This window comes from Nitrospirota bacterium (assembly GCA_040755395.1).
Lineage (GTDB): Bacteria > Nitrospirota > Nitrospiria > Nitrospirales > Nitrospiraceae > DATLZU01.
This window is the reverse complement of sequence record JBFMAX010000005.1, coordinates 1-115343: the sequence shown is the minus strand read 5'-3', so window position 1 is coordinate 115343 and position 115343 is coordinate 1. Positions and strand designations below refer to the sequence as shown.

110 protein-coding genes, 2 tRNA genes and 1 CRISPR repeat array (1 of these 113 running past the window's edge) are annotated in these 115343 nt (G+C 61.1%); of the genes, 91 read left to right on the top strand and 21 right to left on the bottom strand.

Translation table 11 applies throughout. The features are described 5' to 3' along the window. Together AB1555_10155 and AB1555_10150 are read left to right on the top strand one after the other, a co-directional pair. Positions 1–405, top strand: the end of a protein-coding gene (locus AB1555_10155; GenBank protein MEW6247060.1) for a WYL domain-containing protein. The gene continues 579 nt to the left of window position 1, outside the view; 405 of the gene's 984 nt are visible here — the last part of the coding sequence; its start codon lies beyond the left edge, outside the window; its stop codon occupies positions 403–405. Between the two features lie 371 nt (positions 406–776). Further along, positions 777–1139, top strand: a complete 363-nt coding sequence (locus AB1555_10150; GenBank protein MEW6247059.1) for a hypothetical protein — start codon at positions 777–779, stop codon at positions 1137–1139. A gap of 74 nt (positions 1140–1213) precedes the next feature. Here AB1555_10150 and AB1555_10145 read toward each other — a convergent pair whose 3' ends face one another. From AB1555_10145 to AB1555_10130, 4 genes are all read right to left on the bottom strand, one after another. Then, the gene (locus tag AB1555_10145; protein MEW6247058.1) at positions 1214–1816 is read right to left on the bottom strand and encodes a nucleotidyltransferase; all 603 of its coding nucleotides are present in this window, start codon (positions 1814–1816) and stop codon (positions 1214–1216) included. A gap of 24 nt (positions 1817–1840) precedes the next feature. Next, positions 1841–2047 (bottom strand): hypothetical protein, encoded by a 207-nt coding sequence (locus AB1555_10140; GenBank protein ID MEW6247057.1) that lies wholly within the window; start codon positions 2045–2047, stop codon positions 1841–1843. Positions 2048–2150: 103 nt separating this feature from the next. Continuing rightward, positions 2151–2534, bottom strand: coding sequence for a PIN domain-containing protein (locus AB1555_10135; protein ID MEW6247056.1), 384 nt, complete (start codon positions 2532–2534; stop codon positions 2151–2153). Further along, a complete protein-coding gene (locus AB1555_10130) occupies positions 2521–2784 on the bottom strand; it encodes a type II toxin-antitoxin system VapB family antitoxin (protein MEW6247055.1) in 264 nt (87 codons plus the stop codon). The genes AB1555_10135 and AB1555_10130 overlap by 14 nt, the downstream gene beginning before the upstream one ends. Positions 2785–3112: 328 nt before the next feature. Between AB1555_10130 and AB1555_10125 the strand changes: the two genes are divergently transcribed. From AB1555_10125 to AB1555_10110, 4 genes are all read left to right on the top strand, one after another. Beyond that, positions 3113–3658, top strand: coding sequence for a hypothetical protein (locus AB1555_10125; GenBank protein MEW6247054.1), 546 nt, complete (start codon positions 3113–3115; stop codon positions 3656–3658). After that, on the top strand, positions 3655–3909 hold the full coding sequence (locus tag AB1555_10120) for a hypothetical protein (GenBank protein MEW6247053.1): 255 nt from the start codon (positions 3655–3657) through the stop codon (positions 3907–3909). Before AB1555_10125 ends, AB1555_10120 begins: the two co-directional genes overlap by 4 nt. A gap of 379 nt (positions 3910–4288) precedes the next feature. Next, positions 4289–4483: a hypothetical protein gene (locus AB1555_10115; GenBank protein MEW6247052.1), complete on the top strand. Its 195-nt coding sequence runs from the start codon at positions 4289–4291 to the stop codon at positions 4481–4483. Positions 4484–4530: 47 nt separating this feature from the next. Further along, positions 4531–4656, top strand: coding sequence for a DUF2283 domain-containing protein (locus AB1555_10110; protein ID MEW6247051.1), 126 nt, complete (start codon positions 4531–4533; stop codon positions 4654–4656). Positions 4657–5133: 477 nt separating this feature from the next. Here AB1555_10110 and AB1555_10105 read toward each other — a convergent pair whose 3' ends face one another. Together AB1555_10105 and AB1555_10100 are read right to left on the bottom strand one after the other, a co-directional pair. Then, positions 5134–5550 carry a PIN domain-containing protein gene (locus tag AB1555_10105; GenBank protein ID MEW6247050.1) on the bottom strand — a complete coding sequence of 139 codons (417 nt, stop codon included), beginning with the start codon at positions 5548–5550 and terminating at the stop codon, positions 5134–5136. Next, positions 5550–5816, bottom strand: coding sequence for a hypothetical protein (locus AB1555_10100; GenBank protein MEW6247049.1), 267 nt, complete (start codon positions 5814–5816; stop codon positions 5550–5552). Before AB1555_10100 ends, AB1555_10105 begins: the two co-directional genes overlap by 1 nt. 396 nt (positions 5817–6212) lie before the next feature. Between AB1555_10100 and AB1555_10095 the strand changes: the two genes are divergently transcribed. The 13 genes from AB1555_10095 (at position 6213) to AB1555_10035 (ending at position 22854) form a co-directional block, all read left to right on the top strand. Beyond that, on the top strand, positions 6213–6443 hold the full coding sequence (locus tag AB1555_10095; GenBank protein ID MEW6247048.1) for a hypothetical protein: 231 nt from the start codon (positions 6213–6215) through the stop codon (positions 6441–6443). A gap of 35 nt (positions 6444–6478) precedes the next feature. After that, positions 6479–6922 carry a hypothetical protein gene (locus tag AB1555_10090; GenBank protein MEW6247047.1) on the top strand — a complete coding sequence of 148 codons (444 nt, stop codon included), beginning with the start codon at positions 6479–6481 and terminating at the stop codon, positions 6920–6922. A 19-nt stretch (positions 6923–6941) separates the two neighbouring features. Further along, positions 6942–7133 carry a hypothetical protein gene (locus AB1555_10085; protein ID MEW6247046.1) on the top strand — a complete coding sequence of 64 codons (192 nt, stop codon included), beginning with the start codon at positions 6942–6944 and terminating at the stop codon, positions 7131–7133. A gap of 30 nt (positions 7134–7163) precedes the next feature. Next, entirely contained in the window at positions 7164–8408 is a 1245-nt protein-coding gene (gene cas7u, locus AB1555_10080) for a type I-U CRISPR-associated RAMP protein Csb1/Cas7u (GenBank protein ID MEW6247045.1), read from the top strand. Positions 8409–8417: 9 nt separating this feature from the next. Continuing rightward, on the top strand, positions 8418–9881 hold the full coding sequence (gene csb2, locus AB1555_10075) for a type I-U CRISPR-associated protein Csb2 (protein MEW6247044.1): 1464 nt from the start codon (positions 8418–8420) through the stop codon (positions 9879–9881). Continuing rightward, positions 9878–12829 (top strand): type I-U CRISPR-associated helicase/endonuclease Cas3, encoded by a 2952-nt coding sequence (cas3u, locus tag AB1555_10070; protein MEW6247043.1) that lies wholly within the window; start codon positions 9878–9880, stop codon positions 12827–12829. The genes csb2 and cas3u overlap by 4 nt, the downstream gene beginning before the upstream one ends. After that, positions 12830–13759, top strand: a complete 930-nt coding sequence (locus AB1555_10065) for a hypothetical protein (GenBank protein MEW6247042.1) — start codon at positions 12830–12832, stop codon at positions 13757–13759. 662 nt (positions 13760–14421) lie between these two features. Beyond that, positions 14422–14646 carry a type II toxin-antitoxin system HicB family antitoxin gene (locus tag AB1555_10060; GenBank protein MEW6247041.1) on the top strand — a complete coding sequence of 75 codons (225 nt, stop codon included), beginning with the start codon at positions 14422–14424 and terminating at the stop codon, positions 14644–14646. Further along, positions 14639–14860 carry a type II toxin-antitoxin system HicA family toxin gene (locus AB1555_10055; protein MEW6247040.1) on the top strand — a complete coding sequence of 74 codons (222 nt, stop codon included), beginning with the start codon at positions 14639–14641 and terminating at the stop codon, positions 14858–14860. Before AB1555_10060 ends, AB1555_10055 begins: the two co-directional genes overlap by 8 nt. A 135-nt stretch (positions 14861–14995) precedes the next feature. After that, positions 14996–16708 carry a CRISPR-associated endonuclease Cas1 gene (gene cas1 / locus AB1555_10050; GenBank protein ID MEW6247039.1) on the top strand — a complete coding sequence of 571 codons (1713 nt, stop codon included), beginning with the start codon at positions 14996–14998 and terminating at the stop codon, positions 16706–16708. Positions 16709–16783: 75 nt separating this feature from the next. Beyond that, on the top strand, positions 16784–17074 hold the full coding sequence (cas2, locus tag AB1555_10045; protein MEW6247038.1) for a CRISPR-associated endonuclease Cas2: 291 nt from the start codon (positions 16784–16786) through the stop codon (positions 17072–17074). Positions 17075–17281: 207 nt separating this feature from the next. Continuing rightward, a CRISPR array of direct repeats spans positions 17282–19635; the repeat unit is 36 nt; unit sequence GATTCCGCGGCAGCAATGCCGCGGCCCCATTGAAGC. Positions 19636–20114: 479 nt separating this feature from the next. Beyond that, the gene (locus tag AB1555_10040) at positions 20115–20339 is read left to right on the top strand and encodes a hypothetical protein (GenBank protein ID MEW6247037.1); all 225 of its coding nucleotides are present in this window, start codon (positions 20115–20117) and stop codon (positions 20337–20339) included. Positions 20340–20694: 355 nt separating this feature from the next. After that, complete coding sequence (locus AB1555_10035) at positions 20695–22854, top strand: amylo-alpha-1,6-glucosidase (GenBank protein MEW6247036.1); 2160 nt, start codon at positions 20695–20697, stop codon at positions 22852–22854. A 148-nt stretch (positions 22855–23002) separates the two neighbouring features. Here AB1555_10035 and AB1555_10030 read toward each other — a convergent pair whose 3' ends face one another. After that, a complete protein-coding gene (locus AB1555_10030) occupies positions 23003–23581 on the bottom strand; it encodes a thioredoxin family protein (GenBank protein ID MEW6247035.1) in 579 nt (192 codons plus the stop codon). A 71-nt stretch (positions 23582–23652) separates the two neighbouring features. Then, positions 23653–24798, bottom strand: a complete 1146-nt coding sequence (locus AB1555_10025; protein MEW6247034.1) for a DGQHR domain-containing protein — start codon at positions 24796–24798, stop codon at positions 23653–23655. Positions 24799–25148: 350 nt separating this feature from the next. Here AB1555_10025 and AB1555_10020 point away from each other — a divergent pair, with 350 nt between their 5' ends. The 6 genes from AB1555_10020 (at position 25149) to AB1555_09995 (ending at position 33289) form a co-directional block, all read left to right on the top strand. Then, complete coding sequence (locus tag AB1555_10020; GenBank protein ID MEW6247033.1) at positions 25149–25415, top strand: thioredoxin family protein; 267 nt, start codon at positions 25149–25151, stop codon at positions 25413–25415. A gap of 158 nt (positions 25416–25573) precedes the next feature. Beyond that, entirely contained in the window at positions 25574–25735 is a 162-nt protein-coding gene (locus AB1555_10015) for a hypothetical protein (GenBank protein MEW6247032.1), read from the top strand. Between the two features lie 89 nt (positions 25736–25824). After that, positions 25825–29037: a PD-(D/E)XK nuclease family protein gene (locus tag AB1555_10010; protein MEW6247031.1), complete on the top strand. Its 3213-nt coding sequence runs from the start codon at positions 25825–25827 to the stop codon at positions 29035–29037. Beyond that, positions 29030–32452, top strand: coding sequence for a UvrD-helicase domain-containing protein (locus tag AB1555_10005; GenBank protein ID MEW6247030.1), 3423 nt, complete (start codon positions 29030–29032; stop codon positions 32450–32452). The genes AB1555_10010 and AB1555_10005 overlap by 8 nt, the downstream gene beginning before the upstream one ends. A 16-nt stretch (positions 32453–32468) precedes the next feature. Further along, a complete protein-coding gene (locus tag AB1555_10000; protein MEW6247029.1) occupies positions 32469–32879 on the top strand; it encodes a tetratricopeptide repeat protein in 411 nt (136 codons plus the stop codon). Between the two features lie 23 nt (positions 32880–32902). Then, on the top strand, positions 32903–33289 hold the full coding sequence (locus tag AB1555_09995; GenBank protein ID MEW6247028.1) for a metallopeptidase family protein: 387 nt from the start codon (positions 32903–32905) through the stop codon (positions 33287–33289). Between the two features lie 90 nt (positions 33290–33379). On the opposite strand, the gene lgt is transcribed toward AB1555_09995, so the two are convergent. Further along, positions 33380–34168, bottom strand: a complete 789-nt coding sequence (lgt, locus tag AB1555_09990; protein MEW6247027.1) for a prolipoprotein diacylglyceryl transferase — start codon at positions 34166–34168, stop codon at positions 33380–33382. A 132-nt stretch (positions 34169–34300) separates the two neighbouring features. Here lgt and AB1555_09985 point away from each other — a divergent pair, with 132 nt between their 5' ends. The 5 genes from AB1555_09985 to AB1555_09965 all read left to right on the top strand — a co-directional run bounded on the left by AB1555_09985 (position 34301) and on the right by AB1555_09965 (position 37673). Continuing rightward, positions 34301–35410, top strand: coding sequence for a tetratricopeptide repeat protein (locus AB1555_09985; protein ID MEW6247026.1), 1110 nt, complete (start codon positions 34301–34303; stop codon positions 35408–35410). 249 nt (positions 35411–35659) lie between these two features. Then, positions 35660–35920, top strand: coding sequence for a YtxH domain-containing protein (locus AB1555_09980; protein MEW6247025.1), 261 nt, complete (start codon positions 35660–35662; stop codon positions 35918–35920). 158 nt (positions 35921–36078) lie between these two features. Continuing rightward, positions 36079–36167 (top strand) — tRNA-Leu (locus AB1555_09975). Positions 36168–36485: 318 nt separating this feature from the next. After that, complete coding sequence (locus AB1555_09970; protein ID MEW6247024.1) at positions 36486–36794, top strand: hypothetical protein; 309 nt, start codon at positions 36486–36488, stop codon at positions 36792–36794. Between the two features lie 111 nt (positions 36795–36905). Next, positions 36906–37673 carry a hypothetical protein gene (locus AB1555_09965; GenBank protein ID MEW6247023.1) on the top strand — a complete coding sequence of 256 codons (768 nt, stop codon included), beginning with the start codon at positions 36906–36908 and terminating at the stop codon, positions 37671–37673. Between the two features lie 50 nt (positions 37674–37723). On the opposite strand, the gene AB1555_09960 is transcribed toward AB1555_09965, so the two are convergent. Then, on the bottom strand, positions 37724–38065 hold the full coding sequence (locus AB1555_09960) for a PilZ domain-containing protein (GenBank protein MEW6247022.1): 342 nt from the start codon (positions 38063–38065) through the stop codon (positions 37724–37726). 10 nt (positions 38066–38075) lie between these two features. Beyond that, entirely contained in the window at positions 38076–38624 is a 549-nt protein-coding gene (locus AB1555_09955; protein MEW6247021.1) for a hypothetical protein, read from the bottom strand. 138 nt (positions 38625–38762) lie between these two features. On the opposite strand from AB1555_09955, the gene AB1555_09950 reads away from it, so the two are divergent. Beyond that, positions 38763–39152 carry a DUF423 domain-containing protein gene (locus tag AB1555_09950; protein ID MEW6247020.1) on the top strand — a complete coding sequence of 130 codons (390 nt, stop codon included), beginning with the start codon at positions 38763–38765 and terminating at the stop codon, positions 39150–39152. A 1-nt stretch (position 39153) separates the two neighbouring features. Here AB1555_09950 and AB1555_09945 read toward each other — a convergent pair whose 3' ends face one another. After that, positions 39154–40320: a hypothetical protein gene (locus AB1555_09945; GenBank protein MEW6247019.1), complete on the bottom strand. Its 1167-nt coding sequence runs from the start codon at positions 40318–40320 to the stop codon at positions 39154–39156. A gap of 108 nt (positions 40321–40428) precedes the next feature. Continuing rightward, a complete protein-coding gene (locus tag AB1555_09940; GenBank protein MEW6247018.1) occupies positions 40429–41226 on the bottom strand; it encodes a dienelactone hydrolase family protein in 798 nt (265 codons plus the stop codon). 181 nt (positions 41227–41407) lie between these two features. On the opposite strand from AB1555_09940, the gene AB1555_09935 reads away from it, so the two are divergent. Next, positions 41408–42391, top strand: a complete 984-nt coding sequence (locus tag AB1555_09935) for a Gfo/Idh/MocA family oxidoreductase (protein ID MEW6247017.1) — start codon at positions 41408–41410, stop codon at positions 42389–42391. A 72-nt stretch (positions 42392–42463) separates the two neighbouring features. Here the strand turns inward: AB1555_09935 and AB1555_09930 are convergent, their stop codons facing one another. Together AB1555_09930 and AB1555_09925 are read right to left on the bottom strand one after the other, a co-directional pair. Next, positions 42464–42700, bottom strand: a complete 237-nt coding sequence (locus AB1555_09930; GenBank protein ID MEW6247016.1) for an Lrp/AsnC ligand binding domain-containing protein — start codon at positions 42698–42700, stop codon at positions 42464–42466. 115 nt (positions 42701–42815) lie between these two features. Beyond that, positions 42816–44219: a kelch repeat-containing protein gene (locus AB1555_09925; GenBank protein MEW6247015.1), complete on the bottom strand. Its 1404-nt coding sequence runs from the start codon at positions 44217–44219 to the stop codon at positions 42816–42818. 600 nt (positions 44220–44819) lie between these two features. Between AB1555_09925 and AB1555_09920 the strand changes: the two genes are divergently transcribed. The 3 genes from AB1555_09920 (at position 44820) to AB1555_09910 (ending at position 47394) form a co-directional block, all read left to right on the top strand. Next, entirely contained in the window at positions 44820–46349 is a 1530-nt protein-coding gene (locus tag AB1555_09920; protein MEW6247014.1) for a YifB family Mg chelatase-like AAA ATPase, read from the top strand. 309 nt (positions 46350–46658) lie between these two features. Next, positions 46659–46874 (top strand): hypothetical protein, encoded by a 216-nt coding sequence (locus AB1555_09915; GenBank protein MEW6247013.1) that lies wholly within the window; start codon positions 46659–46661, stop codon positions 46872–46874. Positions 46875–46968: 94 nt separating this feature from the next. Next, on the top strand, positions 46969–47394 hold the full coding sequence (locus tag AB1555_09910) for a hypothetical protein (protein MEW6247012.1): 426 nt from the start codon (positions 46969–46971) through the stop codon (positions 47392–47394). A 61-nt stretch (positions 47395–47455) separates the two neighbouring features. Here AB1555_09910 and AB1555_09905 read toward each other — a convergent pair whose 3' ends face one another. The 3 genes from AB1555_09905 to AB1555_09895 form a co-directional block, all read right to left on the bottom strand. After that, positions 47456–47860: an Hsp20/alpha crystallin family protein gene (locus AB1555_09905; GenBank protein MEW6247011.1), complete on the bottom strand. Its 405-nt coding sequence runs from the start codon at positions 47858–47860 to the stop codon at positions 47456–47458. Positions 47861–48017: 157 nt separating this feature from the next. After that, entirely contained in the window at positions 48018–50627 is a 2610-nt protein-coding gene (clpB, locus tag AB1555_09900; protein MEW6247010.1) for an ATP-dependent chaperone ClpB, read from the bottom strand. A gap of 116 nt (positions 50628–50743) precedes the next feature. Next, positions 50744–50959, bottom strand: a complete 216-nt coding sequence (locus AB1555_09895) for a hypothetical protein (GenBank protein ID MEW6247009.1) — start codon at positions 50957–50959, stop codon at positions 50744–50746. Between the two features lie 103 nt (positions 50960–51062). Between AB1555_09895 and AB1555_09890 the strand changes: the two genes are divergently transcribed. The 5 genes from AB1555_09890 (at position 51063) to AB1555_09870 (ending at position 56772) form a co-directional block, all read left to right on the top strand. Beyond that, positions 51063–51905 (top strand): SDR family oxidoreductase, encoded by an 843-nt coding sequence (locus AB1555_09890; protein ID MEW6247008.1) that lies wholly within the window; start codon positions 51063–51065, stop codon positions 51903–51905. Between the two features lie 18 nt (positions 51906–51923). After that, the gene (locus AB1555_09885) at positions 51924–52742 is read left to right on the top strand and encodes a hypothetical protein (GenBank protein ID MEW6247007.1); all 819 of its coding nucleotides are present in this window, start codon (positions 51924–51926) and stop codon (positions 52740–52742) included. Between the two features lie 351 nt (positions 52743–53093). Beyond that, entirely contained in the window at positions 53094–54569 is a 1476-nt protein-coding gene (locus AB1555_09880) for an ATP-binding protein (protein MEW6247006.1), read from the top strand. Further along, positions 54566–55351, top strand: a complete 786-nt coding sequence (locus tag AB1555_09875; GenBank protein ID MEW6247005.1) for a hypothetical protein — start codon at positions 54566–54568, stop codon at positions 55349–55351. The genes AB1555_09880 and AB1555_09875 overlap by 4 nt, the downstream gene beginning before the upstream one ends. A gap of 8 nt (positions 55352–55359) precedes the next feature. Next, a complete protein-coding gene (locus tag AB1555_09870) occupies positions 55360–56772 on the top strand; it encodes a sigma-54 dependent transcriptional regulator (GenBank protein MEW6247004.1) in 1413 nt (470 codons plus the stop codon). Between the two features lie 238 nt (positions 56773–57010). Here the strand turns inward: AB1555_09870 and AB1555_09865 are convergent. After that, positions 57011–57086: transfer RNA gene (locus AB1555_09865), tRNA-Thr, on the bottom strand. A gap of 1525 nt (positions 57087–58611) precedes the next feature. Between AB1555_09865 and AB1555_09860 the strand changes: the two genes are divergently transcribed. From AB1555_09860 to AB1555_09655, 42 genes are all read left to right on the top strand, one after another. Beyond that, entirely contained in the window at positions 58612–60024 is a 1413-nt protein-coding gene (locus tag AB1555_09860) for a sigma-54 dependent transcriptional regulator (GenBank protein ID MEW6247003.1), read from the top strand. Positions 60025–60403: 379 nt separating this feature from the next. Further along, on the top strand, positions 60404–62359 hold the full coding sequence (locus tag AB1555_09855; protein MEW6247002.1) for a tetratricopeptide repeat protein: 1956 nt from the start codon (positions 60404–60406) through the stop codon (positions 62357–62359). A 4-nt stretch (positions 62360–62363) separates the two neighbouring features. Continuing rightward, a complete protein-coding gene (locus tag AB1555_09850) occupies positions 62364–63626 on the top strand; it encodes an ATP-binding protein (protein MEW6247001.1) in 1263 nt (420 codons plus the stop codon). A gap of 26 nt (positions 63627–63652) precedes the next feature. Continuing rightward, positions 63653–65071: a sigma-54 dependent transcriptional regulator gene (locus AB1555_09845; protein ID MEW6247000.1), complete on the top strand. Its 1419-nt coding sequence runs from the start codon at positions 63653–63655 to the stop codon at positions 65069–65071. 225 nt (positions 65072–65296) lie between these two features. Further along, positions 65297–65704: a flagellar basal body rod protein FlgB gene (gene flgB / locus AB1555_09840; protein ID MEW6246999.1), complete on the top strand. Its 408-nt coding sequence runs from the start codon at positions 65297–65299 to the stop codon at positions 65702–65704. A 27-nt stretch (positions 65705–65731) separates the two neighbouring features. Further along, the gene (flgC, locus tag AB1555_09835; protein MEW6246998.1) at positions 65732–66178 is read left to right on the top strand and encodes a flagellar basal body rod protein FlgC; all 447 of its coding nucleotides are present in this window, start codon (positions 65732–65734) and stop codon (positions 66176–66178) included. Positions 66179–66180: 2 nt separating this feature from the next. Continuing rightward, a complete protein-coding gene (gene fliE, locus AB1555_09830; protein ID MEW6246997.1) occupies positions 66181–66486 on the top strand; it encodes a flagellar hook-basal body complex protein FliE in 306 nt (101 codons plus the stop codon). A gap of 149 nt (positions 66487–66635) precedes the next feature. Then, positions 66636–68207 (top strand): flagellar basal-body MS-ring/collar protein FliF, encoded by a 1572-nt coding sequence (gene fliF, locus AB1555_09825; GenBank protein ID MEW6246996.1) that lies wholly within the window; start codon positions 66636–66638, stop codon positions 68205–68207. A 12-nt stretch (positions 68208–68219) separates the two neighbouring features. Then, positions 68220–69212, top strand: coding sequence for a flagellar motor switch protein FliG (gene fliG, locus AB1555_09820; GenBank protein ID MEW6246995.1), 993 nt, complete (start codon positions 68220–68222; stop codon positions 69210–69212). Then, entirely contained in the window at positions 69213–70250 is a 1038-nt protein-coding gene (locus tag AB1555_09815; protein ID MEW6246994.1) for a response regulator, read from the top strand. Positions 70251–70252: 2 nt separating this feature from the next. Further along, positions 70253–71560: a FliI/YscN family ATPase gene (locus AB1555_09810; GenBank protein MEW6246993.1), complete on the top strand. Its 1308-nt coding sequence runs from the start codon at positions 70253–70255 to the stop codon at positions 71558–71560. Continuing rightward, a complete protein-coding gene (gene fliJ, locus AB1555_09805; protein MEW6246992.1) occupies positions 71557–71979 on the top strand; it encodes a flagellar export protein FliJ in 423 nt (140 codons plus the stop codon). Before AB1555_09810 ends, fliJ begins: the two co-directional genes overlap by 4 nt. A gap of 13 nt (positions 71980–71992) precedes the next feature. After that, on the top strand, positions 71993–72742 hold the full coding sequence (locus tag AB1555_09800) for a hypothetical protein (GenBank protein ID MEW6246991.1): 750 nt from the start codon (positions 71993–71995) through the stop codon (positions 72740–72742). Positions 72743–72930: 188 nt separating this feature from the next. Further along, complete coding sequence (locus AB1555_09795) at positions 72931–74463, top strand: flagellar hook-length control protein FliK (protein ID MEW6246990.1); 1533 nt, start codon at positions 72931–72933, stop codon at positions 74461–74463. Positions 74464–74487: 24 nt separating this feature from the next. Beyond that, the gene (locus AB1555_09790) at positions 74488–75144 is read left to right on the top strand and encodes a flagellar hook assembly protein FlgD (protein ID MEW6246989.1); all 657 of its coding nucleotides are present in this window, start codon (positions 74488–74490) and stop codon (positions 75142–75144) included. Positions 75145–75191: 47 nt separating this feature from the next. Beyond that, a complete protein-coding gene (locus tag AB1555_09785; protein ID MEW6246988.1) occupies positions 75192–76556 on the top strand; it encodes a flagellar hook protein FlgE in 1365 nt (454 codons plus the stop codon). 438 nt (positions 76557–76994) lie between these two features. Beyond that, positions 76995–78023, top strand: a complete 1029-nt coding sequence (locus AB1555_09780; GenBank protein MEW6246987.1) for an IS110 family transposase — start codon at positions 76995–76997, stop codon at positions 78021–78023. 227 nt (positions 78024–78250) lie between these two features. After that, on the top strand, positions 78251–78787 hold the full coding sequence (locus tag AB1555_09775) for a flagellar basal body-associated FliL family protein (protein ID MEW6246986.1): 537 nt from the start codon (positions 78251–78253) through the stop codon (positions 78785–78787). Positions 78788–78819: 32 nt separating this feature from the next. Next, a complete protein-coding gene (gene fliM, locus AB1555_09770; GenBank protein MEW6246985.1) occupies positions 78820–79788 on the top strand; it encodes a flagellar motor switch protein FliM in 969 nt (322 codons plus the stop codon). A gap of 30 nt (positions 79789–79818) precedes the next feature. Further along, entirely contained in the window at positions 79819–80193 is a 375-nt protein-coding gene (gene fliN, locus AB1555_09765) for a flagellar motor switch protein FliN (GenBank protein MEW6246984.1), read from the top strand. Positions 80194–80273: 80 nt separating this feature from the next. After that, positions 80274–80711, top strand: a complete 438-nt coding sequence (locus AB1555_09760) for a flagellar biosynthetic protein FliO (GenBank protein MEW6246983.1) — start codon at positions 80274–80276, stop codon at positions 80709–80711. Beyond that, positions 80698–81504, top strand: a complete 807-nt coding sequence (fliP, locus tag AB1555_09755; protein ID MEW6246982.1) for a flagellar type III secretion system pore protein FliP — start codon at positions 80698–80700, stop codon at positions 81502–81504. Before AB1555_09760 ends, fliP begins: the two co-directional genes overlap by 14 nt. Before the next feature lie 80 nt (positions 81505–81584). Continuing rightward, a complete protein-coding gene (gene fliQ / locus AB1555_09750) occupies positions 81585–81854 on the top strand; it encodes a flagellar biosynthesis protein FliQ (GenBank protein MEW6246981.1) in 270 nt (89 codons plus the stop codon). Between the two features lie 9 nt (positions 81855–81863). Then, on the top strand, positions 81864–82649 hold the full coding sequence (fliR, locus tag AB1555_09745; protein ID MEW6246980.1) for a flagellar biosynthetic protein FliR: 786 nt from the start codon (positions 81864–81866) through the stop codon (positions 82647–82649). Then, complete coding sequence (flhB, locus tag AB1555_09740; protein MEW6246979.1) at positions 82642–83736, top strand: flagellar biosynthesis protein FlhB; 1095 nt, start codon at positions 82642–82644, stop codon at positions 83734–83736. The genes fliR and flhB overlap by 8 nt, the downstream gene beginning before the upstream one ends. Continuing rightward, entirely contained in the window at positions 83733–85823 is a 2091-nt protein-coding gene (gene flhA / locus AB1555_09735) for a flagellar biosynthesis protein FlhA (protein ID MEW6246978.1), read from the top strand. Before flhB ends, flhA begins: the two co-directional genes overlap by 4 nt. A gap of 3 nt (positions 85824–85826) precedes the next feature. Further along, the gene (flhF, locus tag AB1555_09730; GenBank protein MEW6246977.1) at positions 85827–87170 is read left to right on the top strand and encodes a flagellar biosynthesis protein FlhF; all 1344 of its coding nucleotides are present in this window, start codon (positions 85827–85829) and stop codon (positions 87168–87170) included. Between the two features lie 35 nt (positions 87171–87205). Further along, complete coding sequence (locus AB1555_09725; GenBank protein MEW6246976.1) at positions 87206–88066, top strand: MinD/ParA family protein; 861 nt, start codon at positions 87206–87208, stop codon at positions 88064–88066. A gap of 38 nt (positions 88067–88104) precedes the next feature. Next, positions 88105–88857: a FliA/WhiG family RNA polymerase sigma factor gene (locus AB1555_09720; protein MEW6246975.1), complete on the top strand. Its 753-nt coding sequence runs from the start codon at positions 88105–88107 to the stop codon at positions 88855–88857. A 336-nt stretch (positions 88858–89193) separates the two neighbouring features. After that, on the top strand, positions 89194–89988 hold the full coding sequence (locus AB1555_09715; GenBank protein MEW6246974.1) for a GGDEF domain-containing protein: 795 nt from the start codon (positions 89194–89196) through the stop codon (positions 89986–89988). Positions 89989–90335: 347 nt separating this feature from the next. Continuing rightward, positions 90336–91109 carry a flagellar hook-basal body protein gene (locus tag AB1555_09710; GenBank protein MEW6246973.1) on the top strand — a complete coding sequence of 258 codons (774 nt, stop codon included), beginning with the start codon at positions 90336–90338 and terminating at the stop codon, positions 91107–91109. Between the two features lie 113 nt (positions 91110–91222). Then, the gene (gene flgG, locus AB1555_09705; protein ID MEW6246972.1) at positions 91223–92014 is read left to right on the top strand and encodes a flagellar basal-body rod protein FlgG; all 792 of its coding nucleotides are present in this window, start codon (positions 91223–91225) and stop codon (positions 92012–92014) included. 19 nt (positions 92015–92033) lie between these two features. After that, positions 92034–92795 (top strand): flagellar basal body P-ring formation chaperone FlgA, encoded by a 762-nt coding sequence (flgA, locus tag AB1555_09700; protein MEW6246971.1) that lies wholly within the window; start codon positions 92034–92036, stop codon positions 92793–92795. Next, positions 92782–93495, top strand: coding sequence for a flagellar basal body L-ring protein FlgH (locus AB1555_09695; protein MEW6246970.1), 714 nt, complete (start codon positions 92782–92784; stop codon positions 93493–93495). The genes flgA and AB1555_09695 overlap by 14 nt, the downstream gene beginning before the upstream one ends. Before the next feature lie 123 nt (positions 93496–93618). Further along, entirely contained in the window at positions 93619–94779 is a 1161-nt protein-coding gene (locus AB1555_09690) for a flagellar basal body P-ring protein FlgI (GenBank protein ID MEW6246969.1), read from the top strand. A gap of 64 nt (positions 94780–94843) precedes the next feature. Then, positions 94844–95332 (top strand): rod-binding protein, encoded by a 489-nt coding sequence (locus tag AB1555_09685; GenBank protein ID MEW6246968.1) that lies wholly within the window; start codon positions 94844–94846, stop codon positions 95330–95332. Continuing rightward, a complete protein-coding gene (flgM, locus tag AB1555_09680; protein ID MEW6246967.1) occupies positions 95301–95603 on the top strand; it encodes a flagellar biosynthesis anti-sigma factor FlgM in 303 nt (100 codons plus the stop codon). The genes AB1555_09685 and flgM overlap by 32 nt, the downstream gene beginning before the upstream one ends. Positions 95604–95693: 90 nt before the next feature. Then, positions 95694–96203: a flagellar protein FlgN gene (locus AB1555_09675; protein ID MEW6246966.1), complete on the top strand. Its 510-nt coding sequence runs from the start codon at positions 95694–95696 to the stop codon at positions 96201–96203. A gap of 4 nt (positions 96204–96207) precedes the next feature. Further along, the gene (gene flgK / locus AB1555_09670; GenBank protein MEW6246965.1) at positions 96208–98232 is read left to right on the top strand and encodes a flagellar hook-associated protein FlgK; all 2025 of its coding nucleotides are present in this window, start codon (positions 96208–96210) and stop codon (positions 98230–98232) included. Between the two features lie 14 nt (positions 98233–98246). Further along, a complete protein-coding gene (locus AB1555_09665; protein ID MEW6246964.1) occupies positions 98247–100016 on the top strand; it encodes a flagellin in 1770 nt (589 codons plus the stop codon). A 29-nt stretch (positions 100017–100045) separates the two neighbouring features. Next, on the top strand, positions 100046–100291 hold the full coding sequence (gene csrA, locus AB1555_09660; GenBank protein ID MEW6246963.1) for a carbon storage regulator CsrA: 246 nt from the start codon (positions 100046–100048) through the stop codon (positions 100289–100291). Between the two features lie 9 nt (positions 100292–100300). Continuing rightward, the gene (locus AB1555_09655; GenBank protein ID MEW6246962.1) at positions 100301–100777 is read left to right on the top strand and encodes a flagellar assembly protein FliW; all 477 of its coding nucleotides are present in this window, start codon (positions 100301–100303) and stop codon (positions 100775–100777) included. Positions 100778–100798: 21 nt separating this feature from the next. Here AB1555_09655 and AB1555_09650 read toward each other — a convergent pair whose 3' ends face one another. Next, positions 100799–103705: a response regulator gene (locus AB1555_09650; GenBank protein ID MEW6246961.1), complete on the bottom strand. Its 2907-nt coding sequence runs from the start codon at positions 103703–103705 to the stop codon at positions 100799–100801. Between the two features lie 26 nt (positions 103706–103731). Continuing rightward, positions 103732–105000 carry a DUF3391 domain-containing protein gene (locus AB1555_09645; protein MEW6246960.1) on the bottom strand — a complete coding sequence of 423 codons (1269 nt, stop codon included), beginning with the start codon at positions 104998–105000 and terminating at the stop codon, positions 103732–103734. A gap of 347 nt (positions 105001–105347) precedes the next feature. Between AB1555_09645 and AB1555_09640 the strand changes: the two genes are divergently transcribed. From AB1555_09640 to AB1555_09600, 9 genes are all read left to right on the top strand, one after another. Next, a complete protein-coding gene (locus tag AB1555_09640) occupies positions 105348–106589 on the top strand; it encodes an HD-GYP domain-containing protein (GenBank protein MEW6246959.1) in 1242 nt (413 codons plus the stop codon). Next, a complete protein-coding gene (locus AB1555_09635; GenBank protein MEW6246958.1) occupies positions 106586–107302 on the top strand; it encodes a flagellar brake protein in 717 nt (238 codons plus the stop codon). Before AB1555_09640 ends, AB1555_09635 begins: the two co-directional genes overlap by 4 nt. A 1039-nt stretch (positions 107303–108341) precedes the next feature. After that, positions 108342–109535, top strand: a complete 1194-nt coding sequence (locus AB1555_09630) for a DegT/DnrJ/EryC1/StrS family aminotransferase (GenBank protein MEW6246957.1) — start codon at positions 108342–108344, stop codon at positions 109533–109535. Beyond that, the gene (locus AB1555_09625; protein MEW6246956.1) at positions 109532–110470 is read left to right on the top strand and encodes an NAD-dependent epimerase/dehydratase family protein; all 939 of its coding nucleotides are present in this window, start codon (positions 109532–109534) and stop codon (positions 110468–110470) included. Before AB1555_09630 ends, AB1555_09625 begins: the two co-directional genes overlap by 4 nt. Continuing rightward, complete coding sequence (locus AB1555_09620) at positions 110470–111414, top strand: NAD(P)-dependent oxidoreductase (protein ID MEW6246955.1); 945 nt, start codon at positions 110470–110472, stop codon at positions 111412–111414. Before AB1555_09625 ends, AB1555_09620 begins: the two co-directional genes overlap by 1 nt. Then, a complete protein-coding gene (locus AB1555_09615) occupies positions 111401–112171 on the top strand; it encodes a nucleotidyltransferase family protein (protein MEW6246954.1) in 771 nt (256 codons plus the stop codon). The genes AB1555_09620 and AB1555_09615 overlap by 14 nt, the downstream gene beginning before the upstream one ends. Continuing rightward, positions 112168–113238 carry a kinase gene (locus AB1555_09610; GenBank protein MEW6246953.1) on the top strand — a complete coding sequence of 357 codons (1071 nt, stop codon included), beginning with the start codon at positions 112168–112170 and terminating at the stop codon, positions 113236–113238. Before AB1555_09615 ends, AB1555_09610 begins: the two co-directional genes overlap by 4 nt. A 273-nt stretch (positions 113239–113511) precedes the next feature. Continuing rightward, on the top strand, positions 113512–114330 hold the full coding sequence (locus AB1555_09605) for a thiamine pyrophosphate-dependent enzyme (protein MEW6246952.1): 819 nt from the start codon (positions 113512–113514) through the stop codon (positions 114328–114330). After that, complete coding sequence (locus AB1555_09600) at positions 114303–115247, top strand: transketolase C-terminal domain-containing protein (protein ID MEW6246951.1); 945 nt, start codon at positions 114303–114305, stop codon at positions 115245–115247. Before AB1555_09605 ends, AB1555_09600 begins: the two co-directional genes overlap by 28 nt. Positions 115248–115343: the final 96 nt, after the last annotated feature.

Below are 115343 nucleotides of genomic sequence, written 5' to 3'. Positions count from 1 at the left end.
CTGTATCTGGTCGGCCATTGCCATCTGCGGAAAGACGTACGGATGTTCGCCGTCGAGCGCATTCGATCCGTCACTCTGACGGACCATCCGTATCAAATGCCGCTGGGGTTCGATTTGGACGCCTATGTGCAGGACGCCCTGACCGTCATGCGGGGAAAGCGCATCGATGTGGAACTGCTGTTTGACAAGGCGACGGCCGCCTGGGCCAAGGACCGGATCTGGCATCCGAGCCAGAAACTGACTCCGCTCAAAGGAGGCCGGCTCCGCATGGCGTTGCAGGTGGCGGATACGCGGGAACTGGTCGGCTGGGTGTTGAGCTTCGGCAGCGGCGTCACGGTTGTGCGGCCGGACTCCTTGCGCGGGGCGGTCAAGAAGGAAGCCAAGAACATTCTAGAGGGGTCATAAAGTTGGTCCTCTGAATCGGTCGATCTGGTCTCTCTCGTGCGTGGTCTATCTCGTTTGTTTCGTGCGTGGGACCAGAGAGACCAGAGAGACCGCACAACTTTCTTCGGAGAGTGACCTCGGATGTCACAGTGTGTGGCTGCCGACTCCCCGGCCGGCGCGGGTAAGTGCCGGTGGGCGAAGGAGAATTCTCCGCGTAAAAAATGTCAGCGAAGATGACCTCGCTTGTCACGGACGCATGCGACGCTCGTCGCTAGTCAAATATCCCTCTCCCCATGGGGAGGGCAGGGTGAGGGTCTTCATCATCCCCCCTCTCCCCTTGCGGGAGAGGGGAGGGTGAGGGGAAGCGGAGCGATGGCAGAAAGGAGGCGGCTATGCGAGACGCTGCACTGACGGTGACGATTCTCTTGTTGTGCGTCGCGTCGGCCTGGGCCGAGATGGGATTCGATCCGAAGTACGAGCGGGACTACAACATCTTCAACCCGGCCAGCCGGTATGCGCCTGACAATCCGCTCAATCCCGCCAACGCCTATCATCCGGATAGTCCGTTCAATCCTGCGAACCGATACGATCCCGGCAACCCCGCCAATCCCATCAACAAATACAGCCCGAACAACCCCTTCAATCCGATGAACCGCTATCATCCGGACAATCCGCTGAATCCGGCGAATCAGTTCAACCCCAACGTGCCCTTTGCACCGTTGGACGGAGGCGCCGGTCGGCGGAGCACGCGATGAGGGGCGGGAGAACGGCGTGCGGGACGGCGAAAGAAGGACGGGCTCGGCGGGAAGCGACGGCCGGCACCGGTGGGTTAGCCTTCAGCCCCGGCCGCTCGGAGGACGTAGTGCAGTTCGCCCTGCAAGCCCAACTGGTCGGCCCAGTTCCACAGGTAGCTGAGATCGAGGTGCAGACGCGGGTTCTGGACGATGCTAATCACGTCGTCAAAATCTGTCGGGCGGCCGGCTTTAAGTTTGAGGATCATCAGGTCTTCCGGGCTTACGACGGAGAGCGAGAGCCCATGAAGCTGGATCGTCCGTGTCCGTGTCAACGCCTCGCGTTCATGTCGGTCTGAGGCATGGATAAGATCGAGCGGGTAGTCGGGATGACGCTGCGAGACAAAACGAGTGACCCTGGTTTCGGCCATCGGATTGGCCGCCTGCCACTGCTGATTGACGGTGATACCAGACGATGACAGCCGAGCGATGAGCCGTTCCTTGGCATCCTGATCGACAAGGATGAGCAGATCAAGATCGTGCGTGGCTCTGGGCCGGCCCCAGGCTCCGAGAGCCGCAGCTCCGATGAGACAATGCGGAACGGACAGTGTGGAGAGATCAGCCAGGACGTTGGTCAAAAGAGACTGCAGGCCGGGTGGAAGGGGTGACGCTGGCTCTTCACGGAGATCGTCGGTCTTCACGCCGTTACCAAGGCAGGAGGAGGATCATGGCTTCTCGGACTCGGCCTCTGGTGTGTGGGAATAGAGCGCGGCCGCAAAGGCTTTGGCTAAAGCAAGATGTTCATCCGACAGGCGGCAACATAGGAGAATGCCTTCCTCCGGCGTGGAAGGATAGTCCGAGGGGCTGATCTGCGCCGCGGTCACATGAAGCTTGCGCAGCCAGATGGGAGGATTCGCGGGGTCGAAGGCCATGGCGGCGATTGTACCGCACCCGGACGGAAAGGCAAAGCCGGCCGACGCCGGCCTAGACTGGCTCCGGTCGTGGCGTCGCGAAGGCCGGTGTCTGTGCCGGCATCTACGCGGGAGAGTAGAGATGGAGCCCTGGAATCTTTTTGAAGTGGGCGTCCAGACTATGCACAGGGCAGTCCCGCTCGATGGCTAAGGCGGCGATGATCAGGTCCGAGAGCGGCAAGGTCACCCCTCTGCGGAGCAGCGACGCCGAAAGAGTGCCGGCCTGCAACCAAGTGGATTGAGTCACTTCATAATACGGCAGGGCAAGCAAGGCATCGGAGAGCGAATGGCGTTCGGACGAAGTTCGGCAGCCCTGGAGCAATTCGGCCAAGACCACGCCGACGAGAGCAATCTCGTCAGCGTCGATGAGTAAGTCGAGGACCGCTTTCTCCGGCGAATCCGGGCGATTAAAGAAGGGAATCCGGACGGAGGTATCAGCGATGACCATGCCGGCGGCGTTTCAAGGAGGCTTGATGGCGGATCTCGGCCTGTTCCAGTTGTTTCCAATCCAGGTCGAGACGGATCTTGCCGCTCAAGGCCTTGAGCTGATCCAGCTTCTTCCTGCGGATCAATTCCGCTGCCGCCCGATGGATCGCCTCGGTCTTGGTCTTGGCGGATGTCGCCTCCATCAGTTCACGAATGAGTTTCTCGTTGAGATCCAGGGTCGTCCGCAAGAGCATCCCCTTCGTGATATGCATGCATCGTATGCATAGGGCATGCAGATGTCAATTGCCTTGCCGGAAATCGGGTGGAGTCGGAACTTAGGAGGGGGTGGGGTTTGCCATGAGCGCAGTCGAAAGGGACGGGTGGGAGAGCGAAGCTCCCCGCCTTGGTCAGGCAGGGGCAAACCAATAATCCCTCTCCCCGGGTACCCGTTGCTCCGCCGGCTGCAACGGGTGATGGAGAGGGTGGGGGTGAGGGGGGACGTGCCAAGGGCCTCGGCAAAACCGCCATGGCGGGGCCGGGGTGGCTGTGGCGGCGAGAGGGCACGTCTACGCAAAGGCATATGAGGACTGGTCGGCGCCCATGAGCGAAGAACTGGAGGTGTTGAAGTTGGTCACGCGGCGGTTGGCCGATGCGGGCATCCCCTATATGGTGACGGGCTCGATGGCCGTCAACTTCTATGCCGTACCCCGGATGACCCGGGACATTGACCTGGTGGTCGAGATAGACGAGCGTGTGGCAGATCACGTCGTGGCCCTGTTTCAGGACGAGTTCTACGTTGACCGCGAATCGGTGCAAAGCGCCGTTGAGGCCAGGGGGATGTTCAACATGATCCACATGGCCTCTGTGGTCAAAGTAGACCTGATTGTGCGAAAGGACACCGAGTACCGGCGTACGGAGTTCGCTCGCAAAAGGCGGGTGTCGCTGGAAGGCCAAGAGTTGTTCATCGTGGCGCCCGAGGACCTGGTCCTCTCCAAGCTGGAGTGGGCCAAAGACAGCCGGTCTGAGGTGCAGCTTGGCGATGTGCGCAACCTCCTGGCGAGCGTTCCGGATCTCGACAAAGACTATCTGGCGCGATGGGCCGACCGGTTGAGCGTGGGAGCGCTGTATCGCGAGGTCTGTTCATGAAAGACACGTCACCGGAGATCGAGCGACGATTTCGAGAGATGCTGCTGGCCCGCTCAGGCGAAGAACGACTCAAGATGGGCTGTTCGATGCACCAGTTTGCCCAACTGCTGGTGCGGGCGTCGGTGCTGGCGAGGCACCCCCAGGCGACGCCTGCTGAACTGCGCCGGGAATTATTTTTGCGCTTCTATGGGCAAGAATTGAGTCCAGACCGGCGCCGAGCGGTCTTGTCTGCATTGGAGACTCTTGGATGAGTCCGAGGTGGGAGTTCCAAGAGTAGTTCACGCGCGCCACCGGCCATGAACCCTATCCGTTTCAGATCCGCTTCGCCTGCGGGGACTGGCTCCACGACGTGGTGCCTGTATCCGGTTACATAAATCCCTCTCCCCTGGCGGGAGAGGGCGGGGGCGAGGGGGCCAACGGAGCCCCCTTCAACTTTTTACCCTCGTCCTGTGAGGAAGAGGGGGCAGGTGAAAGGTTAGTTGTGGACCTGCTGACGAGGCTGGGGAGGATCGCGATAGCGATGCCGGGGTGGCTGTGGCGGCGAGCCCGGCGAAGAATCTCAGCCGCAGTACCATGTACGCCGTATGCCGTGGCGGGGATGTCGGCAGCTAGCCAAGGATGGTCGGTAGGATGAAGTCGATCCGCTTCACAAGCCATGCCGAGGAGAAGTTTGCTATTCTGCAGGCGCACGGCTGTGCGGTGACCCGAGAACAGGTGCTGGAGACGCTCCGCCATCCTGCCACCGTTGCCGAAGGGTACAAGGGGAGGCGGATTGCTCAAGGGACGCTCAGCCTGAATCATCTTCTGTGTGTTTGTGGAAACTGAGACTGAGTTCGTCATTGTCACATTCTATCCTGTGCGGAGAGCACCCTATGAAGGTGCAGTATAACCGCGAGAACGATGTGCTGACCATCCATCTGTCCGAGGGGACGATCGACCACGCGGAAGAGACGGATGGCGTAATCGTTCATTTCTCACCGGATGATCGCCCTGTGTAGCTGGATGTGCTGGATGCCAGCCAGTTTTTGGCGCGGCTCACCAAAATCACCGCGCCGGCCGAACCAGGCAAAGTTGTGCCGCTGTAAGGGGGAAGCCAGGTTGGAACGGGCGCGATCATCGAGTGCTTTCCCTGACTTATCGAGCGGTCGTCGTGCATGTCAATTTCTGCGCGGAGAAGCGGGTAGTGTGAGGGACCAAGTAGGCGGAGGCACTCAAACTGAGCGGAAACTATGAACGACGGCACGAGCAAACAGTTCGCAAGCTGGTTCCAGCGGGCCACGGGCCACGCGCCCTATCCGTTCAAAATCCGCTTCGCCTGCGATCCGACTCTCCTATCATGCCCCTCGCCCCTCAGGGGAGAGGGTGGGGGTGAGGGGGCCCTCTGAATCCCTCTGCCCTTGCGGGAGAGGGCAAGGGTGAGTGGGCCAGCAAAGCTCCCCGCCTTTGTAAGGAGGGGCTGGGGTGGCGGCGGCGGGTTAGGTCAGCACTGTCAGACCGAGCCCGCGAAAGTCTTCGTCGAAGGCCAGACAGGGTACGTCATCCAGGAGCGTTGTGACCACAACGAACGAGATCGCATCACAGAAGGACAACCGATGATCCCGCCCATATTGTCTGAAGATGGCCTCGGCTTCCACCCTGGCGCGGTCGCCGTAACGAATGATCCGCAGCCCCGGCTTGACCTCATCGAGAAACACCAGTGCAGCCCGAAAGTCGCGACGGTAGCGAAGCAAGGTGATGGTTTCGCTGACGATGTCCCAGGTGGAGCAAAACACCGTCCCGGACGAGGCGGCTTCAGCGACCAGCGCCTGTGCGCGGAAATGGTTCACATCCTTAGGGTCGAGGCAAGCGTAAAAGAAAGAAGTGTCGCAGAACGCTTCCGGCGGCAGCGCCATCAGCCGGTCACCCGTTTGCGTCCGTACAGGTGCTCTTTGACGTGCAACGACACGTCGGTCTTGCGGCCACGGCGTTTAGGCAACCGCGTCATTAACTGCAGCAGCTTTTTGGCGGCGGCGCCGGGGTCCGGTTCCGGCTGGACCGCACGCAATTCCGCGACGACTTCGTCATGCACAGTAATCTGGACGCTTGCGCCGGCGTCTCGCTGCACCCGACGAACCAGCGCCGGCAGCCGCTTTCGCGCTTCGCTGATCGAGAGCTTCATGCTGGCCTCCGGCAAAATGTGACCGGAAATGTACAACGGTGTACAACAGGAGTCAATCAGGAGTTGACTTCATCTGTCCCAGTGGGGCATTCATCCGCTGGTTCCACCAGGCCACAGGCTATGAGCCGTATCCATTCCAGGTCCGCGTCGCCTGCGAGCCTAGACTTCTCTTACATCCCCCTCCCCGTGCGGGAGAGGGGGTGGGTGAGGGGGCTCCTTGGAATCCCTCGCCCCCGGCGGGAGAGGGGATGGGTGAGGGGGATTCGAATAGTGCGGGCCTTTTGGTGGACGTGCCGACGGGCTTGGGGAAGATCGCGATAGCGATGCCGGGGTGGCTGTGGCGACGGAAACGGGATCGCCCCGACATCTCACACCTACGCATGAGGTTGGAAGACAATGCCGGACCATGACTCACAAACACCGCCCATCAACTGGCGGTTGACGAGCTTCGAAGGCGCGCGCCGCGAACAACTCCGGCGCTGGGCGCAATTGCCGTTGGAAGTCATCCTTCAGGCGATCGAGGAGATGGGAGACCTGTCCCGGCAGTTGGGGACGGCGCCGGCCATCGACCATGAGGAAACACCCGAAAACCATTGGTGTTCTGAAGGCCAGGGGAAGTGCAAATGACCTACCGGCACATCGCAACGAAGAGGAGGTCGGCCATGCATTCGAGGATGATGATGTTTGGATGCGCGCTCGTGCTGGTAAACATGGCATCGATCGCAGCGCAGCCTGTTGACATTGGTGAGTTGAGCGCCAATCCCTTCCGCCCCGAATCGATCGCTAACCTTTTCGGGGCAGGGTCCCCCTTCGCGCCCAATGGCGTCAACAACCCGTTCAGTCTCTACGGGAGCCCGTTCAGTAATCAGTCCGCCACCAATCCATACGCCACTCAGGCGCCCCGGCTCTATGACCAGGAGGGCAACTACCGCGGCAAGCTCAGCGCCAACCCCTACGATCCGGACTCGACCTCTAACCCACTCGGCAGATACGGCTCGCCGTTCTCGCCTGACTCGATCAACAACCCTTACGGGGCGGGCAGTCCATTCCGGTTCGATTCGCCCAACAATCCCTACGGCAATGGCTGGCGGATCGAGGGGCGGTAATTCAGCAGACGGGGACTATATGAAGACTATGAAGGTCGGCAACGGGGAACAGTTCTCTCGCTGGTTCAAGCAGGCCACGGGACATGAGCCGTATCCATTTCAAATCCGCTTCGCCTGCGATGCGGCCTTGCCCGAATTAGTGGACGTGCCGACGGGCTTGGGCAAAACGGCGATGGCAGTTTTGGGCTGGTTATGGCGGCGGGGACATTGAACAGCTTTCGTAAAGACGAGGGAGGCGCACATGGCTAATTCATTGACTTTGAGCAAGCTTCAGGAGGCTATTGCTGGCAACCACGCTGCGATACGGCTGATCGTCCGGCTCCAGCCGGCTGGTGGCCCGGGAAGCAAGGTGTTTCCACCAACCCATTCTGGCGGTGTGTATGCGTGGGAAAGACGGCGACTTGCCAATGGGGAAGTGGTCGAGACGGTGCTCCTCGATTCTGTGCAGTCTCAGGCCAATCGCATGGAGCAAGCGCTGCTCGAAGCGTGTCGCGCGAAAAAACTCAAGCTGCCGATGCTGCGGGTAGATTTCAGCAAAGAGTTTCCGGACATCGGCGTCATTACAACCCTTGATGCGCCGCACCGGATCGCAGACGCGATCTTTCGAGACAGCATGCTGAATGGGAAGAAGTTTCGGGACTCGGATATCGGGCAAGCGTTCGTTCAAGCCAATATCCGCAACGCAACGGCGTTGTTTCAGCACTGCCCACATGCACTGATCTTCGGGGTGTGGGATTCCACCGGATCGAAGGGCGGCCTTGGCAACAAATTCCAACGCGCGGTCACTTCCGAGATTATCGGGATTCGGGCTGAAGAAGGCGTTCGCACCAGTTCCAGGATTGATCCATTAGGGATCACAAAAGCCGCCGAGGTGTTTGAGACTGACGATGGGGATTGGACTCTTGACTCTGCAAGGGCCAAAAAGACCGAGAGGGGAGACTCAAAGAAGGCCAAACCGTCCGATTTCGTTCACGGGAATATCCCACCGGATTTTTCGCGGTATGACCAGAAACAGAACAAAGGTCCTCTGCGAACGATGTACAAAGAAATCAGGGACGGTGATGTCTTGCCAGGAGGGGTCACAATTGATCATGCGATTCAGACGACTGTCCTTTCTTTCCCTGCGCTCCGCCGGCTCCGCTTCCCACTGAATGGAAAAGAAACGGAAGAAGGCAACGCCGTTGCACGTACGGTGCTCGCCGCGCTGGCATTGACAGCGATCGCGCATCTACGTGAGCAAGGCTATGATCTCCGGTCTCGATGCCTACTGATTCCCGAAGGCGACTCGCCATTCGAACTTATTGCGAACGACGGCACAGTCGAACCTTTCTCACTCAAGTCAGCCGAAGCCGATGCTCTCTTCGCAGAAGCTGTGAAGCTCGCGACACAACTGCTACCTTGGCAGGAGGAACCGGTTTCTCTTACTCCAGAGAAGAGACTCGTAGAACTGGTTCGCAAGAGTCGGGAAGCTAAGAGCACCGAATAAGAGTGATGCATGTTTGCGCTGGAAGTTGAATACTTGATGGGCCGGGTGCTCGCTGCCGCACACTATGACCGGCGCACCGTCGAATGGCCACCGCACCCATCTCGTCTCTTTTCCGCGCTCGTCGCTGCGTACAAGGAGTGTGAGCTGGGGACCGATGATCGTGCGGCATTAGAATGGCTGGAAGCGTTACCAGTGCCGCATATTGCTGCCTTTCCACCGCTGCACAATGGCCACGTTCGCGATATCCATGAGGTCTTTGTCCCAGCGAATGACAGCAATGACCAGTTAAAAAAGGGCAAAGGTGGGAAGATCTCCCTTTATCCCCTCGTTTCAGATGGTATTGCCATTCGACGTAATCGAGGTGAACGATGGTTTCCAGCTTTCACTCCTCAAAACCCGCGTGTGTGGTTCATATGGCAGGGAGCATCCGGCGTGAAACAGCATGGGCCGGCCTTACAACGAATCGCGGAAAGCGTAACCTACCTAGGCCATTCTATGTCACCGGTTCGGGTTCGAGTTCGAGTGGACGACTCATCACCCGCTCCGACTTTGATTCCCGACCCCAAGGGCACGGTCATGCTGCGGACGACCAGCCCGGGTCGCTTGCGGCATCTGGAACAAGTCTATGAGTTGCGCAAAGTGAACGCGACGATCCAGCCTCGGCTTGGCCGCGTGACACGGTATCGGGTAGTGCGAGAAGCGCGAGCTTCATTCCCGGCGAGCGTATTTCGACGGGCCATAGCCTTTAGACATGTTGGGGGACCATGCCCGCCCTTGGAATCCATTGCGAAGCTGACAACGACCGTCCGCAAGGCCGTTATGGCCCTCTTTCCTGATCCCGTGCCGGAGGTAATCTCCGGTCACATGCCAGATGGTGCACGATTGCAACAGCCGCATCTGGCTATTGTTCCGCTGGCGGACGTAGGGCATCGATACGCGGACGGCCATCTCATGGGCTTTGCGCTATGGCTTCCGGCAAGCGCGCCTCAAAACGTTTATGAAGTACTTGAGGACAGGCTTGAGGAATTCCAGTCGGTGATGCTTGGCCGGCACGGGGTATGGCTGGTGAAGCTCGTCAATGCTGACATTGAAACACGAACGCCGGCAGGTTTGAGGTTAGTGACCTATACCAAGCCCGCCGATACTTGGGCAAGCGTTACGCCGGTTGTGTTTGGTAGGTTTCCTAAACGGTACCACGTTGGACCAGGGAAAGACGGCGGAAAGGTCTTTGCCGAACTTTGTGAAATGATCGGTCTTCCTAGGCCGGCTGAGGTCCGGTTAGGCCCGGTCAGTGCCTTTCGCGGTGTCCCGAAGGCATCGGATTTTGTACCTCCAAGCAAACTCTCGGATCGTTTTAGAGCACACGTCTGGGTTCGGTTTGCCCAACCTGTCCAAGGCCCGGTGATTCTTGGAGCGGGGCGCTATTTGGGATTTGGGCTTTGTCGTCCTTGGTTTTGTGGGGAACACCCATGAAGGCAGCCGACTTCAAAGCTTTCTTTTCCGAGCTCCATTCCCCACACGAGGAAAAGGTTTGGCCTTTCCCTTGGCAAGAGCGGCTTGCCAAGCGTGTGGCGGAGCAAGGCTGGACGGCTGTGCTCGATCTACCGACATCCGCGGGCAAGACTGCGGCCATGGATATTGCCTTGTTTCATCTGGCACTTGAGGTGGACAAGCCGCCTTCAAAGCGGCAGGCTCCGCGGCGAATCTTTTTTATCGTTGACCGTCGGCTGGTGGTGGACGAAGCCTATGAGCGGGCTTGTCGGATTCGAGATCGGTTAAGTTCTGCGCTTACCGTTGGGCACGGCATTTTGGCCGAAGTCGCGCGGCGGCTTGTCACACTCTCAGCGGAAGACGGAGCCGAGCCTCTTGAGGTAATCCGATTGCGCGGAGGGTTGCCACGGGAACGCGCGTTCATTCGCAATCCGTTACAACCGGCCATCATCGTGACAACCGTGGATCAAGTCGGGTCGCGCCTCCTGTTTCGGGGATATGGCGTCAGAGAATTCATGCGCCCAATTCATGCGGGATTGGTCGGCATTGATAGCCTCTTAATACTGGACGAGGCTCATCTGTCACGCCCCTTCGTCGAGACCTTGCAGTGGGTGCGTCGGTACCAAAGTGAGGCTTGGGCTGAGCATGTGGTCGGCAAACCGTCCACGGTTGTGCAAATGACGGCGACCCCGCCTCCTGGGGAAGCAGAGGTGTTCTCGCTCAGCAATGCCGATTGGGGGCACCCGATCCTGGGACCTCGGCTGACTCGAACCAAGCAGGCTGAACTGCTGAAGCTAACGGGTGACAAGGACAGCCCGGAGGTGACACGCAGACTCCTGCTCGAGAGCCTCGTCGGTAAAGCGCGCTCGTTGATGACCACGACATTGGAAACCAGCACAGCACCTGTGGTCGGCGTCGTCGTCAATCGTGTGTCAACGGCCAGGGAGGTATTTGAACGGCTTCGCAATGAAGATGGAAGTGACGCACTCCTGCTCACTGGCCGTATCCGACCGTTCGAGCGCGATGAGCTGCTAAAGGAATACTTCCCACGAATGAAAGCCGGTCGGACTGCCGGCGCAAATCCGAAACCGCTTTATGTCGTCGCTACCCAAACCGTGGAAGTAGGAGCCGATCTTGACTTTGATGCACTGCTCACGGAAGCCGCGGCCCTGGATGCGCTGCGCCAGCGCTTTGGTCGGCTTAATCGTCTTGGTCTGAGGGAACAAAGCCCGTCCGTCATTGTTTACATGGACCTCGGTAAAGCCGGTGAACCTGATCCAGTGTATGGGGATGCTTTAACCGAGACATGGAAATGGATGGAGAAGGTAGCCGTTAAGTCGAAGGGAAAGAAGCCCAAAGAGTACATGAACGTTATGGACTTCGGCATTGAGAGAATGCGGGCGGTGCTGCCAGCAGGGGAAGATCTAGTCAAGCTGCTCACGCCCTCAGCGCCAGCCCCGGTGCTGATGCCGGCGCACGTTGACCTGTTAGCGCAGACTAGCCCACCTCCAATGGTCGAGCCAGAGATCGCGCTTTATCTGCACGGTAAGGAAACACAGCCCGAAGACGTGCAAGTCATCTGGCGCGCGGATCTGCAAGAACCATTGGGGCCTGATGATGAAGAAGACGTGGTGGCCACGGTTGCTGCATTGCCACCTGATTCCCTTGAGGCTCTTTCCATCCCTGTCTGGAGTGTGCGTGCATGGCTTCGAGGTAACTGGCCTGAAGAGATTGCCGATGTCGAGGGTCGATCAGAACAGGAAGAACCTGCGCGGAAGGGACAGCAGCCTCGGTATGCTTTGTGCTGGCGAGGGCCTGAACATAGTCGGCTGGTCAGTCCCGACGAGGTTCAATCCGGAGACACACTCGTAGTCCCGGCTTCCTATGGTGGACACGACAGATTTGGGTGGTGCCCGTCAAGTCAATCGCCTGTGAAGGACGTTGCAGACCATGCCAATTGGCTCCGACGAGGCAAGCATGCCCTGAGAATCCACCGCAACCTTATTCCCCAATGGTTCGAGAGCGAGAGTACATCTGATGATGTCTCAACAGTTGTGACCATGGTGGACGATCTGTTGGCACGTTATACAGACGGCGAGGATTTATCTGCCCTCTGCGATGAACTGATTGGGCAGCTTTTGCGACTGCCAGGCCTCAAAGCGAATATCCGCGATGTGCTGTTTACCTTGCAGGAGAGTCGCCGAGAGATCGTCTACCCAACTGCCGAGAATCCCCAAGGGATCCTCTTGCGATCGCGACAATTCATCGAAAAGGAATTTACCGACGAAGACGACGCCGCGTCGTTGACGCGCGAGGTAGGCCTCGACAGCCATTGCAAGGGCGTGGGCGAACTCGCGCGGACATTCGCCACCCACATAGGACTTCCTGATGGACTGGCGGAAGACGTATTTCTAGCCGGTAAGTTGCATGACCTCGGCAAGGCCGATCCCAGGTTCCAAGCCTGGCTGTGGGGCGGCGACCGCATGGCCGCAAAAAGGTCTGGCACACTTTTGGCGAAGTCTGGGGTTATGGACCCGAACGACCATGTTGCTCGTCGCGTCGCCCGGGAGCGAGCTGGGTTTCCGGCTGGAGCCCGACATGAGTGTTATTCTGTTTCGATCGTCAGTAGCCACAATCACCTTCTCGACAAGTCTCATGATCGGGATCTGGTTTTGTATTTGATCGGCACGCATCACGGACGTGGCCGGCCGTTGATGCCAGCTATAGAGGATGACGGGATCGAAAGCCTGAAATTCGAATTCGATGGCCTGCACCTGGAATTTAATGGGACGCATCAGCTTGAGCGGCTGGACAGCGGGTGGTCGGAGCGATTCTGGCGACTGATCCGTCGGTATGGGTATTGGGGGCTCGCCTACCTTGAGACCATCGTCCGTTTGGCAGACCATCGCCGGTCTGAGCTTGGACAATGAATGATTGGGCAAGCTGACATCAAATTAACTGGTCTTATTGGGAGCAATCCTCTGGGTGCGCTGGCAGCATTCGGTCTACTACGCGTATGTCACGAGATTTCAGCCTTGGCCTTTGCTAGCTTGTCCTGGCAGTTGGAAGATGACTGGGTGGCGGTTTTGACACTGCCCACTGGTCAAGGCGAGACATCGCTGGTGTCACAGTTAGCCGAGTATTTGCGAGCGAGAAGGTTGGAAGTCTTCACCTGGAGCGACGACATCAGGGAGCGGCCTGAATCTTATAAACGGCGACTGCGAGAGCAGGCTCAGAAAGCGCGCTACTGTGAGCGTCTGGAAGCAGATTACTATGCTGCTTATGGCTCGGAAATGAAGGCCGACGGGTCCAAAGGCCTTGTAAAGCCCACAGCGTTTCATATGACTTCGGGTCAACAGAAATTTCTTAAAAGCGTTCGCGAGGTGGCAGAGTCGTTACGAAACGGCAGTGAAGATGCGATCCGCGAAGCCTTATTCGGCCCCTGGCACTACCAAGATCAATATCATTCTCTCGGTTGGGATCCTATTACCGAGCGTATGTATGCACTGCGCTACCGAGCCCCAACAAGTGAGCAGCCCGTATGTGTTCGAGCTGCCGTGTGGTTCGCGGTTGAGGCTTTGCCGTTGTTCCCGACAGTGGTTGCACGCGGAAGACTTGACACGGCAGCGTTCGCCAAGCAGGACGGTGTTGCTCGATTTGTATGGCCGATCTGGAGCAAACCCATTGGCCTCGACACGCTTAGAACATTACTTCTGACATCGGAACTTTTTGGAAGGCTGGATCAATGGGAGTCGCTCGAAAGGCGGGGAGTGGCTGCAATCTATGAATCGGTCCGCTCGGAATTTGGCCAGGGTTACGCGATCCTGCGGCCGTCTGCCTTGGTGTGGAGTGCCGGGTAACTATAAAGGTTTGCCCTCGGCCATGCCTGCCACTTCGGCCTGGGGCAGTTTGTGGCGGCGGGGGAGGAAACGGCGATGGGGGTGAATATTTTACGACGTTGAGTCAAACCGAGGGCGAGCCAAGAACTCCAGGCCTGGCCCAAGCGGGAGCCTGCCAGGGTTGTATCAACGATCGAGGCTTTGCGGACCGATCTTGCTGGTGATGTCAAAGGTCTGACCGCTCGCACACCGGAATCCCGATCGCGTGTGGGCGATTCTCGGGTGCTCGTTGAAGGGTTTGAAGTCGAAGACAGCAAGCTGAGAGTCTACCGTGTACTGCCTCGGGGTAAAGCCTATCGTTGAAGGGTAAGGCAGGAACGGGTGTTGATCCGACATCGGGAAGTCCTGATGAAGGATCGCAAAATCACAATGCGCCGTTCTCCCGAATGAAGAATTCTATCGTTGAGAATGACCCGAAGCTCGGGTGCCGAACGCCAAGTTCTTTCCGGATGCGCGCGCGGAATGCGCGTGTCCGCCACTTCGGCGTGGTGCGGGTTGGGCCTGACTGCGTGCGGAGCACAGGCAGGGTGGTGGGTGATAAGGAGTGAGGTGTGAGGCGAGATGGGCGATGGTCGTGGAAAGCGAGGCAGAGGGGGTAGGCTCTGCAAGGAGGAGGAACTGACATGACTAGAGGGAGTTACACCGCAATCATCGAGAAGGAGGGGCAGGAGTATGTGGCCCTTTGCCCGGAGTTGGACGTTGCCAGTCAGGGCACGACGGTAGAAGAGGCTGCTGCCAACCTGAAAGAAGCGGTGGAACTGTTCTTAGAGTGCGCCGATCCTGCTGAGATTCGGCGGCGCATGCACACGGAGATTTTTGTCACGCGCTTCGAGGCAGCGCGTGGGTAAACTCCGTGTTCTTTCTGGAAGAGAAGTCTGTCGCATTCTGGAGCGCCACGGCTTCACCGAAGTCCGTCGGCGGGGCAGTCAGGTGGTCATGCAACGTCGTGATGTCTCCGGGACGGTCACGGTTCCTGTCTCCGATTATGCCGAGCTGAGAATCGGGACCTTACTCTCGATTATCCGGCAGAGTGGTGTGTCGCGCGGTGAGTTTGAGGAATGATTGCCCTTGGGCCTGGGGCTGGGTGTGGCGGTGTGAGCGGTGTCAGTGGGGTCAGAAACACACACCGAAATTTGATGGGCTACTGACCGATACGGCCGCGTTCTTTGACAACTGAATAGCGAAAGGAGTGTCTGTATGAGCGAGGAAGCCGGTGACACGCCTCTCTCGGTGACGGAGGAGCCGCTCCTCCCTGTGCGGATGCTGAACGAGTTCGCGTACTGCCCACGCCTGGCCTATCTGGAATGGGTGCAGAGCGAGTTTGCCGACAGCGTCGATACGGTGGAGGGGCGGTTCCACCATCGCCGGGTGGATGAGAGCCCCAAACGGCAGCCGTTGGAGGATGAGGCACCAGCGGATACCGAGACGGGTATCCATCAGCGCTCGGTCTGGCTGTCCTCGGAGCGGCTGGGACTGACGGCAAAGATCGATCTGGTGGAAGGTGTGGGGACGACCGTCGCGCCGGTGGACTACAAGCGGGGCAAGCGGCCGCATGTGGGCAAGGGTGCGTGGGAGCCGGAACAGGTGCAGTTGTGCGCGCAAGGGCTGGTCCTCCGCGACAACGGGTACGAGTGCGACGGTGGATTCCTGTACTTTGTGGGGTCCCGGGAGCGGGTAGCGATCACGTTCGATCAGGCCCTGATCGACCGCACATTAGAATTGATCGCGGGCATGCGCGGGATGGCACGAAGCGGCGCGGTGCCGCCTCCGCTCGTGGACAGTCCGAAGTGTCCACGCTGTTCTCTCGTCCGTATTTGTTTGCCGGATGAGATCGGCTGGTTGCGGCAGGAGCATGCGGACGACGCACAGGCGGCCTCGACGCTGCGGCGTCTTCTTCCGGCGCGGGACGATGCGCTGCCGTTGTATGTGCAACAGCCCGGCGCGCGCGTGAAGAAGGATGGGGAGTGTTTGAAAGTCGTCGATCATGACGAGGTGCTGGCGGAAGCCAGGCTGGTAGAAGTCTCCCATCTGGTGCTGTTTGGTTACGTTCAGGTCAGCACTCAAGCCGTCCAGGAATTGTGTAAACGAGAGATTCCCATTTCGTACCTGTCCAGCGGCGGGTGGTTCTACGGGCTCACCACCGGTCTGATGCACAAGAACGTCGAGTTGCGGCGACGCCAGTACGCCGCCGCGATGGATCAGCGGTTCTGTCTCAGGCTCGCGTCCCGGTTGGTGCAGGCGAAGATTGCGAACTGCCGAACGATCTTACGGCGCAATCACATGGCGGCGCCGGCGACGGTGTTGCAAGATCTGAAGCGCGATCTTCAGCATGCCGGCCAAGCGCAGTCGCTGGAGGAGCTGCTCGGCATTGAAGGAACCGCCGGGCGTCGGTACTTCGCCGAATTCAGGGGCATGCTCAAGGCCGATGGGGCGCCGCCGGAATTCGATTTCGAGGGGCGGAACCGCCGACCGCCGAAGGATCCCGTGAACGCGCTCCTCTCTCTGGCCTATGCGATGCTGACTCGCGAGTGGACGGTGACCCTCCACGCGGTGGGGCTGGACCCCTTTCTCGGGTTCTATCATCAGTCACGCTACGGGCGTCCGGCCTTGGCATTGGATCTGATGGAAGAGTTTCGTCCGCTCATCGCGGATTCCGTGGTACTGACGGCGATTAACAACGGCGAGGTGCAAGCGACGGACTTCATTCGGCGCATGGGAAGCGTCGCACTGACGACAGAGGGCCGCCGGCGTTTTATTGAGACCTACGAGCGGCGGATGAGCCAGGAGATTACGCATCCGGTCTTCGGCTATCAAGTGAGTTATCGTCGTATTCTGGAGGTGCAGGCCCGTCTGTTCGGGCGCTATCTGCTCGGCGAAATCCCGAACTATCCGTCGTTCACGACCCGGTGAGCCACGCGGGGGTGGGGACTGACCCCCTTCCCCGCGTCTGCGCGCGGGGTCTGTCCCCGTAGATGTGGGTGAGCTATGCGACGTTTGTACATCGTCACGTATGATATCTGCGATCCTAAGCGACTCAGGCGGGTGTTCAAGACGATGAAGGGGTTCGGCGCGCATGTGCAGCTTTCGGTCTTTCAGTGCGATCTCCCGGAGATAGATGTCATCAAGATGAAAGCCGCGCTGGTCGAACTGATCAATCATCAGGAAGACCATGTGCTCATTGTCGACCTGGGTCCGACGGAGGGACGACCGATTAAGAGCATCGAATCGCTGGGCAAAGGTTTCACGCAGGTGGAGCGGCAGGCGCAAGTGGTGTGAAAGATTGTTTGCCGTGCATCGCGAGCGGTGGTGTGCCGGTGGAAACCCTGGAAGCGCTCGCGACGATGGAACCGCTTGAGTTGTCGGGGCGGCAGCAATGAGAGGAGGTGAGACAAGTGCAATTCGTAGAGATACTACTGCTTGAAAGCGGAGGTGCTCGCACTGTGCGCCGGGACGTGCAGAAAAACATGCACATCAACGAGAGCTGATTCCGCGGCAGCAATGCCGCGGCCCCATTGAAGCGACCAATTCGCCGAGCGAGGCCGCTTTGATCTTGGCGATTCCGCGGCAGCAATGCCGCGGCCCCATTGAAGCAACGAAGTCCCGAGCGAACCCGGCTGCTTGGCTCCCGATTCCGCGGCAGCAATGCCGCGGCCCCATTGAAGCCCAGGACATCGCCGAAGTTGTACAGGAGTTCGGGTGTGATTCCGCGGCAGCAATGCCGCGGCCCCATTGAAGCGAGACGTTCATCGCTGCGAGAGAAAAGTCTCCCCGGAGATTCCGCGGCAGCAATGCCGCGGCCCCATTGAAGCCCATTCGCGCACGGACAGGTCGCGGACTGCGGGCGCGATTCCGCGGCAGCAATGCCGCGGCCCCATTGAAGCGTTTATTCGCTCAACTTGAGTGTTAAGCACTCAAGCGATTCCGCGGCAGCAATGCCGCGGCCCCATTGAAGCTCCGTGACGGGGTTCGTTGCGGCGACATCGAAGCCGATTCCGCGGCAGCAATGCCGCGGCCCCATTGAAGCACTTGGAAATACAAACTATATGGCTTCTCTTCGTTCGATTCCGCGGCAGCAATGCCGCGGCCCCATTGAAGCGCGACCTGCCGACCATCCACACGGAACGTGTTGCCCGATTCCGCGGCAGCAATGCCGCGGCCCCATTGAAGCGCGACGAGCGTGCCCGCCGTGCTGGCGATCAGCCCAGATTCCGCGGCAGCAATGCCGCGGCCCCATTGAAGCTTCCGGCGTCGTCGCTTTCAGAAACTCCTTGCCGATCGATTCCGCGGCAGCAATGCCGCGGCCCCATTGAAGCAAATACTGAATTTGTGTGCGAGTCTCTACTGCCTCACGATTCCGCGGCAGCAATGCCGCGGCCCCATTGAAGCCGTGAGCGGGGGATCGGGCAGTGCCGGGGCACGTAGATTCCGCGGCAGCAATGCCGCGGCCCCATTGAAGCGTGTCGCCGACGACGGGTTGAGCCGCCGCCGTCGTGATTCCGCGGCAGCAATGCCGCGGCCCCATTGAAGCCGCTTTCTGCTTCAGCGCAGCAGGTGCGGGCGACGCTGATTCCGCGGCAGCAATGCCGCGGCCCCATTGAAGCCTTGACGACCGAGCAGACCGATTGGTATCTGCTCTGGGATTCCGCGGCAGCAATGCCGCGGCCCCATTGAAGCAATAAGCTGGCGAACCGCCGATATGCGGAGATTCCTGGATTCCGCGGCAGCAATGCCGCGGCCCCATTGAAGCGCCTTGACACAAGCGACTGCAATACTTGCCTTGTCCGATTCCGCGGCAGCAATGCCGCGGCCCCATTGAAGCGCGCTGGAGCTTCACGGTCAGGGATGGCGACGTGCCGATTCCGCGGCAGCAATGCCGCGGCCCCATTGAAGCCATCCGAGGTCGCAGTCATCCAGTCGTGGCCACTCAGATTCCGCGGCAGCAATGCCGCGGCCCCATTGAAGCAGCCACGAACCGCGTGCCCCACCGGCGCGTCACGCCGGATTCCGCGGCAGCAATGCCGCGGCCCCATTGAAGCTCATGACCTGCCCTCCTGTGGTTGCGGCCGGGCGGGAGATTCCGCGGCAGCAATGCCGCGGCCCCATTGAAGCAGTTTCTTCAGGTCGGCGGCTAGTTCGCGCCAAAACGATTCCGCGGCAGCAATGCCGCGGCCCCATTGAAGCCGTATGGGTCGCGGGAGAACGCCCGGCGCTGAACGTAGATTCCGCGGCAGCAATGCCGCGGCCCCATTGAAGCACGCCATCCGCGGCGCCCTGGAGGCGGCGCTCCGCATCGATTCCGCGGCAGCAATGCCGCGGCCCCATTGAAGCCGCCTGGAAGACGCCACGCCGCACAAGATATTCCTGAGGATTCCGCGGCAGCAATGCCGCGGCCCCATTGAAGCTCGGTCGTGACGCCAGCGTAACGGCACGCGTGGGGGATTCCGCGGCAGCAATGCCGCGGCCCCATTGAAGCCGTGCAATCTCGCGTGCGGCTCTAGGTAGCATCCTATGATTCCGCGGCAGCAATGCCGCGGCCCCATTGAAGCGCCAGCAATAGCCGTGTAAATCGCCTGCCGCGCTTTCGATTCCGCGGCAGCAATGCCGCGGCCCCATTGAAGCCACCTACCCCCGTGATCTTGACGTATTCCCCCGTTGCGATTCCGCGGCAGCAATGCCGCGGCCCCATTGAAGCACGTGCAAGTCATGTTGCGCCTGTGCAACCGAACGCGGATTCCGCGGCAGCAATGCCGCGGCCCCATTGAAGCTTATCCCAGGGCGCGACCGTCACTTGCGGCATGATCGATTCCGCGGCAGCAATGCCGCGGCCCCATTGAGTCTCATTGAGCGCAGCGAACTGGTGGACGGCGGCGGCCCCGTTGGGAGCGTGTTGCAAGAGTTTCGACGTTCTTCCTTGCAGTAGACGGCGAATCTATCTGGAATGCCGAAAAGCGTTGAGCAGGCAAGTCACGCGAGACGTGCCACTCGCGCGATTCGCGTGCGAGTTCATCTGAGATGCCGAAAAGCGTTGCGCACAAGATCTGCTTGTCGTCATGATGGTAACCGCGAGGTTATCGGCGCGACGCGAGTCTCATCTCAACGGAAGGAGTGTAAAATGTGACGCATCCTGTTAGTGTTCATGGGCGTGTGCATGGCCGCGTCGGCCGACGCAGAGTCTCTCTATCGCTGCGCGGACGACTCTTTCGCGAATCGGCCGCGGTCTGGCTGCGCGTCCTCTGAACCGGCTGCGGCTGTCGGAACGGTCCCCAGCCCAGAAGCGGCGGCTGCGCCGACGATCGTCGCGCCGCCGGTGGCCTCGATGCCTGCGACTGTGATCCTCCCGGCTCCCCAGCCGAGGTCCACCGAGGGACCCCGTCAGATGTACCGCGAGTTCCTGCAACTCCAACTGGAGACCGCGAACGGCGTCTTCTTCAAGTCCCCGCAGGAGGCGAATCGTTGGAATGCGCTGAGCCGGGTGTTCACCTTCGCTGCCCCGAGCGGCTGCTGTGTGGGCCACGGTGTGACTGCCCCCCGTGCGCAGTGACTTCATCTGAGACGCCGATTGGAGGGCGAACCATGGTCTGATGGCAATCTGGGTCCGGAATCTCACACGGACCGAGAGAAGCATTGACAAGTGTGACCTTTGCCTTCATGTATTTGTGTCAGGCCTTAGCTACCCGCGAAGCTGCGGGCTGCCGCGTCGGGAGGGTTTGCGAGCGGGGATTCGCGTAGGCCCTGCCCGGATGGCTGGAAGGAGCCCGCACACCGCCTTTTGATCGCCGGATGATTCGGGCCGCGTTCGGGCGGCGATTTCTCGCCGAGCGCATGGCCCAGGATGGCGTGACCATGGGCCCTCGGCAATCCGCACGGAACTCCCGTGTCTCTCTCGGAGTCACCGCATGAGCACGACTGATCCATCGGCCCCCACCTTCTATATTCCGGCGGTGGGCTCAGGGCTGGAGCGCAGCCGCATTCTCAAGCACGGAGACACGTTCGCCGTCTTTGATGTGCTCGGCGATCTCTCCGGTCTCGCCGGAGGGGTGGAAGGGCTGTACTATCGAGACACCCGGCACTTGAGTCTCTTGCGCTTGCGCATCCAGGGGCGTCCCCCGCTCTTTCTGAGTTCGAGCGTGCAGCGGAACAATGCGCGCTTGAACGTGGACTTGGCCAATCCCGACCTCTGGGCCGACGGGCAACTCGAGCTCCCGCGAGATTCGGTGCACATTCGCCGCATGAAGTTCGCATGGGACGATACCGTGTACGATGTCTTCACCGTGCGGAACTTCGCCGGCAAGGCCCTGACCGTGACTTTGCAACTCGAATTTGGCGCGGATTTCCGCGATCTCTTCGAGGCGCGCGGGGTTCGGCGTGAACGGCGAGGCACCTTTTCAGCCGAGACCGAGGAGAACCATCGGGTCTGGCTCCGTTATCACGGGCTCGACGGGCTGCGGCGTTCGACACGGATCGAGTTTTCACCGGCGCCGGCGGAACTGACCGTTGAACGAGCCGGGTTTGTCTTGCAGTTGGCTCCCGGCAAGCGGGTCCGGCTGGCCATGACGATTCGTTGCGACAGCGACGGGAACGACGAGCGGCCCGTGCCGCCCTATGCAGTCGGTGTGCGCCGGGCGCACCAAGCGCGTATCGCGGGGAGCCGCCGATTTCCTGTCGTGGAGACGTCGGACGAGCTGTTCAATGAGTGGCTGTGTCGCGCCACCGCGGATCTCGTCATGCTGACCACGGATACACCGGACGGACCGTATCCCTATGCGGGCATCCCCTGGTTCTCGACCGTATTCGGACGCGACGGTCTGCTCACCGCGTACTTGGTCCTGTGGGCCAATCCGGACTACGCCCGCGGCGTGTTGCGCCTGCTCGCCGCCTACCAAGCGGACTGCGTCGATCTGTCGCGCGATGCCGAACCGGGAAAGGTGCTGCATGAAATGCGACAGGGCGAGATGGCCCGCACGGGCGAAATTCCCTTCGGGCGGTACTACGGCAGCGTCGATGCGACCCCCCTGTTCGTGTGGCTGGCAGCGGAATACTATCGCCGTACCGGAGACCTCGACACGGTGAAGGGCCTGTACCCCCACGTGCGACAGGCCGTCGAGTGGTTTGATCGCACGGTTGACGCCCGGGGGTTTTTGACCTACGGCGGCGAGAGCCCGCGCGGGCTGCGCAACCAAGGATGGAAGGATTCCGAAGACGCCGTGTTCCATGCCGATGGGGAATTGGCTCGCGGGCCCATTGCGCTCTCCGAGGTCCAAGGTTACCTATTCGCCGCCCGGCGGGCGGCCGCCGCGTTGGCACGAACGCTTGGCGATGTCGCGTTCGCGGAGACCCAGGAACGTCACGCCACGGCGCTCCGGCAGCAGTTCGAACGACATTTCTGGCTTCCGGACAAGAACTTTTACGCGCTCGCGCTGGACGGCGCGTTGCAGCCTTGCCGGGTTCTCACCTCCAACCCGGGTCATTTGCTGCTGACGGATATCTGCGAGCCCGCGCGGGCATGGGCCGTGGCCGACACACTGTTGTCTCCCCGATTCTTTTCCGGTTGGGGGGTCCGGACGGTGGCTGTGGGGGGAGCGCGGTACAATCCGATGTCCTATCATAACGGGTCGGTGTGGCCGCACGACAACGCCCTCATTGCCATGGGCTGCGCGCGGCAAGGTCACCGAGCGGGATCCCTGGCGATCTTCCAATCGATGTTCGAGGCCGCCGTCCACATGGAGCTTCGGCGTCTGCCGGAACTCTACTGCGGCTTCAGCCGGCGGCGGGACGCCGCTCCGACCCTGTATCCCGTCGCCTGTACGCCGCAAGCGTGGGCGGCGGCGGTGCCGTGGGCCTTGCTCGGCGCGGTGCTCGGGATCGCGATCGACCATGCCCGTTCCACGCTTGTGCTCGCCCGTCCGTGTCTGCCGCGGTTTCTCGACTGGGTGAGAATCCGCGGACTCAAGGTGCTCGGGGGCGAGCTGACACTCCAGTTTCGCCGGACCAAGCGGACGGTTAGCGTGGTCGTCGAAGAGGCGAGCGCCGGCTTGCACGTGGAGGTGAGGCCGTGAGGGTGAAGACGTGACGCGTGATGCGTAAGAGGTGCGAGCGGGACTTGGAAATGGGAATCTCGCTTATCTCGCCGTGCTCGCCCGTCGCGCAAGCGGAGGATAAATCACGGTTGGCGAAGGACGGCGCTATTCATGCCGGCATCGCTGTCTATTGTGCGTAGTCGGGAGCGTTGCCCGGTTTCCATTTAATGCTGCAACCGATGCTGGGCTTCTGGTTCGGGCCGACCGGCTTCCCGGCAAGCGCCGCGTCAAGCGCGGCGCGGAGATCGCGGCCCGTGACAGGGAGGCGATTGCTCGGGCGGCTGTCATCCAGTTGCCCCCGGTAGACCAACCGTCGCTGAGCGTCGAACAGATAAAAGTCCGGCGTGCAGGCGGCTTTGTAGGCTTTGGCGACCTCTTGGGTCTCGTCGAAGCAAAAGGGGAATCGGAATCCGAGGCGTTGGGCCATGTCCTTGAGTCGCTCTGGTGCGTCATCGGGATATTGCGCCGGATCGTTGCTGCTGATCGCGATGATGCCGAGTCCCGAATCCGTGTAGTCTCGTCCGATCCTGGCGATCTCGTGCTGGACGTGCTGCACGTAGGGGCAGTGACGGCAAAGGAACATAACCAGCAGGGCGGTCTTTCCCGCAAACGACTCGAGTGAGTACGTCTGTCCGCTCACGACATCGCGCAACGCGAACGGAGGAGCGGCTGTGCCGAGCGGCAGCATCACCGACGCCATGGCCATGGGGACCTCATTGGGAGATCAAGAGTGTGGGGTACTCTACCCAGAGTCCTCCTCGCGATTCAAGCGTTGGCTCACTCTTTCCCCTTGCCTTCCTTTCCGCCTAGCCGCGACGGCTCCAGCCCGATGGCCTTGGCCAGTTCGCGGTGGATGCGGGCGACACGCTCCACTTGGCCTTTCGCCGGGAACCGCTCATAGAAGCCGTCCACGCGAAATTGCCGCGTCAATTCTGTCCACGGCGCGAGGCGGTGTTCCCAGCGGGTGAGACGGTCGCCGGCCCCGCCCCGGTCCTGAGCAGCCAGGTCGGCGCAGACCCGCACCATGGCCTTGAGCGTGACGGGTTTGGTGACCATGTAGTTGGCATGCCCCCAGGTCTCGCCCCACACCCGCTCCGCCGCTTTGAAGAAATCGCGGACGACCCCATAAAACCGGGCCGCTTCCGTGACGCCGGTGCCCTCCTTTTCCAGTTTTCGCCAATCTCGACTGACCCACCGGTGCAGTTCGTTGAACAACTCGGCCTGCAGAATCCATTTTTCTTGCTTGCTGCGGCCGCCCAGCCGATTGATCCGGTAACGGAGCGGGCTGTCCGGCTCGCTGTAGAGGCGTTCGACGACCCGCGCGGCGAATTTCTTGTCGGGAGCGGCCCAGGACACCCGTTCGTACAGGTCCACCAGGTGACTCTTGTTGATCCGGGTCGGCGTCGAGTTGATGATGACGAACATCTCGGTGGCGAAATCTTCGCTCCGGCCGTCGAAAATGACGCAGGGGACATGAATGCCCCGGGCCTCGTCCGGGCGGTCGCGATGGTAGAAGTGCAGGGCGGCCAGGCGATGCTGGCCGTCGATGATCAGATAGGGACCGCTGGGTTCCTCCAGATGGCCGGCATGCTCGAAAGAGCCGACCGGCTCGAAACGGAGCCGCTCCGGGGTGAAGAGCAACACCGTGCCGGGGATGGGGGGCTGGCTGACTGCCGTTTCGTAAAAATTCGTGATGGCCCGCACCTTGGCTCGCGAGAGCTGCCGCTGGAACGCCTTGTCGCTGCGCTCGATCTTGGCGATGAAATGCGCGATCTCGTCTTCTTCCTCGACTTCCGCCGGTTCGATCTGCTCGCCTTCGCCGTAGAACCGGCTCATGAAGCGGACTTTCCGCAGCAAATCTTCAGCCGGATAGGCGACGAAGTAAAAGACGCCGTCCTTCTGACGAACTTGCGTGGCCAGCATGCCGTTGCCTCCTTCTCGCAAGGGTGGACCGTCCCCTTCGGCAGTACTCCTGCCCGTGCAGGTCTCCGGCCCACAGGAACATAGCCTCTAGTCAGGACATCGTGCCGCGCCTCGACAGCGTATTGCGAGACGGCGCGATGCGGATTCGACCCTAACAATCCGGCCTGAAGCTGTCAAGGACACGAAGCCCTGTCCGGCGTGCGTTCCTGAGGTTTTTGCCGGGGAATTCGAATGAAGCGGCCGGGACGGAGCCGCTTGCCTCAATCGGACCGGGCGAGCTTGCGGCCCGTTTCGACGCGGTGTTAAGATGCGGCACCAACGTCCCCTCAACCTGAACCTGGCCGCTTGATATGCCGAACGTCGTGTTGCTGTATTCGCCGACCTGCGGAGCTTGTCCTTCCGCCAAGAGCCTGTGGAAGGAGTTACGCGTGAAGTACAGCTTCAGCTATCGCGAGGTCGATATCACGACGCCGGATGGGCAGGAGCTGGCCAACCGGCACGCCGTGCGCGCCGTGCCCGCGACGATCATCGACGGACGGCTGACGTTCGTCGGCGTGCCCAGCCGCCAGAGCGCCGAAAAGGCGCTGCAGTTGAAGATGCAACAGCGAGGCGTGTGACACGTGACGCGCATCACCCCCACCCCCCTTCCCCCTCAAGGGGGAGGGCAAGGGAGGGGGCCAACGACGAGCGACGAGATACGAGATACGAGATACGAGATACGAGATACGAGATACGAGATACGAGATACGAGATACGAGATACGAGATACCTTCCCATGTCCCCTGACGACGACGATTTCGAGCTGCCTCCTTTGCCGGTGATCGATAAAGGCCCTCCGCCGGACTGTCCGATTTGCGGAGACCCGATGGCCTTCATCGACGGCGACTGGGCCTGCGTGGATTGCAACGGCGAGCTTCTGGGGCCGGAAACGGGCTAGCGCCTGGCGCACGTTAATCGTGAAACGTGAAGCGTTAAACGTGATCCGGATGTGCGGTGAGCGATTAACGAATAACGATTAACGGTCTCATGCTTCGGATCGTCACCGGTCCGTTCCATCCCCACCTGGAAACCGCCCTCGCCGACGAGATTCGACGGATCAAGACCGGCGATCCGTTCGCTCCTCTCGCCGTCATTGTTCCATCCCGCCCGTTGCTCGACCGTGTCCGTTATCTGTTGGCGGTCGAATCCGATCTCTGTCTGCTGAACGTCCATTTTCTCACGTTCCATCAGTTGGCGCTGCGGTTGTGGGACGAACGCCGGAGCGGCTCGCTTGAATCGGTCGCCGCTCCCTGTCGGCTCGTCGATCGGCTCTTTTTCGAGCAACTCATCCGCCACATCGTCGGCAGCCGGCTGTCCGCGATGGAGCCTTTCCAACGGCTGGGGCAGTCCGCCGGCACCTGGGCGGCGCTCTGGGCGACCGTGCAGGATCTCAAAGACGCCGGGGTGGACCCGGCCGAGGCGCTGCGCGGCGTCCGCGAGGGAGCCTTTGAAGCCGACGATACGCGGTGGCTGGAAGCCTTGTTTACGCTGCATGCGGCGGTGACGGAAACGGCCCGGGCGCTGGGCGTGGGCACGGCGGATGATCTGGCCGATGCGGTCGTGCCGTTTGCGCGCGACTCGCGGTTTCTTGCGGGCCTTCGCTCCGCGGTGTATTACGGCTTCTACGACCTGACCCAGGTGCAGCTTTCGCTCTTCGAAGCCGTCGTGAATCGGGTCGCGACGACGCTCTTCTTCCCGCTGGAAGACGACCCCTCCTTCGCGTTTGCCAGGCGATTTTTCGAGCGGTATCTCCAGCCGCTGGCTCCGGCCCCCGGCGCCGTGACCCGCGTTCTCCGGCCCGACTCGAAGCCTGATCGACAGGACGGCGGCCATCCGCAGCTTCGCGTGATTCATGTCGTCGGGCCGGAAGAAGAAGCGGCGGCCGTGTGCCGGGAGATTCTCCAATTGGTCGAGACGAACGGGTATCGGTTCGACGAGATCGGGGTGGTGGCCAGGACCCTCGATCCGTATCTCTCCTGCCTGCAGCCGGTGTTCGACCGGCACCGGATTCCCTTCACCTCGACGGGCGGGCGTCCGCTCGTGCATGAGCCGATCGTCAAGGTGTTGTTGCAGCTTGCGACGCTGCCCGTGAACGGCTTCTATCGGGCGGCGATGTTGGACGTGCTCACATCCCCGCTGGCCCGTTTGGAGGGAGCGGGGGCTCAGGGGGAGGCGCGACCGGATCTGTGGAAGCTGGCGGTCCAGGTGTTGAACATCACGCGCGGCGAAGACGAATGGCGGCGGGTGGCCCACGCGAGCGGGGCGTCCCTGGTCACCGGCCGCGACGAGGAGGCCGAAGAAGGTGGGGTCGGGCGGCAGGGGATCGATGCGCGACAACTGCGGTTGCTGTGGCAGGCGGCGTCGCGTCTGATCGCCGATTGCCGCGCGCTGCCGACACGCGGGTCGGCGGCCCGACTGACCGACGCGTTTTTTGACCTGGCCGCTAAGCACCTGGTGCTTCCCGGCCCGACGGAGGGCGACGAGCCGATCGAGGAGGCGCGCGTTCGATTGGCACCGGTGGAACAGGCGCTCGCCTCGGTCGTCGCGAAACTTCGCCAACTCGACGAGCTCGGCGACGAGCTGTCATGGGAGGAATGGATCCGTCTGTTCGCTCAGGCGATCGATGCCACGACGATCCCGATCGAAAGCGAGGACCACCGCGGGGTCAGGGTGCTGGACGCCATGGCGGCCCGCGGCCTGCCGTTTCGAGCGCTGTTTATCCTGGGACTCAATGAAAAGGTGTTTCCTCGGTACATTCGCGAGGATGCTTTCCTGCGCGATCGACACCGCCGGGCGCTGGCCGAGACCCTGGGCTTCAAGATCGACGAAAAACTGGCCGGCTACGACGAGGAGCAACTCCTGTTTCGGCTCCTCTGCCGCGCGGCCGGCCGGCGTGTGTATCTGCTCTACCAGCGCGCCGACGAGGGCGGGCGGGCGCTCGCTCCGTCGGCTTTCATCGGCCAGGCCGGTCGCTGGTTTGCCGCGGACCATCCTCGGGAGACGGCTGTGCCGCGTCGGCTCTTGGAGCGGGTGGAGCAGCAGGCGGTTGTTCAGTCGGCGCTGCCGCCTGCGGAGGTCGCGCTCTGGTTGATCTTGCGCGGGCAGGACCCGTCGTCCTGGCTGCAGGCGGTCGGTCGGGAGAGCGAGCTGTTTGTTCACGGCCGAGCAACCCTGGAGCGGCTTGAAAGCGAAGCGCAGGACTTGGGCCCGCACGACGGGTTGACCGGCCCGCTGGCCGCCCATTGGGCGACTGTGGCGGGCCAGGGCGTCGCGCCGACGGCGCTAGAGCAGTACGCCCGCTGTCCCTTCCAGTATTTCGCCGCGCAGGTGCTGCGGCTCGAGCCGGTGCGCCGGCCGGCGCAGCATACCCTTGATCCGCAAGCCTTGGGCACACTCTGCCACGCAGCCTTGCGCCGGTGTTACGAGCACCTGGTCGGAAGCGGATGGCCGGAAGAGGCGTTGCCTCCGCCAGCGGTTCGAGATGCGGCGCGCCTGTCGGTGGAAGCTGCGTGTGCGGAGTTGGCCGCCGAACGGGGCATGGGGTATGCCTTGCTCTGGGAGATGACCCGCGAGACCGTCACCAAACTGGTGTCGGTATGTGTCGAGGCCGATCAGGAGGACTACAAGCAATCGCGCTTCAAACCGATCGCCTTTGAGCTGGAAGCGCAGGGCCAACTGGAAGGCGCGGGGACGAATGGGCGAAACGCGATCAACGTGAAGGGCCGGCTGGACCGCGTGGATCGTCGGGACGATCCCCCCGCGCTGCGCATCATCGACTATAAGGTCAAGGTCGGGTCCGGCATGAAATCGGAAGACCGCAAACTGCTCCAGGCAGGCGTGAGGGGCTTTCGGCTGCAGCCGCCTCTGTACGCGCTCATCGAGGTTCCCGGCCAACCGGCCCCGAGTCACGTGGACTTCGTGTTTCTCGCCCCGAAATGGAAACGCCCCATCGAGCGATCGACCTTTCCCGCCTCCGCGTGGCGTTCGCGCGCCGGAGCGCAGCTCCGAGGGACCATCGTCACCCTGATCGACGGGATCGCCGCGGGACGATTCTTCATTCTCCCCGGCGGATATTGTGACTCCTGCGATTATGCCGTCGCGTGCCGTCGCTTCCACGGACCGACCTGGTGGCGGGCGTCTCGCGCGGCGCCGGCGAAGGGCCTCCGGGAACTCCGCACACAACAGGTGCCCGATGAATGAGCAGGAGCCGGTTCCCGATCATCACATCCGCCTGCAGGCGGAGACGACCTTCGACCGTAACGTCGTCGTCGTGGCGGGCGCCGGCACGGGCAAGACCACTTTGCTGGTCAACCGGCTGGTCAACCTGCTGATGAAGGAACCCAAGCCGGTCGCCGTGACCCAGCTTGTCGCGCTGACCTTTACCAACAAGGCGGCGACGGAGATGAAGGTCCGGCTGCGCGAGCGCCTTTTGGCCCTAGCCCAAGTGGAGACGGCTCGGCCCACCGGGCCGGATGTCTCTTGGCAGGTCGCCGCGCTGCGTGAACGGTACGGACTGTCGTCGCAAGACATTGCGGCGCGGGCGGACGCCGCGCTCAAGGACCTGGAAAAAGCTCAGATCGGGACCCTTCACAGCTTTGCCGCGCATCTGCTGCGCCTGCATCCGCTGGAGAGCGGCGTGGACCCTGCGTTCCAGGAAGACGACGGGTTGCGGTTCGACGAGCACTTCACCGCGCAGTGGGACCTGTGGTTGGATCGCGAACTGGGAAAGGGAGGTGCCAACCATGACCTGTGGCGGCGCCTGCTCGCGCACATGGAGCTCGAGCAGGTGCGCGAGACGGCCCGGTCGCTCTGCAGCGAACTCGTGGATCTGGATGAGTTGCGGGGCCAACTCGCCGCCGCTCACCTTGACCCCTCGCTGCGCGATCGGCTGGCCGCCGCGCGAGACCGGGCCGCCCAGCTCCTCGCCGCCCATGACCGTCCCAAGCGCCGGAAAATCGAGTCGATGCTGGAGGCCGCCGGTGCGGTGTTCCGTTCCCTGGTTGACCGAGGGTTGGACGGTTTGGCCGACTTGGACGTCGATGTGCGGCGGGAGTTGGACCGTGACCTGGACAAACGCGTCGCCGGGGGGTGGGGGGAGGAGGAACTCGAAGAAGCCGCCGGCTTGATCGGCCTGGCGCAAAGATTCAGGCAGGTCGACCAGGCGTTCTTCCTCGACGTGCTCAGCCTGCTCGAGCCGTTCGTGCAAGAAGTGCGGCACACCTTCGTGGCGGACGGGTGGCTGTCGTTCGACGGGCTGCTGGCGAGAGCCCGCAGCCTGCTCCGTGACCACCCGCAGGTTCGGGAACGGATCAAGCGGGACTACCGGGCCGTGCTGGTGGATGAGTTTCAGGATACCGATCCTGTCCAGTATGAAATCATCTTGTACGTCTCGGAACGTCCCGGCCGCCACGCGCGAAGCTGGCAGGATATCGAGTTGGAACCGGGCAAGCTGTTCATCGTCGGCGATCCCAAACAGTCCATCTATGCCTTCCGCCGCGCCGATATTGAGGCCTTCGACCGCGTCGTCCGCAAGATCCGCGATGACGGCGGGGAGGAATTGTCCTTGAGGACGAACTTTCGGAGCCATGGCTCCGTGCTCGCGGTGGTCAATGAGGTGTTCGATCGGCTGTTTCAGCGGCGGGAGCATCTCCAACCGGAGAACGTGCGGCTGGAAGTTCGGCCGAGCCGGCAGGCGGCGACGACGCGGACCGGTGTGAGCCTGCGGCTGGTGAAACAGGCGGACGAGGAGGCGGCCTTCGATTCCGAGACCGCCACGCGCGCGGAGGCCGAGACCCTGGCCCGTTGGCTGAAGGATGAGGTGTTGGAACGCGAGACGGTGACGGACGAGCAGGGGCGACGGGGGCCGCTCAAGCCAGGCCATATCGCCCTACTGTTCCGGAAGCTCACGCAGGCGGAAGACTATCTCGAAGCCTTGCGACGGCACGGCATTCCCTACCTGACGGACGGCGAAAAGCATTTCTATCGGCGGCAGGAGGTTATCGACCTGGTGAACCTGCTTCGCGTATTGGACAATCCGCACGACACCGTCGCGATGGCCGGCGTGCTGCGGTCGCCCTTGGGCGCGGTGACGGACGTGGCGCTCTATGAACTGCGCGAGAGGCAGGCGCTCGATTATCGACAACCCGACCGTTTGGCCGGATGGGACAACCCCGCGGCGGCCGCGGTCCGCCGCCTGTATGCAGTGCTGGCCGACCTGCATCGAGCGGCGGCTCATCTGCCGCTGCCCGATGTGGTGGACGCGGTCTTTGATCGGCTGCCGGTGCTGGAGCTGGCGGCGGCATCGCTGCATGGCGAACAGGCGGTGGCCAATCTCGCCAAGGTCCGGCAGACGTCTGCGGCTCTGGCCGATCGGCCTCATCTGACGTTGAGCGGATTCGTCGAGTTGATGGTCGCCCGTCTGGAGGACCAGCCGGACGAAGCGGAAAGCGCGTTGGCGGAAGAGTCCCTGGACGCCGTCCGCGTCCTGACTATTCACAAGGCCAAGGGGCTGGAGTTTCCGGTTGTGATCCTGCCGGGACTCCATCAAGGCGCGGGACCCGGCGGCTCGGCTCCCTACGTGGCGCATGATTGGTCCACCGGAACCTACGGCCTGACGGTCGGGGAGAAGCGGAATCTCGGCGCCGTGCCGATCTATGCCAAGCTCCGGGCGAGGGAAGAAGCGGAGCGGCGGCGCGTGCTCTATGTCGGCATGACCAGGGCCAAGGACTGGCTGGTGTTGTCCGGCGGAATCACGGCCCGGGCCGGGCGCGACAACGTGCTGACGCTCCTGAGCGAAATTGCCGAGGGCGAACTCGGGTCCGCGAAGACACCGACGCTGCGGGTGGGAACGGTCTCGATCCCTCATCACGTGATCGAGCCGCCGGAGCGGATGAGGCCGCGCCGCCCGTTCTCCGAGCCCGGTGCAGGGCCGGCGATGGACTGCGTCGCCTTGGCGACAACCTGGCGTCATCGGGAAGAGCTATGGCGAAGCCTGCGCGCGACCCCGCGCCATCTGACACCCTCGACGGTGAAGGCGGACGGCCTTGGTCTGGAGTCCTTCGCCGATCGGGCGCAGACAGAGCGAGACCTCGGAACGCTGATCGGCGTCCTCGCCCACCGCGTGTTGGAAGGCTGGGACTTCACGGAGGATCCCGCCCGTCTTGATGCACGAATCGATGCCGTCTGTCGCGCCGGCATTTTGCCCGAACGGCAAGGCGAAGCCGCCGCCATTGTCGGCGAACTCCGCGAGATGTTCAAGACGTTCGTGTCGTCCGAACCCTATGCCGCCCTTCGTCGCGCCACCGTGCTGGGGAGGGAAGTGCCGTTCGCCATGAAATGGGTAGGCGAGGGGCGAGGGGTGAGGGGCGAGGGGGTCGGGGATGGCGACGTCTGCGTCATGCACGGCGTCATGGACCTAGTGTACCGGCTTGACGGGCGACTCTGGGTTGCCGACTATAAGACCGACCGTGTGGGGATCGATGAGGTGCGGGCGCGCGCGGAGTCCTATCGGGACCAAGCCCGCATTTATACGGAAGCCCTGTCGCGCGGCCTGCGCGAGGGCCGCGTGCAGTTTCAGTTCCTCTTCCTGCGCCACGGCATCGCCGTGACGGCGTGATTCAAGGAGGGAGGCCATGCATCGATGGTGGGTGATCGTCCTGGCCGGACTCGTGTTGGGCGGCTGCGCCGGCCGGCAGGAGGTTCAACAGCGGACGCTCCATGCGCCGCCCGGTACGCCCCCTGCTGCTGCGGCGAAGCTGGAGGAGGGCAACACGCTTTACGCGGCCCGAGACTGGGCCGGGGCGAAAGCAGCCTATGTCTCCGCCATTGACTTGCACCCCGCGTTGGCGGAAGCGCATTACAATTTGGGTCTGGTCCTGGATCGGCTGGGAGACGGCAAAAGCGCCAAGAAGCATTACATCGAGGCGGCGAACCTGGCGCCCGGCAATAAGGTGATCTGGGACGCGCCGCCGCTCCGCAGCCACGGCTCGTTCGAAGAGGATCGGGTGAAGGGCAAATCCTTTCTGGATGCCGCTCCGCGATAGGGAGGCGGGCGGCGAGTGTCATGATGGCCCGGCGACGCCGCTCTCTGGCGGTCTCAGACGAAGAGTTCGCCGCGCTGGTGCGACAGGCGATCGACAGCCTGCCGGCCGACTATGCCAAGCTGCTCACCAACGTGGCGGTCGTGGTGGAAGATGAACCACCGCGCGAGGTGCTGGACGATCTGGAGTTGGAGTCGGAAGACGATCTGCTCGGCTTGTATCAGGGCGCGTCGCTGGACAGCGAATCGTTCTTTCACGCCGGGGGCCACTTGCCGGCGCGCATTTCCATCTATCGCGGGCCGATCCTGCGGCTGTGTCGCACGAAAGCCGAGGTGGTCCAGGAAGTCAGGGATACGGTGGTCCACGAGATCGGCCACCACTTCGGGCTGGACGATGAGGAGATGCCGTATTGAAAGAAATTAGGAATTATGAATTAGAAATTAGGAATGAGGAATGTTGAGTGATGTGGGCGAAAGTGAAGACAATCGGTGAGACATGACGCGTTACTCGTTACGTTTCGCGGCCTTTTGATAGCCTACCGCCAGCATCAAGGCGCCCAGCAGGATCATCGGCGCGGAGAGGACCTGCCCCATCGAGAAGGGGCCGAAGATGAAGCCAAGGTGCTGGTCCGGCTCGCGGAAGAACTCGATCACCAGACGGCACAACCCGTAACCGGTGATAAAGCTCCAGAAGACGGTGCCTGGAGGCGTGGGGCGTCGCCCGATCCACCACAAGACGACAAACAGCAAGAGGCCCTCGAGCGCCGCCTCGTACAGTTGCGACGGATGGCGGCACTCGGGCCCGCCGCCGGGAAAGACCATGCACCATTCGACGTTCGTCGGCCTCCCGTACAACTCGCCGTTGATGAAGTTGCCGATCCGGCCCAACCCCAAGCCGATCGGGGTCGCGGAAGCGGCCAGATCGGCCACCGTATAGACCGGAATGCCGCGCCGTCTGCTGAACCACCACAGCGCAACGATCGTTCCAATGAGACCGCCGTGGAAGGACATGCCGCCTTCCCAGACCGCGATGATTTTCGCCGGGTGTTCAAGGTAGTACGAGAAATTGTAGAAGAGCGTATAGCCGAGTCGCCCGCCCACAAAGACACCCGCCGCCGCATAGACGATCATGTCGTAGATTTGGTCTTTGGTCAGCGCCAATTGCTGCGCAGCCGCTTTGGCTTTGATCAGAAAGTACGCGGCTGTCAGCCCGATCAAGTACATGAGCCCGTACCAGCGGAATTGCAGCGGGCCAAGCCGGAGAAAAACAGGGTCGATGTTCGGATAGGGAATCATGTCAACGACCGCAGCGGCTCATTGGCTTGCAGAAGCGCGGCGATCATAAAAGAGGAGAGGGAAGGTTTGCAAGGTGAAGCGCCGATAAATGCAGATGCGCCCGAAAACCGGCGGCGGTATCATACCGCTATGTCGGCAATCGGGCGCCTTGTCCTGCTCTACGCGTTGGGTGCGGCCGCTGTCGCCTACTCCGCAGATTTAACGGCCGGCTTCCCCGCCGCCCCCACGGATCTGCGCCTCGTACATCCCCTCCCGATCAAAGACGCCTCCTCGCCGCGCATGCTGGACGGCGATGAACTGCTCAGGATCGGCGACATCCATGAAGTGCAGAATCACCTGCAGGAAGCCATGCCGTACTATCAACGGGCCTTGACGGCGTTTCGTGTCACGAAGAACCGGCGGGGAGAAGCGGCGAGCCTGATGCGCATCGGGGCGATCCAGGAACGTCAAGGGCACACGCGCGCCGCCATGGAATCGGTGACAGGCGCCGTGGCGATCTTCAAGACGCTTCCGGACAAAGGCGCCTATGCCCGTTCGTTGCTGCGGCTCGGACGCCTATCGGAAATACTCGGCGACCGGGTTGCCGCGGAGCGATCCTACGAACAGGCGCTCGCCTTGTGTCGGCAGGCGCGCGATCTTCAAGCCTGGACCGAGGGCGCGACTCTGCTCGGCAACCTGCGCATCGACGATGGACGAATCGAGCAAGGGCTTGCGTTGTTGGACGAGGCGCTGACGGAGGCGCGCCGGCGCCGGGATCTGGGACAGGAATTGAACGCGCTGGCGATCATCGCCGGCGCGCAGGTACGCCAGGAGCGCTTGGATGAGGCGAGGAGGTTGTACGAGCAGGCCCTTCGTCTGGCGGAGCAACAACGAGACCAACGGGCCGAGGTCGGCATCCGGGTGGCGCTCGCCCACCTTGATGCCGCCCTCGGCTTCCATCAAGACGGAATCCTGATGGCCAAGAAGGCCTTGGCTCTCTATCAGGCGCTCCGCGACCGGTTGCGGGAAGCCGATACGTTGGCGTTGCTGGGGTATCTGCATCAAATTCAAGGCGATCTGGCCGGCGCTGCGGAGCATCACGAACGGGCCCTGGCGCTCTATCGGGCGCTACGGGACCGGGCGCGGGAGGCTGGAAGCCTCGTGAATCTGGCGGTTGTGTACGACGCCCAAGGCGCGCCGGAAGACGCCCGAGAAACTCGAGGCAAAGCGATCGTTCTGCTGCAATCTCTCTCGCCGTGAGGCCATGTCCAGAGCGGCTCTGCGCCAATCCGTGTGTCGCGTTTTTGGAGCTGATCGCGCTACACCTGTGCTAAAAAAGTCACGAGCTCGTTTGCGAAGGGTACATCGGATGGGCGTTAAACGTGCGGTTTTGCCGGTCGATGGGTCAATTCGATTCTGGCATGGTTGGTGCTGTATGATGAAACCGAGCGCTCAACGGTATCAATCACACCTGTCACACTCTGTTTGTCGAGGAAGGAGGTTTGTATCATGTCAACCGAAGGACGTCAGATTGCGAAAGTGGCCGCGTTGGTCGCCGGCGGAGCGGTAGTGGGCGCGGGCTTGGGGCTGTTGTTCGCCCCCCGATCCGGAGCTGAGACGCGGCGCACGCTCGGACGCTATGCCAAGCGCGCTCACATTCAGGCGACGCGCTTCAGCCGCGCCGTGAAGTCCGGCGTGACCGAAGCCGTCGAGCGCGGGAAGCAGCTCGTGCAGAAGCGTGACCAGAAACCCGTCGTCGAAGCGGCTTAATACCGACGCCCGGTTCATCGCCTTTCGACCAACGGCCTGCTGCCGATGCCGGCGACAGGCCGTTGCTGTGTGATCATCCCTTACCTTGACCCCCTACAACCCCGGTGTTAGAGTCACGCCGCTGCAAAGAGCAGGTTCAGGAACCTTTCTCTCGACACGCCGGAGTGGCGGAATTGGCAGACGCCAGGGACTTAAAATCCCTTGGATCCACAGATCCGTACCGGTTCGAGCCCGGTCTCCGGCACCACTTTCCGCTACGCGCCGCGTCCCCCTTTCACCCGCCGTAAGAACTCCAGCGCGATGCGCCTGTTCCGTCACCGCCCGTAACGGCTGGCAAGTTTGGTTGTGCCGTCACCCGTGTTCAAGCGCTCGTAACCGCCCAGGAGCACCAGAGTCAGCCCCAGCGCAGTAAGCAAACACCGATCCGTTTGTCAAATCTTTACAGACCGCGCAGCAGTGTTACGCTTAGACCTGAGTGTCGTGTCCGGAGGCGGAGCGTCTGAGATATCCCGTTCTGCTTTGCTCGTCCGGGCGGTCCTCCTGTGGCTTGTCATGAGGCCCATCGATGACCGCGGTCGAAGCTCTTGCGTGGCTCGTTCTCGCGTTTGCCGACGGCCCTGATTGTCTCATCCAGGGATCGTTTCACTGGCTTCCGGAAGGTCGGGTGTTTGTTCGGGAAGACGGCTGTACGATTCAATCGCAGCAGGAAGGGACACAGATGCTGTTCTGGTCGAACGACAAATGGGTGCTTGTGCCGGTTCCTAACGGGGCGAGATCGCTCACTTATCGATGGGGACGTCCTGTCGCTTTCGTGAATGGAGACCGAGTGAGAATTCAAACGGGCATGGTCGTGCCGAGCGGCCAAGAACGATAGACGGGCGTTTATCCGCCCGTGTCATGTTCTGATGTATGATTCGGTATTTTCTCATGGCGATGCTATACTTCGCCTAGGCTGTCAAGCGTAGGCGAACACGGGGGCTCTTCTATGGAGACTCAAGCTGGCATTATCGTCCCGGATTTCCTGCCGTATTTGGTTGCCGTCCTGGCTCTGTTAGTCGTCTGGCAGTATCACCAGATGCAGGTTCTGAAGGGCCGCATCCTGGCCGTTGATATCTTCGATCGGTCCGGAGTCAGGATGTATCTTTTCGTGGTCCCTGCCGACAAGAGCACGTGTACGATCTGTCGGGAAGCTCACGGCAAGGCGTTTCTTCCGAGTGTCGTTGCGAAAAAGCATTTCACCCCGCTGCGGGGCCAATGTACGAATCCGATGGGGTGCGGCGGTCTGTTGGTCGGGATCTACGGCGCGTGGCCGGAGGCCCGACACGCGGTGGAACGACTTCGAGCCGCCAAGATCTCGGGCACGATCCAGTTGTCCGGACAAGAGATTTCCGCGCTCATCAACGGACCATGGGAACGCAGTATCAGTGCGGCGGCCGACCGGGTGGCGGTCCACATGTTGGAAGCGATGGTGTCGGAGGAATCCAAACCGGATACGGCGATGCTCAATTATCGGTACGTCATCGAGCAAGCCAAAGAGATGCGGCATTTGCCGTTCGTCGTCCCCGCGTACTTTCGCCTTGTTGAGATGCTGACCAGGCAGGGGCGTTACCAGGAAGTCGTCGATCTGATCGGGCAGTTCGAGTCGCGGTACAAAGACCGGAATGCCGGGCCCTATGTTCCGACCGAGACCCAGCGCGGCCTGATGTCGATCAGGAAATCCCGCCTTGCGGTCCAGCTCAAACCAGCCCTCTGATCTATCCGCCATTTTCGGAAGAAGTGTTTCCTCGTACCGGAGCGGCGGTTCTACAGAGATTTAAGGAACCGGCGGAGCTGTGTTTCGTGATCCGGATGCACCTGCAAAAAGTCCAACCCGAAGTTCTTTCCGAGCGACCAGCGGACGATGGCCAGATCAATGTGGAGGGGAGAGCGAGGAGGTGGAAGGTCGACGCTCAACTCGAGAAACGTGCCGATCGGAATGGTGGCGTCCGCTTTGATCCCGCACCCTCCACGGGAGATATTGACCACCACGCCTCGTCCAACGACTTGATCGCCGGAATAGGCGACCGCCAGATTGACTTCATACCGTGGATGATCGCGAAGATCCAAGGAAGTCTTGTCTTTTTCGTTGCGGCGGCTCGTCAGCATGCGAAAGCCCTCACCATTTCCCGAACCATCCCCGGCAGCCGGCATAGTACGACAGGCCGGCAATAGCCAGGATGGTCAACCCATGGATTGCCTGTTCTGCGACGACGACGGGGTTCGTGATTCGTGCGATCAATATGAGTGCGGCGGCCGCCACGGTGACGCCGAAGGTCACCCGTTTGGGACAGAGCGGCAGCCGGCGTTCCTCGTAGGCGCGGGCGATCCAGACGCCGATCCAACCCAACGCGCCGATCACCAAGGCGCCGCCCAGATCGGCCAGCCCGATCCAGAGACTGTCCCAGGCCAACTCGACCGGTTCACGTCCGCTGACGGACTGCCAGAGCTTCTGCCACTCCGCTGCCGCAAGGACCAACCAGATCAGCGCAAGGCCGAGCAGAAAGTGGCGTTTCCGCATTTCTTTGGACAGCACGGACCTGGGCGGCTCCGCCGGCGCCGGCGCGACCCGGCATCGCCGGATATGAGGAACCAAATCGTATCCGCACTCGCAGAGCAACACGCCGTCGTCATTTGTCAGCAGGCAGCGGGGACATTCAACGGGCATGGGTCGGCTCGGTGAAATTCAACCACTCGTGTTACAATCGGGCGGTCCCGCCTGGCGCGGACGAAGTGCTCGAGGAGGCCTTCCGGTCATTCGTCATTCGGCAGTCGCGCGGTCGCATGAGTATGGGAGCCATCGGTCATGTTGAAGACTGAGGCGCGCCGGTTTCTTCTTATCGGATCTCTGTTCGCGTTCACCGGGGTGGCGGCCGGAGCCTTCGGTGCGCACATGCTAAAGCGGACGCTCGACCCAGGGTTGTTGGCGGTCTACGACACGGCCGCACGGTATCAAATGTACCATGCGCTCGGACTTTTTGTGGTGGCATGGGCGGTCGACCGATCGCCCAGCGGGAAATTCGCCGCAGCCGGTTGGTTGTTTGTGGCGGGAATTCTGCTCTTTTCCGGCAGCCTCTATGCGGTCTCGCTCACGGAAATCACGTGGTTGGGAGCACTGACTCCTCTTGGCGGAGTTGCGTTCCTGGCCGGGTGGGGAATACTCGGCTGGAGGAGTTGGAAACTTCGTCCATCTTGATTTACTGAGCCCGGCAGCCGGCCGTCCGTTTGCCTGAGATCGACCCCCAGCCTCCGGCCGTATTGACGAATGTCCCCTCCAGGCGTTGGTCTTCTTTTGAGAACAATAAACTGTCTTCTTGGAGATGTCCCCCCGACTCCCACCGCAAATACACGGCGTCGCCCAGGACGACGACTTCGGCCGGCCTTGGCCTGTTGCCGGCGGCTGAACCGGGCGGGGGAAAGACCAGCGACAGTTTCTGTTCCTGATGATTTTGATGATTGTGGATGGTCCATTGCCAGGTGCCGCACAGACGCGCCAGCCCCCGGTGCTCGCGCAAGCTCTCCTTCCACAGACGGAGACGCAGCCAATAATCGAAGGCCACGCGGCCGGCTTCCGCTTGAGCCCGGCTGGCCAACGCCATCAGGTGGGTGATGAGGACGGGACGGAGTCGAAACTCGACGTAGCGGGCCGCCAGCGCGCGTTGTTCGGCTGGTTCGCGATCCCGAATGGCCGGAACGTCCCAGAGGCGTTCGCGAATTGCCGCGATCCCGTGCTGTTCCGCCAGCGAAAGCCAGGACGAGGGACCGACCAGCGCAGGAAACCGCTGATCCAGTTGCGCGACGTAGTCTGAAAAGCGTTCGGGAATCGACCCGGTGTGATCTTGGGTCAGAGGGAAAGCCGCCAAAACCTGCGCGACCGTGACAAGAGACGCGAGGGCCTGCCGGCCGGTTGCTTGGGTGATCCAGGTTTGTTGTCGGCTCAGCTCTTGTTCCAAGGTCGTCCATCGCGAAGGATCGGCCGCAGCCTGAACGGCGGACAGGGCGACCCTCCAGACGGCGAGCTCGGCGATGAGCCGAGTAGATGCTTCGCTGAGATGCTGATAGACGGACTCCGCGAAGGGCTTTCTGGCCAACCGTTTGGTCGCAAGCGCGCCGATGACGTCGTTGAGCCCGAGGATCGGTCCGAGTTTTGTGATGAACAACGTCTGGGCTTCGGCATCGGAATTCACGCCGGCGAGCGTGTCCGCGTGGTTGCGCACAACCTGCTCGAAGTCCGGCAACTCTATGGACGTCGCCGGGCTGGTCGAAGCCGGAGGCGGAGCGGCAGGCGCGAAGGAAGCGGCCGCCAGGGCCACTCCCAACCCGAGCAGAAACAACGCAACCTGCGGAGACCTGAGCGCGGCCATCGTCGTTACTCTAGCGTGTCTCTGAGACGAATCGCAATCGAGGTGGGCGACTGTGCCGGTCGACGATCGTGAGGGGAGGCAAGAGCGGCAGGAAAGGCGCGGAGTCGGTTACGCGCCTTGGAAACTGGATTTCAGGAAGTCGATACTCGAGTTCCAGGCCTCTCGGGCCGCATCCGCGCGATAGGAGTCTTTCCGGGCATCGTTGCAAAAGGCATGAGGCGCATCGGGATACGTGCGAACCTCGACCCGCTTCCCGTATTCCTTAGCGGCGGACAAGAGCCGATCGACATCCTCTTGCGTAGCCCACTCGTCCCGTCCCGCTTGATGGTACAGCAAGGGGCACTGCAGATCCTTCAGCAGTTCACCCGGGCTGACCGTCTTCCCGTAAAAGGCGACGACCGCTCGTAAACGCTTCCGGTGACATCCGAAACGAATCGCCAGCGATCCGCCCATGCCGAATCCCACCACCGCGTAGGTGTTCCGTTTGACGTATTCCTGGGTGTTGAGGAACTCACAGCAGGAATTGATGTCCTGAACCAAGTCCGCCTCTTTGACGCGTCCCATCAGCGCCGCCGCGACTTCATCGCTGGCGGTCACCATGCCGCCGATCCGCCCGTAGAGATTCGGGATGATGACGGCGTAGCCCTCGCAGGCCAGACGAGCGCCCAGGTCCTTGATCTGCGCCGTGAGGCCCCACCACTCATGCAACAGAATGATTCCCGGATAGGTCCCCTTTTCCTGCGGCCAGAACTGCAGCGCCTCGACCTGATGACCTTTAGGTTGGCGCGACCGGCTGTAGGGATCAACGGCCATATCGCTGGCGGAGGGAATGGGAGCGCCGCTGGGAAAACGAACTGCGCCGGTTCCGATCTGTTGCAACGAAAAGGGAGGGGTTCGCTCAGTCATCGCGAGATCCCGATCTACGCCGATTTACGCGCCCGATCAATTGTGCGGCGTACTATAGCGACGGGGTCGAAACATTGTCAATGCAACGTCCGCGGTTGACCGGCGAACCGACCGCCGGTAGAGTGTCGATCTGCGCGGGACGTCCGCGTTGTCTGAACAGACGCGCGGCCAAGGAGGATCGATGCCGAGCATCGGAATCGGGCTCATCGGGTTGGGCAGGCATGGGTTGCGGTACGCCCGCCATCTGCTCCAGGATATCGCCCAGGCCAAACTGGTGGCGGTCTGCCGGAAAACCGTCGAGCGCGGGCATGATCTGGATACCGGACACGAAGTGAGATGCTATGGAGATTACCGCCAACTGGTCGCGGACCCCGAGGTCGATGCGGTCGTCGTGGTTACGCCTCCGACGCTCACCCGGTCCATCTGCCTCGAGGCCGTGCAGGCGAAGAAGCCCATCCTGATCGAGAAGCCGTTGGCGGCGACGGGAGCCGAGGCGCGAACAATCGTACAAGCCGCGGCCCGCGCCGGCGTGCCGCTCATGACCGCGCAGACCCTCCGATTCGATCCGGCCGTGCTGGCCTTGCAGGCTCGATTGCCGACGGTGGGACGGCGGCGCTATTTCACGCTGACCACGCGGATCGAGCGGTCGGTTCAGAGTCGCAAGGATCCCCACGACTATGGAGGCCGGGGCGTGTTGTTGGAGGTCGGTGTCCACTTGCTGGATTTGGTGCGGTTTCTGACCGGAGAAGACGTGCGGGAGGTCTGCTGCGAGCTGGCGGATTCCAGCGGCCTGGGCGTGGAAACGAGGGCCTTCGTCACCCTTCGTACCGCCGGAGGCCTCTCATGCGTGATCGATGTATCATGCGAGAGTCCGGTGCGAACCAGCCGGGCCGAGTGGATCGGGGAAGACGGACAACTGACGGCCGACTGGTTTCATCATCGGCTCGTCGTGCACTCGGCCGACGGCGCGTGCGCCGTCCATGAACTCGAGCCACGACCGACGATCGTGGCGGTTTTGCGGGCCTTTCTCGACGCGCTCATGCGCGGCACCCCGATGCCCGTCTCCGGTGAGGACGGACAACGGGCCGTAGAAATCGCCGATGCGTGTTATGAATCAGCCGACACCGGGAGAACCGTGATATTGTCCGTGATGAGTGAGAGGTGACGATTCCCTGCGAGAAAGGAATCCGTGATACTCCGTCACGTTTTACGCATCACGCTTCACGCGTCGCCTCCGTCACGTTTCCGCCACGATGTGGGTATCGGTTTCTTCGACACCCTCGATGGTATGAATCTTGGTGATGACGACATCCGAGAGCGAGCGTTCGTCCGGCACGTTGACAAAGCTGAAAATGTCCGGCTGGCCGAAACAGGGGTGCGCCTGCTCGACGCCGTTGATCTTTTTCAGCGCGTGCAGCACCTCCTTGGTTTTCCCGGCTTTCACCTTGATGAGGATATAGGCTTTGGTCGACATGCTCTCCTCCCGCTGTTAGGCTGGACAAGGTTCGTTTGGTTTCTCTTGTTCATCTGGTTAAGCCGGAACGCGCCAAACAAACCAAATAAATGGATACAAGCAACATGAACCGGAGTTAAGAGCCCGGCATCTCCCGCCGCTTGGCTGCATAGGTCCGGTGCAGATCCTTGCCGTTCGCCGCGAGACGCTCGCGGGCGGAGCGGAAAATTCTCGTGAGCAGTTCCCAGTCAGCCTTGCCGACGTTGAATTCTCGGAAGCCTTGTTCAAGGCCGTCACGGTCCCACACGGAATGGACGGCTGCGTAATCGACGACGGCTTCCAGCGATTCGGAAGTCCAGCCGTTCGTGCGGAACCGTGCGAAAGCGTCGGAGCTTTGTGCGCCGAATTTCGCCTCGATCGCCTCGGTGAACCATCGGCGCACTTCGGCATCGGCGCTTTTCATGAAAGCGGATTGAAATTGGATGAGGGCCTTGATGAGCCGGTTGGCCTCCGGGCTGGACTCGGGAGGAAGGACGCCGGCGACGTCGAATGTCGCCAAGAGCGCCATGACGGCGCCCACAAGTTGGGGAGCGGCTCGTCGGGCCGGCATGACATCGTGCGGCGTGGCTCCCGCCTTCTTCGACGGGATGAAGACCTCGTTGGCATTGCTGAACGATCCGCCCGGTCTCGGCCCCCCGGCCACAACGTAGAGACGACCGCCGACCACTGCCGACCCTAAACCGTGCCGTGCCGTGGGCATGGGCGCCATCGTTTGCCACCGGTCGGAGTCCGGAAAGTAGGCTTCGTTCGTCGAAAAGGTGCCCTGGGGGGCTTCTCCGCCGATGACGTAGATCGTGTCGAACATCGCCGCCGCGGTGATGCCGCTGCGCGGCGTCGGCAGCTCCTTGATCGTAGCCCACCGGTCGGCGGCGGGATCGTAAGCCTCGGCCACCGCAAGATTCCGGCCGTAGTCTCGATTCAGCCGTCCGCCGACGGCGTAGAGGCGATTTTGGACCGCAACGGCGGCCAGGTGATCGCGCGGAGTGGGGAGCGGTGTTTTGACGGTCCATCGATTCGTCGACGGGTCATAGACTTCCACCGCGCCGGAGTTGGCGTTGCCGTCGTATCCGCCGATCGCATAGAGTTTTCCGTCCAATTCGGCGACGGCGAGCGCGCCGCGCGGGGTCGGCATGGGCGGTCCTTCAGACCAGGCGTCGGCCTCCGGGTCATAGATGTACAAGCTGGCGATCGGCCGCCAGACGGAGAAGAGTGATTGGGTGAACCCGCCGACCACATAGAGCTTGCTTGCGATGGCGGCCGACCCTGCATGGTGTACCTTGCCGGGCAGCGGCGATATGGTCGTCCAACGATCAGTGGCTGGGTCATAGACCTCCACCGCATCGGTGATCGCCAAACTCGTCAGGTTGCCCAGACTCGGCTCCGCGAACCCGCCGATGAGATAAATCTTCCCGCCGAGCGCCGATGCCGTGACTTCTGTCCGTTTGGTGGGGGCCGGCGCCGCCGTCCGCCACGTGCCCACGGGGGGCGTGTCCTCTTGGCCTCCGGCGGGCGGGACCTGCTCTGAACACAGCATCCAGGCCCAGAAGGCGACGCCGATACAGAGTATCTGTCGTCGACGGGTGTGGGATATCGTCGTGCTGGCGGTGAAAGCGACGGGGGCGAACGAGATGCACCGCTGGAGCAAAATCCTGGGGCGCATGGACCGGATTATACTGAAGGGGCTTCACGCAATCTAGCCCACATTATTCATGACGATTCGTGACGAAACCGCCAAGACGCCACGCGTTGGACCCATTGCACGAGAAGAGCAATGGGCACCCCCGCGGGGAGCCCCGAGAGGCCGAGGCATACTTGAAACAGTCTGTTGAGGCCGTGAGGGGCGAGCCCGCCCGGCTGGTCGCTGCCAGTCGCGACCAGCCTGGTCGCAGCGGCGTATCGGCGGTTGCAGTAGAAGCGGTCATGAATAATGTGGGCTAGCCCGTTCTGTCCTACGGAGCGAAAACGGTGCGCGGCGTGCGCACATCCGGCTCACCGCACGGCCGGTTCTGTTGAAAACAGGTCGGGGCCCGCCTATAATCCCGCAGCGCCTCAGGCGCATTTGTATTTCTACGGAACCGACATGTTGGCAAAGGTTCTGAGCGCGGCAGTGGTCGGTCTAGACGCCCATCTGGTGGAAGTCGAGGTGGACATCGGCGGCGGGCTGCCGCAGTTTTCCGTGGTCGGTCTTCCCGACGCCACGGTCCGCGAGAGTCGCGATCGCGTCCGTGCGGCGCTCAAGAACACCGGCTTTTCCTTTCCGGTCAAAAAGATCACCGTCAATCTGGCCCCGGCCGGGCTGAAAAAAGAGGGATCGGGACTGGATCTCGCGATCGCCGTGGGCATTCTTATCGCCGAAGAAATCTTGCCGCCGGAGTCGGTTCAGAAGAAGGTGCTTGTGGGCGAGCTGTCCTTGGACGGGCGTGTGAAACCGATCGCTGGCGCCCTTTCCATCGGCATGGCCTGTCGAAACTTTCATGAGTTGCTCCTGCCGGCCGGGAATGCGGCGGAAGCGGCGCTGGTGGACGGCGTGGCGGCCTTCCCGGTCCATACCCTGCCGGAAGCCGTCGAGTTTCTCCAAGGCGCGCAGCACATCGCTCCGGCTGGAGTGGATCGGGAAGCCTTGTTTCGTCGGCAGCCGACGGAAGACGAAGACTTCGGCGACGTCAAGGGTCAGGACCACGCCAAGCGCGCGCTGGAAGTGGCTGCCGCCGGCGGACACAACATCCTGATGGTCGGTCCGCCCGGATCGGGTAAGACCATGTTGGCGAAGCGGCTACCGACGATTCTGCCTTTCATGCAGCCGGAGGAAGCGATCGAGACCACGAGAGTCCATAGCGTGGCGGGTCTTCTGACCGACGGCCTGCCGCTGCTGACGACCCGTCCGTTCCGGTCGCCCCATCATAGTATTTCGGACGCCGGCCTGATCGGCGGCGGGGCGGTGCCGAGACCCGGTGAAGTCTCGCTGGCGCACAATGGAGTCTTATTCCTCGATGAAATCCTGGAATTTAAACGCCACGTGCTCGACGGTCTCAGACAACCGTTGGAGGACGAAACCGTCACGCTGACGCGCGCCAGCGGCTCGTTGCGCTATCCCGCCAGAATCATGCTCGTGGCGGCGATGAATCCCTGCCCCTGCGGCTATTACGGCGACCGTACGCGCGAGTGTCTGTGCACGCCGCACCAAATCCGCCGATACCGGGCCCGATTGTCCGGACCGCTCCGGGACCGGCTGGACATCCATATCGAGGTCCCGCCGGTGCATATTCGGGAACTCGGCGACGAGACTCGGCCACATGACACGTCGGCGACGATCCGCGCCAGGGTGATGGCCGCACGGGCCCGGCAAGCGGATCGATACAAGCATGACGAAATCTTCACCAACGCCCAGTTGAGGCCGCGTCAGCTCAAGAACTATTGCAGAATCGACGCAACCGGTCGTCACTTGCTGGAGCAGGCTATGACGCGGCTCGGGCTCTCGGCCCGGGCGTACGGTCGGATTCTGCGCGTGGCGCGGACGATCGCGGACCTGGCCGGCTCGGAGGACATCGAGGCGATGCACCTCGCCGAAGCGATCCAGTACCGGAGCCTGGATCGGCGCGGCGAGTTTTAGCCCGCATTATTCATGACGGTTCGTCGCATTACATCCGTTGCACCAGAAAGAGCAACGGATGCCCGGCAGACGCGCCGTGCTAGACCCATTGCAGCAAGAAGAGCAATGGGTGCCCCCAAGCACAGCCGCGAAGGAGGGAAGCATACTTGAACAGTATGTTGACCGACTGAGTGGCGAGCACGCCGGGGACCCATTGCTCCGGGAATGCAATGGGTGCCCAACAGCGTATCGGGGTGCCCATTGCCCTGCTGTTGCAATGGGCCGAAGCAGCAGAAGCGTTCATGAATAATGCGGGTTAGGGAACGGCGCATGTGGCATTCGTTCAGAGTCTTCGGCTGGTGGTTCCTGATCGGCGCGACGATGGCGTTGGCGGTCATCATGTTGCAAGGCGGCATCCGCGAAGTGATGCAGGCCCAAGGATCGTTATGGGAGGTCAAGTTGGTGGAGTTGCTCACCGCCATCATCGGCGGAGGCTTGCTAGGAGGATGTATCGCGCTGATTTTGGACAGGATCAAAAAACCGTAGCCGGACGGGAGGCGCAGAGCGGGAGACAAGCCGGAAAGGGGATTCTGGGTTCCGCTAAACTCATCGCCCCCTAGCCTGCTGCTGAGAGGAGAGCATGGATATCGAAATCGGATCAAACGTGTACCGCAATACCAACGGCACGATCGAAATCGAAGGCGTCCCGCAGATGACCGTCTCGTTACCTCAGCCGGAAGGTCCGTTGCTCGTCAACTTCGCGATGTTCGACGAAAACAGCCGGGTGGCCGTGAAAATCGTGGACAGCATCGTGGCGTTCAATGAAAAACGGGCCTACGACCTGTCGAAGACTCCGACCAGCCTGCTGCTCAAACACAGGGAAAGCGGAAAAGTGGTGCTGCAGATGGAGATCAAAAAGCAAGGCGTCGTGGTCTTGACTCAAGGCGAGTTCCGCACCATTAAAGGCCATACGTTGGTCGTGTCGCCGACCGAATGGAAAATCGATAAGCTCCGGATGAGCGGCACGGACAACGATATGAAGGGCGGTGCCGTGGCGATCGGATGAATGACGAAAGGGGAGGCGGCTGGAGAAGCCGCCTCCCCCTCCGTCTCGATGTGAAGTGGTCTCACGCGTGGTCGATGAGAATCCGACGAGGTTTCGTTTCCTCCCGCTTGGGTAGGGCGACGGTCAGGACCCCGTCCTTGTAGGTTGCAGAGATCTTGTCGGCGTCCACACTCGCCGGGACTCGAAACGCGCGGGAAAACGCCCCGCCTTGGAACTCGCGGGTCATGTAGACCCGCTTGGCGTTTTCTTCTTCCTGTTTCTGCTCGCCTTTGATGGTCAGGACACCGTCCTCCATCATGAGATGAATATCCTGTCGATCCATTCCGGGCAACGCGGCCTGGATCCAAAATCCCTGCTCGTCCTCGTAGGCATTACAGGCCGGAACCCAAACTGCCTTGCCCGCCACGGTGGAGAGCACGTCGTCCAGGAACCGATCGACATCGAGAGGCGCGTAGGTCGTCAGCATGGGATCCTCCTTTCTTAAAGAATGAGGCGGCCAGAACCATCCGTGTACGATGAAGAGATAACACTGCCGCTCGCCCGGTCAAGCCCTCTGCGCCCGCCGACTCTTCTCTGAAACCTTCCAGGTTCTTACGCCGGACAGTTCCTTAGGATGTTCTCTCTTAAGCATCGACCCGGTTCGCCTCGAGGGTCGGAATGATCACGATCTGTCCCTCCTTGAGATCGACGGAGGCCGTATCCCCGTCCCGCAATTCTCCCTTGACCAATTGGCGGGCCAAGGGGGTCTCGATTTCCTGCTGGATGAGGCGCTTCAGCGGCCGGGCTCCGTACACCGGATCGTACCCCCGTTTCCCGATGCTCGCCAGAGCGGCCGGCGTGAGGACGAGCGAGATCCGCCGCTCGGCCAAGCGCTCGCGCAACCGGCCCAATTGGATGTCCACGATCTTGACCAGATGTTCCTCCGTCAGCGGGTGGAACACGACGACCTCATCCACGCGGTTTAAGAATTCCGGCCGGAAGTGTCGGCGCAGCTCGTTCATGACGAGCGCGCGCATCTGTTCGTAAGAGCCTCCGGTCTGTTGGGATTCGAGGATATGAGGACTGCCGATGTTCGAAGTCATGATGAGCACCGTGTTTTTGAAATCCACGGTTCGGCCCTGTGAATCGGTCAGCCGGCCGTCGTCGAGCACCTGCAGGAGGATGTTGAAAACATCGTGGTGCGCTTTTTCGATCTCATCGAACAGAATCACGGAGAACGGACGCCTCCGGACGGCCTCCGTCAATTGACCGCCCTCTTCGTAGCCGACGTAGCCGGGGGGCGCGCCGATCAGGCGCGCGACCGTATGCTTCTCCATGTACTCCGACATATCGATGCGGATGAGGTTGGCCTCATCGTCGAACAAGGTCGCCGCCAGTGCGCGGGCCAGCTCGGTTTTCCCGACCCCGGTCGGACCGAGAAACAGGAATGACCCGATCGGGCGGTTGGGGTCCTTGATCCCTGATCGCGCCCGCAGAACCGCATCGGCCACCGCACGAACAGCTTCGTCCTGTCCCACGACGCGTCGATGCAGAAGCTCCTCCAGCTTGAGTAACTTGTCCATCTCGCCTTCCATCAACCGACTGACGGGGATGCCGGTCCACCGGCTGACGACCTCGGCGATGTCGTCCTCGTCGACTTCTTCCTTCAGCAGGCGGCTCTCGCCCTGCTTCTTGGTCAACCCTTGCTCCTCCAACGCCAGCTCGCGCTCCAACCGAGGCAGTTCGCCGTACCTCAATTCGGCGACACGATTCAGATCGTAGGCCCGTTCCGCCTGCTCGATCTGCTGCTTGACCTCTTCGATCTGCTGACGAATCTTGCGCAACCGCGCCACGGAGGCCTTTTCGGATTCCCATCGCGCCTTCAGCGCCTGCAGATCACGGTTCAGTTCCGCCAGTTCTTTCTCCAACGCGTCGAGACGGGCCTTGCTGCCGGGGTCCTGCTCTTTGCGGAGGGCCTCCCGCTCGATCTCCAGTTGCATGACTTTGCGGGAGACTTCGTCGAGTTCGGCCGGCAGGCTGTCGATCTCCGTGCGCAGCCGCGCCGCCGCTTCGTCCACCAGGTCGATGGCTTTGTCGGGGAGGAACCGGTCGGAAATGTAACGGTGAGACAGCTTGGCTGCGGCGACCAATGCCGCGTCCTTGATCCGCACGCCATGGTGAACTTCGTAACGCTCCTTGAGCCCTCGAAGAATGGAGATGGTGTCCTCGACGGACGGTTGATCGACCATCACCGTCTGGAACCGCCGTTCCAGCGCCGCATCCTTCTCGATATGCTTCCGGTATTCGTCCAGCGTCGTCGCGCCGATCAGGTGGAGCTCGCCGCGTGCGAGCATGGGTTTCAGCAGGTTCGCGGCGTCCATCGCTCCTTCGGCGGCCCCGGCGCCGACGACGGTGTGCAGTTCGTCGATGAACAGGAGGATCTGGCCCTGAGCCGCCTGAATCTCCTTCAACACCGCCTTCAACCGCTCCTCGAATTCGCCTCGGAATTTCGCGCCGGCCACCAGGGCGCCCATGTCCAGGACGATCAAGCGCTTGTGTTTGAGCCCTTCGGGCACGTCGCCTTTCACGATCCGCTGCGCCAAGCCTTCCACGATCGCCGTTTTGCCGACGCCTGGCTCGCCGATCAGCACAGGATTGTTCTTGGTACGACGGGAGAGGATCTGGATCACGCGGCGGATTTCATCGTCTCGGCCGATCACCGGATCGAGCTTCCCTTGGCCGGCCAGCCTGGTGAGGTCGCGTCCGTACTTCTCGAGGGCTTGGTAGGTGCCTTCAGGATCTTGGCTGGTGACGCGCTGGTTGCCTCGGACTTTTTGAAGCGCGGGCAGGAGCCGGTCGCGCGTCAGGCCTACCCGTCGGAGGATGCCGCCTTCCTCGGCCATCGCGAGGAGGACGTGCTCGACGCTGAGGTAGTCGTCCCGCAGCGCCTTCATTTCCTCTTCCGCCCGCGTCAGGACTTGGCCCAACCGGGCGGTGAGGTGAATCTGTCCCGGCCCGGATCCCGGTCCTTGGACCTGCGGGATCTTCGAGAGAGCCTGCTCGACGGCGGCCTTCACCGCCGAGACGGCGACTCCGGCGGACTCCAGCAGCGTGCCGGCGATGCCGCCTTCCTGCTCCAGCAGCGCCAGCAAGACATGTTCGACGTCGACGCCTTGATGGCTTCTCCGCATGGCATGGCCCGAGGCGGCTTGTAACGCTTCCTGCAACTTGATGGTCATGCGATTCATATCCATCGAAACGCTCCTTGGCGGCTGAGCCGCCGATGTCGCCTATGAACAAGCAGTAATCACGGCACAGGGCAAGTCAATATGCGGGTGTGTCGTGTTTCTTTATGGGACCGCGCGGCAGACTAGCGCGAAAACCCTTCCACACTTCCTGAAAGCCGTTCTTCAAGGCGATGAAGCCGGCGCTCGATCCGACGGACTTTCCACGCCGTGAGCGAAATAAGGAGCAGCGAGAGCAAGGCAAGACCGGCTACAAGGGCCAGACCGCTCATCATTTCGTGCGGCATCAGCAGCGCGATGCCTGTCTCGCCCGCATGTCCTGCGAAAGCTGGATCGATCATGGTGTACTCTCCCGTCGCTGTGGTGGATGATCGAAAATAAGGCGGTCGCTTCGCCACACTGTACTCGGACCGACAGGTTTCGTCGAGAGTCTCGGCGGCCGACTTGACCGCCGCCGACCATCCAGACTATTGTCCGGTTGTGATCGGTCATGGGCATCATTCTAGGGCGCAGGACGGGCGGCCGTTTGCGGTGGTGACCGGTTCATCGCGCGGGATCGGCGCCGCGTACGCTCATGCGCTGGCGTCGAAGGGATACGATCTGCTCCTGGTCGCTCGCGATCAAGAAGCGCTGGACCGGCTCAGAGTCGAACTCAGCGCCTACGCCGTGTCGGTGAGCCACGAACTGATCGATCTCAGCGAGCCAGAAGCCGCGCACCGGCTGTATGTCGCCGCGTGTCAATTTCGCGGGCTCCCCGACTTGCTGGTGAATAACGCTGGTTTCGGGTTGTTCGGAGAATTCGCCGAGATGCCGATGGCGAGAATTCAGCAGATGCTGCGATTGCACGTCAATACGGTCGTCGAGAGTATGCGGTTGTTCCTGCCCGGCATGGTGGAGCGTCGCTCAGGCGCTATCGTGAACGTCGCCTCCATCGCCGGATTGTTCGCCGTGCCGCATATGGCCGAATATGCCGCGACCAAAGCGTTTCTGATCAATTTCTCCCAGGCCCTGGATGAGGAAGTCCGCCGGTCCGGCGTGCGCATACAGGTCTGCTGCCCTGGATCGACCGATACGGAGTTTCACCGCACCGCGGGATTCCGTCCCCGAAACCCGTTCGGCTCCCAGCGTCCGGAAAAAGTCGTCCGCGCGTCTCTCTCGGCCCTGAAGCAGGGTCCCTCGCTGGTCACCGTGGGTGTGAGCGGGGTCCTCCTGGCTCTGGTGAGCCGCTGTGTCCCCCGGCGTGTCCTGATTCGAGGGGCGGGCCGATGGATGAAGTCACCCGTCTAACCCGGCGATTGCGAACCCGTGCCGATGTCGGAGCTGCTCTTCGCCACGCTCAGTCTTTATAAGGACGCGTTACGCGGGACGATCATCTCGCTCGCCAGAGGGTGGGTCACCGTGCCGGCGATGGTGGCGTTCGCCGCGTTGATGCTGTTCGCAACCAAGTTGGCGGCGCCGCTGGGTATCGCGGGAGGATTCATGTTGGGCGCGGTGAACGCGTTGCTGATCGGGGCGATGCTGAGTCTGATCGAACAGGCGGTCCTGAGCGCGCGGCGCCTTGAGCTTCGGGATATTCTCGGGAGTTTCGGACAGTATTTTTGGGATGTGATCAGTGTCGGGTTTGTCCTCTGGGTCCCGATCATGTTGCTGGACACGGGACTGACGGCCAACCCCAACGGGGCCTTTCTGGCCACCGCCGTGTTTCTCTTGCTGTTCATTCTGTTGAATCCCACGCCCGAAGTGATCTATCAGGTCAGACACAGTTCTCCCTTGGATGTGCTCAAAACGAGCTATGAGTTCGTCATTGAGAACTGGATCGAGTGGTTTCTGCCTCTGGCGGTCGTCCTGGCGCCGTTAGGCTTGTCCTTCTTCTTCGGTCTCTCGAGTGTGCTGGGGAGAGGAGCGGGACTGGATTTGTTTCAGATGCTGGCTCTTCCGTTTACGCTCTTGACGGCCTGGCTGGCTTATCTCGGTCTGCCCGAAGGCGCCAGCACGTTGCTAGTTTTCATCCTGACTCCACCGCTGGCAATCGCAATCATGTTCTTCCGCGGGCACCTCTTCGCCTCTCTGTACGGCTCTTCCCGTCGACAGCGTCTTTTCAAACGTCGATTCGGCTCTCCCTAGATGTATCGACTTCTTCTTTCATCCGCTGATTCGCCTTCTGAACCCGTCCAGTGACGGGCAACGTTTTTGCTTTATTTTAGTTCTAATGACCTGCAGTCGCTGCCTCAGAACTTTTCCACGCCCTCTCCGTTATCTGATTGTTTTGCCAAAGCAATTCACCCATATCCGCCGGCTTTGTGTCTTGGAAAAAGTGAAGGTTCCAGTATCCAGGGGTGGATGGTCCATTCAGTGTGTATGCTTCGAACAATAAAACTGATTGTTATTCAATAAAAAATAATGTATGGATTTGCCTACATCGATGAAAGCGCTTCCTCCACTACGATTTTGACCACCAAGAGCAAGAGATTGTCAGTGGCCGGTGTTTCGATTTTCTGGCGATTGGTTCTCACCTCCCTGGTTATTATTGCCGTCATGGTAGGAGTGAATCTCTATGCGCTTCTTCAGCTTCGGCAGTTGACCGTCTTGAGCACGGAAATGGTATCGCTTCACTATCCCGCGATTGAAACGACCAAACGGTTGCTTACCTCTCTCTACAGCCAGATTCAAAGCGAGAAAAAATATTTCGCCGTCCGCGATGCGACGTTTCTTCACAACTTTCACGAAGAGGCTGAAGAGTTCGCGCGGCTGCTCCGAACCTTGTTGACTCAAGAGACATCCCCACAGGGACAGCAACTCTTGAAGGACACTGAACGTCTTCAAAAAGAGCGACTGGCTTTGTTCACTTCGGAGGCGGAACAGACCGCGAACGGTTCCAAAGAGGTTCTGGCGGTGTACGAAAATCGGCGCGATGCCTTGACCGATCGCATGACCTCGACCCTGCAAGGCTATATCGGCTTGCACGAAGCGCGGATCAGCGTTGGTGTCAGTCAATCGCGTGCCAGTTCGGCGCGTGCGGAGGCGGTGACCGAGCAACTCGCCCTGGTTGCGTTGCTGTTCGGTCTCGGATTGGCGGGCATCGCCAGTTACAGCATCTTGCGCCCGCTCCGGCGTCTCCAGAGCCACATTAAGGAAATCGGGCAGGGGAATTTCGGCACGCCTTTGCAAATCGTCGTGCCGAGCGATCTGCGGGAACTGGTCGATACGGTCAATTGGGTGGGGAAGAAGCTCCAGCAGTTGGACGACATGAAGTCCGAATTCCTGGCCCACGTGTCGCACGAGTTGCGAACACCCATGGCATCGATTCAAGAGGGCACGCAATTGCTCCTGGACGAAATTCCCGGGCCGTTGGCGCAAGAGCAGCGGACGACCTTGCGCATCATGTCGGACAGCAGCCGCCGCCTCATTCATCTGATTTCGACGATTTTGGATTTGTCCAAGATGGAAGCCGGGATGATGGAATACCGGATCGTCCCGACCGATTTGAAACGGGTGGCTGAAATTTCCATCAACAAGGTTCGGCTGTTGGCCGATGCGAAGCACATCCAGTTGCTCATGGAAGTCCCATCAGATCGAGTCTGGGTCAAAGCGGATTTTGCCAGGATCGAGCAGGTGCTCGACAATCTGCTTTCCAACGCGTTGAAGTTCAGCCCGGAAGGCGGCGTGGTCAAGCTTCTGATGGAGCCCGATCCCAACACGGGTGTACTGCTGGTGACGGTCGCAGATGGGGGACCGGGGATCGCAGCCGAGGATCTTCCGCATATCTTCGAACGCTTTTACCAGGGACGGACGAAGGGCAAGCACGTTTCTCCCGGCAGCGGACTGGGCCTGGCGCTGGCGAAGAAGGTGGTCGAAGCCCACGGCGGGCGTATTTGGATTGAAAGCGAAGTGGGCAAAGGGACGACGGTGCGATTCACGCTGCGTCTCACCAAACCCGGAGGAGCGACATGAGGAGGTGCTCTCGGCCTCTGAACGGGATCGGCGCCGCGCTTCTGCTGATTGGACTGTGGGGCTGCGCAATGCTCGCCGATACGCCCTTGCCTTCCACGCCGTTCTTTACGGCCGAACAGGGCGATGCGAAGATGTTCCAGGCCGTCGCGCGAAAGCAGGAGGCGCTGGCGAACAAATGCGTGGAGCACAACGCGTGCGATCACGTGTACTTCACACGGGCGTTGGTCGCGCTGTTTGAGAGCCGAGAAGCCGCGGCGAAGTACTTCCACAAGGTCATCGCGGTGGCTCCCAAAAGCCGTCAGGCGGCGTCAAGCGCGCTCTGGATCCGACTTCTTCAGGAGACTCCGAATCCTGTCGACCAGTCCTGGGTCAAGTCGGTGTTGACCGCGCCGTCTCTGGTGGAACACAACGCGGCGCTGGCCCAGACGGCCGAGCGCCTGGTGCGGGACTTGTTGGACCGGGAAGTGGCGATCCAACAGCTTCTGGTCATGAAGGAAGCGGACACCTCGTCCGTCGAATCGCTCCAACGGGAACTGAGCGAACGCGACCGTAGAATGGAGGCGATGATCAATAAGCGCGACATCCCGAAGCTCGGCGGCGCAGATACGCTGACGCTTCAAACGCTTCAGCGCCAGATCAACGAACGGGACAAGAAGATCGAAGAACTCACCAATCAACTCGAGGCGCTCAAACGTATCGACCAGGAAATGAGAGAAAAAACCAGACCCATCAGGCCCCCGACGAGCGTGTTGCCGGCGCCGGGGACCGACACACGTCCGTAGGGGAGCGTATGGAACACGAACGTATTCTTGTCATCGACGACGACGAAGGATTGTTGCATCTCCTGAAGATGCGGCTCTCCGCAATGGGGTTCCACGTGACGCCCTGCACCACCGGTCAGGAAGCCGTCGCCGCCGCGCGGAAAGATGTCTACGATTTGGCCATCACCGACCTGCGGTTGAGAGGCGAGGATGGTCTCGATGTGGCGGAAGAACTGCTTCGGATTCACCCGGGCCTGCCGGTGCTGATTCTGACGGCGCACGGTAGCATTCCGAACGCCGTCGAAGCCATGCAGCGCGGCGCATGTGGGTACCTCACCAAACCGTTCGACGACAAGGATCTCCGGGCGACCATCGACAAGGCGCTGTCGCAGCAACGTATGAGTAGAGAGATCCAGCGGCTCAAGTCGCTGGTCAAGGAACTGTACGGCCTCGAGAACGTGGTGGCGCGGAGCGCCGCCATGCAGCGGCTCTTCCAGCAGGTGGCCCAAGTGGCGGACTCGGATGCGACGATCTGTCTCTTCGGCGAGACGGGGACAGGCAAGGAGGTGCTGGCTCGGGTGATTCATACGAACAGCCGGCGCGCCCGCGGGCCGTTCGTCGCCCTCAATTGCGCGGCCATTCCGGAGACCCTGTTCGAAAGCGAGCTATTCGGGCACGTCCGCGGCGCCTTCACCAACGCGCACGGACCCAAGCGCGGGCTGTTTCAGAGCGCGAACGGCGGCACGTTGTTTCTCGACGAGATCGGCGAGATGCCGCTGTCCATGCAGGTCAAGCTGCTGCGGGCGGTGCAGGAGCGAGAGGTGAAGGAGGTCGGGGCCGACTATTCGACCAAGGTCGATGTGAGAATCATCGCGGCGACGAACAAAGATCTCGGAGAGGCGGTGAAGGCGGGGACGTTCCGGAACGATTTGTATTATCGGATCCAGGTCGTCCCGCTTACGATTCCGCCGTTGCGCGAGCGGCGCGATGACATTCCGATCCTAGCGCAGCACTTCCTGAAGCAGAGCACGCAGCGGATGAATAAAGACATCCGTGGATTCACGCCGGCCGCTATGCAGAAACTGATGCTGTATCCCTGGCCGGGAAATGTGCGCGAGTTGGAAAACGCGATCGAGAAAGCGGTGGTCATGTCCCAACAAGACATGATTACCCCGGATTTGCTTCCGTCCGTGAGCGTCTCGGGCGACGCGCCGTTGAAGCCGCTGACCGAGGCAAAGGAGGATTTCGAGCGCAACTACCTGAAGCAGGTTCTGCAGTTGACCGGAGGGAACATTTCCCGCGCCGCCCAGTTTGCCGGCCGATATCGAGCCGATTTTTACAAGATGCTCAAGAAATACGGCCTCCATCCCGCCAACACCAAGAGCAAGCCCGAAGTCGAGTTGGAGGATACCGAAGAAGAAGGCAATCTCACCCAGGCGTAGTCGATACCCGCGCACCTCTGGAATTACAGCCCGACGAACTAGCGTCTTGCCGTTTCTCCAGCTTCTCTGTCGGTCTGCGCAAGCAAACAGAACGACTGGAAGGGTCTCTCCCGCCGCCGAGAACAACGAGAAAGGCTCCGGGTCGAGCGAGAGAAGAGGAAAGAGCGCTGGAGGAGTTTCTCCGGCGGCGCAAGTTCCATAAAACGATAAAGAGCCGCCGGTCGGGTCAAGCAAGGTATGGAGCTGGCGAGAGGACTCGAACCTCCAACCGGCGGTTTACAAAACCGCTGCTCTGCCGATTGAGCTACGCCAGCTTCCAAACGACGAACAACGAATTAAGCTTCCATTGGTGGGGTAAGCTCCAAAGCCAACGAAGCCAAGGTGTGAAAAGCGTTGGGCAATGGGGCCAACGTTTCGACTGCTTGCGTCTTCGCCCACATTCTACTTCTCCTAGAACGGCCGTTCGACTCGATTCGACGAAGCTCTTCTCGATGCAATGGGGTCCGACGCGTGGCGTCTTGGCAGTGTGGTCACGAACCGTCATGAATACATGAATCATGTGGAATAGTAGACAGGGGAAAATGGCCATAGTGTTCCACCATGCTCAGCGCTTCCAGCCGCCCAGTTCCTGGAGCGCGGGGAGATCAGTGTTGGCGGTGCATCCGCGTGCGTCCATTCTTAGCGCGGGCGGCTTCCATGGTCAAGAACCTCGCGCGCAAATTCAGTGCGCCGTGAGGTGAAAGGCATTGAGTGTCTTGCAGGGGCCAGTCTAGTCTGGGGAGTCGCTTGCCTGTGCTCCGGCAGACAGGTCGGGACATTCCAGTAGCTACCCAGACGGCCGGAAGGGGAACCGACTGGTCAAAGCTCTGGGGACCCTGACCCACCCAGGGGTGGGCGAGCCAAGCCGACCGGTCTGCCTGTCCGCGCCCGGCGGGCGTGCGGGGACGCGCGGGCAGCCGGGCCTGGTACCATGGCTCCGGGTCTGCAATGGGGTCCGATGCTTGGCGACTCTCGGGTACCCGTTGCTCGGGGCGCCCATTGCTCTGCCCACTGCAATGAGCTAAAACAATGGGTGCGGTGCGACGAACCGTCATGAAGAATGCGCGACGAGGTCGTAGGCCGCCTGCATCCGCATCCATGTCTCCGCACCGCCGCCGAACGCGTTGTTCAACCGCATTGACATCACAATCCCTCTGAGATGTGTCAAGCGTCTGTTGACGCTTGACGCCGCAGTGATCGGATCGTCCCGCATCAACCTTCTTGGTGGCCCACTCCGGGACCCCAGTCGAGCAGTTAGATCTGAGACAAAGAAAGGAGTCCGGGAGTCTTTGTTGACCTTCGGCGGCGGAGAGCGACAGCGGGAAACCGCATAGACCGAGGCCGGGGTCTCCCGGAGATTCGAACCCATCTCAACATCGGTTACCGATGGGGGTTGCGCGTGCTATGAGGTGTATAAATCACGAAACAATTCTCATTTCGCCAGAAAAGGCTCTCAAAGCTCTGAACTTGGCGGATCTGACTTTCATCAAAATGGGACTGTTTCAATTTTGAGCTTGGGTGCCGGGTCTATCACCATCGAGGACTCTCGAGGAACACCGGAAGATCGGGGGCGCTGCGCAAAAGCACGGAAAAGTTGCCAACTCTGGCAACCGGTTTTAGAATCTGTCGGGCAAGCGACGAACTGTGCCTCCCGGACAATGAGTCGATTCAGGTTCCCTTTTCGAATCGTGCTCGTTCCCTATCCAATTTCTTTGGCGATCGGCGTCGTTCGGCGCCAGCCGTCAAAAGAAGCGAACATGCATCGTCTCGCGTTTGTGATCAAGTAGGCGGAGGAATGTCATGAGTCAACCCCATGTTCTCGTTGTCGATGACGACCCGGCGGTCGTAGATGTCTTGAGCGAAACACTCGTGGCCGAAGGATACCAGGTCACGACCGTTGCCGACGGCCAGACGGCGATTCAAGTCGTCAAGGATACACCTGTACAGGTCGTAGTCACCGATCTGCAGATGCCGGGTATGGACGGGCTGGAGGTTTTGGAGCGGCTCTCACGAATCGACGCAAAGATCGTCGCGATCATGATGACCGGTTACGGCACCATCGATTACGCCGTGCGGGCAATGAAAGCCGGCGCGTTCGATTTCATCACGAAACCGTTCGAGTGCGACGCGGTTGCGGCGGTGGTCGGGAAGGCGATCGAATTTCAGCGCCTCCGTCAAGAGAATCGCCTGCTGCGCAAGGCAGTCCGCGATCAATACCGTTTCGAAAACTTGATCGGCGCCAGCGAGGCGATGCGCGGCGTGTTGGATTTTGTGGAGAGGGTGGCCGACAGCGATAGCACCGTGCTCATTATGGGAGAAAGCGGGACGGGGAAGGAATTGGTCGCCAGGATGTTGCACTTTAACAGTTACCGCCGGGGGCGTCCGCTCGTGCCCGTGAACTGTGGGGCGATACCCGAGAATCTGTTGGAATCAGAGTTGTTCGGCCATGAAAAGGGGGCGTTCACCGGGGCAGCTTACACCAGAATGGGGCGGTTCGAATTGGCACACGGCGGGACCATCTTTCTTGATGAAATCGCGGAGATGCCTGTTTCCCTGCAGGCGAAGCTGCTGCGCGTGTTGCAGGAGCGGTGTTTTGAACGTGTCGGCGGAACCAAGACCATTACGGTGGACGTCCGTGTCATCGCCGCAACCAATCAGGATCTGGAGCAGGCGGTCCAGGAGAAGAAGTTCCGGCATGATTTGTACTACCGTCTGAACGTGATTCCTGTCCACATTCCTCCGCTGCGCGAGCGGCGAAGCGACATTCCGTCGCTCGTCAATCATTTCATTCACCGGTTCAACCAGGTCAAGCAGACCTCGATTCAAGGGATTGAGCCGGAAGCGCTAGCGCAGTTGGCGGCCTACGACTGGCCGGGAAATATCAGAGAACTGGAAAACCTGATCGAGCGACTCGTGGTACTGAAGAAGTCGGGGACGATCGGCTTCGCCGACCTGCCGGAAAAAATCGCGCGACAAGCGCCCAGTCGATCCGCGCAGAGTGAGAGGTTCATTCACTTTGGCGAACGGGGCATCAACCTGGCCAAGGAACTCGAGCAATACGAGAATCGGCTGATCGTCGAAGCCTTGCGCCAGGCTAACGGGATCACCAGTAAGGCTGCTCAACTGTTGCACCTCAATCGGACGACGCTGGTGGAAAAGCTGAAGCGGAAAGGATTCGATCCCAAGACTCAGGCCTATTCGTTTCAGAACTGAGTCTGTCTCCTCCGCCGTTCTCTCCGATGCTGGTGTCAACTCTTTGACCCTCCGGCGTGCATTCTGACAGATTTGTTGACGCCGGATCTAGCCGGTCAGAGCCCGCCACCTATTTGATAAATCCATCTTGCGAAATTCTGGCCTATGAAAAAGGGCATAGAACTTGCTCACTGTTTCGCACGTGCTAAATCGAGCCATCACTATCGCGCGCTGCGTGGCCGTTGGCGTGCTGCTGTTCGGGAGCCTCGGTCTAGGAGCTCACGCCGGAGAGCCGGGCCGCTCGGCCACGTCAATGCAGCAAACTGTCTCGACCACGTCATCGCGTCTTTACGAGGCGCTCTTTCCTCTGCCGGACGACGGACCTCGCTACAATCATGCTTTGGCACAAGAGGCGAGCGCCGCGTTCCAATACGGGGTCCAAGCGTTTCAGGAACGTGACTACGCCGCTGCCGTGCGATATTTTCAGAATGCCGTCAAGCAACAGCCGAACAGTCCGGTGGCCCAGGCTGCGTTGGCCTTCCTCGCCGACGCGACCGCGCTGGCTGGCCGGACGGACGCCAGTCGATCTGAAGCCATCAACGTGTATCGCGTGCTGATTCGCGATTATCCCGGGACGCCGAATGCGGTGCGCGCGGAGTGGCGAGTCGGCGATCTGTACAACGAACTCGGATGGCACCACGAAGCCCTCGCCACGTACGAGCGCGCGGCGGCTCACGCACAGTCCGGCTATGACGCCGATCGCGCTCTGCTCGGACAGGGCGTCACGTTCATGGCGCTCGAAAAATGGCGCGAAGCCGAGCAGGCGCTCGACACTCTGCGCCGGCGGACGGCAGACGAGGGCATCGTCATGCGCGCGACCCTGGGGACGGCGACCGCGCTCTACCAGCAGGGGCGCATCCAGGAGGCGCAGCCGCTGTTCGACTTCTGCTATCGCCGCTGGCCAGCGTTCGTCAAACGGGATCCCGGTTCCTTGCTGCGCTTTGCTTCCACGTTGTTCGAAACCGGCAGGCTCCATCTGGCTAGGCACATCTATAGCACGTTCTACAACCTCTATCCGCGCCATGCTGATGCTCCGTCCGCGCTCGTTTCGATAGGGGATACGTTCCAGAAGTCCGGGCTCCGGCACCAGGCGGAAATCTTTTACACATCAGCCCTGACCTTGTATCCCGGCACGCCGACCGAACCGCTTGCAAAGCTGCGATTGGTCCAGCTCGGATTGGAAGCGGTTGCCGACGCCGAGGGCAACCTGCTGCGACTGACCGTCGAGAGCGCGATGCGTGGGGAGCCGGCGCCGTACCTCGATCCCGCGGAGCAGCGGGAGACCCTTCGTACGATTGCGGCCCGGTATGCGGACAACGTCCTGGCAAGCGAAGCGCTGTTTCGCTTGGGCGAGCATTACGAATCCGCCGGAGACCGGATGCAGGCGATTCAGGCGTATCAGGATGTCACAAAGCGGTCGGGACGCATCGAAGGCGATCCCTGGCCGGAGACCGCCGCATCGCGGATCGCAACCATTCTTCGCCCTTGGATGGAAGCAGCCTTCAAAGCAGGAGATGACCTCACGGCCGTGACGTTGTTCCATCGACATGGGGCGCTTGCCGATCGGGTCTATCTGGGACAGGAGTTGCTCCTGAACGTGGCGGATGCCCACCGACGCCTCGGATTCACAGCCCAGGCCACCCGTCTGTACCAAACCATCCTTCGTGAGCCGAAAGGGAGGCCGTTTCTTGAACAGGCGCTGATCGGACTGGGCCGGACGTATCTCGCGCAGCATGATCCCGCCGCGGCTCGAAAAGTGTTCGAGCGATACCGGCTCCAATTCCCGGTGGGACGATCCACACCCGAGGCGCTGGGGCTCCTGGTGAAAGCGATGCGACAACAGGGCGATCGGAGTGGGGCCATCCGGGTGTGTCGCCGATGGCTGCGTCTGTACGAGCGCCATCCTGATCGGCCGGACATGCTGATTCTCCTCGCCAGGACGTTGGCGGAGGCGGGGAAATCCGATGAGGCGCTCCTTGTATACGAAGAAGCCTGGCGGACGGGATCTTTCCGAGACGCGGCCGCATTACTCGAATTCGGGGACTTGCTCGCGAAGGTGCAACAATACGACCGTGCCGTCGGGCTGTACCGGCAGGTCTTGGCGGCAAGGCCGCGGCCTGATCAGGCGCAGTGGGCACGGCTGCAACTGGGGCGAATCCAGCTCATGCAAAAGAACTATCGCGAAGCTGAATCGCTGTTCAAGCAGGTCGGCGCCGTGGACGATCCGCTCATGCGGCGAGTGTCGACGACCCTGCTGCAACAGATCCGTCCTCGAGTTCAGAAGAAAGGAAGGTGAAGCGATGCCGGCCGGTTCATTGCCTGCAGCCGGGGAACGAGAGTTATTGCAGGACGCCTTTCGCAGCTTCGACGTAGCGGCCGCGACTCTTCAGGAATCCTATCGTGCCCTGTTGCTCCGACTGGAACGGCTCGATCTGGAACTGGCCGAAAGCAACGAGGCGCTGCGTCGCAATTTGCGCGAAAACGAAGAAATGCGAAACCATCTGTCGGCCATTCTGGAGTCTTTGGCGACCGGCGTCATCGTGACGGATCAACAAGGGGTGATCACGCGATGCAACCGCGCCGCCGAGCGCCTCAGCGGAATGGCGCAGGCCGACATGCTCGGGCAGCCGCTGGCTACATTCCTGCGCCAAGCCGGTCTGGATGGTAATGAGTATCCTGTCACCGCCCGCAGCGGCGCGCTTCTCACGATCACGCGGACCCCCATGATGAACCAGGAAGGTGTGTCGACCGGCAGCCTCCTGCTGTTGCAGGACATCACCGCGGTCAGACGGTTAGAGGAACGCCTGCAGCGTCGAGACCGGCTGGCCGCGATGGGGGAGATGGTGGGGCGCATCGCGCATGAGCTCAGGAACCCCTTGGGCAGCGTCGAGCTGTTCGCCTCGATGTTGCGCAGAGAGCTCAAAGCCACGCCGGACCTTCAAGTCTATGCCGAGCACATTTCCTCAGCCGTCCATGCGATGAATCGGCTGCTGTCGAATCTCTTGCTGTACACCAAACCGAACTGTCCACGGGCGAGCTGGCAGGGGAGCGAATCCCTCGTGCGCGAGGCCTTAACGCTCGCTGCTCACGGAACGGCCCGAGCCGGAGTCGTGACACAAGTCTCAGTGGATCCCCGGACCCCGCGGCTCTGGTGCGATGCGCTTCAGATGAAGCAGGTCCTGGTGAACCTAATCCTTAATGCCGTTCAGGTCATGCGATATGGAGGAACCCTTAGGATCAGGGTGGGTCTCGATGAAGAACGGATCTTGGGCATCCCAGGTGTCCGGGTGACCGTGTCAGATACCGGAGACGGCATTCCGCCCGAACATCGGTCGCGTATCTTCGATCCGTTCTTTACGACGAAGGATGAGGGAACCGGACTCGGATTGGCGATCGTTCATGCCATCGTGGAGGCGCATCGGGGGCGGATCGACGTGGAGAGCACAGTCGGGTGCGGGACCACCTTTACAATCGTCTTGCCTATGGGACCGTCTGCGGACGACTCCTCGCCGGGCCGGAGTGTGTGTAAGGGAAGGGGTGATGCACCCAGAGCATCTGGATAGACAGCGGAAAGGGAGGGACTCTGAGCATGAACGGAACGGCCTTCGAACGTTCGTCGAGCGGCCAGCCGGCCGAAACCAGAACCGTCGCGATCGTCGACGATGAGCCGTCCATGCGGACCGCTCTTTCGGAAACGGTGCGGCGGTTCGGGTATGATGTGGTGGCGGCGACCGATGGCCAGGAGGCGCTCGACCGAGTGCTCGCGAGTAAGCCATGGCTCGTCTTGACTGATCTCAAAATGCCCAGACTCGGCGGCATCGAACTCGTTCAGGAAATCAAGAAGCGTTCCCCCCAGACCAAAGTCGTGTTGATGACCGCCTATGCGACCGTCGAAACGGCGGTGGAAGCCATGAAATGCGGTGCGAGCGACTACATTCTGAAACCGTTTTCGACGGATCTGCTGGAGCGGGTCATTGCCAACCTGGAGGTTGCACAGGAACAAGGCGCGGAGGCGCCAATCCCGTCGCCGGGACAGCCGATCCTCACCCGGGACCCCGGCATGATCCGCCTGTTGAGCACGGTGGAAGCTGTAGCGGCCAGCCAAGCGACGGTGCTGATCTCGGGCGAGAGCGGAACGGGCAAGGAATTGCTGGCGCGGTTCATCCACAGCCGGAGCCCGCGTGCGCACCGACCGTTTATCGCCGTGAATTGCGCAGCCCTCCCGGACGGCTTGCTGGAAAGCGAGCTGTTCGGCCATGAGCGCGGAGCTTTCACCGGCGCGCTCGTCCGCAAGATGGGCAAGTTCGAAATGGCTCACACCGGCACCTTGCTCTTGGATGAGATCAGCGAGATGGCGCTTGGCCTTCAAGCCAAGCTGCTGCGGGTTCTCCAGGAGCGCGAAGTCGATCGAGTAGGTGGACGCGAGCCGGTCCGGGTCAACATCCGCGTGATCGCGACTACCAACCGCTCGCTGTATCGGGAAGTCGAGCAAGGGCGGTTCCGTGAGGATCTCTACTATCGCTTGAACGTGTTTCCCGTTACACTCCCCCCGCTGCGCGAGCGGCCGGCTGATATTCCCATGTTGGCGAGACATTTCGCCAAGGCGGCAGCGGCCCGCAACGGGCTTCACGCCCCGATCATCTCCGATGCGGCTCTGTCGGTCCTGCAGGGGCGCCCCTGGAAGGGGAACGTGCGGGAATTGGAGAACGTGATGGAACGTGCGGTTCTGCTGGCTCGGAACGGGACGATCGGTCTCGAGCATGTGTCCGAGGACTCGACCCCTCTAACCATTCAGGTCGGTGAACCGTCCGGCGTTCCCGAGGGCTCGACGCAGTGCCGGGGCAGCCTCTGGGAGATGGAACGGGAGCTGATCTTCAAGACCCTGGCCCGCGTCAAGGACAACCGAACTCACGCGGCGAAAGAGTTGGGAATCAGCATCCGCACGCTCAGGAACAAACTTCGGGAATACCGTCAGTGCGGCGGGCAGGTTGTGAGTGAGCGAACCTGAGTCCTTGGCAAGAACATTGCTCAATAGACGGAATCGGAACAATGTTCGCGCACACTGGGCAAAATCGTTCCAGTGCGAACTGCTGCGCGCGGTCTCAGACAGGCCAGTAGAGACAGGGGGGAACCGGTGATCGGTTCCTGCGAGTTCTACGGTATTTGGCTTGCATAATCGGATGGAAGCCGTTGGCCGGTTCGTTAAGCCAAGACAGGGAACGGAGTCAACCCCATGACGATCTTCGACAAAACGATGGATCTGATCGAGCGGACACTCGATCTCCGGGGCGCCCGTCATCGGGTGATCGCCTCCAACGTCGCCAATGAGGAAACTCCCGGATACCGGGCGAAAGACCTCCATTTCCAGGATGCCTTGGCCGCCGCGGCGCGGGGGCGGTTGCCGGTCACACTGGCTGTGACCCACGCCAGCCACATCGGGCCGCAGGGCGATGGGTTGTCGCGGGTGACAGGTCGGCTAGCGGAAGTTCCGTCGGGTGACCTGCCATTGGACGCCAACTCCGTGAATCTTGAATTGGAGATGGCGAAGCTCTCCGACAACGCGATGCACTACAACACCGCTGCGACTATTCTGGCACAACGGTTTCGGCAACTCATGAGTGCGATCAGGGACGCGAGATAACTTTGGCCCATCCAGGAGGTGTGGACGATGGACATAACCGACAGCATCGCTGTATCGGTCTCCGCGCTGGAAGCCCAGCGGAGGAGGCTCAACGTGATCGCGAGTAATCTGGCGAACGCCCATTCGACCCGCACGCCACAGGGCGGTCCCTATCGGCGACGGGACGTGGTGTTTCAGGCCGTGCCGATCGCCGGTCCCTTTCAACGGGCTTTGCGCCAGGCTGCCGGGCCGACTGCCCATGCGCTCGATGGCGTCAAAGTGGCGAGGGTGGTCGTGGACCCGAAGCCGGGCCAGACGATCTATGATCCCAAGCATCCGGATGCAGACGAAAAGGGCTTTGTGCAGCTCCCGAACGTCAACGTCATGGAGGAAATGGTCAACATGATTGGAGCGTCGAGGGCCTACGAAGCCAATGTCCAGGCGATCAATGCGGCCCGGTCCATGTGGAATCGGGCGCTCGACATCGGGAAGTAACCATGAACACGCTCAAGATCGGACCTGCGGCCATACAACCAATCGCTGAGCCAGTTGCGCCGTCAGAGGCGTCGCCTTCTCGAACCGACGGCGGATTTCTCGGATCGTTGAAAGAGGCCATTGCCAAAGCGAATGACATCCAGTTGGAAGCAAGCCGGCAGGTGGATGCGTTGATGACAGGACAGTCGGAGAACATCCATCAGACGATGGTGGCGCTGCAACAGGCCGAGATCTCATTTCAGTTGATGATGCAGATCCGCAACAAACTGGTTTCCGCCTACGAGGAGATCCAGCGGATGCAGGTGTGACTTCGCCGGGGAACGGCGAGCCGCGAATACCCCACAGGCCATGGCCGCGCGCGATCGCGGGGCAAGCTGACACGTTCATCGGCACTCAGTAATCGCCCGCCCATTTCCAGACGGGTGCTGTGGGGCGGCAGTCGTCAATACGGGGTGGTATGTTCCACAAATTGAGGGAATTTTCCATCAGCCAGCGATTCGTCATTCTCCTAGCCCTCGTGGGCCCGGTGGCGGGCCTGATCGCGGTCGCGCTCTGGACGCAGCAGCCTGACATGCAGGTGCTGTTTTCCAACCTGGCGGCGGATGATGCATCCGCCATCGTCGAAAAACTGAAAGAGGCGAAGGTGCCGTACGAAACGACTGCGGGCGGCACCACGATTTTCGTCCCCAGTTCCCAGGTTCATGACCTGCGTCTCCAGTTGGCGGGCCAAGGGTTACCCCGCGGAGGCGGCATCGGATACGAGATCTTCGATCGATCCACGCTCGGCATGTCGGAATTCGTCCAGAAACTGAATTACCGTCGCGCGCTTCAAGGCGAACTGGCACGAACGATTGCGCAGATGCCGGAAGTCGAGCGGGCGAGGGTGCACCTGGCGCTGCCGGAGCGGCGGCTTTTCGCCACCGACCAGGATCGGCCTCGCGCGTCGGTGGTCGTCGCATTGAGAAACGGCCACACGCTGGGCAAAGCCCAGGTCCAAGGCATCGTCCATCTCGTCGCCAGCAGCGTCGAGGGGCTTTTGGCCAAGGACGTGACCGTTGTGGACGGGCACGGCCATCTCTTGTCGGGGCAGACGGCGGTGGATGAAACCGTGCAGCTGACCGGGTCGCAATTGGAGTACCAGCGGACGCTTGAAAAGGAGATCGAAACACGCATTCAAACCATGCTGGAGCGGATTGTCGGCGCGAACAAGGCTGTTGTCCGGGTGTCCAGCGTCCTGGACTTCCGCAAGGTCGAGACGACCGAAGAGCGATTCGATCCGAACGGTCAGGTCGTGCGGAGTGAACAGCGGGGACAGGAGAAGTCCAGCGGTGTTAACGGCGTGACGGGAGGCGTGCCCGGTGTGCAGTCCAACGTCCCGCCCGGGACGGAGTCGGAATCGACCCAAACCAGTTCAACCAGCAGCCAGACAAAGAATGAGACGATCAATTATGAGATTAGCCGAACGGTTTCCCGGATTGTGGAGCCCGTGGGGACGATCAAAAAGCTCTCGGTCGCCGTGCTGGTGGACGGCACCTATGAAACGATCAAGGCGGCCGAGGGAGAGAAGGCGGCGGCGGAACCGGTGCGCAAGTACATTCCGCGCTCGGAAGAGGAGATGAAGCGGATCGAGGAGATCGTCAAGAAGGCGATGGGCTATTCGCCGGAGCGACAGGACCAGGTCGAAGTGGTGAACGTCCAGTTCGGATTTGGACCCGACGAAGGGGCGCCGGCCGGAACCGAAGCGGAAGCCACGCCGGCCGGGACGTGGGCTCCGTATGTCCGCTATGCCGTGAGCGGCGTGCTGTTCCTGTTGATTCTCCTGTTCGTCGTGCGTCCTTTGCTGGCGATGCTGGAGACGACTACCCGGTCGAAGGGACCGGGAGAGACGCCGCCGTTGCCGGCGCCCCTCCGCGAGGTGGAAGCATCCTTGGAGGGAGCCAAGCCTCGGACGCAGATCGTGGATATGGCGCGGAGCAATCCGGAGTCCACGGCGATGGTCGTAAAGCAGTGGTTGAAGAGCAACGCCTGATCGCAACGTGATATGGCGAGGAAGCTGACCGGCGAAGAGAAAGCCGTCATTCTGTTGCGAGCTATCGGCGAGGACGCGGCCGCGCGGGTCATGAAGTGCCTGGAGCCGAAAGAGATCCGCAGGATCGGAGCCTCCATGAAGGAGATGGCCAACATCGCGCGGGACGAAGAAGAGGAAGTAATCGCGGAATTCGAGAAAGCGAGTACCTCTGGGGAGATCGGCTTTGCGGGCAGGGAATACGTCAAAACGGTGCTGACCAAAGCCCTGGGCCCTGAAAAGGCCGCCAGAGTGCTGGAGTCGCTGACATCCGCGAGTTATCCCGGACTGGATATGCTCAAATGGGTCGACTCCAAAACGATCGTCCAACTGGCGAGGGTCGAGCATCCGCAGACCGTCGCCGTCATCCTTGCGTATATGGATCCTGAGCAGGCAAGCCAGGTGCTGGCCGGCTTGCCGGAGGCCATGCGGGTGGACGTGGCGCTGCGCCTGGCCACCATGGAGGAGGTGCGGCCGGAGGTCTTACAGGAGCTGAGCGACGCGTTGCAGGAATCGCTGGCGGCGAACGCGGGTCCAGGCACCATGAGCGTCGGCGGCGCCGAGGTCATCGCCGACATCCTAACCCGGTTGGACAAATCGACCGAAAGCGCGATCATGGCGAAAATCACCGAACGAGACCAGATGTTGGCGGATGGCATCCGTGCGTTGATGTTTGTGTTCGACGATCTGATCAAACTGGACGATCGCAGCATTCAGGAACTACTGAAGGAAATCGGCAAGGACGAATTGCCGGTGGCGCTGCGCGGAGCCAGTCCGGACGTCAAGGAGAGGTTCTTCCGAAACATGTCGAGTCGTGCGGCCGAGATGCTGAAGGAAGATATGGAAGCTCGCGGACCGGTGAAACTGAGCGACGTGGAAAAGGCCCAGCAGAACATCCTGAAGATCTGTCGCAAACTGGAAGAGGAGGGACGCATCGTCGTCGCCGGCTTTGGAGAGGAACTGATCTGAGTGTCCGTCCGTTGCGAGACATCGACTGCCGCGCCAGCGAAGCCGGCGGAAGGCAAACGGCACGCAAGCTGCGAGTCCATTTTGGTTGTGGACGGCGACGCAGGCGCCCGCCATGTCCTCGATGAGCTGCTCAACGGGGAAGGGTATCGCGCCGTGTGTGCGGAGACCGGGGCCGAAGCCATCGCGTGCCTGCAAGCGCAATCCGTTCAGGTGCTCATTACCGATGTCCAATTGCCCGACATGGATGGGATCGCGCTCATTCAGCGGGCGTTCGAGATCGATGCTCGGATCCTCGGGGTCGTGGCGACCGGCCACGGCCGGATCGACCTCGCCGTCGAGGCGATGAAGGCCGGCGCCTCGGACATTCTCACCAAGCCCTTTCAAGCTCAACTCGTGCTCGCGGCCGTCGGACGGTTGGTGGAGCTGCATCGGCTTCGGCAGGAGAATTCTGTGCTCAAGCACGGCATCGTGAAGGCGGGTGCGGTCCGGATCCGGAGTGTGGCATTGGCGGATTTCAGCCGCGGAGATCGAGGGGGCGTTTCAGACGGCTTGACGGAATTCGAGCGCGGCCTAGCTGAAGGCGAGCGGCGGGCCCAGGAGCGGGAAGCCGCCCTTCGCCGGCGCGAGCACGCACTGCTGGCGAACGCGGTTCAGCGCCTGGAAGAAACGATTGCGAACGTTCGGGCGACCGTCGAAGAGGAGGTGTGCGCATTGGCCTTCGCGATCGCCGCGAAGATCGTTCGCCAGGTCGTCGAGGAGAGACGCGACTTGGTTGTGGAACAGGTGCGGGCGGCGTTGGCGCGCGTCAAAGACAGCGGCTCCGTCCGATTGCGCGTGCATCCCAGCGACGCGCCGCTGCTGGAAAGCGCGCGTGAAGCCCTGGCTGGCGTGTTCGACGGACCGGTGACCTTGGTCGTCGAGGCCGATCCGCGCGTCGCGCCCGGCGGGTGTCTGGTCCAGACGCCGACCAGGCTGGTCGATGCCGCGCTGGAGACGCAATTGGCTCGGCTGGGCGAAGCCCTCAGGGACAGACATTGACCATGAAATTCACCGATCTCCTCGAAGGCGTCGATCCGCTCGTGGTGCATGGCCGCGTCGCTCAGGCCGTAGGTGTCGTCATCGAGGGCTACGGTCCAGTGACCTCGATCGGCGAAATCTGTGAGGTGACGCGCGAAGACGGGGAGGGGGCCGTGCTGGCCGAGGTTGTGGGATTTCGAGGGGACCGCGTATTGTTGATGCCGCTCGGGGAGATGCGCGGAATCGGGCCGGACAGCCGGCTGATCATGAAAGGTCGGTCCGCGTCGGTGGGCGTCGGCCCTGAGTTGCTGGGCCGGATTCTCGACGGTCTTGGAGAACCATTAGACGGCGGCCCGGCCATCCGGAGCCACGCCACCTATCCGCTGCATGCCGAGCCGCCCAATCCGTTGACCCGCGCACGGATAACCAGGCCGCTGGATCTCGGGGTGCGCGCCATCAATGCGTTACTGACTTGCGGAGTCGGACAGAAACTGGGAATCTTCGCCGGTTCGGGAGTCGGCAAGAGCGTGCTGCTCGGCATGATCTGCCGCTATACCGTGGCGGACGTGAACGTGATCGCGTTGATCGGCGAACGGGGGCGGGAAGTGAAGGAGTTCCTGGAGCGCGATCTGACTCCCGCCTCCAGACAGCGGTCCGTCGTGATCGTCGCGACGTCGGATCAGCCGCCCCTGGTCCGGATCAGAGGCGCCTTGATGGCGACGTCGATCGCCGAGTATTTCCGCGATGGCGGGAAGCAGGTGCTGCTCGTGATGGATTCGCTCACGCGGTTGGCCTACGGGCAACGCGAGGTGGGCTTGGCCGTCGGCGAGCCGCCGACGACGAAGGGCTACACGCCGTCGGTATTCGCGCTGCTCCCCAAGTTGTTGGAGCGGGTCGGCACCTGCGAAGGGCAGGGCAGCATCACGGGCCTGTACACCGTGCTTGTGGACGGCGACGACTTATCCGATCCCGTCGCGGACACGGTCCGGTCGATTCTCGACGGGCATATCATTCTGTCGCGCGAACTCGCGGCGAGAAACCATTTTCCCGCCATCGATATTTTGCAAAGCACAAGCCGTGTCATGCGGGACATCGTGCCGCCTCAACAGTTCGCGGCCGCCCGGGCCATCGTCGAGTCCGTCGCCACCTACCGCCGGTCCGAAGACCTCATCACGCTGGGCGCCTACAAGCCGGGCGCAAACAAAGCGCTGGACCGGGCGGTCTCGGCTCATGACGCGATCACCTCGTTTCTCCGGCAGGAGATCGGAGAGCCGGCGGACTATACGACGTCGGTTCAAGGGCTTCTGAAACTGGCCGAGGCGGCGCCATGACTATCACGAGGCTCAAGAACTACTGTGCGCAACAAGAACGCGCGCTGCGGATCGAGTTGGAGGCGCTGGAGCAGCAGCTGCAGCAAGCAGAAGCGCGTCGCGTCGTGCTGGAGTCGGAAGTCGGCGCCGTGGCTCACGCCTATGTGCAGAGCGCGAAGTCCGGGGTGACCGCTCGCGAAGCCGTGCAGCAGCACGAGGCTCTGGATGGGCTGGCGCGATTGATTCAACGGGCCAAGAATCGAGCGGCCGCGTTGCGCACCGAATGGGAACGCAAACAACAAGAGGTGCTTGAGGCCGCGCGGGAACGGCGGAAATTGGAAATATTGGAAGAGCGACACGAACGGCAGCGACGGCGCGCCGTCGAACAACAGGAGCAGCGGCTCATGGATGAAGTCGCTGGCCGACGGCGTCCCGCGTGAGAAGAGACACGTGATGCCCGCGAGGATGAACTACCGACGAAACGCCCGCGTCCCTCTCGACCAGGCGGACCGAAAGAAGCTGACGTGCCGGTTCCCTGACCGCCGCCCTCGCCTTGTGGTCGCGGCCGTGTTGCTCGCCAGCGCGCTGTCGCTGTTTTGGGGGCTGCCAAAATGGGATCAGGCACTCTCCGGTGCGGCGCAGGAGACCGTGAACGTGCGCGCGACCGCCGCGTCCGAGAGTCCCAAGATCGAAACAGCCGGGCAACCTGCCTCCGTTGTTCATTCGGCCAATGTCTCGGCTTTGGCGGCACCGAGTCCGGTGCAAGGACCAGCCATCGGCGTCCCGCGCGAGATCATCGAGATGCTCGACCAGCGCAAGCAAGAGCTGGATCGCCGTGAAGAGTCGCTCCGCGTGACGGAAGAACGCTTGCTGGTGATCAAAGCGGAGATCGAGCAGGTCTTGGCCAAATACGAAAAGGCCATGGAAGCCGAGGAGCGCCGACGGAAGGAAATACAGGCGAAACTCACCAAGGCCGAGCAAGAGCGGACGGCCGAACGGCGTGATCTCTATCAGAAACAACTGGCGAAGATGTACGAGAGCATGGAACCCGAAGAGGCGGCCGCTCGTCTCGAGAAACTTCCGGATCGCCAAGCCGTCGAGATCCTGCGCTTGATCAAGGGCAAGACCGCCGGAGCGATTCTCGCCAATGTCAACCCGGCTCGGGCCGCCCACCTCACCACGAGACTCCTGGCCACGCCGTAAGGGATCGTCTTCGGACCACACCCCGGAAGTTTTTACCCACTTGCCTTTCGACCTTTGCCGAGTTCCTTGTGGTGCATCTCACCGAACTCCTTGGTTTTCACAGGCTTGTGAGATGCTGCCCGATGGCATCGCGCTTGTAATGCGATTTGCCGGGCCCGAAGCCTGCGATGGCTTCGCGAGCGCGAGTGATGGAACGTATGGAAACGGGGCTCTTACTTTTTCCGGTTCCGAGCGTGGCGCCCATGGGCGAGTTGGGTCACAACGGATTCGGATCGACTGGCCACGCGGCGGGCAAAGGTGCGGACGAATTCCACGCCGCCTTGCAGGCCGTCCAATCCGAAACCTGCTGCGCCGCCTTGCCATCTCAGGGCGAAACCGAGCAGGCCGCCGATCATTTAGGCGGCACAGGCGCCGAACCGACCTTGGCCGTCACGATCGCCTTGGCCGCTATCAGTCTAGGCGACTCCGGGGAGCGACGCACGCAGGAGGGCACGATGCCCACCGCGGTTTCTTTCGCCGGCGATGAACGACAGACCGATGAAGCCATCTTTTTTGCAACTGCAGTAGTGGGACAGGCGCCGGTGGCTCAAGTGCCGACGGAAGGGACCAGCAATCAGCCGACGAACGACACATCCGGTGATTCGCTGACAACGAGCCTGGCCGGCCTGCAGCCTGCGACTGAAGGCGTCGCAGCTTTTTCGGCACCAACCGGTCATGTGGTCAGGAGCCCAATGGCGAGCAGCGACGGTGACCGACCATCCGTTGATGCTGCGTCTGCGAGGCCGGCTGCTCCGAGCCAGAATCAGAAAACAGGAAATGCGCAACTCACTGCTTTACGACCCGTTCTTTCGCCGTCTTCAGAGCGGTCGAGCGATGAACTGGGCCAACCAGGCGCGGAGCAGCCGACTCGGTCATCCGATCGCCCGGGGTTCGCTCCGGTTCCGGTCGGCGATGACCCACAGACCAGCCCGGCACAGCGCAGAGAGCCGGTCGTGACCCAGGCAAACGCACAAGAAGGTCAGGGTCCTCCGGCGGTCGAGCTACGTCTCGGCGACGAGCAAGTGGCTGCGACGACGGCGACTGATCGCTCAACTCGCCAGGGCAGAGAACAGACAACCGAGAACCCGACAGCGAACGAACAGGAAGCTCGGGAGTTGATCGGCAAGCCGGCGGGTCAGGGAGCCGTTCAGTCGCGCGAGCCGGGCCAGAGCGTTTCAATGGAGAACGGGATGCCTCACATGCCATCCGCGCCAGTCGCGGGTACCGAAATCAAACAGTCGGACGCGGCGCTTCAGGCAGCGCCGACGCAGCCGGACGTTTCAGTTCGATACGTGGAGAACCTCGGAGGAACGGACGGCGCGAAGACGGTGCAGGCCGTACAGGTAGATCTGGATCCAGAGGATCTTGGCCAGGTGCGGGTGCGTGTCGTGCTCGCGGACTCGACGGTACACACACATGTCTTGACCGAGCATGCCGACGTCGGGCAATTCCTACTGAACCGGCGGGATCAGTTGGAGTCGGCACTTCAGGCTTCAGGGTTGGACATGGGGCAGTTCAAAGTTTCTGTCGACCGACAGGCATCGGGCCAGGCGAGCTACGACTGGATCGCGCGAACGTTCGGCGATCCGCCCCGACAGCAACGAGGACAACGGGAACAAGCGCAGCAGGACCACATTATGCGTCGTGGCGCGGAGCCGCGCGTCTTGAGCGTCTTCGCCTAACAGTTTTGAAAGAGGAACCGCCGGATGGTCACAATCGCGGAAACTGCCTCAACGACTTCGTCTCCGTCGCTCACAGGTGCGCTGGGCGCCAGGGAACTGGGACAGGACGATTTTCTCAAGCTGCTCGTGACGCAGTTGAAGAATCAGGACCCGCTCAAGCCGATGGACAACACCGCGTTCGTTGCGGAACTGGCGCAGTTCAGCCAATTGGAGCAGAGCGCCAAGCAGGTGAAGCTTCTGGAGCAAAGTATCGCGGCCCAAAAGGCGAACCTTCCTTATACGCTGCTATCCCTGGTCGGCCGCCAGGTCACCGTGGACGGTGGCGTGGTGCAGTGGGAGTCGGGAGCCGTGCCGCTGAGCTATACCCTGGATCGCGACGCGGCCGACGTGCAAATCACGATTGTGAATATGAACAATCAGCTTGTGCGTACGCTCCAAGGCGGTCCGCAGAGAGCCGGCACGCAAACGGTCAACTGGGATGGGCGCGATCAGAACGGCGCGCCACTTCAGCCGGGCGTCTATCGGGTCTCCGTGACCGCGGTCGACCAGCAAGGCGATCCGGTCGGAACGGTCATGCAGTCTCGGCTGACCGTGACGGGCGTGCGGCTGGAGAACGGGCAACCGATGCTGCTGATCGGCGATCAGGTGCTCGATCCGGGCGCAGTGCTCGAACTGCGATGAGGTCAGGACGAGAACGTATCAAACGAACGTAAGGGGAGGTCATTACCATGGGTATTCTGTCGTCTCTCTTTGCCGGGGTCAGCGGGCTCAACGCCAACGGCACGGCCTTGTCGGTGATCGGGAACAACATCGCCAACCTCAGCACGGTGGGGTTCAAATCCAGCAGAGCCACCTTTGCGGACCTCATCAGCTCGTCGATTTCCGGCGGCTCAGGCGCGATTCAGACCGGCATCGGCGTGGCGCTCACTTCGGTGCAGGGCAACTTTTCGCAAGGGTCGCTGGCCACATCGAGTAACGTGCTCGACCTCGCCATCGACGGGAATGGGTTTTTCATCGTTAAAGACGCGCAAGGCGGCACGTTCTACACCCGCTCCGGGATATTCAGGCTGGACAAGAACAATAACGTCGTCGATCCCAGCGGGTTCAAGCTCCAGGGATTTTTGGCGAACTCCAATAATGTGATCACCGGTACGATAGGGGATATCTCTCTGCCCTCAACGACCGCACCGCCGAACGCCACGACCACGGCGTTTATCGCGGCGAATCTCAATTCCCAGTCATCGGTGATCGCCACGGGCTTTAGCATCAATGATCCGACCGGCTCTTCGAACTTTTCGACGGCCATGACGGTCTATGACTCACTAGGCAACCCTCATCTCTTGACCACCTATTTCACGAAAACTGGTGCGAATACCTGGACCTATAACGTCGTGGCCAGCACCAGCGATATCGTCACGGCAAACTACAATGCCGCCAACATCAACACCTCGTTGGGGATCGTGCGTGTCGGATCGGGCACGCTGACCTTTACGACGGACGGGCGGCTGGATACCGAAAGCGTAGCCAGACGCTATGACGACGGGACGGTCGCTGGGTCGGCCGGGGCGGTACCGGGTCGGCTCCAAATCGATTTTGTCGGAGCGACGCAGGACCAATTGATCACCTATAACTTCGGCTCAAGCGTCACCACGGACAGCGGCACGGGACTGGACGGCACGACGCAGTTCGGGTCACAGTCGGCGTTGGTCCAGCAGACCCAGGATGGCCATGCGGCGGGCTCGTTGCAGGCCTTCTCGGTCGACACCAACGGTGTGATCAACGGCCGGTTTTCCAACGGTCAGTTGCGGGCCCTGGCCCAGGTGGCGCTGGCGCGTTTCCCGGACCCGCTCGGGCTGACCCGGACCGGCAAGAACACCTTTGCGCAATCGGGCAATTCCGGCCAGCCTGTCGTCGGTACACCGGATAGCGCCGGCTTGGGACGGGTCCTTTCCAATTCGCTGGAGCTGTCCAACGTGGATCTCGGCGAAAGCTTCATCGACATGATTGCCGCGCAGCGCGGTTTCCAGGCGAACTCGCGGGTGATCACGACGTCGGACGAAATTCTCCAGGAACTGGTGAACCTGAAGCGCTAAATGCTCCTTCTCTCCGGGCGGCGCCCGCAGCATCGCGCGGGCGCCGTGCAGGAGGTCCTGCTCATAGCTCCCCGTTGCATCCTCTTCCTGCTCGGCAAGATTTTCCCATCAAGCCTGCTCTCCGTCAGTTCGGGCGACGCCTCGCCACGTCAGCTTTCTGACGCCGTCAACGAGCCGGTGCGTCACCCGTCCCGGTGACACAGCGGCCTCGTGCGGCGTCGTAATCGAAGCTCGCAGTTTCTCAAGCCTCTTTCATGCATCGGGCCGCTGAAAGCTTGTCGCTCTGCATGGGCACATGCATTGCACAATGACCGGCCGACACATTCCCATCCTGAGGAGATTCTATGAATAGGGCCCCCTTTACGTTGGTCGACAGTCGAGGTACGAAGGTCCGACTGTCAGGGGTGAGCGATCACCACCAACGAAAGGGGGCAGCAGATGTTGGACGTCGGCTTGGATATCAGTGGCAAGAGCGTGGTGGGCTATGCGGTCAACGAGCGGAAGCGCTGTGTGTATGCCGGCACGGCGGCCGCGACGCGAGCGGGACTCCGGGCGCTGCGGCAACAGGTGGGAGTCGGCGCGAAGCTGGTCGTCGTTGAGGCCGGCAATCAGTTGAAGTGGATTGCCGAAACCTTGAAGCGGATGCCCGAGGTGCAGGTGTATGTGGTGCATCCGAACGACGTGAAATGGATCACCGAGAGTCAGGGCCAGACGGATCGGGTGGATGCGAAGAAGCTCGCGGAACTGGCGCGGGCGGGGATCCTCCCGCGCGCGGGGCCTGTGGTGGAGGGGCGCGTCCGAGAGCTGCGGGAGTTGGTGAGTGCGCGGCAGCAACGGCCGAGCAAGCGCATCGCGCTGATCAATACGATCCGGGGCGACGTGTCCCAAGAAGGGCATCGGTTGCCGGAGAAGTTCTGTGCGGGACCAACCTGGGCCGCGAAGCTGGCGCAGCTGCCGGTGAGTGCGCCGTTGCGGCTGATCATTGAGACGGACATGGCCAGCATCGAGGCGTTGCTGGCGGCGGAGCAGCCGCGCACCGCGCGGGTGGTGGCGATCCAGGACCCCCGCTGTCCGCTGCTCGAGAGCATTCCAGCCATCGGGCCGCTGGGGGCCCGGGTGGTGCTCAGCGCGCTCGATGAGGCCCGTCGGTTTGACGATCAGAAGGCCGTGGCCAACTACGGCGCCTTGGCCCCGACGATTTATCAGAGTGGCGCGGTCCGGCAGCTCGGCCGGATCAATCGCGATGGCCGGAGCGAGGTCCGGCGGGTGCTCTTGCCATGGGCCCAGACGGTGGTGCGGATGAAGAGTGCGGGGGCGAAGCCGCTCCAGCAGTTCTACGCGCGGATCGCCCGGCGCCGGGGGAAGACGAGTGCGGTCGTGGCGCTGGCGCGCCAGCGGCTGACCACGGCCTACGGCGTGTTGAAGTCCGGGCAGCCCTATGATCCGAGGAAGCTGCAGCCCGCCTAAGGCGTCGCGTGCGAGAGACGGTCGGGCCAGGTTGTCTCGCCCTGATGGACAGGCCAGGACAGTGAGCCCGCATGTGCCTTGAGGCACGCACCTCGTTTTGGAGATTGGGCGGCTGTCTTTGAACCGGACGGGTGGGCGATCGAGCCCGCATGGGAGGGTAACGGTCCATCATTTGTCACGGGCCTCGTGTTGGCTGTTGACACAGGCCCTATTCATGGGAGGTGCCTATGGCAGAAGCGGTTGAAGAAAAAATCCTCGCGCCGGGTCCCGCGGGCATTCCCGTCAAACTGGTCATCGTCATCGGCCTTGCGGCCCTGCTGGTGGGCCTCGGCGGCGCGTTTGCGTTTTTGAAGTTGAGCGGCGGCCATTCGGGCGAGGGCGAAAAGACCGGCGCCTCGACGGCCAAGAACGACGAGCACGATGGCGCGGTGGGCAAAGCCTCGACCGCCCTGTCTGAGGCGCCGGGCGCCATCTACGATCTGGAACCGTTCATCGTTAATCTGGCCGATTCGCCGGAGATCCGGTATCTGAAAGTCACGATCAAGCTCGAGCTGAGTCGGACCGATGCCGGAGCGGAGATCGCGGCGCGGTTGCCTCACATCCGCGATTCGATCCTCGTGCTGCTGACGAGCAAAGACTCCACCACCGTCCGCAGCCCTCAGGGAAAATTCCAGCTTCGCGACGAGATCACCCAGCGCGTGAATCATTTACTGCCGCGTCCGGGCGTGCGGGCGGCGTATTTCACGGATTTCGTCGTCCAGTAGCGGGCGCATGCGCGAAGCGGAGACTGCCGCCGATGGACAAGATTCTGTCGCAGGAGGAAGTCGATGCCCTGTTGAGAGGGGTCGTGTCCGGCGAAGTGGATACGACGCCCAAGGAAGAGGACGCGGGCGCTGTCAAGACATACGACTTGGTCAATCAGGAGCGGATCATCCGAGGGCGGATGCCGACGCTCGAGATGATCAACAACCGGTTCAGTCGCCGGCAGTCAATCTCCTGGGGAAGCCTACTTCGGGTGTCCGTGGAGTTCAGTGTCGTCGGGACTCAGATCATGAAGTTCGGCGAGTTCCTCAAGAAAGTACCGCTCCCGTCGTCTCTGAGCGTTTTTCGCATGGATCCGCTGCGCGGCAACGGACTCTACGTCATGGACGCGATGCTCGTTTATTTGATCGTGGATTACTTCTTCGGCGGCAGGGGACAGACATACGTGAAACCGGAGGGGCGCGACTTCACGCCGATTCAGATGCGTGTGATCAAGAAGATTGTGCTGCAGGCGTTCTCCGATCTGGAAAAGGCGTGGCAAGCGCTGATGCCCGTCACGGTCCAACACGTGCGTTCGGAGAGCAATCCGCAATTTGCCATGGTGGTATCGGTGTCCGAGATCGTGGTCGTAGTGACGCTCCAGGTGCTGATCGGCGAAGCGGCCAGGGACTTCTTCGTCGTGTATCCCTATTCGATGCTCGAGCCAATTAAGGAGAAGCTCTATTCGGGGCTCATCTCCGATCATGTGAATCAGGACGGCAGTTGGGCCAGCCGATTCAAAGACAGATTGCAGGAGTGCCCGCTGACCATCACCGCGAGGCTCGGGACGGCGACTGTGCAACTTCGGGACGTCCTGAACTTTGCCCCAGGCGACGTGCTCGTGCTCGACCAACATCCCGGCGATCCGGTGGTGTGTTTCGTTGAAAACATCCCGAAATTTCACGCGGCCCCTGGCGTCTCCAGAGGCAACCAGGCCTGCCGTATCACCGAAGTGCTGTCGTGAGCGGTCCATCCGAGTAAGGAGAAAATCAAAATGACACAGGCCGACACCAATCCGATGACGGGCGGCGCCTCCACGGGAGGCCAGGCGACAGCCCCGCAACCGGCGTCGTTTCCGGCGCTGGACAATACAGGCTCGCCGGCGGCGGCCAAGAACTTGGATTTGATCCTCGACATTCCAGTGCAGGTGACGGTGCAAATCGGCGCCGCGAGAATGGCGATCCGGGACTTGCTGCAATTGGGTCTGGGATCCGTGATCGAATTGAACAAGCTGGCGGGCGAACCGATGGAGGTGCTCGTCAACAATAAGCTAGTCGCCAAGGGCGAGGTGGTCGTCGTGAACGAAAAATTCGGCGTTCGTTTGACAGATGTCGTGAGCGCAGCGGAGCGGATCCACCAATTGACGTAACAACCGGCTGGGGACACGACGCGAAAGCCCAATTCATCTCCAAGTCTGCGGCCGCGAGCCTTTTCCACACAAGGAGCGAAATGGATTTCGGAGAAAACCTCGTACGGACGATTTCGTCGCTGGTGATCGTTCTGGCCCTGATGGCGGTTTTTGCCGCCGTCGCGCGAAGGCTGCTTGGCAGCCGGATTCTCGCGCCGTGCGGCCCACCGTTAATTCAGGTTCTGGGAACGGGATACCTCGGACCACGCAAGACCATCGCGGTCGTAGCCGTCGGCGGGGAGCTCCTGATCGTCGGGACCACGCCGAACGATCTCGTGCCCCTGGGCCGCATTACCGATCCCGAGCAGGTCAAGCGGATTGTCTCCCAGCGTTCGGCCGTCGGCGTGATCGGACAGACCATGCCAGGTCAGCCGGGCGCGATGTCCGCCATGGCCTCGATCAGGGCATGGGTGCGGGCCTCATGTGGCAAGTCGGACAAAGCGCAGGCCGAAGGGACAGACGAGCATGGCCGAGGGTAAGGGTCGCTTTAGAGAATGGATTGCACGGACTTTCCCGCGCCGCGCCGTCGCGGCACTGACTCTCGTGGGTGTCGTGTCGGCGGCGTGTGTCGGTGTTGACCCGGCGCTGGCGCTTGCGGAGGGACCATCGATCACGATCGATCTCGGCAGGGGAATTGGGCCGAAGCACACAGCAGTCGTGATCCAAATCCTGGCGCTGCTGACCGTGTTGTCGCTCGCACCGGCCTTGCTCATCATGGCGACGTCCTTCACACGCATCGTCATTGTGCTGTCCTTCCTGCGACAAGCCTTGGGTACGCAGCAAGTGCCGCCCAATCAGGTGCTGATCAGTTTGGCACTGTTCCTCACGGTCTTCATCATGGCGCCGGTGGGACAGAGGGTTTACGACGATGCCGTGCAACCGCTCATCGCCGAGCAGATCAGCTATGAGGAGGCCTGGACGCGCGGTTTTGAGCCCATTCGGAGGTTCATGCTTCAGCAGGTTCGTGAGAAAGATCTGGAGCTGTTTGTCGAGCTGGCCAAGATGGGGAGACCGGCCTCGCCGGATCAGGTCCCGACTCACCTCGTGATCCCGGCCTTTATGCTCAGTGAGTTGCGCACGGCTTTTCAGATCGGATTTCTTATCTACATTCCCTTTCTCATCGTCGATATGGTCGTGGCCAGCGTCCTGATGTCTATGGGCATGATGCTGCTTCCGCCGATCGTGATTTCGTTGCCCTTCAAGCTGATTTTATTTGTGCTGGCCGACGGCTGGTACCTGGTCGTGGGATCGATGGTCCGAAGTTTTTACTAACACCAATATATGGGAGGCATGAAGCGGACCTCGCGGAGATTTAGACGAACGACGCTTCACAAAAGACGAGCGACGAAGCCATGACTCCGGATCTGGTGACAGAAATCGGAAGACAAGCTCTGGAGACCACGATAGTGGTCTCGGCTCCCATGTTGGGGCTGAGCCTCGTGATTGGCCTGCTGGTCAGCATGTTTCAGGCGATGACTCAGATCAACGAGGCAACGCTGACGTTCGTGCCCAAGATCGTAGCCATCTTTGTGGCGACTCTGTTGTTCCTTCCCTGGATGCTCGGCACCATGATTACGTTCACCACGACCTTGCTCACGAACATTCCGCAGTACGTGCACTGAGACAGCTCAATGACCTCGACCGCGATCCATCTGACAATTCCTGAGTTTCAGACCTTTCTTGTCGTTTTGTTCCGGGTGGGTGGCATCATGGCCGCGCTGCCGATTCTCGGCAGCCGGAACATCCCTGCACACATCAAAATCGCAATAGCGGTCGTCATTGGGCTGGTGCTCGTGCCCAACGTCCATCCGCCCCATGTGCCGGCCGATCCGCTTTTGCTGACCGCAGGCGTTGTCAGCGAATTGGCGATCGGGTTGATGATCGGTTTGGCCGTCCGCCTGCTATTTTCGTCGCTGGAGATCGCCGGCGAGGTAATGGGTGCTCAAATGGGGTTCGGCATCGTGCAGTTGCTGGACCCCTTCTCGTCGCACCAGACGCCGCTGGTGAGCCACTTCCAGGTGATCGTCGCTTCGATGACCTTCCTCTCGCTTAATGCGCACTTTCTGCTCGTGCGCGCCGTGGCGGACAGCTTCGAAATGATTCGCCCGTTCGGGGCCAGCCTCACATCGGATTTGGTTGAAGACGTGCTGCACCTTACGCACGGCATGTTCGTGGTGGCGCTCAAGGTGGCGGCCCCGGTGCTCGCCGCGAGCATTCTGGTGAATGTCATGCTGGGGATTTTGGGACGGGCCGTCGCCCAAATGAACGTGTTCGTATTGAGTTTTCCCGTCACCATCGGTTGCGGACTGCTGGTGATGGGGATCGCGCTGCCGTACGCGCAAGAGTTGTATCAGGCCGAGTTCGGACGACTCCTCGAAGCAATCAACGGGCTGCTGGGGGTACTTGGGCATGGCTGACCACGGTGGAAACCGGACCGAGCAGGCGACCCCAAAACGAAAGGCCGAGGCCAGAAAGAAAGGCCAGGTGGCCGTCAGCCGAGACGTCTCGACAGCCGCGGTCCTCCTCGGCGGGATCGGCATCCTGTATTTCCTGCTCGTCCCGGCGCTCAACAAACTGACTTGGCTCACCCGCGAATGGCTCTCCTCAACAGTCCGTCAAGCTTCCCGCAACCCATTCACCGTGGCCCGCTTCCACGAGATCGTGACGCAGATGGGGCCCGACGCGCTGTTGGTGGTCCTGCCGTTGGTGGTGGGTGTGGCCGTGGTCAGCGTTGGCTCGTCGCTGCTTCAGACCGGATTCCTCTGGCGTCCTGAGGCCGTGCGGTTCGAGCTGGGCCGGCTCAGTCCTTTGAACGGGTTGAAGCGGATGGTGTCGCTTCGGTCGGCCGCCGAACTGATTAAGTCGCTGTTGAAAGTCGCCGCCATCGGCGGCGTCGGCTTTCTCGCCGTGTACAAAGACCTGGGCCTCCTGCCCGAACTGGTGCAGTACGACCTGGAGGGCGCGCTCGCGATCATCGGATGGCTGACGTTCAGAGCCGCCGCTGCAATCACCTTCGCCATGGCCGGTGTCGCCGCTGCGGACTATGTGTACCAGCGCTTCGAGTGGGAACGCAGTCTGCGTATGACCAAACAGGAAGTCAAGGAAGAACAGCGTGATGCGGAGGGTGAGCCGATGATCCGCGCGCGAGTCAGGAGCGTTCAGCGCGAGATGGCCAAGAAGCGGATGCTCGCTGCGGTGCCGAGCGCCGATGTGGTCGTGCGGAACCCGACGCACTATGCGGTGGCCTTGAAGTACGACCAGGCCAAGATGGCGGCTCCGATCGTTGTTGCGAAGGGCGCAGGCTATGTGGCTGAACGGATCGTTCAGGCGGCTCGGGAGCATGGCGTGGCCATCGTTGAAAACGCGTTCGTCGCCCGTACGCTGTACAAGCTCGTCGAGGTCGGCCGCGAAATCCCCGCGGACCTCTATCGCGCGGTTGCCGAGATCCTCGCCTTCGTGTACCGGGCGCGCGGCATCTTGCCGCGAGTGGGGAGTGAGCAGTGAGCATCCATTCCCACCCCATGGCTGACAAGGCGATTGTCAAACACCCGGACCTTCTCATGTCCGTCGGTGTGGTTGGCGTGCTGATGATCATGCTCCTCCCGCTGCCCCGCTTCGTTCTGGACATGCTACTCAGCTTCAACATCACGCTCTCGGTCATCATTCTGCTCGTCGGGATGCAGGTGCGCAAACCGCTCGAGTTCTCCGTTTTCCCGTCCGTTCTCTTGATGGTCACCCTGCTTCGCCTCTCGCTCAACATTGCATCCACGAGACTTATTCTGTTGCACGGCTACGAAGGGGCGGCGGCTGCAGGCGAAGTGATTCGGGCCTTCGGCAATTTCGTGGTCGGGGGTAGCTACACGGTCGGCCTGGTCGTCTTCACGATTTTGGTGATTATCAACTTCGTTGTGGTCACGAAAGGTGCCGGGCGTGTCGCGGAAGTGGCAGCGCGGTTCACCTTGGACGCCATGCCCGGCAAGCAGATGAGCATCGACGCCGATCTCAATGCGGGTCTGATCAACGAGGCAGAAGCCAGGCGGCGACGGCAACAGGTCGCCGAAGAGGCGGATTTTTACGGCGCAATGGACGGCGCCAGCAAGTTCGTCCGCGGCGATGCCATCGCGGCCGTCATCATTATTTTTGTGAACATTATCGGCGGATTGGTCATCGGGGTTCTGCAGCAGGGCATGACGCTGTCGGCGGCTGCGCAGACCTATACGCTGTTGACCGTGGGCGAGGGTCTGGTTGCTCAGGTGCCCGCGCTGATCGTGTCGACCGCTGCGGGCGTCGTCGTGACACGGGCCGCGGCGGATGCCGACTTGGGATTGGAAATCACCAGGCAGGTTTTAATCTCGCCGAAGGCCATCGGCACGGCCGCCGGCATTCTGCTCGCGCTCGGTATGATTCCTGGCCTGCCCCACTTCGCCTTTCTTGCATTGGGCGGCGGTGTGGCTTGGCTGGCCTATGAGCTGTTCCGGCGCGAAAAGGCGGAACGGGAAGCTCCGGCTGCGGCCGCCCTCCCGGGCCAGGCAGAGGATCCCATGCCGCGTGTCACGCCGCCAGACCCGATGGAAATTCAGGTGGGGTACGGTCTGATCAGTCTCGTGGAGGGGAACCGCGCGGGGACGTTGCTGGAACGCATCAAGGCGCTCCGGCGCCAGATCGCCGAAAGCTTGGGATTCGTCATTCCTCCCATCCATATCCGCGACAACCTGCAACTACGTCCGAACGAGTATGCGATCCTGCTCAAAGGCGCGGAACTGGCCAAGGCGGAAGTGTTGCCGTCCCACGTGCTCGCCATCGATCCGGGCACGGTCCAAAAGGGCCTCTTGCAGGGCATTGCGACGAAAGAGCCCGCGTTCGGGCTGCCGGCCTTGTGGATACCGGAGCAGGCGCGCGAGCAGGCTCAATTGGCCGGCTACACGGTCGTGGATGCAAGTGCCGCGATCGCGACCCACTTGTCGGAACTCATCAAACGCCACGCACATGAACTGCTCGGGCGGCAGGAAACCCAGGCGCTACTCGACGAACTGGCCAGGGTCCATCCCAAGTTGGTCGAAGAAGTCGTGCCGTCCATGGTGTCAGTGGGCACTCTGGCGCGGATTTTCGGGAACCTGCTGCGCGAGGGCGTTCCGATCCGCGATCTGCGAACCATTCTAGAGGCCGTAGCTGATCACGCTGGCTCGACAAAGGATCCCGAGGTGTTGACGGAAGCGGCGCGTCACGCGCTGGCACGCACAATCACCCGCCAATACCAGACGCCCGACGGCACGTTGACGGTTGTCAGCCTGGATCCGCGTCTCGATCGCGCACTTGTGGAACAGGCGGCTGCATTTCCGGCGGGCGCCCCTTTTGAGCTCGACCCTGCGATCTCGCAGAAATTGTTGAATGCGTTGAGGCAGGCGGCCGAGCGGATCGCGGCGACCGGGCGGCAGCCGGTCATTTTGTGTTCGTCGGCGATTCGGCGGCATGTGCGGAAACTGACGGAGCGGATCCTGCACTCCGTGCCAGTGTTGGCCATCAACGAGATCGACGGCGTGGCCAAACTCCATGCGATGGAAACCGTGCGGATTGAACTTGAGGGCGTCTAGACAATGAAAATCAAGACTTATCAAGCCTTGACCATGCAGGATGCCATCAGGTCCATCAAGGAAGAGCTGGGACCCGATGCCGTCATCCTCTCCACCAAACAGGTTCGCAAAGGGGGGCACATCTTCGGCTTGTTCAGCCGTTCTGTCATCGAAGTGACGGCGGCGACCGACCGTGATGCAGGCCATGCCTCGACCGCCAAACCCGCGCCAGCGCCCAGTGCTTCGCGCCAAGCGAGTGAAACCAAACCGGCGGCGCAGGAATCGGAGTTCCACAACGCGCTCCGCGGGGCCATGAGATCGGCCTATCGGGACAAAAGCTCGACGATTGGTCCGGCGCAGCGAGACGAGCGGCACTGTGCGGAAAGCAGGGTGGAACAGGAACTGCGAAAGCAGCTCGAGCAGATTAAGGCCGAGCTGCGGAGTCTGCACGCCCAAGTCGGCTCAGCAATGCCGAGACCGGCCGTCGATTCGTCGGAAGATCCGTCCACAGCCGACACGACGCTGTATCGGGAGCTCGTCGCCCAAGGAGTACAGCCGCCCACAGCCTACACATTGCTGAAGGATATTCAGTCCGGTTTACAGCCGGTGGATCGACAATCACCGGCCGCGTTGCGTCATGTCCTCCGCCGCACTGTGACCAAACTCATCAAAGTCGGCGGACCGCTCCTGGGTCCCGGCGACGAGACCAAGACTGTGCTCTTCTTCGGCGCGACCGGCGTCGGCAAGACGACCACGATCGCCAAACTCGCGGCGCACTACCGCGTGGACGAGAAACGATCGGTCTCGCTGATTACGTTGGATACCTACCGCGTGGCCGCCGTCGAGCAGTTGCGGACCTATGCGAATCTCCTAGGCGTACCTCTAGATATCGCGCTCACCAGACAAGAGGTGTTGGAAAGTATCCGCCGCCGGCAGAGTTCGGAACTGATTCTCATCGACACCGGCGGGCGGAGCCCGATGGACGCCGAGGGGTTGGACGAACTGAAAGAGCTCGTGACGACCGGCCGTCCGTTGGAGACGCATCTGGTGCTCTCGGCGACGACGCGCGAACGCGACCTGCTCTCGACGCTCGCCCGGTACGCGGGATTGCCCATCAACCGGTTGCTCTTCACCAAGTTGGATGAGACAACGGGCTTCGGCGGCATTTTCGAGACCATGCTGCAAACGGGGCTTCCGCTCTCCTATTTCAGTACGGGCCAGCGGGTGCCGGAAGATCTGGAAGTGGCCTCGCCGGAGCGGCTGGCAGACCTGCTGCTGGGGCTGCCGTTGAAACCGTTGGGCCACACTCGAACGGAACAGCGCAACGTGGCGGAAACGACGGGTCATCGACCCCGCCGGGCGCAGTGACCGGCGATGGCAGGCGGTGATGAAGGAGGACTCGAATGGATGGGGTGGTGATGGACCGGGGAGCGAGCGGATGCCTGGCGGTTCCGTGCCTTTCGCAGGTGCAGGTGATTACCGTGACCAGCGGGAAAGGAGGGGTCGGCAAGACGAACGTCGTGGTGAATCTCGCGCTCGCGCTGGCGAAGGCCGGCAAGAAGGTTCTGGTGATGGATGCGGACTTGGGACTGGGCAATATCGATGTGCTGCTGGGGCTTGTGCCGCAGTTCACGCTGGAGCATGTGCTTCGAGGGGACAAACGCCTGTCGGATATCCTCCTGACCGGTCCCGGTGGCATCGGCATCCTGCCCGCCAGTTCCGGCATCCCTCAGCTTACGGCCCTGACGCAGGAACAACAGGTCATTCTGCAGGACGAACTCGACCGGCTGGCGCAGTCGGTGGACCTGCTGCTGATCGACACCGGAGCCGGCATCTCGGCCAACGTGACATTTTTCGCGGTGGGAGCGCAGGAGATCATCGTGGTCCTGTCGCCGGAGCCGACTTCGCTGACCGACGCCTACGCCGTCATGAAGGTGTTGTCGACCCGATATCGCGAGCGGCGTTTCCGGGTGCTTGTGAATATGGCCAAGAGTCAGCGCGACGCGGCAGAAGTCTTCCGCAAGTTGGTCATGGCGACTGATCGCTTTCTGAACGTGTCCGTCGACTCTCTCGGGTTCATTCCGGCTGACGACTATGTGCCGATGGCTGTGAGCCAGCAGCGGGCGGTGGTGGACCTCTATCCTCACTCGCCGGCCAGTCGGGAATTTCTACGGCTGGGTAACCTCGTCGCTCAGTGGACGCCGTCGCTGGTGCCCAAGGGCAGCGTGCAGTTTCTGTGGCAGCGGTTAGTGAGGCAGCAGTAATCGGAACAAGAGACCTTTTCACGAAAACAGGTATGCGTGTGGCCAATAAACTTGCGATGCGGAAGCCTCTCGAGCAGGGCGCCATGGGCGAGGAATCCCGCGAACGGATCATCCGCGAGTTCACGCCCATTATCAAAATAATGGCTCATCGGTTGGCTTTCCGGCTTCCAGCATATTTAGATGCAGAAGACCTCGTCTCGGCCGGCATCATCGGCCTGATGGACGCGATCACGAAGTACGATCCGACGCGGGAAGCGAGGTTCAAGACCTACGCGGAGTTTCGCATTCGCGGGGCCATGCTCGATGAGATCCGGTCGATGGATTGGATCCCCAGATCGGTGCACGAACGCATCGGCCTCTTGCAGAAGACAACCACCGATCTCATGCACCGCTTGGGCCGGATGCCGTCCGATGAGGAGCTGGCGAAGGCCCTGGGACTGTCCGTGCCGGAATTCGAAGACTTTTTGACCCGTGCGCAGGGCGCAATGGTGATCAGTCTCGACGATCTGGGTGTCGAGGAATCGGGCGGTCACAAGATCCTCACGATGTTGGCCGACACGCAGCATCCCGATCCCCTCTCGAATATTGTGAACGAGCGGAAGCGTGTACGCCTGGCGAACACCATCAATCAACTGCCGGAGAAGGAACGATTGGTGTTGACGCTCTACTACTACGAAGAACTGACGATGAAAGAGATCGGTCACGTGCTGAATGTCACGGAATCTCGCGTGTGCCAGATTCACACCAAAGCCGTCATGCGTCTGAAAGCACAGCTCAACGCTTCTGAGTAGTCCCACCCTGCACTGCTGCGGAGACAGCCGTCACTGCTCGGAGCGAGCTTATTGCTCTGCAGATGACACTGAGGTCCTGATCGCTCCAGGATGCTGTGGAGAAACGAGGCGCGAGGCCCATAGAGGTCTGAGTCTCTTCCCCCTTGCCCCGAGCCCCGTGCCTCTTGCCCGCACACGGTCGTCAGTATCCGTTGACGTTCATTTCTGCTCGTTCCTTTTGGGGGCCCCCGCAGGCCGGGGAATTCCGAATTATGAAGCTTCAGTTGGCGCATCGTTCATCCGATAAGAGCGGTGGCATCCGCCAAACGCGTGCATGGCGCACGTGTAGATCACGGTATGGTCGCCCAACACCCAGCGGGCCTCGTGCGTGTCGTGATGGTCTTCCTGACCGAGTTGCTCGTCTCCGTCTCGCCTGCGGCCGCCTTCGAGTGGATTCGCCTTCCCGACCCAGCTCCGTATCCGTTCCTTGGGCCGTTGCTTTTCGTGGTGTGTGTGGTCGGGTTCACCTACCTGGCGGTCGAGAGATGGCGGAGGCAACATCTTCGACGGAAACAGGCTCCCGGCAAGCAGAAGGAGATGTATTCGGTCTACGATCCGCTGACCGGCCTGCCGACCCGTCGGCTTTTTCTCTCGCTGCTCGGTCGGGCGCTGACCCGTGCGGAACGGACAGGGCGAACGGTCGCGGTCCTGATCGTGCAATTGGAGCATTTCACAGTCGTCGCGGAAAGCCAAGGGCGGGCCGGCAGCGATATGGTGATCCGGGTGCAGGCTGCACGGCTGAAAAGCGCATTGCGTTCCACGGACACGATCGCCCGGCTGATGCCGGATCAGTTCGGCGTGGTGTTGGAGAACCTCGTCTCCGCGGATGAAATCCTGCCTCTTGCCAGGCGAATGCAAGAGATCGTCGGGTTGCCGTTGACGCTCGAGGGACATGAGCTATTGCTCTCGTGCCGCATGGGGGTCGCGCTCTATCCCAACAACGCAACGGATCGCGATAGGTTGATCGACGTGGCCTTGCGCGCCCTGTCGATCGCCAAGGCCCAAGAGCAGTCGATTCACTTCTCCCTCTCCGAGGTTGAACCGGCATCGGCGTCTACGCCGGTCTCCCTGTCGGCCGTCGACGGGCGCTAATCTTTCGCCAGGCCTCGGGGCTCTGCCGCATCATCGCTCATCGGATCGGGCCGTTCTCGTTCGTCAGGCATCCGTCACGGAGCCGGGCGCGGCGATGGCCCGTGAGCGGTGGACCGGAACCTTTTTCCCTATCGCGGCAAGCCCTGCCTAGCACCGTGAACCGTTCTACGTTTCCCGTCCCCCAATGGCAATGAACGGTCAATGAAAAACGGTGAATGGAATCTGTAAGCCATTGTCAGTTCTCCGTTTACGGTTAGCGGAGAACTGACAACGGTCAACGGAAAACGGTGGCATGCATGTTGCGAGTCCTTTCGGCTGACGCTCACGCCTACTCAGGGAGCCAGACGATGAATCGAGGCATTTATCCCATTCTCTCCGGCGCACTGGCTGAAGAACGGCGCATGCAGCTCCTTGCCAACAACATCGCCAACGTCAACACGGCTGGGTTTAAGCAGGACGAGCAGGCCTTTCAGGCAGTGTTCACCCGGCGCATGAGCGGTCCGGCTCCTCAAGTAGGGCTCACCACCTTCATCGCGAACATGATCACGGCGCGACCGACCGGAGGGTCGGAACGGGTGTTCTCCGCGCCGCACAGGGTGAAGACCGCGTTCGAGTCGGGCCGGGTGCGCATGACCGGCAACCCCTTGGATGTGGCCATCCAAGGTGACGGGTTTTTCGAAATCAAAACGCCGCAGGGTCCGCGGTACACGCGCAACGGAATGTTCTCGCTGGATCACCAGCGACGGTTGGTTACGAATCTTGGTTATCCGGTCATGGGGCTGAAGGGAGAGATCAGGATTCCGCCGGGCACGATCCAGATCACCGGTCAAGGGACGATTCAGGTCGACGGCCGGACGGTTGCCACACTCAAGGTGATGAAATTCCCCGACGACGCTATGCCGGAGAAGGTGGCTGAAGGACTGTTCTTCGGGGAGAAGGCCGAACTGATGAAGAATCCGCAGATCCAGGCCGGCTACATCGAGGAATCAAACGTGAACGCGATCGGAGAGATGGTCAAGATGATTCAAGGGATGAGGGTCTATGAGGCGGCTCAAAAGCTGATTCGGACCTTTGATCGGATCACGGAAGTGGCGATCCAAGATGTCGGACGAGCTGGATAACGCAAGGGTTAGAGGTAAAGGGCCGGGGGCGATGGGCGAAAGAAGAAGGCAGTAAGCGGAGATTTCTCCTAGCCTCGTGCCCGCCGCCGTGCGCCCTTTTTGAGGAGGAAACGATGATTCGCGCCATGTGGACTGCGGCCACCGGGATGACCGCGCAGCAACTGAACGTCGACACCATCGCCCACAATCTGGCGAACGTGAATACCAACTCGTTCAAGCGGAGCCGTGCCGAGTTCGCGGATCTGCTCTACCAGATTCACCGGCTGCCGGGCACCAATGCGTCGAACGTCGGCGTCTTTCCCGTGGGCGTCCAGGTCGGCGCCGGCGTCAGACCCGTTACGGTGGCGAAAGAGTGGATACAGGGCAACATGCGGCAGACCAACAACGAATTGGACCTGGCCATCGACGGCCCGGGCTTTTTTCAGGTGGCCAGGCCGGACGGCACCATCATGTACACTCGCAACGGGTCGTTCAAACGGGATAATGTCGGCAACCTGGTCACGGGCGACGGCGACCTGCTCAACCCGGTCATCACCATTCCGTCCGGCGCCCTCAAAATCGACATCGCTCAGGACGGCACGGTCTCCGTGCTGTTGCCCGGCGTTACCCAAGCGTCGCAGGTCGGGCAGATCCAAATGGTTCGTTTCGACAATCCGTCCGCGTTGATTGCCATGGGGAACAACCTCTTTCTTGACAGTTTCGCATCCGGTCCGCCGATTCAGGGCACTGGCGGCTTCTCAACCGGCTTCGGGGTGATCCAGCAAGGCTTCCTGGAGAGTTCGAACGTCAATTTGGCGGAGGAAATGGTCAACATGATCATCGCCCAGCGCAGTTACGAGATCAATTCCAAGACCATCCAGGCGGCCGATGAAATGATGGCGATCGCCAACAATCTGAGACGATAGAAGGTACGGAGCCGGCAAGATGGCGCAGGCCTTGAGAATCGGGGTTGCCGTCTGGGCGTTCATGGGTCTCGCGCTCGGGTGGGCCGAGGCGGCCCAACGCGGATCCGGAGAGTCGATCCCGGTGAGCGCGAAGAGAAACGGCTTCGTCGTCCAACCGGAACTCATCCGCCAGACGATCGCCCGCCATCTCGAGCGACACTTCGGCGGCAAGGCGCACGAGGTCCGGGTCACGCTGCTCGACCCGCAGGAACCGATCCCTGCGCCGGGAGGCGCGCTCGAATTGGCCGTCCTGCCCGGTGCGCTCCAAGAGGGTCTAGGCCGCCGTCTCTTTCGCGTGCTGATGCGGGCGAACGGCCGGGATGCCGGTACGGTCGAGGCGCTGGCGGACATCGCCGCGTACGCGGATGTCGTGGCGGCGAAACGGCTGATCAAGCCGGATGAGCTAATCGAGGCGGACGATTTGACCCTCACGCGGGTGAAGCTCGTGGATCTCAAGCACAACTTCGCCGTGGACATGAACGACGTCATCGGCAAGAGCGCCGCCATTCCCATTCAGGCGCAAAGCCCGGTACGGCTGTCGGTGCTCAGGAAAGCCTACGTCGTGCGCAGGGGCGATCGGGTCACGATTGAAGCGAAAGGCGGGGGGCTCTACATCCACACCGTGGGCGTCAGCAGGTCTGCGGGTCAACTCGGGCAGTACGTCTCCGTCGCCAATCTCGATTCCGGCCGGGAGATCAAAGCCAAAGTCGTCGCCCCAGGAGTGGTCCGTGTTGACTATTGATCGCGGAGGCCTTCGGGCCGGATCCGGTCTCGCGTGCCTGGCGCTGGCGATCGGCGTCAGCCTCGCCGGATGCCAGTCCACTGAACCGGTCCAATCCAAAGTCGTGGTGGCGCCTTTGCCTCCTCCCAAGACCACGGGCTCGCTGTGGCAGGAAGAAAACGGGCGGGCCTATCTCTATGAGGATTTGCGGGCCATGCGGGTCGGGGACATCCTCACAGTCAAAATCGTCGAGAAGCACAGTGGGTCCAAGACTGCCGATACGAAGGCCGAGCGGGAATCCACCATCGAGAATGGCTTATCGGGAACGGGAATCGGCTATCTCGGCATTCCGGGATTCCGGCTGGGCGCAGAAGCGAAGCGCGGACTCGGCGTTGATGCCGGCGCCAAAAATAAGTTCGGCGGAAAAGGTGCGACGAGCCGGGCGGACACGTTGACCGGCACGATCTCGGCGATGGTGACGGAGGTCCTTCCCAACGGCGATCTTCGCATCGAGGGCAGCCGGGAAGTCACGGTCAACAGCGAAAAGCAGGTCATGAAGATCGCCGGGGTTGTCCGTCGTGTCGATGTGGATACCAAGAACACGGTGCTCTCGACGGCCATTGCGGATGCGAGGATCGAATATTCAGGCTTGGGGGTCGTCGATGACGTGCAACGGCCTGGCTGGTTGGTGAGAATTCTGGACTGGATTTATCCGTTCTAAGGGGAGTGGATCCGCGTGAGAAGGGGGACAGTCCCCACGCGGTGCCTGTCCCCGGTTGGACCGTGCTCATGAGGAGCCAATAGCTTGCCGCTGGCGGTCAGGAGTCGGTAAGAGGGAACCGGGATGAGACGCTTCTCGCCGTTTACCATTCGATCCTCTCAGGTTCGTCGCACTCTGCTATTCGCCATTTGCTATGTGTTGCTAGCCGGAACGGCCGAAGCCGTGCGGATCAAGGATATCGGCACGTTCGAAGGCGTGCGCGAAAACCAGTTGATCGGGTATGGCCTTGTCGTCGGCTTGGATCGCAGCGGCGATCAGGTCATCGGCGGCCAGTTCACGATCCAAGCGATGATGTCGATGCTCAATAAGATGGGGATTAATCTGGTGATCGACCCGATTCAGTTGCTGACGCGGAACATCGCCTCGGTGATGGTGACGGCCAAGCTGCCGCCTTTCGCAAAGCCCGGCATGACCGTCGACGCGGTGGTGTCGTCGATGGCCAATGCCAAGAGCTTACAGGGAGGAACCTTGTTGCTCACCCCATTGAAGGCGGCGAATCAACAGGTGTACGCCGTGGCTCAAGGACCGGTGTCGATCGGCGGATTCCTGGGCGGGGTCGGCGGGGCCGGCGGCGCGACGGTGACCAAGAACCACCAGGCCGCCGGCGTGGTGCCGGGCGGCGCCATCATTGAGAAAGAAGCTGCGGTCAACATCGAACACTGGGATTCTGTGTCGATTTTGCTGCGGCAAGGTGATTTTACGACTGCCATCCGGACAGCGGAAGCAATCGATAACATGTTCGGGCGGGGGACAGCCGTTCCGGTGAATGCCACGCTGGTGAAGTCGTCGATTCCAAACAGTTTTCAAGGTCGGGTCGCCGAGTACATCGCCCAGATCGAGGGCCTCGAGGTGGCAGTGGACGCGCCGGCAAAAGTCGTCGTGAATGAACGGACGGGCACCGTGGTGTTGGGCGAGTACGTACGGCTCTCGACATGCGCCATCTCGCACGGCAATCTCACAATCTCTGTGAAGAGCACGCTCAACGTGTCGCAGCCTCCGGCACCGGTCATCGGGTCCACCGGCGGCCAAACGGTTGTGACGCCAGATGTGCAGGCCGAAGTGAAGGAACAAGAAGCGCGGTTGATGGTGGTGGACGAGACGGTCACGCTCGGGGATGTGGTCAGGGCTCTCAACGCCGTGGGTGTCACGCCACGCGACCTGGTGGCGATTTTATCGGCGTTGAGATCGGCTGGCGCGTTGCAGGCGAATCTCGAAATCATCTGACCCCGACGACCGCGTGGATCACAGGGTCAGGATCATGGCGCTGTTCGGGATGAGGAGGTTGTGAATGGACAGTATCGTGCTGCACGATACGAGCCGAGGCTTGGCCGAGCTGAGCCTGAGCCGCGCGATGGACCGAGCCGGGCACGCCGTTACGGCCAACCCCAAGGATTTACGGAGTCTCAAGGAAGCTGCGCAAGAATTCGAAGGCTATTTCATCGGGCAGTTGATGAAAGCGATGCGGGAAACGGTGCCCACCGGCCTGTTCGAGAACAAAGCTGGGCAAATGTTCTACACATTCTACGATCAGGAGATCGGCCGGTTGGCCGCCCAGGCTGGCGGTCTCGGGTTGGCTGCGATGATCGAGGCCCATTATGCTCATAAGCAGGCGGAATCAGGTGATAAAATAACGCTCAAGTCCGGACCGATTTTTGCCGATATAACAACCGACGGGGCCGAAAGTGCAGGGGGACAGGGGCGCTCTCTGCAGGTTTTGCCCTCCGGAGGGAATAAGGAGTTGAGCGATGCGCATTTCAGGCAACGGCCGGGCAAATGAGCTGGCCAAGGTTCTGCTCGGCGTCCAGGAGACGGAGAAGGTTGCCGGCAAGAAGCAAGGCGACCTTTCTGTCCGCCGCGATCAGGTTGAGATCTCGAAGGAGGCCAAGGAGCTCCAACGGATCAAGACTCTGATCGATCAGCCCGATCTCGTTCGGACCGAACGGGTCGAGCAGATCCGCAAGGCGATCGAGGCCGGCACCTACGACGTGAAGGGCAAGCAGGTCGCGGACGCAATCATTCGGGACGTTCTGACGGACGCCGTTCTCTGATCCGCTCCTCTCTGCTGCAGGACCCCGATCTGAGCAGGCGGCGGCCGGGGACGCACACTGGCTCAGCCGGACCCTGACGCGGGGAGACGTATGCGGGACATACACTCGCTCATCACCCACCTGATCGATATCCTCCGCCGTGAAGAGATCCAATGCGATCGGCTGGAAGCGACGGTTCAGCAAGAGCGGATCGCCGTCCGCCGTCTGGCGATTCAACAATTCGCCGAGATCAACGAAACCAGGGTGAACATTCTCCAGACTCTTCAGGCCTTGGAAGAGGAGCGCTCAGCCGTGATGGGGCGTCTCGCGGATGACTTGAAGCTCGACCGGGAGAAGATGAGCCTGTCGGTCGTGCTCTCGCGCGTGAAGACGCCGGACGCCCGATTGCTCGACCAGCGACTCGAGAATTTCGCCGCCACGATCCGTCGAGTTCGCCGTGAGATCGCTTTGAACGCCATGATGATCGCCGACTTCCAAAATTTCTTGTATCGCGGACTCAGGGTCTGGCAGGACGCCATGGGCGGGGACGGGCTCTATTCGGCTTCAGGCCGGGTCCAAACGGCTGGCGCCGCCGCGGCGATGGTCATGCAGAAAGGTTGAAGGGATGGGACTCACGGGACTGTTCGACATCGCGAAGACCGCATTGACCGTCGCACAACAAGGGTTGACGGTGACCGGTCACAATGTCGCCAACGTCAATACACCGGGCTATTCCAGACAGGAAGTGATGCTGAGTGAAAACCAGCCCGTGAATCTTCGTCCAGGACAGATCGGCACAGGCGTTCGGGTGACGCAGATCCGCCGGGCAGTCGATACCTTCATCAACCGCGAACTGACACACTCCTACGAAAGTATCGGACGCCTCACGGTGACGCGTGACGAATTGTTCAGGCTCCAGAGCTTGTTCGGGGACTCCAACGATCAGGGACTCTCGGCCCTGTTCGACGAATTTTTCAAGGCGCTGTCGGATGTCTCGACTGCGCCGGGCCAATCGACTCCGAGGTCTGTGCTGCTGGCCAAGGCCGGCACGCTCGCCGCAGGTTTGAACGAAACGGCCTCCTATTTGAGCGAATCTCGCCTGGCGTTGAACGCCCAAGTCAAACAGACCATCACGGAAATCAATAGCCTCGCCGACCAGATCGCGGAGCTGAACGGGAAGATCGTGTCGGCCGAAGTGACCGGGCAAAATGCCAACGACCTGCGGGACCAACGGGACCAGGCGCTGAACGACCTCGCTCAACGGATTGATATCGCCGCGATCGAAACCCCGACCGGGGCGGTGTCGGTCTTTATCGGACGAGGCCTGTCGCTTGTCGAGGATGCGACCACCCGCAGTCTCACGGGTGTCGAAAACTTGGACAACAACGGTTTGGTGGAGGTCGGCTACAACATCGGGGGGACGAAGGCCCTCGTCATCACGTCGCAGATCTCGGACGGGAAGCTCAAGGGACTGTTGGACGTGCGCGATGTCACGATCCCGCAGTTGCAGCGTAGCTTCGACACGTTGGCCGCCTCGCTCGCGAACGAAGTTAATCAACTGCACCGTCAAGGATACGGCTTGGACGGATCCACCGGGTTGGACTTCTTTGTGCCGCTCTCGGTGACCACGGCGAGCAAGAGCGCGAACACGGGCACCGGGGTGATTGGAAGCGGAGCCATTACGGCCAACAGCCTGCTCGCCTTCCACGACTACGAGATCCGGTTCTCATCGGCGAGCGCTTATTCGATCATCGATGTGACGACCGGCGTCCCTATCAAGGGAAACTACACCGGAACGGCCATTGCCGCGCCGACCCCGGAGACGCCGATCCTGATCGTCACGGGCACGAACGACACCTTGACGCTCACGGTGGACGGGGTCGCCTCGGGCACGGTCACGTTGACCGGCGCGGCGCCTCCCGGACAGCCTTACACTAGCGGAGCCGCCCTAGCTTCTGAGCTGCAGAGCAAGATCAACGCGGATGCCACGCTAGCCGCTGCGGGAAAGAGCGTCACCGTCACCTTTGACGTGATGACCCGCCGGTTCGTTATCACCTCGAACTCAGCGGCGTCCACTTCGGCGGTGGCGGTCACTGGCGGTACTGCGCGCGCGTCGCTGGGTCTGCTCAGCGGAACGAGCACGGCTGCTTCGGGGACGTATAGCGGTCCACAGAGCTTCAACGTGGATGGCATCAGCGTGACCCTGAGCGGCGCGCCGGCGGTCAATGACGTGTTCGCGTTCAACTCGCGGACGGATGCGGCGAAGAATCTTTCCGTGGCTATTACCAGCGGCCAACAAGTTGCGGCTTCGTCCACACTGGCGGGGATTCCCGGGAACAATGCGACCGTGCTGGCGTTGATCGCTCTACAAAACACTGCCTTGGCGAGTCTGGGCAACCTGACGTTCAACGACGCCTACCGGCAAGCGGCGACCGGTCTTGGGGTCTCGGCCCAGGCGGCGGACCGGGAATCCCAAGCCCGCCAATTCATCCAAGAACAACTGCAGACGTTCCGGGCGCAGGTTTCCGGAGTCTCGATCGACGAGGAGCTGGTCAACATGATGAAGTACCAACGGGCCTTTGAGGCGGCGTCTCGCATGATCGTCATCGCAGACGAGATGATGCAGACGCTGCTCGGTCTGAAACGCTAAGAAGACAGAACGGCATGATGCGCGTCACGGAACAACAGATTTTCTCGGTCCTGACGAACAACCTCCAACGGGCGCGGGTGCGACTCCTGAACACGCAAGAGCAGATCTCCACGGGCAAGCGGATCTCCCGCCCCTCCGATGATCCTGGAGCCTTCAACACCATTGTGTTCGACAAATCATCGCTGGCGCAGATCGACCGGCTCCTGCGGAACATCCAATTTGCGACGGCCCGAGTGGATCTGACGGACAAGGCCATGACCCATACGGCAACGATTTTGGCGCGCGCGCAGGAGCTCGCTATCCGTTTGCGAAGCGACACGAACGGAGCCTCCGAACGAGCGATCGGCGCGCGAGAAATCCGCCAGATCGTCCAGGAGTTAAAACAGATCGCTAATACGGAACTTAACGGCGAGGCAATCTTTACCGGAACCAGCGCACACGGGCGAGCTACCGGCGTCGCGATCAACGTACCGGTGACGCTGACCAACGGCGTGAACGACACGCTGCAAGTATCGGTGGACGGCATTTCGTCCGGTTCGGTCGATTTGACCTCCGGAACGGAAGCCTTGAGCGGTTCAGCGCTGGCCGCACGGCTGCAAAGCCGCATCAATGCGGACTCCGCCCTCAGCGCAGCGGAGAAAAGCGTCGCGGTCACGTTCCAATCAGGGCGGCTGGTGATCGCCTCAAACGGGTATGGAGAAGTTTCGTCGGTTCGAGTCATCGGTGGAAGCGCGCTCGCGTCCCTCGGATTCAACGGCGGGAGTACCACGACCGGCGCTAATCCGTTTCAGGTCACGGCGACCACGGAGGCGGCCGGTACGAACACCGGGGGCGGCTTGATCGCGCAGGGACGGGTCACGGACCAAAGCCTGGTGACGTTCGACAACTACATCATCCGGTTCAGCTCGCCGACCGCCTTCGATGTCTACAACGTGTCCTCGCCTGTTACAGTCGCCGCCAATGGGGCCAACACGGGAGGGGCAGTCCTAACGGACGCAGGGGTTGTTGAGCCGACCAAGGTGACCTTGGACGCTTATGAGATCCGGTTCACCTCCTCGACGCAGTTCGACATCGTGAACACGACGACCGGGGCTACCGTGTCCGCCGGCAACAGCTATGTATCCGGCGGGGCGATCGACTTCGACGGACTTCGGGTCGTCTTGAGCAACGGTACCAAGGGTTCTCCCCAAAGCGGAGACCGCTTCGCGGTCACGCTGAATGCTCGCGCCGTCTTGACCAATCAGGCCTATGGCTCCGGCAACGCGGTGAGCTTCGACGGCATCCAGGTCTCCATCGCCAATGGCGTATCGGGTCCTGCTGCGGGAGACCGGTTCAGCATCGTAGCCGGGGTGCAGTACCAGGGAGACGATAGGCTTCAGAACGTCGAGATCGGAGACAACCAGACGCTCAAAAGCAACGTGCCGGGGAGCCAGGTATTCAGCGGTCCGACGGCGGACCTTTTCGCCGTGATGGTCAATCTCTACGGGGCTCTCAACGGAAACTACCGGGGAGGGATTTCCCAGGCTCTGGCCGACGTGAACAAGGCATTGACCCAGATCGGTTCGGTCCAGGGTGAAGTTGGGGCACTCGCGAATCGTCTGGAAACGACGTCCTTGCGTCTGGACGAAGCCAAGGGCTTCGTCACCGAGACGCTGTCGCGGAACGAAGATGTGGATCTGGTGAAGGCGATCTCGGACTTGACGCTGCAACAATATGCGCTGGAGGCGGCCAGTCGAGCCCTGACGCGGATTTTCGACAACACCCTGCTGAGATTTCTACGCTAAGCGGTGAGAGGCTAGGGGTGAGAGCCAACATGTTGGTACTGACGAGAAAAAAGGGCGAAGGCGTGACCGTCGGCCCCGACATACGGATTGTCGTGCTTGGCGTGAAGGGAGGGCAGGTCCGGCTGGGCATCGAGGCCCCGGTGAACGTGGAGGTCCACCGCGACGAGATCTACACCAGAATTCAGGAAGAGAACAAGATCGCCGCCGCGACCAAGGTCGTTCCCCTGGACGCCTTTAAGAACTTCATTCCCGGACTCGTCCGGCGTGGCTGTTGAGGATCGTCTATGAGAATCGCCTCCACCCGCTTCGGCCCGCTTGATATCCACGACGAAAAGGTTCTGACGTTTCCCTCGGGCATCCTCGGGTTTTCGGATTGGACCAAGTATGTGCTTCTGGACCATGACACGGACGTGGCGTTCAAGTGGCTGCAATGCGCGGAGGAAGGAAGCTTGGCCTTTGTGATTATGGACCCGGCCCTGTTTAAGCCGGACTATCAGGTGGAGATCCCGGACGAAGCGTTAGCCGAAGTGAAAGGCCGGGATGCGGATGATCTGGCGCTCATGACTATCCTAACCATTCCTTCCGAAGATCCCGCTCGGATCACCGCCAATTTACGAGGGCCGATTCTGATGAACTGGCGCACCAAGCTGTGTAAGCAACTTGTTCTGGACGAACGCTATCCGACCCGCTATCCGCTTTTCTCCGGGGACCAGCTGCAGCCATCACGGTCCGCGCAGCCGCAAGCCGCCTGCCAGTCGTAGCCCAAGTCCGGTTCTGATAGCTCAAGATCGTTCTTCTGGCGAACGCAGAGGCTTGCCGCCATCCAGACGGTTTCGCAGCGCTTGAGCCAGGCGAGTCACTTCACGCTCAAGGTTCATGCATGCGCTCTTGGCTTCCTCCATCAGGCCAAGCCGACAGAGGGCTTCCACGTTTCCGGCGGCGTGAGCCAGGTCCCGTGCGCACAGATTGGCGGCTGTTCCTTTGAGAGTATGCACGGCTCGTTCCAGCGCGAGGCAATCTTGCGCGGCCACGGCCTTGCAGGTATCGTCCAGCATCGCCGGGTAGCGCGTCAAAAAGAGGGAGATCAGTTCATCTTGCAAATGAATGTCGCCGCCGACATTCGCAAGCATGGTGTCCGGGTCGAAGACGGTGGGCGGGAGTGCCACAGGGTCTGGGCCCGACGCCGACTCGTCGGTCACTGCGGTGGGGACGGTGAGCGGTGCCGTCCCTTCCCCTGGCTGAGCCGGCGAAGGAGCAATCCAGCGGTCCAACGCTGCGCGAAGGTCTTCGGTCTTAATCGGTTTCGCTAGGTAGTCGTCCATGCCGGCGGCCAAGCAGCGTTCTCGATCGCCCTGCATCGCGTTGGCTGTCATGGCGATGATCGGAACTCGTGAGGGGTGAGGCATAAAGGGTGAGGCGTGGAAGGAAGAATTTGTCGCCTCACGTTTCCGAATCAGGCGCGTGGCTTCAAGCCCGTCCATCTCCGGCATCTGGATGTCCATGAGGACAGCTGCATAGGTGGCGCGCTCGAGCGCCTTCACCACCTCGGCCCCGTTCACGACGACATCAACCTGATATCCTAGCTTCTCCAATATCCTGACCGTGACCGTCTGATTCACGATGTTGTCCTCGGCTACCAAAATTCTTGTCCTGGTTCGGCCGACAGCCAGCGCATGACCTGTGATGAACGGCTGGCCGGACAGCTCAGGGCGACGCTGACCGGGTTCTTTCGCCGTCTGGACACTTACCAGACCAAGCACCGTCCGAAGACAATCGTGCAGCTGATCCTTCCGGACCGGCTTGGTCAGATAGGCGACGGCGCCGGCATCGCGCGCCTCCTGCGCATGCCCACGCTGGACCCATGACGTGAGCATCACCAACGGCAGCGCTGCAGTGGCCGGATCGGCCTTGAGCGTGCGCGCCAACTGGAGACCGTCCTGGCCGGGCATACCTATGTCCAGAATGGCCAGGTCATAGGACCTTTTGCGCGCCGCCGCGCGCCGTACCAGTTCAAGCGCCTGAGCGGCGCTGTCTGCCCGGTCATCCACCATACCCCAGGAAGACACTAAATGATGCAGAATCGTCCGGTTGGATTCGTTATCGTCTACGATCAAGATCCGGCGACCGCGTAATTCCATCGCCGCCAACGAGGCCGGCTGGACGGTGGCTTGTTGGGCCAATCTGACCGTAAACCAAAACGTGCTCCCTCGGCCCGAGATGCTATGGACGCCTATGCGGCCCCCCATCAGTTCGACCAGCTTTTTACAGATTGACAAACCGAGTCCGGTTCCCCCGTAGCGTCGTGTCGTGGAACTATCGGCCTGCGTGAAGGGTTCAAATAAACGCGCTTGCGCATCCGGGTCTATGCCGATACCGGTGTCCGATACGGAAATATGCAGCAGTACCTCGCCTGACGAAAGGGCGGGAGCGCCGGCAAGATCTTCGTGTGGCGCGGGTTTTACTTTCAGCACGACTTCCCCCTGGTCTGTGAACTTCACGGCGTTGCCGACCAGGTTGGTGAGTACCTGTCGGAGACGGCCGGGATCGCCTCGTAAGGCCGTGGGCACGTCCGCGTGAACCAGCCCTGTGATCTCCAGCCCTTTCGTTTGGGCCGGTTCAGCGAATTGCATCAATACATCCTCGACCATCGCTCGCAGATCGAAATCGATGTGCTCGAGTTCCAGTTTCCCCGCTTCGATCTTGCTGCAATCGAGAATGTCGTTAATGATGGCGAGCAGTGCCTTCCCGCATTGCCGGATGGTCTCCGTGAACGACCGTTGCTCCTGCGTCAGCTTCGTGTCGAGCAACAACTCGGTCATGCCGATCACGCCGTTCATGGGCGTGCGTAGCTCATGGCTGATAGTGGCCAGGAAATCGGTCTTGGCCTTGGATGCATGTTGCGCTTGGGAGAGGGCGGCATCAAGCTCGCGGTTGGCGACTCGCAAGTCCTCGGCCGATCGCCGCAACTCCCGCTCTGCCGCTTTAACGATCGTCATGTCGATCGCATAGCCGCGTACGGATTGGGTCGCTGCGACCGGGCAGAAGGTCCAGGAGTAGGAAGCGGTTCCGACATCGACATCCTGGCTGTGAATGGGAGTGCCAGACTTTAAGCAGCGACTGACAAGGCCGCTCATCCCGGACGGAAACACCGCTGGGAACCCCGCCTCGTTGTATCCGAAACGCTCCAATAGGGTCGTCATCATGGGATTCGCGTAGTAGAGATTCGCATCGGCGTCCAGCTCGACAACCGGGTAGGGGCTTTCCTCGGCGATGGCGGCGAGGCGGTCGCGGTCACGCTGCAGCTCGAGTTGGGGTGTCAGGTCTCGAAAACTAAAGACCGTCACGCCAAGCGAATCCTTGAGCGGCCTGCACGTCCATTCGAGGGTGACCTCTCGGCCGTCGCGGCGTCGGATCACCGCTTCCCCGCCGGAGCTTGTCTGCTGCTGCCGAATCGCGCCGACGATGGCCTGCTGTCCGTTCGTGTGGTTGTTCGCGTCGCCGGACCAACCCAGGACTTCGCCCAGGCATTTTCGTCTGAGCGAAGCCTCGCTCCATCCCAGTAAACGTACCGCCTCCGCGTTCGCGGCGAGGATGTGTCCGTCGTGATCCAAGAGGCACACTCCGACCGGCAGGGCGTCCAAAACGGCCCGGTCCACCGTTTTCTCGTCGATCGCAGAGTCGGCGTTCACCGACCGTCTCATGCGCGCCGGATTCATCATGTCTGTTGGCCGTTGAGACAGAGTTGCAGATATGCCGCGATGTCGATACGCTCATGAGCCGGGTCCAAACATTGCACAATCGATCGCGGCGGAGCGGAAGCATCCTGCTCGGACAAATCCACGAACAGCGGCTCCTGAGACAATTGCTGGTGAGCGTCCGAAATTAGGGCAAGAACGGGCTTCAACCGTTGCAACGGATTGACGGCGACGACGACGCCCCGTTCCCCGGTATTCAGTTGCACCAGGCTGCCGATCGGATAGACGCCGAGAGCCTTGATGGCCACTTCGACGATCTCCATTTCGAACTGCCCCTTTTGTCCCAGGACAAACAGTTGTCTGATCGCTTCGTGTGGGATCAAAGGCGTCTGACTGCCTCGGGGGTTGACGAGACCGTCGTAGGTGTCCACTAGCCCCACGAGTTGGCTGAGAGGGGAAATCGCTGGGCCGGCGAGACCTGCCGGAAAACCCGAGCCATCACGCCGCTCGTGATGTTCCCTCACCACGCGGGCAATGTTGTCGCGCACATCTTTGCTCCCAGCTAGCATAGCCACGCCGAGGCGCGGATGCTCTTGCATGAGTCGACGTTCCTGTTCCGTGCAACTGTGCGCCCTACGGTACAGATTGCGCGGAAGCCGAAGATAGCCGATGTCGTGCAGGAGGGCGCCGGTGCCCACAGCCTCTCGGTCCTCGCCCGTAAGTCCGAATTCAGTGCCGAAAATCAGGGAGAGCACGCAGGTGTCGACGGCATGAACTGCAAGGCTCCGGTCGTATCGTTGCATTTGCCCGAGGAAGAGCTGGGTCAGCACCGACGTGCGGTCGTCGAGGATGCGGTCGAGCATAGTCGAGACGAGGTCCTTGAGCGGGGTGATGGCCGGCTCGCGATCCATCGTGGCGTCATCAAGGAAGCACTCCATCACGGAGTGGGCCTCGGCGTACATTTTGCGGGCGGCGAGCAGCTTGCCGGTCCCGGGCAAGAGACCAGGCCTATCCGACGGTACTCGCGTGTCCGGGTTGGTGGCTGGCGTCTCTGCGGATTGCGGCAACGAGGCTGGAGCGCTACCGGCTGATTTATCGATATCCGCTCCCTTGCCAAGATCGATCGTGACTTCACGGATGCCGTGCCGTTTGAGGAGATCGATCTCCTCCGGCCGCCTGATGAGCCGCTTGTGGAAGAGAAGGGGGGTCTTGATCCATGGTCGGTCCAGTTCGACGAGGAACATGCCGGGCTTCAACTGGTCGACGGCGATGCGCTTGCGCGTTCCCATAGCTCTCACGGCTGCGCTGCCTTAATGGTTGAAAACGGGAAAAGCGGATCTCCGACGCTCGTCCAGGACGAAGGGTGTCACCCGGCGCACGGGGACGGGTTTCTTATCGGCTGAAATAATCCCGAACTTGATAGCGTTGGAACCTCGCCTACCGCTGGCATAGGCGCAGTAACATCGGCGCCTTCCGGAAAAAAAGATCGGGGTGTTCTGTTGAATGTCTTCCGATGCCTCAAGATTTTTCCCGTTACTGCCGATGGAGCCTGCAGGGCGGGGTCCGTCCTGGGCCAATGAGCGCGTCTGCGTTCCTGGAATATCCAGCGATCTTGGTTTCTTGATGGGGCCTCCATATGCGCAAACGTATTCCAGTCGAACAGCTCACCGTCGGGATGCGCATTGTCAGGTTGGATCGGTCGTGGTTGGAGACGCCGTTTCTTAGCCATCGGATGCGCGTGACGGACAAGACCGAGATCGAGGCGCTCAAAGCCAACGGAATCCGGTTCGTCGATGTGGAGATCGAAGACAGCCATGAAGCGGCGGTTGTCGATCGACCAGAGGAGGCGATGCCATCGGGTCCGCAGGAAACAGCCGCTGCTCTAGGGGTCGCTCAGCCTGAAGTGCCAGAACCGCCTCCAGCGACCTCCTTCGAAGAGGAGCTTCCCGCCGCGCGGCAGGTGTACCGCGCGGCCAAGCACATCATCGAAGGCGCCATGCACGACGTCCGCATGGGGCGCGAAATCAACGTGGACGCGGTCAACCACGTGGTGTCGGAAATGGCGGACAGTGTGCTAAGAAATCCGGACGCGCTGACGAGCCTCTCGCGGCTCAAGAAATTCGACGAATATACCTTTTACCACTCCGTCAATACCTCAGTCCTGGCGCTTGCACTGGGTCGTCGACTCGGTTGCAACCAGATTGCACTCCACCGGTTAGGTGTGGGTGCCCTCCTTCACGACATTGGGAAGACCAAAATCCCCCTCGAGATTCTGAACAAACCCGGAAAGTTCGAACCGCACGAATTCGAGCTCATGAAGCAGCACGTCATGCGGGGCGTGGAGATCCTGTCTTCCACCACCGGATTGGACGACACTTGTCTCCGGCCGGCGCTGGAACACCACGAGCGGGTGGACGGCACCGGTTACCCCTATCGGCGAAAAAAAGAGGACTTAAGCCAGTTCGGTATGATTGCGGCCGTGGTGGACATCTACGACGCGATCACGAGTGATAGGTGCTACCACAAGGCGAAGCCGCCGCACGAGGCGCTTCAGTTTCTCTACATGCTGGGCCAGTGCAGCCATCTCCACAGCGAGCTGGTCCAACGGTTCATCCAAGTGGTCGGGGTTTACCCCGTCGGTTCCTGTGTTGTGCTGAACACCGGTGAGATCGCGGTCGTGAGCAAAATCAATCATCACGAACCGCTCAAGCCGATTGTCCTGGTGCTCAGAGACGGATCTGGGAGCGCGCTGCACAAGCCGGAGTCCCTCGATCTGGCCACCCAGGTGTGCAAGCCGGTGCGTGCGATCGAGACAGTGCTCGATCCCACAGTCGCTGGCTTGAATCCGAACGACGTGCTTGATGGAGGTCGCTCATGAATGGCCGGGAATCGGACGATCTCACGGCGCCGTCTTTTCTGGAGGTCGGATCGGCGTTGCAACTGAACCTGCGGGCTGAGGGACACAATGTTCAGTGCGGCTCGACGCTGCTGGGATGGAAGGAAGGCGCCTGGCTCATTTGTGAATGGCCTTTCCAGCTTGGGGAAGCAGTGGCCTGCGAGCCGAGCGCACCGTGCGTCGTGCGATATTTCTTGGCCGGCAAGTTGATCGGCTTTCGCAGCGAAGTCCGCACCGCGACTCGCACGCCGGTGCCGCTCTTGTTCCTGGCCTATCCGAAGCAGGTCGAGCAGGTGCTGGTGAGAAAGCACCTGCGGGTGCCAAGCCATGAGCCGTTGCTACTTCTGCGAGTCGACGGTGACACGCAGGGTCATCATGCCCCGTCAGGTCCTTTGCTCGGCGGCATCTTGCGGGATCTGAGCATCTCCGGTTGCCGCGCCGCGCTCGTTCCGCCGTTGCAGAATCTGTATCCGGACACCGCAGTACGCTTGGAGTTCGCGTTGCCAGGCATCGGACATGTGAGCAATCTGGCCGGAATCGTCAAAAACGTGTCGGAACAACCGGACTGCTGTGTCGTGGGCATCGAGTTTCGCTTCAATCAGATGGAATACATCGAATACCGGGGATGGGGAGGGACAGTGCAGAAGGCCATCGAGCTTTTCGTTTTTCAGAAGCAACCAACGGAGAAACTGTGACGACGAACGACGACATGTTGCAGTAGCCTAGCGGTTCGGCAGTTCTTGCCGGGATGATGAGGCGATGGGTCCGCCGTATACGAGGTTTTGCAAGTTGTGTTGTACACAGTACTTCGGAGCGGACGTGCGGGTATGTATCGTGATCGGTCACTGAGGACCGTTTGTGTCTGTGCAGGGCAAGGCAGAACGGATATACCGATCGCAGCCAACGTGAACCTGGGACATGACGTGCTCATCCATCATCCTGCGCTCGTTAATCTGTACGGATGTCGGATCGACGATGAAACCAAGACGGCAATGGGGAACGCCTACCCGGCGAATTCCTCCAGCATCTCCCGCACAATCGGCTCGTGCCCGCGCCCCACGCGGCACCTAGCGCCGAGACATAGAGGGTCAATTCCCGTAAAAGGTTGCGATGAATGTCCAATTGTTCGCAACGCAACCGCAATTCCTCCAGCATGGCCTCGAAGCGGTGGTTCATACGAGCGCGGGCCCCGTTCATCGGCTACTTGGCGGCATCGGATCCGAGCCACGAGTGGGAGTCAACGGGCCTTCCAAACCGGACTGTGGGGACTGTGGAGCAAGTTCCAGCGAACCTGCTCGTTGCGAAGGAGGCACACTCATCTCCCGCCCGTCAACCCGTTGACAGACTGGGAGCATCCGGAACCTCAGGCGGTCCAGGCTCATCCCACCTGTTTCTGGCTATTCTTGCCGGATCGGCATCGATGCTCCGGCAGAGATTGCCGAGGCGAGCCAAGAGAAAGGTATGATTTCTGAAAAATTCCTCATTGATTGGCCGCCTTTTCAGGCAACCACGGTTTGGCACACATCTTGGTAGTCCACGGAGAGGGTTCAGGACCTGGTAAGAAATCGGATCAGTAGGGGACTGTCTCTCATGACGCCACCAAGTCAGGTTCCAGAAGCGGTTCGTGCACTACCGTGGCGACTGGTTGAGGATCCGATCGCTGACTCTGAAAGGTAGCATGTCGAGTTGGCTCCTCTCTGACTCTGGTCCTGGATACTGGGGGCGATTCTACCTATGCAACCATCATCAAGCGTGACGGCACCAGCCATTCGGTGGCATCTGGCTGAAGATACGATTGATCGGCACGACGTGAACCGGCTGGTTGCGTGGTTACAGACCTATCCACGTCTGACACAAGGGGCGATCACCCGTGAATTCGAGACACGTTGGAGCCAGTGGCTGGGAATCCCCTATTCGGTGTTCTGCAATTCAGGATCGTCCGCCAACCTGCTCATGTATTACGCGCTGCTTGTGAGCGGCCGACTAAGAAACACCACGGTCATTGTTCCCAGTGTGGGGTGGGCGACGTCGATCGCGCCCGCGATTCAGTTCGGTTTTCAGCCGGTCATGTGTGAGGCCGATCCGGACACCTTCGGGCTGGAGTTGAACCACCTGGAAGATCTCTTACGGCGGACGGGAGCAGCCACGGTGTTGTTGGTCCAGGTTTTGGGCGTCCCTCACAAGATGGACGAGTTGCTTGATCTCAAATCTCGGTACGGCTTCATTCTTCTCGAAGACGCCTGTGCTGCGATCGGCGCAGAGTACCATGGCAGACGGGTTGGAACATTCGGTGATCTGGCCAGTTTCTCTTTTTATTTCGGGCACCAAATGTCCACGATCGAGGGCGGCATGGTCTCGACGGAGGACAAGCGATTCGCTGACTTGCTCCGGCTCCTGCGCAGTCATGGGTGGAGCAGGGATCTCGATGCTGAGAGTCACCAGGCTCTGATTCGTCGATACGAAATCGACGATTTTCATTCGCCCTTCGTGTTCTATGAACCCGGCTTCAATCTGCGATCCACGGATCTGAATGCCTTCATCGGCCTTGGCCAATTGGACAAACTTGACGCCATGACGGCGCAAAGACGGGCCAACCACGAGCGTTATGCCAGGCATTTGGCCGGCCGTTTCCGCAGTCAGCAACCGCCTGCGGGGGCCCGCGTGGCCAGCATTCACTATGGTCTCCTGGCCGATCACACAGAGCAACGAAAACGCATCGTCTCGGCTCTAATCGCTCACGGCGTGGAAACCCGCCTCTTCTCCGCTGGCAATCTCGGCCTGCATCCGTTCTGGATCAATCGCTATGGAAAAGCAAGTTTTCCCATGGCCGACCGCATCCATCACTGTGGTTTCTTCCTGCCGAATCACCATTCGCTGGATCCGGTCGATGTGGACCGCATCGCGAACATCGTGCTGGAGGCGGCATGACCGACCTGATGGTCACTGGCGGCAGCGGACTCCTAGGCTCGGCCGTTCGCCGGCTGTTTCCGTTGGCGACGTTTATCTCCAGACACGAGGCTGACTTGCGCGATCGGACCGAGGTAACGGCCCTGTTCAGACGTGTCCGACCCCGTCGGGTCCTTCATTTGGCTGCCTGGGTGGGAGGGGTCCACGCCAATTGCGAGCGGAATGCCGACTTTTTCATAGACAATGTGCTCATCAACACCAATGTACTCGCGGCTGCCTATCAAGAGGGTGTGGAGCGACTGATCGGCGTGCTCTCGTCCTGTGCATTCCCCGTAAGTGACCGTGTCGTAACTGAATCGGATCTTCATACCGGATCGCCCTTTTCGGGCAATCTCGGCTATGGGTACGCCAAGCGGATGCTCGACGTCCAGGTCCACCTGATGGCCCAGCAGTATGGATGGTCATGCAGCACGATCACGCCGGTCACGATGTACGGACCAGGCGACAATTGTGATCCGCGCAGGAGTCACGTTGTGGCTGCGCTGATCCAGCGATGCTGGCAGGCTCAGCAGGAAGGGGAGCCGTTCGTGGTCTGGGGGAGCGGAGAAGCCGTTCGGCAATTTGTCTTTGTCGATGATGTGGCGCGGGTGCTCGGAATGCTCCTGAAATCCTCTGGCGGTCCGGATTCTGTCATCGTGGCTCCTGATCGTGGGATCACCATTCGCCGGCTCGCGGAGCTCATCGCGGGAAAGATGGGCTATCACGGGCCGATCCTTTTCGACCATGGCAAACCAGAAGGTGTTCGCGTCAGGAGGCTTCGAAGCGCCCGGTTTTCAGACTACTTTCCGGATTTTGCGTTCACGAGCCTGGAAGAAGGGCTGCAAAAAACGATCGCGTGGTTTCTGGGACAGCGAGCCACACGGGAGACCACCGACAGGCAACAGGTGTGCCAGTGATGAAAGACGGGCGGCGAGTGTTCATCACGGGTGGGGCTGGCTACATCGGATCAGTGTTGACACGCGCGCTGCTCGCCAGAGGATTTCGCGTTACGGTCCTCGATAATTTTCTTTATCGCCAAACCAGTCTCCTGGAGTGTTGCCACAAAGAAGGGCTGGAGATTATCCGCGGGGACTGCCGCGACGAACGGATTCTCAACGATTTGTTGCCTCGAATGGATCTCTTGATTCCCTTGGCCGCCCTGGTGGGTGCGCCAGCGTGCGACCGTGATCGTGTCGGAGCGCTCACCACGAATCTTGAGGCGATTCGTCTCCTATGCAAATTGTCCTCTCCGCAGCAATGGCTTCTGTTCCCGACCACGAACAGCGGATACGGCATTGGGCAGCCGGGCGTTCTGTGCACGGAACAGTCCCCGCTCCGGCCGATCAGCCTGTACGGCGAGACGAAAGTGCAAGCCGAGCAAGTGGTGCTGGACCGGGGTAATGCGGTCGCGCTGCGTCTCGCCACGGTGTTTGGACCATCGCCACGCATGAGAGTTGACCTATTGGTCAACGACTTTGTCTGGCACGCGGTCCACGATCGGGCTGTCGTGATCTTTGAAGGGCATGCCAAACGCAACTACATACACGTGCGCGATGTTGCGCGGGCATTCCTGCACGTCATCGATCAGTTCGACGCGGTGAAAAATCAACCGTACAACGTCGGGCTAGACGACGCCAATCTGTCGAAACTTGAGCTGTGCCGGGTTATTCAGCGGGTGTTGCCTGAATTCGTCTTCTTCGAGGCGCCGATCGGGCGTGATCCCGATCAACGCGATTACACCGTTTCCAGTGCGCGGTTTCGTGCTACGGGGTATCGGCCGGTCTGGAGCCTCGAGGAGGGAATCGAAGAGCTGATCAAGGCGTATACGATCATGGGGTCCATGCGTTATGGCAATACCTGATATTCAGGTTCATGACATACCAGCGGTCATACTGGCCGGCGGCCAAGGGGTGCGTTTACGTTCCTGCGTGACCGATCGGCCCAAGCCAATGGCGCTGGTCGCTGGCCGGCCTTTTCTCGAATGGCTGCTGCTCAGGCTGCGACGGTGGGGTGTCCGGGAAGTGGTTCTCTGCGTCGGGTACGGGGCTCACCAGATCCGGCGTTACTTCAGCGACGGAACCTGGCTGGACATGGAGATCCGATATGCTCAGGAAGAGAGTCCTCTCGGAACGGCAGGCGCGCTTCGGTTGGCGTTGCCTTTTCTTGATTCAGATCCAGTTCTCGTTCTCAACGGCGACTCATACTGTGACGCACCGCTCGATCACTTTCTTGCCTCTCATTGCCAACGAGGAGCGGATGGGTCACTGCTTCTCGTGAAGGTTCCGGATCCGCTCCGGTATGGCACCGTCGGTCTGAATAGCGAAGGTCGCATTATGACCTTCCATGAAAAGGCTGCCCCTCCTGTCGGCGCATGGATCAACGCCGGGCAGTATCTGTTCGCGCGAGAGCTAGTGGCTACCATCCCTGCGGGAGTACCCCTCTCGCTGGAACACGAAATCATCCCTCGGTGGCTCGCGCGGCGACTGGTCGGTTTCTCGGGGCATTGGCCCTTCTTGGATATTGGGACGCCGGAGTCTTATCGTCAAGCCGACGCTTTTTTTCAATCGGCTTGTCTGGCAGATGTCCGGCCTGCACGCATGGCAGGGGGATCTCCATGATTATCAGTCGAACTCCGTTTCGCATCTCCTTCTTCGGCGGCGGAACGGATTATCCCTCATGGTTCCGAACTCACGGTGGGGCTGTTCTGGGAGCCGCCATCGACAAGTATTGCTACCTGACGTGCCGATACCTCCCGCCGTTCTTCGAACATCGGTTCCGCATTGTGTACTCCAAGATTGAGGATCGTGTCGCGGTCGCCGATATCGAGCATCCCGCCGTCAGGACGGTCCTTCAGTTTCTCGGGGTGACCCGCGGGGTGGAGATCCATCACGATGGCGATCTGCCGGCACGCAGCGGCATGGGGTCGAGTTCGGCGTTCACGGTGGGCCTTCTGCATGTCCTTCATGCGCTCAAGGGGCAGATGGTGAGTCGCCAGCAACTGGCTGAGGAAGCCATCCATGTCGAACAGGGTCTCCTGCGTGAAACGGTGGGCTGCCAAGATCAAATCCTGGCTGCGTACGGTGGATTGAACCATATCAGTTTTCTCCAAAACGGGACGTTCTCGGTCCGCCCAGTCCCTCTCTCAGCTTCCCGGGTCCAGGAACTCAACGAGCACTTGATGCTCTTCTACACCGGGATTCAACGAACGGCGTCCCAGGTGGCCGACAGCTATGTCAGCCATCTCGAGGAACGACGGCGACATCTTCGCATCATCAAGGATCTTGTGGACGAAGGCCTATCGGTGCTGTCGAGCGGAGGAAGTCTCGTCGCCTTCGGCGAGTTGCTGCACGAGGCCTGGGAAGCGAAACGCAGCCTCAGCCACATGGTCTCGAACGACTATGTCGATGAACTTTATGCCGCAGCGCGCTCCGCTGGCGCTATTGGAGGCAAACTGACCGGGGCTGGCGGTGGCGGGTTTCTCTTGCTCTTCGTGACACCGGACGCCCGGACGTCCGTGCGGAACCGGCTTAATCGTCTCATTCATGTACCGATGAGCGTGGCCAGTACAGGGAGCCAAATTGTGTTTTTTGATCGAGAGCACGAGTATGCGGAGGAACATGCCGCCAGGGATCGGCAACTGTCGGATGCTTGTCGCCCGCTGAGTACGTGTCTCGGCCCATCGTAATCTGAGCGTGAGCCGGACCGGTGACCAGCAACACCCGCCGGTGGGTGGGCCGCCGCCACCCCCCGGACTCGCATGCGAACAGGGCGCCGGTTCGAGGCTTTCAGAAAACAGACTGATACGCGGAGGTCTTGCCGGAGATCCGGTGTGAAAAAAGCGCCATCAACCATTATGGAAGGACGAACGTCAGCGAAGACGGTGGAGCGAGAGCACAGTGCCACGCTTGGGCAAGTCCCCGGACTTGCCCAAGCCAGCCCCACGGCTCGCACGCTCGCGATGTTTCGGCAAACCTGCCTCAATCGTTGGTTTGAACTCGAAGCGGCCCGGGTCTACGACACGGGTGTTATCAAGATGCCGATCTATCTCTCGCTCGGACAGGAACACATCCCGGCGGCGATTTCGGCAGTGACGCGCGACTGGTTGATCTTCGGACAACATCGAGTGCACTCGTACTATCTATCCTTTGGCGGCGACATGGAGGCGCTTATCGATGAACTCCTCCATCGGTCGACCGGGTGCAGCGGTGGAATGGGGGGATCCGCCTCCTTGCACGGGGCGACCATCGGGCTGTACGGGCATAGCGGTCTCATTGGGGATCAGGTACCCATCGCGGTTGGTGCAGCGCTGGCATCGGGCCGGCCGACCCTGGCGGTCTTCGGAGACGCCGCGGCCGAGGAAGACTATGTCTATGGGGCCATGGGCTTCGCTGCGACCAAGCAACTCCCTGTGCTGTTCATCTGTGAAGACAACAACCTGTCCATTCTGACACCGGTATCTGTCCGTCGCTCTTGGAGCATTGTCGAGGTCGCGAACGCCTTGGGCCTGGTGGCCAGTGACATCACCGACGATCCGTGGCTCATCGCCCACCAGGTCCAGGAACTGCGGTCTCACCTTCCGGCGTTCCTGAACATCCGGACCTGCCGCCACCGATGGCATGCTGGAACAGGGGTTGATGGGGTTCCCGCCTGGAATCGGTTTGACTGGTTCAAGGAAGAAGTGCGGAAGCTTGGCCTCGCAGACGAGGCTGCAGTCATTGAGGAGGAGACCCGCAGACGAGTCGAGGCCGCATGGCGAGCACGGTTGCTGACACCATAAGAACCATCACGCGCGAGCATCTGACCAAGCACAATGGCCTGCTGTTCGGCCAATGTGTGACCGCGGTCGGCTGGATTGGCGGAACCGTCCCGGAGTTGTCAGAGGAGAAGGGTATCGTCGAACTCTCCATCGCCGATGTGGCGAACGCCGGCATCGCCGTTGGGGCCGCTCTCATGGGGCGGCGACCGATTTATGTGATCCGCTATCAGGGGTTCATGTGGTACAACGCGGCGCCTTTGCTCAATTACGCGGCCAAATCCAAAGACATGTGGAAGATTCCCTGTCCGCTGTTCGTGAGGGCCATTGCGATGGAAGGTGGCATCGGGCCTTCATCAACGGGCTGCCATCACGGGATGGTGATCCGCATGCCTGGCATGCCTGTGGTTGCCCCGATGACTCCAAAGGAATGGCAGGCCGCCTGGGAGTGGTTTCTGGCCCACGACAATCCTCTCTATGTCAGCGAGCATCGCCGGAGCTTTCCAATCCATGAAGAACTGGCCCATCGGCTGAACGAGCGGGCAGATATCACCATCCTTGCGATTAGCGCTGCTCGTCTGAACGCGCTTGAGGCGGTAGATCTGCTGGCCCGCGACGGGATCGTTTGCGATCTCGTTCATGTGGTGTGGCTCAAACCGTTCACGGTGACCGACATCATGTTGGAATCGCTCGCGCGGACGCGCGTGGGACTGGTCGTCGATTCCGATTTCGCCATCGCCGGAGCTGCGCGGTCCATAGCCTACGAACTGATGTGGCGCGCCAAGGTGCCTGTTTACGCAATGGGGTTGGACGACCGGACAGCCGGATTTGCGCCTCAGCTCGACAATGTCACCCCCACCGGTCCTCGGATCGCGGAGACCGTTCGGCAACTCCTCGACACGAAAGCGCATTGTCAGCTTTCATGCGAAACTCCCCCCTGAGTTTTCATCTGAAATTCCTCCCTCTCTGGGCACAGGGAGGGAATCACGATGGAGGAACGAGCCCTCAGTCCAGTAAGTTCCCCGCCGAGTCCAACC

Coding starts and splice junctions, on each gene's coding strand:
- clpB (MEW6247010.1), bottom strand. CDS start 50,627: ATGGATATGAATCGCATGACCATCAAGTTGCAGGAAGCGTTACAAGCC.
- AB1555_09985 (MEW6247026.1), top strand. CDS start 34,301: ATGTCGGCAATCGGGCGCCTTGTCCTGCTCTACGCGTTGGGTGCGGCC.
- AB1555_10030 (MEW6247035.1), bottom strand. CDS start 23,581: ATGGCCATGGCGTCGGTGATGCTGCCGCTCGGCACAGCCGCTCCTCCG.
- AB1555_09640 (MEW6246959.1), top strand. CDS start 105,348: ATGCGCAAACGTATTCCAGTCGAACAGCTCACCGTCGGGATGCGCATT.
- AB1555_09645 (MEW6246960.1), bottom strand. CDS start 105,000: ATGGGAACGCGCAAGCGCATCGCCGTCGACCAGTTGAAGCCCGGCATG.
- AB1555_09930 (MEW6247016.1), bottom strand. CDS start 42,700: ATGTCGACCAAAGCCTATATCCTCATCAAGGTGAAAGCCGGGAAAACC.
- AB1555_10115 (MEW6247052.1), top strand. CDS start 4,289: ATGAAGTCGATCCGCTTCACAAGCCATGCCGAGGAGAAGTTTGCTATT.
- AB1555_10000 (MEW6247029.1), top strand. CDS start 32,469: ATGCATCGATGGTGGGTGATCGTCCTGGCCGGACTCGTGTTGGGCGGC.
- AB1555_09810 (MEW6246993.1), top strand. CDS start 70,253: ATGAAATTCACCGATCTCCTCGAAGGCGTCGATCCGCTCGTGGTGCAT.
- AB1555_09995 (MEW6247028.1), top strand. CDS start 32,903: ATGGCCCGGCGACGCCGCTCTCTGGCGGTCTCAGACGAAGAGTTCGCC.
- fliF (MEW6246996.1), top strand. CDS start 66,636: ATGTTCCACAAATTGAGGGAATTTTCCATCAGCCAGCGATTCGTCATT.
- AB1555_09795 (MEW6246990.1), top strand. CDS start 72,931: ATGGAACGTATGGAAACGGGGCTCTTACTTTTTCCGGTTCCGAGCGTG.
- AB1555_10100 (MEW6247049.1), bottom strand. CDS start 5,816: ATGAAGCTCTCGATCAGCGAAGCGCGAAAGCGGCTGCCGGCGCTGGTT.
- fliE (MEW6246997.1), top strand. CDS start 66,181: ATGAACACGCTCAAGATCGGACCTGCGGCCATACAACCAATCGCTGAG.
- AB1555_09870 (MEW6247004.1), top strand. CDS start 55,360: ATGGAACACGAACGTATTCTTGTCATCGACGACGACGAAGGATTGTTG.
- flhF (MEW6246977.1), top strand. CDS start 85,827: ATGAAAATCAAGACTTATCAAGCCTTGACCATGCAGGATGCCATCAGG.
- AB1555_09950 (MEW6247020.1), top strand. CDS start 38,763: ATGTTGAAGACTGAGGCGCGCCGGTTTCTTCTTATCGGATCTCTGTTC.
- AB1555_09675 (MEW6246966.1), top strand. CDS start 95,694: ATGCGGGACATACACTCGCTCATCACCCACCTGATCGATATCCTCCGC.
- AB1555_09860 (MEW6247003.1), top strand. CDS start 58,612: ATGAGTCAACCCCATGTTCTCGTTGTCGATGACGACCCGGCGGTCGTA.
- AB1555_09665 (MEW6246964.1), top strand. CDS start 98,247: ATGATGCGCGTCACGGAACAACAGATTTTCTCGGTCCTGACGAACAAC.
- flgC (MEW6246998.1), top strand. CDS start 65,732: ATGGACATAACCGACAGCATCGCTGTATCGGTCTCCGCGCTGGAAGCC.
- AB1555_09635 (MEW6246958.1), top strand. CDS start 106,586: ATGAATGGCCGGGAATCGGACGATCTCACGGCGCCGTCTTTTCTGGAG.
- fliQ (MEW6246981.1), top strand. CDS start 81,585: ATGACTCCGGATCTGGTGACAGAAATCGGAAGACAAGCTCTGGAGACC.
- AB1555_10125 (MEW6247054.1), top strand. CDS start 3,113: ATGAGCGAAGAACTGGAGGTGTTGAAGTTGGTCACGCGGCGGTTGGCC.
- AB1555_09715 (MEW6246974.1), top strand. CDS start 89,194: ATGGTCGCCCAACACCCAGCGGGCCTCGTGCGTGTCGTGATGGTCTTC.
- AB1555_10060 (MEW6247041.1), top strand. CDS start 14,422: ATGACTAGAGGGAGTTACACCGCAATCATCGAGAAGGAGGGGCAGGAG.
- AB1555_10065 (MEW6247042.1), top strand. CDS start 12,830: ATGATTGGGCAAGCTGACATCAAATTAACTGGTCTTATTGGGAGCAAT.
- AB1555_09725 (MEW6246976.1), top strand. CDS start 87,206: ATGGATGGGGTGGTGATGGACCGGGGAGCGAGCGGATGCCTGGCGGTT.
- AB1555_09800 (MEW6246991.1), top strand. CDS start 71,993: ATGCCCGCGAGGATGAACTACCGACGAAACGCCCGCGTCCCTCTCGAC.
- fliR (MEW6246980.1), top strand. CDS start 81,864: ATGACCTCGACCGCGATCCATCTGACAATTCCTGAGTTTCAGACCTTT.
- cas2 (MEW6247038.1), top strand. CDS start 16,784: ATGCGACGTTTGTACATCGTCACGTATGATATCTGCGATCCTAAGCGA.
- AB1555_09710 (MEW6246973.1), top strand. CDS start 90,336: ATGAATCGAGGCATTTATCCCATTCTCTCCGGCGCACTGGCTGAAGAA.
- cas7u (MEW6247045.1), top strand. CDS start 7,164: ATGGCTAATTCATTGACTTTGAGCAAGCTTCAGGAGGCTATTGCTGGC.
- AB1555_09920 (MEW6247014.1), top strand. CDS start 44,820: ATGTTGGCAAAGGTTCTGAGCGCGGCAGTGGTCGGTCTAGACGCCCAT.
- AB1555_09690 (MEW6246969.1), top strand. CDS start 93,619: ATGAGACGCTTCTCGCCGTTTACCATTCGATCCTCTCAGGTTCGTCGC.
- AB1555_09850 (MEW6247001.1), top strand. CDS start 62,364: ATGCCGGCCGGTTCATTGCCTGCAGCCGGGGAACGAGAGTTATTGCAG.
- AB1555_09775 (MEW6246986.1), top strand. CDS start 78,251: ATGGCAGAAGCGGTTGAAGAAAAAATCCTCGCGCCGGGTCCCGCGGGC.
- fliN (MEW6246984.1), top strand. CDS start 79,819: ATGACACAGGCCGACACCAATCCGATGACGGGCGGCGCCTCCACGGGA.
- AB1555_09630 (MEW6246957.1), top strand. CDS start 108,342: ATGCAACCATCATCAAGCGTGACGGCACCAGCCATTCGGTGGCATCTG.
- flgB (MEW6246999.1), top strand. CDS start 65,297: ATGACGATCTTCGACAAAACGATGGATCTGATCGAGCGGACACTCGAT.
- AB1555_10020 (MEW6247033.1), top strand. CDS start 25,149: ATGCCGAACGTCGTGTTGCTGTATTCGCCGACCTGCGGAGCTTGTCCT.
- AB1555_09605 (MEW6246952.1), top strand. CDS start 113,512: ATGTTTCGGCAAACCTGCCTCAATCGTTGGTTTGAACTCGAAGCGGCC.
- AB1555_09910 (MEW6247012.1), top strand. CDS start 46,969: ATGGATATCGAAATCGGATCAAACGTGTACCGCAATACCAACGGCACG.
- AB1555_09895 (MEW6247009.1), bottom strand. CDS start 50,959: ATGATCGATCCAGCTTTCGCAGGACATGCGGGCGAGACAGGCATCGCG.
- flgM (MEW6246967.1), top strand. CDS start 95,301: ATGCGCATTTCAGGCAACGGCCGGGCAAATGAGCTGGCCAAGGTTCTG.
- AB1555_09615 (MEW6246954.1), top strand. CDS start 111,401: ATGGCAATACCTGATATTCAGGTTCATGACATACCAGCGGTCATACTG.
- AB1555_09875 (MEW6247005.1), top strand. CDS start 54,566: ATGAGGAGGTGCTCTCGGCCTCTGAACGGGATCGGCGCCGCGCTTCTG.
- csb2 (MEW6247044.1), top strand. CDS start 8,418: ATGTTTGCGCTGGAAGTTGAATACTTGATGGGCCGGGTGCTCGCTGCC.
- AB1555_09620 (MEW6246955.1), top strand. CDS start 110,470: ATGAAAGACGGGCGGCGAGTGTTCATCACGGGTGGGGCTGGCTACATC.
- AB1555_09685 (MEW6246968.1), top strand. CDS start 94,844: ATGGACAGTATCGTGCTGCACGATACGAGCCGAGGCTTGGCCGAGCTG.
- cas3u (MEW6247043.1), top strand. CDS start 9,878: ATGAAGGCAGCCGACTTCAAAGCTTTCTTTTCCGAGCTCCATTCCCCA.
- AB1555_09955 (MEW6247021.1), bottom strand. CDS start 38,624: ATGCCCGTTGAATGTCCCCGCTGCCTGCTGACAAATGACGACGGCGTG.
- flgA (MEW6246971.1), top strand. CDS start 92,034: ATGGCGCAGGCCTTGAGAATCGGGGTTGCCGTCTGGGCGTTCATGGGT.
- flhB (MEW6246979.1), top strand. CDS start 82,642: ATGGCTGACCACGGTGGAAACCGGACCGAGCAGGCGACCCCAAAACGA.
- AB1555_10010 (MEW6247031.1), top strand. CDS start 25,825: ATGCTTCGGATCGTCACCGGTCCGTTCCATCCCCACCTGGAAACCGCC.
- AB1555_10040 (MEW6247037.1), top strand. CDS start 20,115: ATGCCTGCGACTGTGATCCTCCCGGCTCCCCAGCCGAGGTCCACCGAG.
- AB1555_10130 (MEW6247055.1), bottom strand. CDS start 2,784: ATGCATATCACGAAGGGGATGCTCTTGCGGACGACCCTGGATCTCAAC.
- AB1555_10150 (MEW6247059.1), top strand. CDS start 777: ATGCGAGACGCTGCACTGACGGTGACGATTCTCTTGTTGTGCGTCGCG.
- AB1555_09915 (MEW6247013.1), top strand. CDS start 46,659: ATGTGGCATTCGTTCAGAGTCTTCGGCTGGTGGTTCCTGATCGGCGCG.
- flgG (MEW6246972.1), top strand. CDS start 91,223: ATGATTCGCGCCATGTGGACTGCGGCCACCGGGATGACCGCGCAGCAA.
- AB1555_09600 (MEW6246951.1), top strand. CDS start 114,303: ATGGCGAGCACGGTTGCTGACACCATAAGAACCATCACGCGCGAGCAT.
- AB1555_09960 (MEW6247022.1), bottom strand. CDS start 38,065: ATGCTGACGAGCCGCCGCAACGAAAAAGACAAGACTTCCTTGGATCTT.
- AB1555_10005 (MEW6247030.1), top strand. CDS start 29,030: ATGAATGAGCAGGAGCCGGTTCCCGATCATCACATCCGCCTGCAGGCG.
- fliP (MEW6246982.1), top strand. CDS start 80,698: ATGGCCGAGGGTAAGGGTCGCTTTAGAGAATGGATTGCACGGACTTTC.
- AB1555_10085 (MEW6247046.1), top strand. CDS start 6,942: ATGAAGACTATGAAGGTCGGCAACGGGGAACAGTTCTCTCGCTGGTTC.
- AB1555_09655 (MEW6246962.1), top strand. CDS start 100,301: ATGAGAATCGCCTCCACCCGCTTCGGCCCGCTTGATATCCACGACGAA.
- AB1555_09780 (MEW6246987.1), top strand. CDS start 76,995: ATGTTGGACGTCGGCTTGGATATCAGTGGCAAGAGCGTGGTGGGCTAT.
- AB1555_09785 (MEW6246988.1), top strand. CDS start 75,192: ATGGGTATTCTGTCGTCTCTCTTTGCCGGGGTCAGCGGGCTCAACGCC.
- AB1555_09945 (MEW6247019.1), bottom strand. CDS start 40,320: ATGGCCGCGCTCAGGTCTCCGCAGGTTGCGTTGTTTCTGCTCGGGTTG.
- AB1555_10110 (MEW6247051.1), top strand. CDS start 4,531: ATGAAGGTGCAGTATAACCGCGAGAACGATGTGCTGACCATCCATCTG.
- AB1555_09965 (MEW6247023.1), top strand. CDS start 36,906: ATGGAGACTCAAGCTGGCATTATCGTCCCGGATTTCCTGCCGTATTTG.
- AB1555_09610 (MEW6246953.1), top strand. CDS start 112,168: ATGATTATCAGTCGAACTCCGTTTCGCATCTCCTTCTTCGGCGGCGGA.
- AB1555_10035 (MEW6247036.1), top strand. CDS start 20,695: ATGAGCACGACTGATCCATCGGCCCCCACCTTCTATATTCCGGCGGTG.
- AB1555_09940 (MEW6247018.1), bottom strand. CDS start 41,226: ATGACTGAGCGAACCCCTCCCTTTTCGTTGCAACAGATCGGAACCGGC.
- fliG (MEW6246995.1), top strand. CDS start 68,220: ATGGCGAGGAAGCTGACCGGCGAAGAGAAAGCCGTCATTCTGTTGCGA.
- AB1555_10095 (MEW6247048.1), top strand. CDS start 6,213: ATGCCGGACCATGACTCACAAACACCGCCCATCAACTGGCGGTTGACG.
- AB1555_10120 (MEW6247053.1), top strand. CDS start 3,655: ATGAAAGACACGTCACCGGAGATCGAGCGACGATTTCGAGAGATGCTG.
- AB1555_10015 (MEW6247032.1), top strand. CDS start 25,574: ATGTCCCCTGACGACGACGATTTCGAGCTGCCTCCTTTGCCGGTGATC.
- AB1555_10140 (MEW6247057.1), bottom strand. CDS start 2,047: ATGGCCTTCGACCCCGCGAATCCTCCCATCTGGCTGCGCAAGCTTCAT.
- csrA (MEW6246963.1), top strand. CDS start 100,046: ATGTTGGTACTGACGAGAAAAAAGGGCGAAGGCGTGACCGTCGGCCCC.
- AB1555_10090 (MEW6247047.1), top strand. CDS start 6,479: ATGCATTCGAGGATGATGATGTTTGGATGCGCGCTCGTGCTGGTAAAC.
- AB1555_09970 (MEW6247024.1), top strand. CDS start 36,486: ATGACCGCGGTCGAAGCTCTTGCGTGGCTCGTTCTCGCGTTTGCCGAC.
- AB1555_09935 (MEW6247017.1), top strand. CDS start 41,408: ATGCCGAGCATCGGAATCGGGCTCATCGGGTTGGGCAGGCATGGGTTG.
- fliJ (MEW6246992.1), top strand. CDS start 71,557: ATGACTATCACGAGGCTCAAGAACTACTGTGCGCAACAAGAACGCGCG.
- AB1555_10105 (MEW6247050.1), bottom strand. CDS start 5,550: ATGGCGCTGCCGCCGGAAGCGTTCTGCGACACTTCTTTCTTTTACGCT.
- cas1 (MEW6247039.1), top strand. CDS start 14,996: ATGAGCGAGGAAGCCGGTGACACGCCTCTCTCGGTGACGGAGGAGCCG.
- AB1555_09845 (MEW6247000.1), top strand. CDS start 63,653: ATGAACGGAACGGCCTTCGAACGTTCGTCGAGCGGCCAGCCGGCCGAA.
- AB1555_09760 (MEW6246983.1), top strand. CDS start 80,274: ATGGATTTCGGAGAAAACCTCGTACGGACGATTTCGTCGCTGGTGATC.
- AB1555_09790 (MEW6246989.1), top strand. CDS start 74,488: ATGGTCACAATCGCGGAAACTGCCTCAACGACTTCGTCTCCGTCGCTC.
- flgK (MEW6246965.1), top strand. CDS start 96,208: ATGGGACTCACGGGACTGTTCGACATCGCGAAGACCGCATTGACCGTC.
- AB1555_09625 (MEW6246956.1), top strand. CDS start 109,532: ATGACCGACCTGATGGTCACTGGCGGCAGCGGACTCCTAGGCTCGGCC.
- AB1555_10025 (MEW6247034.1), bottom strand. CDS start 24,798: ATGCTGGCCACGCAAGTTCGTCAGAAGGACGGCGTCTTTTACTTCGTC.
- AB1555_10135 (MEW6247056.1), bottom strand. CDS start 2,534: ATGGTCATCGCTGATACCTCCGTCCGGATTCCCTTCTTTAATCGCCCG.
- fliM (MEW6246985.1), top strand. CDS start 78,820: ATGGACAAGATTCTGTCGCAGGAGGAAGTCGATGCCCTGTTGAGAGGG.
- AB1555_09905 (MEW6247011.1), bottom strand. CDS start 47,860: ATGCTGACGACCTACGCGCCTCTCGATGTCGATCGGTTCCTGGACGAC.
- AB1555_09980 (MEW6247025.1), top strand. CDS start 35,660: ATGTCAACCGAAGGACGTCAGATTGCGAAAGTGGCCGCGTTGGTCGCC.